104 protein-coding genes, 1 tRNA gene, 1 pseudogene and 1 riboswitch (1 of these 107 cut by a window edge) are annotated in these 112018 nt (G+C 69.4%); of the genes and pseudogenes, 49 read left to right on the top strand and 57 right to left on the bottom strand.

The window, feature by feature from the left end; translation table 11 throughout:
* Window positions 1-833: the 3' portion of a LysR family transcriptional regulator gene (locus tag BLQ49_RS20590; protein WP_091719116.1), read on the top strand. Its footprint begins 88 nt before the window's first position; only the last 833 of its 921 coding nucleotides appear in the window; its start codon lies beyond the left edge, outside the window; it ends in the stop codon at window positions 831-833.
* Between the two features lie 214 nt (window positions 834-1047).
* Here the strand turns inward: BLQ49_RS20590 and BLQ49_RS20585 are convergent, their stop codons facing one another.
* Window positions 1048-2436 (bottom strand): aminotransferase, encoded by a 1389-nt coding sequence (locus BLQ49_RS20585; protein ID WP_091719310.1) that lies wholly within the window; start codon window positions 2434-2436, stop codon window positions 1048-1050.
* 121 nt (window positions 2437-2557) lie between these two features.
* Between BLQ49_RS20585 and BLQ49_RS20580 the strand changes: the two genes are divergently transcribed.
* The gene (locus tag BLQ49_RS20580) at window positions 2558-3091 is read left to right on the top strand and encodes a hypothetical protein (RefSeq protein ID WP_091719114.1); all 534 of its coding nucleotides are present in this window, start codon (window positions 2558-2560) and stop codon (window positions 3089-3091) included.
* Window positions 3092-3105: 14 nt separating this feature from the next.
* Here BLQ49_RS20580 and BLQ49_RS20575 read toward each other — a convergent pair whose 3' ends face one another.
* The gene (locus BLQ49_RS20575; RefSeq protein ID WP_091719112.1) at window positions 3106-3366 is read right to left on the bottom strand and encodes a DUF6894 family protein; all 261 of its coding nucleotides are present in this window, start codon (window positions 3364-3366) and stop codon (window positions 3106-3108) included.
* 227 nt (window positions 3367-3593) lie between these two features.
* Between BLQ49_RS20575 and BLQ49_RS20570 the strand changes: the two genes are divergently transcribed.
* Window positions 3594-4085 (top strand): glutathione peroxidase, encoded by a 492-nt coding sequence (locus BLQ49_RS20570; RefSeq protein ID WP_091719110.1) that lies wholly within the window; start codon window positions 3594-3596, stop codon window positions 4083-4085.
* Window positions 4086-4104: 19 nt separating this feature from the next.
* On the opposite strand, the gene BLQ49_RS20565 is transcribed toward BLQ49_RS20570, so the two are convergent.
* The 8 genes from BLQ49_RS20565 to BLQ49_RS29805 form a co-directional block, all read right to left on the bottom strand.
* Window positions 4105-4416, bottom strand: a complete 312-nt coding sequence (locus BLQ49_RS20565; RefSeq protein ID WP_091719107.1) for a hypothetical protein — start codon at window positions 4414-4416, stop codon at window positions 4105-4107.
* A 126-nt stretch (window positions 4417-4542) separates the two neighbouring features.
* Entirely contained in the window at window positions 4543-5334 is a 792-nt protein-coding gene (locus tag BLQ49_RS20560) for an ATP12 family chaperone protein (RefSeq protein ID WP_091719105.1), read from the bottom strand.
* Window positions 5335-5380: 46 nt separating this feature from the next.
* Entirely contained in the window at window positions 5381-6043 is a 663-nt protein-coding gene (locus BLQ49_RS20555) for an HAD-IA family hydrolase (protein WP_091719103.1), read from the bottom strand.
* Window positions 6044-6086: 43 nt separating this feature from the next.
* Entirely contained in the window at window positions 6087-6491 is a 405-nt protein-coding gene (locus BLQ49_RS20550) for a hypothetical protein (RefSeq protein ID WP_091719101.1), read from the bottom strand.
* 140 nt (window positions 6492-6631) lie between these two features.
* A complete protein-coding gene (locus tag BLQ49_RS20545) occupies window positions 6632-7996 on the bottom strand; it encodes an RluA family pseudouridine synthase (RefSeq protein ID WP_091719308.1) in 1365 nt (454 codons plus the stop codon).
* 217 nt (window positions 7997-8213) lie between these two features.
* Window positions 8214-8588 (bottom strand): HigA family addiction module antitoxin, encoded by a 375-nt coding sequence (locus BLQ49_RS20540; protein ID WP_091719099.1) that lies wholly within the window; start codon window positions 8586-8588, stop codon window positions 8214-8216.
* Window positions 8589-9153: 565 nt separating this feature from the next.
* Window positions 9154-9516 (bottom strand): HigA family addiction module antitoxin, encoded by a 363-nt coding sequence (locus tag BLQ49_RS20535; RefSeq protein ID WP_091719097.1) that lies wholly within the window; start codon window positions 9514-9516, stop codon window positions 9154-9156.
* A 580-nt stretch (window positions 9517-10096) separates the two neighbouring features.
* Window positions 10097-10293: riboswitch (cobalamin riboswitch) on the top strand.
* Window positions 10288-10434, bottom strand: coding sequence for a hypothetical protein (locus tag BLQ49_RS29805; RefSeq protein WP_167627750.1), 147 nt, complete (start codon window positions 10432-10434; stop codon window positions 10288-10290). (Overlaps the previous riboswitch by 6 nt.)
* Window positions 10435-10566: 132 nt before the next feature.
* On the opposite strand from BLQ49_RS29805, the gene BLQ49_RS20530 reads away from it, so the two are divergent.
* Together BLQ49_RS20530 and BLQ49_RS20525 are read left to right on the top strand one after the other, a co-directional pair.
* On the top strand, window positions 10567-12753 hold the full coding sequence (locus tag BLQ49_RS20530) for a TonB-dependent receptor (RefSeq protein WP_091719304.1): 2187 nt from the start codon (window positions 10567-10569) through the stop codon (window positions 12751-12753).
* A complete protein-coding gene (locus BLQ49_RS20525) occupies window positions 12750-14198 on the top strand; it encodes a peptidase (protein ID WP_091719306.1) in 1449 nt (482 codons plus the stop codon). The genes BLQ49_RS20530 and BLQ49_RS20525 overlap by 4 nt, the downstream gene beginning before the upstream one ends.
* Before the next feature lie 115 nt (window positions 14199-14313).
* Here the strand turns inward: BLQ49_RS20525 and BLQ49_RS20520 are convergent, their stop codons facing one another.
* From BLQ49_RS20520 to BLQ49_RS20505, 4 genes are all read right to left on the bottom strand, one after another.
* Window positions 14314-14823: a bleomycin resistance protein gene (locus BLQ49_RS20520; RefSeq protein ID WP_091719095.1), complete on the bottom strand. Its 510-nt coding sequence runs from the start codon at window positions 14821-14823 to the stop codon at window positions 14314-14316.
* Between the two features lie 454 nt (window positions 14824-15277).
* A complete protein-coding gene (locus tag BLQ49_RS20515) occupies window positions 15278-15919 on the bottom strand; it encodes a MarR family winged helix-turn-helix transcriptional regulator (RefSeq protein ID WP_091719302.1) in 642 nt (213 codons plus the stop codon).
* Window positions 15920-16001: 82 nt separating this feature from the next.
* A complete protein-coding gene (locus tag BLQ49_RS20510) occupies window positions 16002-16391 on the bottom strand; it encodes a response regulator (protein ID WP_091719300.1) in 390 nt (129 codons plus the stop codon).
* Window positions 16392-16522: 131 nt separating this feature from the next.
* Window positions 16523-17788, bottom strand: a complete 1266-nt coding sequence (locus BLQ49_RS20505; protein WP_091719093.1) for an adenosylmethionine--8-amino-7-oxononanoate transaminase — start codon at window positions 17786-17788, stop codon at window positions 16523-16525.
* Window positions 17789-17877: 89 nt separating this feature from the next.
* Between BLQ49_RS20505 and BLQ49_RS20500 the strand changes: the two genes are divergently transcribed.
* The 3 genes from BLQ49_RS20500 (at window position 17878) to BLQ49_RS20490 (ending at window position 20486) form a co-directional block, all read left to right on the top strand.
* Complete coding sequence (locus BLQ49_RS20500) at window positions 17878-18996, top strand: aminotransferase class I/II-fold pyridoxal phosphate-dependent enzyme (RefSeq protein ID WP_091719091.1); 1119 nt, start codon at window positions 17878-17880, stop codon at window positions 18994-18996.
* 120 nt (window positions 18997-19116) lie between these two features.
* Complete coding sequence (locus tag BLQ49_RS20495) at window positions 19117-19626, top strand: OsmC family protein (protein WP_091719089.1); 510 nt, start codon at window positions 19117-19119, stop codon at window positions 19624-19626.
* Window positions 19627-19640: 14 nt separating this feature from the next.
* Window positions 19641-20486 (top strand): class I SAM-dependent methyltransferase, encoded by an 846-nt coding sequence (locus BLQ49_RS20490; RefSeq protein WP_091719088.1) that lies wholly within the window; start codon window positions 19641-19643, stop codon window positions 20484-20486.
* 196 nt (window positions 20487-20682) lie between these two features.
* Here the strand turns inward: BLQ49_RS20490 and BLQ49_RS20485 are convergent, their stop codons facing one another.
* Window positions 20683-22281 (bottom strand): gamma-glutamyltransferase family protein, encoded by a 1599-nt coding sequence (locus tag BLQ49_RS20485; protein WP_091719086.1) that lies wholly within the window; start codon window positions 22279-22281, stop codon window positions 20683-20685.
* A 144-nt stretch (window positions 22282-22425) separates the two neighbouring features.
* Here BLQ49_RS20485 and BLQ49_RS20480 point away from each other — a divergent pair, with 144 nt between their 5' ends.
* Window positions 22426-23961 carry a cation:proton antiporter gene (locus BLQ49_RS20480; RefSeq protein ID WP_091719084.1) on the top strand — a complete coding sequence of 512 codons (1536 nt, stop codon included), beginning with the start codon at window positions 22426-22428 and terminating at the stop codon, window positions 23959-23961.
* 10 nt (window positions 23962-23971) lie between these two features.
* Here BLQ49_RS20480 and gshB read toward each other — a convergent pair whose 3' ends face one another.
* Both gshB and BLQ49_RS20470 read right to left on the bottom strand, forming a co-directional pair.
* Window positions 23972-24928 (bottom strand): glutathione synthase, encoded by a 957-nt coding sequence (gene gshB / locus BLQ49_RS20475; RefSeq protein WP_091719082.1) that lies wholly within the window; start codon window positions 24926-24928, stop codon window positions 23972-23974.
* 46 nt (window positions 24929-24974) lie between these two features.
* A complete protein-coding gene (locus BLQ49_RS20470) occupies window positions 24975-25262 on the bottom strand; it encodes a hypothetical protein (protein ID WP_091719080.1) in 288 nt (95 codons plus the stop codon).
* A gap of 442 nt (window positions 25263-25704) precedes the next feature.
* Here BLQ49_RS20470 and BLQ49_RS20465 point away from each other — a divergent pair, with 442 nt between their 5' ends.
* Window positions 25705-25911, top strand: a complete 207-nt coding sequence (locus BLQ49_RS20465; protein WP_091719078.1) for a hypothetical protein — start codon at window positions 25705-25707, stop codon at window positions 25909-25911.
* 14 nt (window positions 25912-25925) lie between these two features.
* The gene (locus tag BLQ49_RS20460; RefSeq protein WP_091719076.1) at window positions 25926-26732 is read left to right on the top strand and encodes a hypothetical protein; all 807 of its coding nucleotides are present in this window, start codon (window positions 25926-25928) and stop codon (window positions 26730-26732) included.
* A 155-nt stretch (window positions 26733-26887) separates the two neighbouring features.
* Here the strand turns inward: BLQ49_RS20460 and BLQ49_RS20455 are convergent, their stop codons facing one another.
* From BLQ49_RS20455 to BLQ49_RS20435, 5 genes are all read right to left on the bottom strand, one after another.
* Window positions 26888-28057: an SDR family oxidoreductase gene (locus tag BLQ49_RS20455; protein ID WP_091719074.1), complete on the bottom strand. Its 1170-nt coding sequence runs from the start codon at window positions 28055-28057 to the stop codon at window positions 26888-26890.
* Between the two features lie 170 nt (window positions 28058-28227).
* Complete coding sequence (locus BLQ49_RS20450; protein ID WP_143012290.1) at window positions 28228-29091, bottom strand: MipA/OmpV family protein; 864 nt, start codon at window positions 29089-29091, stop codon at window positions 28228-28230.
* Window positions 29092-29395: 304 nt separating this feature from the next.
* The gene (locus tag BLQ49_RS20445) at window positions 29396-30025 is read right to left on the bottom strand and encodes a DUF1254 domain-containing protein (protein WP_091719070.1); all 630 of its coding nucleotides are present in this window, start codon (window positions 30023-30025) and stop codon (window positions 29396-29398) included.
* A complete protein-coding gene (locus BLQ49_RS20440; protein ID WP_244507699.1) occupies window positions 30013-30696 on the bottom strand; it encodes a DUF1214 domain-containing protein in 684 nt (227 codons plus the stop codon). The genes BLQ49_RS20445 and BLQ49_RS20440 overlap by 13 nt, the downstream gene beginning before the upstream one ends.
* A gap of 4 nt (window positions 30697-30700) precedes the next feature.
* Window positions 30701-32998: a transglycosylase domain-containing protein gene (locus tag BLQ49_RS20435; protein ID WP_091719067.1), complete on the bottom strand. Its 2298-nt coding sequence runs from the start codon at window positions 32996-32998 to the stop codon at window positions 30701-30703.
* A gap of 277 nt (window positions 32999-33275) precedes the next feature.
* Here BLQ49_RS20435 and BLQ49_RS20430 point away from each other — a divergent pair, with 277 nt between their 5' ends.
* Entirely contained in the window at window positions 33276-33767 is a 492-nt protein-coding gene (locus BLQ49_RS20430) for a YcgN family cysteine cluster protein (RefSeq protein ID WP_091719065.1), read from the top strand.
* Window positions 33768-33931: 164 nt separating this feature from the next.
* Here BLQ49_RS20430 and BLQ49_RS20425 read toward each other — a convergent pair whose 3' ends face one another.
* The 6 genes from BLQ49_RS20425 to BLQ49_RS20400 form a co-directional block, all read right to left on the bottom strand.
* Entirely contained in the window at window positions 33932-34630 is a 699-nt protein-coding gene (locus BLQ49_RS20425) for an NrsF family protein (RefSeq protein WP_091719063.1), read from the bottom strand.
* Window positions 34630-35187 (bottom strand): RNA polymerase sigma factor, encoded by a 558-nt coding sequence (locus tag BLQ49_RS20420; protein WP_091719296.1) that lies wholly within the window; start codon window positions 35185-35187, stop codon window positions 34630-34632. The genes BLQ49_RS20425 and BLQ49_RS20420 overlap by 1 nt, the downstream gene beginning before the upstream one ends.
* Window positions 35188-35297: 110 nt before the next feature.
* Window positions 35298-36011 carry a DUF1223 domain-containing protein gene (locus BLQ49_RS20415; protein ID WP_091719059.1) on the bottom strand — a complete coding sequence of 238 codons (714 nt, stop codon included), beginning with the start codon at window positions 36009-36011 and terminating at the stop codon, window positions 35298-35300.
* Window positions 36012-36079: 68 nt separating this feature from the next.
* Window positions 36080-36874, bottom strand: a complete 795-nt coding sequence (locus BLQ49_RS20410) for a creatininase family protein (RefSeq protein ID WP_091719057.1) — start codon at window positions 36872-36874, stop codon at window positions 36080-36082.
* Between the two features lie 161 nt (window positions 36875-37035).
* Window positions 37036-37569: a protein phosphatase CheZ gene (locus BLQ49_RS20405; RefSeq protein ID WP_091719294.1), complete on the bottom strand. Its 534-nt coding sequence runs from the start codon at window positions 37567-37569 to the stop codon at window positions 37036-37038.
* 111 nt (window positions 37570-37680) lie between these two features.
* Window positions 37681-38064, bottom strand: a complete 384-nt coding sequence (locus BLQ49_RS20400; RefSeq protein WP_091719055.1) for a response regulator — start codon at window positions 38062-38064, stop codon at window positions 37681-37683.
* Between the two features lie 296 nt (window positions 38065-38360).
* Here BLQ49_RS20400 and BLQ49_RS20395 point away from each other — a divergent pair, with 296 nt between their 5' ends.
* Both BLQ49_RS20395 and BLQ49_RS20390 read left to right on the top strand, forming a co-directional pair.
* Window positions 38361-39347 (top strand): bifunctional riboflavin kinase/FAD synthetase, encoded by a 987-nt coding sequence (locus BLQ49_RS20395; RefSeq protein ID WP_091719053.1) that lies wholly within the window; start codon window positions 38361-38363, stop codon window positions 39345-39347.
* Window positions 39348-39411: 64 nt separating this feature from the next.
* Window positions 39412-39630: a DUF2093 domain-containing protein gene (locus BLQ49_RS20390; protein ID WP_091719051.1), complete on the top strand. Its 219-nt coding sequence runs from the start codon at window positions 39412-39414 to the stop codon at window positions 39628-39630.
* Between the two features lie 3 nt (window positions 39631-39633).
* Here BLQ49_RS20390 and lpxK read toward each other — a convergent pair whose 3' ends face one another.
* From lpxK to BLQ49_RS20375, 3 genes are read right to left on the bottom strand one after another with little or no spacing between them, the layout of a single operon-like run.
* Window positions 39634-40617 (bottom strand): tetraacyldisaccharide 4'-kinase, encoded by a 984-nt coding sequence (gene lpxK, locus BLQ49_RS20385; protein ID WP_091719049.1) that lies wholly within the window; start codon window positions 40615-40617, stop codon window positions 39634-39636.
* Window positions 40617-41948, bottom strand: coding sequence for a 3-deoxy-D-manno-octulosonic acid transferase (locus tag BLQ49_RS20380; protein ID WP_167627749.1), 1332 nt, complete (start codon window positions 41946-41948; stop codon window positions 40617-40619). The genes lpxK and BLQ49_RS20380 overlap by 1 nt, the downstream gene beginning before the upstream one ends.
* Window positions 41945-42730, bottom strand: coding sequence for a lysophospholipid acyltransferase family protein (locus BLQ49_RS20375; protein ID WP_091719045.1), 786 nt, complete (start codon window positions 42728-42730; stop codon window positions 41945-41947). Before BLQ49_RS20375 ends, BLQ49_RS20380 begins: the two co-directional genes overlap by 4 nt.
* 293 nt (window positions 42731-43023) lie before the next feature.
* Between BLQ49_RS20375 and BLQ49_RS20370 the strand changes: the two are divergent.
* Together BLQ49_RS20370 and BLQ49_RS20365 are read left to right on the top strand one after the other, a co-directional pair.
* Window positions 43024-43515: pseudogene (locus BLQ49_RS20370) on the top strand (VIT1/CCC1 transporter family protein); the annotation flags it as partial.
* A gap of 90 nt (window positions 43516-43605) precedes the next feature.
* A complete protein-coding gene (locus BLQ49_RS20365) occupies window positions 43606-44514 on the top strand; it encodes a metallophosphoesterase family protein (protein WP_091719041.1) in 909 nt (302 codons plus the stop codon).
* A 65-nt stretch (window positions 44515-44579) separates the two neighbouring features.
* On the opposite strand, the gene BLQ49_RS29800 is transcribed toward BLQ49_RS20365, so the two are convergent.
* A complete protein-coding gene (locus BLQ49_RS29800) occupies window positions 44580-44735 on the bottom strand; it encodes a hypothetical protein (RefSeq protein ID WP_167627748.1) in 156 nt (51 codons plus the stop codon).
* A 309-nt stretch (window positions 44736-45044) separates the two neighbouring features.
* Here BLQ49_RS29800 and BLQ49_RS20360 point away from each other — a divergent pair, with 309 nt between their 5' ends.
* Window positions 45045-46439, top strand: a complete 1395-nt coding sequence (locus BLQ49_RS20360; RefSeq protein WP_091719040.1) for an amidase family protein — start codon at window positions 45045-45047, stop codon at window positions 46437-46439.
* 21 nt (window positions 46440-46460) lie between these two features.
* Here BLQ49_RS20360 and BLQ49_RS20355 read toward each other — a convergent pair whose 3' ends face one another.
* Genes BLQ49_RS20355 through BLQ49_RS20340 form a run of 4 tightly spaced genes read right to left on the bottom strand, consistent with a single transcriptional unit; the run spans window position 46461 to window position 53206 of the window.
* Entirely contained in the window at window positions 46461-47603 is a 1143-nt protein-coding gene (locus BLQ49_RS20355) for a M20/M25/M40 family metallo-hydrolase (protein WP_091719038.1), read from the bottom strand.
* Window positions 47600-49072: a M81 family metallopeptidase gene (locus tag BLQ49_RS20350; RefSeq protein ID WP_091719036.1), complete on the bottom strand. Its 1473-nt coding sequence runs from the start codon at window positions 49070-49072 to the stop codon at window positions 47600-47602. The genes BLQ49_RS20355 and BLQ49_RS20350 overlap by 4 nt, the downstream gene beginning before the upstream one ends.
* 31 nt (window positions 49073-49103) lie before the next feature.
* Window positions 49104-51665 carry a penicillin acylase family protein gene (locus BLQ49_RS20345; RefSeq protein ID WP_091719034.1) on the bottom strand — a complete coding sequence of 854 codons (2562 nt, stop codon included), beginning with the start codon at window positions 51663-51665 and terminating at the stop codon, window positions 49104-49106.
* Window positions 51662-53206 carry an acetolactate synthase large subunit gene (locus tag BLQ49_RS20340; RefSeq protein ID WP_091719292.1) on the bottom strand — a complete coding sequence of 515 codons (1545 nt, stop codon included), beginning with the start codon at window positions 53204-53206 and terminating at the stop codon, window positions 51662-51664. The genes BLQ49_RS20345 and BLQ49_RS20340 overlap by 4 nt, the downstream gene beginning before the upstream one ends.
* A 212-nt stretch (window positions 53207-53418) precedes the next feature.
* Here BLQ49_RS20340 and BLQ49_RS20335 point away from each other — a divergent pair, with 212 nt between their 5' ends.
* Together BLQ49_RS20335 and BLQ49_RS20330 are read left to right on the top strand one after the other, a co-directional pair.
* Window positions 53419-55032 (top strand): ABC transporter substrate-binding protein, encoded by a 1614-nt coding sequence (locus BLQ49_RS20335; protein ID WP_244507698.1) that lies wholly within the window; start codon window positions 53419-53421, stop codon window positions 55030-55032.
* Between the two features lie 4 nt (window positions 55033-55036).
* Entirely contained in the window at window positions 55037-56428 is a 1392-nt protein-coding gene (locus BLQ49_RS20330) for an amidase (RefSeq protein ID WP_091719030.1), read from the top strand.
* 21 nt (window positions 56429-56449) lie between these two features.
* Here BLQ49_RS20330 and BLQ49_RS20325 read toward each other — a convergent pair whose 3' ends face one another.
* A complete protein-coding gene (locus BLQ49_RS20325) occupies window positions 56450-56728 on the bottom strand; it encodes a hypothetical protein (RefSeq protein WP_091719028.1) in 279 nt (92 codons plus the stop codon).
* A 272-nt stretch (window positions 56729-57000) separates the two neighbouring features.
* Window positions 57001-57705, bottom strand: coding sequence for a sigma-70 family RNA polymerase sigma factor (locus tag BLQ49_RS20320; RefSeq protein WP_091719025.1), 705 nt, complete (start codon window positions 57703-57705; stop codon window positions 57001-57003).
* A 215-nt stretch (window positions 57706-57920) separates the two neighbouring features.
* Between BLQ49_RS20320 and nthA the strand changes: the two genes are divergently transcribed.
* From nthA to BLQ49_RS20305, 3 genes are read left to right on the top strand one after another with little or no spacing between them, the layout of a single operon-like run.
* Window positions 57921-58568: a nitrile hydratase subunit alpha gene (nthA, locus tag BLQ49_RS20315; RefSeq protein ID WP_091719023.1), complete on the top strand. Its 648-nt coding sequence runs from the start codon at window positions 57921-57923 to the stop codon at window positions 58566-58568.
* Complete coding sequence (gene nthB, locus BLQ49_RS20310) at window positions 58565-59224, top strand: nitrile hydratase subunit beta (RefSeq protein WP_091719021.1); 660 nt, start codon at window positions 58565-58567, stop codon at window positions 59222-59224. Before nthA ends, nthB begins: the two co-directional genes overlap by 4 nt.
* Window positions 59221-59544, top strand: coding sequence for a nitrile hydratase accessory protein (locus BLQ49_RS20305; protein ID WP_091719019.1), 324 nt, complete (start codon window positions 59221-59223; stop codon window positions 59542-59544). Before nthB ends, BLQ49_RS20305 begins: the two co-directional genes overlap by 4 nt.
* Here BLQ49_RS20305 and BLQ49_RS20300 read toward each other — a convergent pair.
* On the bottom strand, window positions 59532-60407 hold the full coding sequence (locus BLQ49_RS20300; protein ID WP_091719017.1) for an MBL fold metallo-hydrolase: 876 nt from the start codon (window positions 60405-60407) through the stop codon (window positions 59532-59534). The two genes, BLQ49_RS20305 and BLQ49_RS20300, sit on opposite strands and share 13 nt — an antisense overlap.
* A gap of 200 nt (window positions 60408-60607) precedes the next feature.
* Window positions 60608-61618, bottom strand: a complete 1011-nt coding sequence (locus BLQ49_RS20295; RefSeq protein ID WP_091719015.1) for an SDR family oxidoreductase — start codon at window positions 61616-61618, stop codon at window positions 60608-60610.
* A 259-nt stretch (window positions 61619-61877) separates the two neighbouring features.
* Here BLQ49_RS20295 and BLQ49_RS20290 point away from each other — a divergent pair, with 259 nt between their 5' ends.
* The 4 genes from BLQ49_RS20290 to BLQ49_RS20270 all read left to right on the top strand — a co-directional run bounded on the left by BLQ49_RS20290 (window position 61878) and on the right by BLQ49_RS20270 (window position 69420).
* On the top strand, window positions 61878-62057 hold the full coding sequence (locus BLQ49_RS20290; protein ID WP_244507697.1) for a hypothetical protein: 180 nt from the start codon (window positions 61878-61880) through the stop codon (window positions 62055-62057).
* 153 nt (window positions 62058-62210) lie between these two features.
* The gene (locus tag BLQ49_RS20285) at window positions 62211-65624 is read left to right on the top strand and encodes an acyl-[ACP]--phospholipid O-acyltransferase (RefSeq protein WP_091719012.1); all 3414 of its coding nucleotides are present in this window, start codon (window positions 62211-62213) and stop codon (window positions 65622-65624) included.
* Window positions 65625-66102: 478 nt separating this feature from the next.
* Window positions 66103-68238, top strand: a complete 2136-nt coding sequence (pbpC, locus tag BLQ49_RS20275) for a penicillin-binding protein 1C (RefSeq protein WP_091719008.1) — start codon at window positions 66103-66105, stop codon at window positions 68236-68238.
* Window positions 68239-68379: 141 nt separating this feature from the next.
* On the top strand, window positions 68380-69420 hold the full coding sequence (locus BLQ49_RS20270; RefSeq protein ID WP_091719006.1) for a cytochrome-c peroxidase: 1041 nt from the start codon (window positions 68380-68382) through the stop codon (window positions 69418-69420).
* An 18-nt stretch (window positions 69421-69438) separates the two neighbouring features.
* On the opposite strand, the gene BLQ49_RS20265 is transcribed toward BLQ49_RS20270, so the two are convergent.
* Window positions 69439-69882, bottom strand: a complete 444-nt coding sequence (locus BLQ49_RS20265) for a hypothetical protein (protein ID WP_091719004.1) — start codon at window positions 69880-69882, stop codon at window positions 69439-69441.
* Complete coding sequence (locus BLQ49_RS20260) at window positions 69879-70712, bottom strand: nucleotide-binding protein (protein ID WP_091719002.1); 834 nt, start codon at window positions 70710-70712, stop codon at window positions 69879-69881. Before BLQ49_RS20260 ends, BLQ49_RS20265 begins: the two co-directional genes overlap by 4 nt.
* Window positions 70713-71681: 969 nt before the next feature.
* On the opposite strand from BLQ49_RS20260, the gene BLQ49_RS20255 reads away from it, so the two are divergent.
* On the top strand, window positions 71682-72734 hold the full coding sequence (locus BLQ49_RS20255; RefSeq protein ID WP_208859087.1) for a hypothetical protein: 1053 nt from the start codon (window positions 71682-71684) through the stop codon (window positions 72732-72734).
* 16 nt (window positions 72735-72750) lie between these two features.
* Here BLQ49_RS20255 and BLQ49_RS20250 read toward each other — a convergent pair whose 3' ends face one another.
* Complete coding sequence (locus tag BLQ49_RS20250; RefSeq protein WP_091718996.1) at window positions 72751-73455, bottom strand: MarC family protein; 705 nt, start codon at window positions 73453-73455, stop codon at window positions 72751-72753.
* A gap of 89 nt (window positions 73456-73544) precedes the next feature.
* Complete coding sequence (locus BLQ49_RS20245; RefSeq protein ID WP_091718994.1) at window positions 73545-74279, bottom strand: class I SAM-dependent methyltransferase; 735 nt, start codon at window positions 74277-74279, stop codon at window positions 73545-73547.
* Between the two features lie 138 nt (window positions 74280-74417).
* On the opposite strand from BLQ49_RS20245, the gene gloB reads away from it, so the two are divergent.
* The 9 genes from gloB (at window position 74418) to lpdA (ending at window position 86621) form a co-directional block, all read left to right on the top strand.
* Window positions 74418-75188: a hydroxyacylglutathione hydrolase gene (gloB, locus tag BLQ49_RS20240; protein WP_091718992.1), complete on the top strand. Its 771-nt coding sequence runs from the start codon at window positions 74418-74420 to the stop codon at window positions 75186-75188.
* 291 nt (window positions 75189-75479) lie between these two features.
* Window positions 75480-76115 carry a TetR family transcriptional regulator gene (locus BLQ49_RS20235; protein WP_425284020.1) on the top strand — a complete coding sequence of 212 codons (636 nt, stop codon included), beginning with the start codon at window positions 75480-75482 and terminating at the stop codon, window positions 76113-76115.
* Window positions 76116-76562: 447 nt separating this feature from the next.
* Window positions 76563-77525: a malate dehydrogenase gene (gene mdh / locus BLQ49_RS20230; RefSeq protein ID WP_091718987.1), complete on the top strand. Its 963-nt coding sequence runs from the start codon at window positions 76563-76565 to the stop codon at window positions 77523-77525.
* Between the two features lie 113 nt (window positions 77526-77638).
* Entirely contained in the window at window positions 77639-78835 is a 1197-nt protein-coding gene (gene sucC, locus BLQ49_RS20225; RefSeq protein WP_091718985.1) for an ADP-forming succinate--CoA ligase subunit beta, read from the top strand.
* A 2-nt stretch (window positions 78836-78837) separates the two neighbouring features.
* The gene (sucD, locus tag BLQ49_RS20220) at window positions 78838-79722 is read left to right on the top strand and encodes a succinate--CoA ligase subunit alpha (protein WP_091718983.1); all 885 of its coding nucleotides are present in this window, start codon (window positions 78838-78840) and stop codon (window positions 79720-79722) included.
* A 272-nt stretch (window positions 79723-79994) separates the two neighbouring features.
* Window positions 79995-82985: a 2-oxoglutarate dehydrogenase E1 component gene (locus tag BLQ49_RS20215; protein WP_091718981.1), complete on the top strand. Its 2991-nt coding sequence runs from the start codon at window positions 79995-79997 to the stop codon at window positions 82983-82985.
* Between the two features lie 94 nt (window positions 82986-83079).
* Window positions 83080-84393 carry a 2-oxoglutarate dehydrogenase complex dihydrolipoyllysine-residue succinyltransferase gene (gene odhB / locus BLQ49_RS20210; protein WP_091718980.1) on the top strand — a complete coding sequence of 438 codons (1314 nt, stop codon included), beginning with the start codon at window positions 83080-83082 and terminating at the stop codon, window positions 84391-84393.
* 7 nt (window positions 84394-84400) lie between these two features.
* Window positions 84401-85156, top strand: a complete 756-nt coding sequence (locus BLQ49_RS20205; RefSeq protein ID WP_091718978.1) for an SDR family oxidoreductase — start codon at window positions 84401-84403, stop codon at window positions 85154-85156.
* A 61-nt stretch (window positions 85157-85217) separates the two neighbouring features.
* On the top strand, window positions 85218-86621 hold the full coding sequence (lpdA, locus tag BLQ49_RS20200) for a dihydrolipoyl dehydrogenase (RefSeq protein WP_091718976.1): 1404 nt from the start codon (window positions 85218-85220) through the stop codon (window positions 86619-86621).
* A gap of 137 nt (window positions 86622-86758) precedes the next feature.
* Here the strand turns inward: lpdA and BLQ49_RS20195 are convergent, their stop codons facing one another.
* Together BLQ49_RS20195 and BLQ49_RS20190 are read right to left on the bottom strand one after the other, a co-directional pair.
* Window positions 86759-87508, bottom strand: coding sequence for a response regulator (locus tag BLQ49_RS20195; protein WP_244507696.1), 750 nt, complete (start codon window positions 87506-87508; stop codon window positions 86759-86761).
* 262 nt (window positions 87509-87770) lie between these two features.
* Complete coding sequence (locus BLQ49_RS20190) at window positions 87771-88739, bottom strand: tyrosine recombinase XerC (protein WP_091718972.1); 969 nt, start codon at window positions 88737-88739, stop codon at window positions 87771-87773.
* Between the two features lie 105 nt (window positions 88740-88844).
* Between BLQ49_RS20190 and BLQ49_RS20185 the strand changes: the two genes are divergently transcribed.
* Entirely contained in the window at window positions 88845-89162 is a 318-nt protein-coding gene (locus tag BLQ49_RS20185; RefSeq protein WP_091718971.1) for a YnfA family protein, read from the top strand.
* A gap of 10 nt (window positions 89163-89172) precedes the next feature.
* Here the strand turns inward: BLQ49_RS20185 and BLQ49_RS20180 are convergent, their stop codons facing one another.
* Window positions 89173-89745, bottom strand: a complete 573-nt coding sequence (locus BLQ49_RS20180) for a peroxidase-related enzyme (RefSeq protein ID WP_091719290.1) — start codon at window positions 89743-89745, stop codon at window positions 89173-89175.
* An 89-nt stretch (window positions 89746-89834) separates the two neighbouring features.
* On the opposite strand from BLQ49_RS20180, the gene ruvC reads away from it, so the two are divergent.
* Window positions 89835-90458: a crossover junction endodeoxyribonuclease RuvC gene (ruvC, locus tag BLQ49_RS20175; RefSeq protein ID WP_091718969.1), complete on the top strand. Its 624-nt coding sequence runs from the start codon at window positions 89835-89837 to the stop codon at window positions 90456-90458.
* Between the two features lie 17 nt (window positions 90459-90475).
* On the opposite strand, the gene BLQ49_RS20170 is transcribed toward ruvC, so the two are convergent.
* Window positions 90476-90559, bottom strand: a tRNA-Tyr gene (locus BLQ49_RS20170).
* A 320-nt stretch (window positions 90560-90879) separates the two neighbouring features.
* Here BLQ49_RS20170 and rpsO point away from each other — a divergent pair.
* The 3 genes from rpsO (at window position 90880) to BLQ49_RS20155 (ending at window position 93967) form a co-directional block, all read left to right on the top strand.
* Window positions 90880-91149, top strand: a complete 270-nt coding sequence (rpsO, locus tag BLQ49_RS20165) for a 30S ribosomal protein S15 (RefSeq protein WP_091718967.1) — start codon at window positions 90880-90882, stop codon at window positions 91147-91149.
* A 208-nt stretch (window positions 91150-91357) separates the two neighbouring features.
* On the top strand, window positions 91358-93577 hold the full coding sequence (pnp, locus tag BLQ49_RS20160; protein ID WP_091718965.1) for a polyribonucleotide nucleotidyltransferase: 2220 nt from the start codon (window positions 91358-91360) through the stop codon (window positions 93575-93577).
* Window positions 93578-93745: 168 nt separating this feature from the next.
* The gene (locus BLQ49_RS20155) at window positions 93746-93967 is read left to right on the top strand and encodes a YgaP-like transmembrane domain (protein WP_091718962.1); all 222 of its coding nucleotides are present in this window, start codon (window positions 93746-93748) and stop codon (window positions 93965-93967) included.
* An 82-nt stretch (window positions 93968-94049) separates the two neighbouring features.
* On the opposite strand, the gene BLQ49_RS20150 is transcribed toward BLQ49_RS20155, so the two are convergent.
* Window positions 94050-94313 (bottom strand): GlsB/YeaQ/YmgE family stress response membrane protein, encoded by a 264-nt coding sequence (locus BLQ49_RS20150; protein WP_091718960.1) that lies wholly within the window; start codon window positions 94311-94313, stop codon window positions 94050-94052.
* Between the two features lie 182 nt (window positions 94314-94495).
* Here BLQ49_RS20150 and BLQ49_RS20145 point away from each other — a divergent pair, with 182 nt between their 5' ends.
* Together BLQ49_RS20145 and BLQ49_RS20140 are read left to right on the top strand one after the other, a co-directional pair.
* The gene (locus BLQ49_RS20145; protein WP_091718958.1) at window positions 94496-94852 is read left to right on the top strand and encodes a RidA family protein; all 357 of its coding nucleotides are present in this window, start codon (window positions 94496-94498) and stop codon (window positions 94850-94852) included.
* Window positions 94849-95967 carry a polyamine ABC transporter substrate-binding protein gene (locus BLQ49_RS20140; RefSeq protein WP_425284019.1) on the top strand — a complete coding sequence of 373 codons (1119 nt, stop codon included), beginning with the start codon at window positions 94849-94851 and terminating at the stop codon, window positions 95965-95967. The genes BLQ49_RS20145 and BLQ49_RS20140 overlap by 4 nt, the downstream gene beginning before the upstream one ends.
* 36 nt (window positions 95968-96003) lie before the next feature.
* Here BLQ49_RS20140 and BLQ49_RS20135 read toward each other — a convergent pair whose 3' ends face one another.
* The 4 genes from BLQ49_RS20135 to BLQ49_RS20125 form a co-directional block, all read right to left on the bottom strand.
* Window positions 96004-96414, bottom strand: a complete 411-nt coding sequence (locus tag BLQ49_RS20135) for a DUF3597 domain-containing protein (protein ID WP_091718956.1) — start codon at window positions 96412-96414, stop codon at window positions 96004-96006.
* A gap of 123 nt (window positions 96415-96537) precedes the next feature.
* Window positions 96538-96663, bottom strand: a complete 126-nt coding sequence (locus tag BLQ49_RS30655) for a hypothetical protein (RefSeq protein WP_280140993.1) — start codon at window positions 96661-96663, stop codon at window positions 96538-96540.
* A gap of 374 nt (window positions 96664-97037) precedes the next feature.
* Window positions 97038-97361, bottom strand: coding sequence for a hypothetical protein (locus tag BLQ49_RS20130; protein ID WP_091718953.1), 324 nt, complete (start codon window positions 97359-97361; stop codon window positions 97038-97040).
* Between the two features lie 27 nt (window positions 97362-97388).
* Window positions 97389-99254: a DEAD/DEAH box helicase gene (locus BLQ49_RS20125; RefSeq protein WP_244507695.1), complete on the bottom strand. Its 1866-nt coding sequence runs from the start codon at window positions 99252-99254 to the stop codon at window positions 97389-97391.
* Between the two features lie 191 nt (window positions 99255-99445).
* On the opposite strand from BLQ49_RS20125, the gene BLQ49_RS20120 reads away from it, so the two are divergent.
* The 3 genes from BLQ49_RS20120 (at window position 99446) to BLQ49_RS20110 (ending at window position 103613) form a co-directional block, all read left to right on the top strand.
* Window positions 99446-101446 carry a hypothetical protein gene (locus BLQ49_RS20120; RefSeq protein ID WP_091718949.1) on the top strand — a complete coding sequence of 667 codons (2001 nt, stop codon included), beginning with the start codon at window positions 99446-99448 and terminating at the stop codon, window positions 101444-101446.
* Window positions 101439-102086, top strand: coding sequence for a hypothetical protein (locus tag BLQ49_RS20115; protein WP_091718947.1), 648 nt, complete (start codon window positions 101439-101441; stop codon window positions 102084-102086). The genes BLQ49_RS20120 and BLQ49_RS20115 overlap by 8 nt, the downstream gene beginning before the upstream one ends.
* Window positions 102087-102218: 132 nt before the next feature.
* A complete protein-coding gene (locus tag BLQ49_RS20110; RefSeq protein ID WP_091719286.1) occupies window positions 102219-103613 on the top strand; it encodes an amino acid permease in 1395 nt (464 codons plus the stop codon).
* Window positions 103614-103622: 9 nt separating this feature from the next.
* Here the strand turns inward: BLQ49_RS20110 and BLQ49_RS20105 are convergent, their stop codons facing one another.
* From BLQ49_RS20105 to BLQ49_RS20090, 4 genes are all read right to left on the bottom strand, one after another.
* Window positions 103623-104033, bottom strand: coding sequence for a flagellar basal body rod protein FlgC (locus BLQ49_RS20105; protein ID WP_091718945.1), 411 nt, complete (start codon window positions 104031-104033; stop codon window positions 103623-103625).
* Window positions 104034-104426: 393 nt separating this feature from the next.
* Window positions 104427-105305, bottom strand: a complete 879-nt coding sequence (locus BLQ49_RS20100; protein ID WP_091718942.1) for a formyltransferase family protein — start codon at window positions 105303-105305, stop codon at window positions 104427-104429.
* Window positions 105305-106072: an SDR family NAD(P)-dependent oxidoreductase gene (locus BLQ49_RS20095; protein WP_091718941.1), complete on the bottom strand. Its 768-nt coding sequence runs from the start codon at window positions 106070-106072 to the stop codon at window positions 105305-105307. Before BLQ49_RS20095 ends, BLQ49_RS20100 begins: the two co-directional genes overlap by 1 nt.
* 106 nt (window positions 106073-106178) lie before the next feature.
* A complete protein-coding gene (locus BLQ49_RS20090) occupies window positions 106179-107486 on the bottom strand; it encodes a capsule biosynthesis protein (RefSeq protein WP_091718939.1) in 1308 nt (435 codons plus the stop codon).
* 333 nt (window positions 107487-107819) lie between these two features.
* Between BLQ49_RS20090 and BLQ49_RS20085 the strand changes: the two genes are divergently transcribed.
* The 3 genes from BLQ49_RS20085 to BLQ49_RS20075 form a co-directional block, all read left to right on the top strand.
* Window positions 107820-109316, top strand: coding sequence for a capsular polysaccharide export protein, LipB/KpsS family (locus BLQ49_RS20085; RefSeq protein WP_091718937.1), 1497 nt, complete (start codon window positions 107820-107822; stop codon window positions 109314-109316).
* Between the two features lie 295 nt (window positions 109317-109611).
* The gene (locus BLQ49_RS20080) at window positions 109612-111102 is read left to right on the top strand and encodes an LTA synthase family protein (RefSeq protein ID WP_091718935.1); all 1491 of its coding nucleotides are present in this window, start codon (window positions 109612-109614) and stop codon (window positions 111100-111102) included.
* A gap of 194 nt (window positions 111103-111296) precedes the next feature.
* A partial coding sequence (locus BLQ49_RS20075) for a polysaccharide biosynthesis/export family protein (protein ID WP_143012289.1) occupies window positions 111297-112018 on the top strand: 722 nt, incomplete at its 3' end.

Raw genomic sequence — 112018 nt, 5'->3', positions numbered from 1 at the left:
TGCAATCGGTGAGCCGCGCGCTCTCGGGGCTGGAGGGCGACCTCGGGGTCGAACTGGTCCGCCGCACCACGCGTCGCCTGCAGCCGACCGCGGCGGGCCTCGCCTTCCAGGCCCGCATCAAGGCGGCGCTGACCGACATTGAGCATGCCTGCACGGAGATCGGCCGCGACAGTGCGCGCGTCGCCGGCACGTTGCGGGTCGGCGCACCCGGGCTGTTCGCCCCCCGGTACGTCGTCCCAGCCTGTGTCGCGTTCCTCGAACTGTATCCAGGCCTTGAGATCGAGCTGGTCCTCTCGGATGCGCTGGCCAATCTCGTCGACGACCGGCTCGATGTCGCGATCCGGATCGGCGACCCCGGTCCGCCCCAGCTCAAGATCCGCCCCCTCGCGCAACTGCGCCGGGTGATGTTCGCCGCGCCCGACTATCTCGCGCGCCGTGGCGTGCCGCAGCGGCCGGAGGACCTCGCCGTGCACGTTTGCGTCGTCCGCACCTTCGGACCCGAAGGCGATTCGTGGCCGGTCGTGATCGATGGCCGTCCCGCGCACGTCCCTGTGCGCGGGACCCTCCGCTGCAACGACGCCACCGCGGCCAATGCGGCCGTCGCAGCCGGCGCCGGCCTCGGCCTCGCACCGCTCTGGCAGATCCAGGGGGATCTTGATCGCGGCCGCCTGACGATCGTCCTGGCTGAGTTCGAGCCCCCGCCGATCCTGGTTCAGGCCGTGTGGCTCGGGGCAGCCGGGACACCGCCACGGACGCGCCTGTTCGTGGAGGCGCTGGCGCGCCATCTGGCCTCGGAGGGTTTGCGGACCAGCCGTTCCAGCGGGTTAAGCTGAGCGCGCAGTTCGGAAGCGGCGTCCGGACCCGTGACGCGCGCCCTCTCCCGAGCGCATGCAGCGTCAGCGGAATGCGACCCGGGAGCCAGCACTCGAAGCGCGGCGCCAGCGGCACCAGTTGATCTGGATGGGCGCTTCGCGACGCTTCGTGCTAGTTCCCGGATGACCTTTCACTTCGTTCCAGACGTCCGGGAAAGGCCGGTGCGGGACCGGTTTACCCCGGCATCGCCTCCAGCCCCTCGGCGCGGATCCAGTCGCGGGTCCGGTCGAGCGCCCGGCCGAGCCGGTCGAACAGGGCGTCGATCTCGTCCGGTGTGATGATCAGCGGCGGGCAGACGGCAACGCGGTCGCCGGCCAGCGCCCGCACGATCAGCCCCTCGCCCTGCGCGAAGGCGACGCAGCGGGCCGCAACTCCCTTCTTCGGGTCGTATTGCCGCTTGCTCGCCTTGTCGGCGACGATCTCCAACCCGCCGATCAGCCCGATGCCGTTGGCCTCGCCCACGATGGCGTGCCCGGTGAGTGCCGACAGGCGGCGCTGGAAGTGCGGCGCCTTCTCGGCGGCGCCCTCGATGATCCGGTCGCGCCGGTAGATCTCGATCGCCTTCAGCGCCACCGCGGCGGCCACCGGATGGCCGGAATAGGTGGTGCCGTGGCCGAAGGTGCCGAGCTTCTCGCTCTGGCTGATCATGGCCTGATAGAGCGGCTCGTCGATGCTGACACCGCCGAGCGGCATGTAGGCGGAGGTGAGCGCCTTGGCGAAGGAGATCGAGTCCGGCCGGACACCCAACGCCTCGCTGCCGAACCACGTGCCGCACCGGCCGAAGCCGCAGATCACCTCGTCCGCGATCAGCCGGACATCGTACTTCGCCAGCACGGCCTGGATCGCGGCAAAATAGCCCTGGGGCGGCACGATCGCCCCGCCCGCGCCCATCACCGGCTCGGCGATGAAGGCCGCCACCGTCTCGGGCCCCTCGCGCAGGATGGTCTCCTCAAGCTCGGACGCGAGCCGCGCCGAATAGGCCTCCTCGCTCTCGCCTGCTTCGGCGCCCCTGTAATGGTGGGCGGCCGAGACGTGCAGGAAGCCCGGCAGCGGCAGGTCCCAATCGGCGTGGTTGGCCGTCAGCCCGGTCATCGAGGCACTCGCCACCGTGACCCCGTGATAGCCCTTCTGCCGGGCGATGATCTTTTTCTTGTTCGGCCGACCGAGCGCGTTGTTGTAGTACCACGTCAGCTTGACCTGCGTGTCGTTGGCCTCCGACCCGGACGACGTGAAGAAGATCTTCGAGGTCGGGACCGGCATCAGCTCCTTGAGCGTCTCGGCGAGCTCGATCCCCGGATCGTGGCTGCGGCCCGAGAACAGGTGGGTGAACGGCAGGCGTGCCATCTGTGCCTGCGCCGCCTCGACGAGCTCGGCGTTGGAGTAGCCGAGCGCCGTGCACCACAGGCCCGACATGCCCTCGATATAGGCGCGCCCCTCCGTGTCGTAGACATGGACCCCCTGGCCGCGCTCGAGGACCAGCGGGCCCGTCTGTCGGTGCGTCGACAGGTTGGTGTAGGGGTGGAGCAGGGTTTCGACGTCGCGGGTCGCGAGATTCGAGAGCATCGGCTGCAAGGTCCTCATGCCGAGGGGATCCGCCACACTACCGACCCGATGCACCGGCAGGTAGCCCGGCGGACCCGCCTCCGGCCGTTGTCGGATGCATGCCGGACGCGCTGTATACCCGATGCTCAGCCCCGAAGCCTTCGTCGCCCAACCAGCCCCCGGCCGCGCCTGCGGCGCCTGCACGCTCTGCTGCAAGGTCTATGACGTCCCGGCGGTCGAGAGCGTGGCGGGCCAGTGGTGCCGCCACACGCGGGCCGGGCAGGGCTGCGCCATCCACGCCACCCGCCCAGACCATTGCCGCGCCTTCCACTGCCTCTGGATGACGGAGAGCTGGCTCGGGCCGGAATGGAAGCCCGATCGCGCCAAGATGGTGATCGCCCTGGATCCGCTCACCCGCAACATGAACGTGCAGGTCGATCCCGGGCAGGCGAATGCATGGCGGCGGGAACCCTATTACGGACAGCTCAAGCGCTGGGCCGTCGCGTCGGTGCCGCTGCATCGGCACGTGCTGGTCCATGTGAACAAGACCACCACCGTCGTCCTTCCGGACCGCGATGTCAGCCTGGGAATCGTCTCGGCCGAGGAGCGCATCGTTTCGCGGGAGCGGATGACGCCACAGGGGCCGAGCTTCGACGTGGAGAAGGTCCCGGCCTGAGCGGGCAGCCGCGCTCAGCGTTCCGCGCCGGCGGCCCTGCGCATTACGGGTGATTCGACCACCAGAAACGTCATCTGGAACAGGATGAGGTTCGTATCGTCGGTGACCTCGATCCACCAATCCTCGCCCAGGACGATCCGATGCGCGTCATGCTTCAAGATGTCCCCGGCGATCCGGATGGCTTCGAGTCGGGCGGCCTGTGGGTCAGGCAACTCGGTTCCTTCCGAGTCCAGCGCGGAGCAGCCGTCATGGACGTGGAAGTAGAAGCGCGGCATCGACGTACCCTGATCACGTTCAGGCAGGGGCTACGGATGACCCTCGCTCGCAGCCGTGCCGAGCCCTATCGCTGCAATTGACGAGGCTATACATAAAAACCGATACGGCGAATATAATCCAAATTAGCATCTTAGGTTATCAAGTCGTCTTTGCACTGGTCCCGCCGAGCCGAGCGAGCCGAGCGACGCATCTTGCGGACCAGATCGGTTTGTCCGACTGATCCCGTATGACTACGGCTCACGATTTCAGCGTCACCGCCGCCGACGGCACGCCCTATCCCCTCGCGCAGCATCGCGGCCAAGTGCTTCTGATCGTCAACACGGCCTCGCGCTGCGGCTTCACACCACAATACGACGGCCTCGAAGCCCTCTGGCGAACGTATCGCGACGCGGGCCTGACGATCCTGGGCTTTCCCTGCAACCAGTTCGGCGCCCAGGAGCCCGGCGACGCCGCCGAGATCGCGCGGTTCTGCAGCCTGAACCACGCTGTGAGCTTCCCGGTGCTCGCCAAGGTCGCTGTGAATGGGCCTAACGCCGAGCCACTCTACGCTTACCTCACCCGCGCCAAGCCCGGTCTGTTCGGGACACGGGCGGTGAAGTGGAACTTCACGAAGTTCCTGGTAGGCCGTGATGGCCGTGTCATCGCCCGCTACGCCCCCGCGACCAAGCCGGCCGATCTGGAAAGCGACCTGAAGACAGCGCTCTCCGCGACGGCGTGAATCGGGCCTGGAGGGGCCTTCAGGCTTCCCGTACAGTCACGGCCGCGTGTTGGCGCGCCTTCGTGGATTCATACGCCCGCAGCAAGGTCCGCAGGGACGGGACCGGGCGAGGGCGAACCGCGTCGCGCAGGATCCCGGCCAGAAAGCGGACTTCCGCAATCTTCCGCAAGGTCACGGCGGGGGCTCCCGCGGCCAGGGCCCGGTCTTCGAGACTCACGAGATCGTCGAAGACCGCGTAGCGCGCCTGTCGCCCGCCGCAGAACTGTATACGCGCGGTGAGCGCGGCCCTCTCCTCCTCAAAATTGCTTTGGACGAGCTCGGCGGCGCGCATAGTCGATTCGCACACAACAGAACCGGACCCTAGATCAGTCCCGATGCGGAGTCAGCCGGCGGCACCGTGGACGCGCCGCAAGTTTCTGAATGTTGCGCGCCTGCATCTCTTGCGAGCGCGCCCGGTTCAGCGGCGCGCCTCCACGAACGCGGCTGCGGCCTCGAACTCGGTGCGACGAGCTTCGAGACGGGCCTCTGCCTCGGCATCCCGGCCCCAGACCTGTGCCTGATAGGTCTCATCGACATGGGCCGCGGCCCAGGCCTCAGCTGGGGTGAGCCGTCCCTCCAGCACCGCCAGGGCGATCAGCAACGAGCCGCTGAGGGTCGTCAGCGTGTGCAGGCCGGCCAAGCGGAACGGGTCGGTGACCCGGGACACCGCATCGGACAGCGCCCGCACGGTATCGGACGGCTGCATCACGTGCATCACGCCCTCGCTGAGAATCAGTCGAACGCCCAAGCTCTCCCGCGCCCAGTCGAGGATCGGGTCCCAGGCCGCGGCCTGCGCGGCGACCAGCCTCTCCGGATCTCCGGCCCGGTAGGCGACGAGATCGGTGCCGGCATAGGCGCACAGGTCGGAGGCCACGGCGTCCAGCCGGGGGGCGACGCCGTCGATCGCCGTGTTGGCGAGCCGGGTGAGGGGCATCCTGGCGGGATCGATCTGCGTCTCCTGGGCCGCCCACTCGGCCGCAACCGACTCGGCCAGGGCCCGGGTCGGCAGGCGCAGCGGGTTGCGGGCGGGGGTGTTGGCCGCACGGCCGTCGAGCATCAGGCGGAACCCGTCCGGATCCTCCGAGAAGCCGGCCTCCTTGTAGAACCGCCGGGGCAGGGCGGGCTTGGCGTGGCCGCGGGCGGCCCGCACCGGATCGGGCTTGGCGTCGTCGCCCGGCTGGCCGAGCCAATCTGTCGTCTCATCGCTCATGAAGGCGAGATAGGCGTTCCGGGGCGCGCACGCGAGCCTCGCGGCCTCAGAGCGGCATCGCGGCGTCGAACAAGCGGGCTTCCAGGGCACCGGCGCTCGGCACCACGGTCGCGGCGCCCGCCCCGTAGAGCGCGTCGGGCGGGTGGTAACCCCAGGCGACCCCAACAGCTTCGGCGCCGGCCGCGACTCCCATGGCGATATCGAAGGTGGTGTCGCCGACCATCACGGTCGCCTCGGGGGGGCAGCCAGCCTCGCTCATGGCCTGCTGGAGCATGGTCGGATCAGGCTTCGACGGTGCGTCGTCGGCGCTCTGCGTGGTGACGAACCAATCCCCCCAACCGTGATGCGCGACCAGCCGGTCGACGCCGCGCCGGGACTTGCCGGTGGCCAGACCGATCAAGACATCGTCACGGGCATGCAGCCGGGCCAGGAGGTCGGCCATGCCGGGGAAGAGCGGCTCCTCGTAGGCGGGATCGAGCCGCAGCCGGTTGTAGGCGAGCTTGTAACTTTCCGAGAGCTCGGCGATCGGCCCGTCATCGCCGACGAGGCGGCGGAACGCCTGCGGCAGGGAAAGGCCCACCACCGACAGAGCCTCCCGTCGCCCAGGGGCGGGCAGGCCGTTCTCCGCGAAGGCGAGTCCCTGCGCCGCCACGATCAGATGCTGGCTGTCGACGAGCGTGCCGTCGACATCGAAGACGACGAGCCTCATCGCGAATTTCGGAGCCGGGACCGCGGACGCGCGCGGGACCACATCACGGCTTCCGGCCGGGCTGCGCCGGCTGTCCGGCGGCCTGCCCCGTCGATGGAGCCGCCGGTTGTCCCGTCGATGGCCCCGCGGATTGCCCCGTTTGGCCGCGGGTCCGCTCGTAACCGAGTCGGCAGCGGATCAGGAACCGCCGGCGCTTGCCGCCGCGCAGCCCGCGCTGATGCGAGGCCCGGTTGCAGGCCGCATAGGAGCGGCGGCGGCGCTCGATACGGGCGCTGACGCCCTGTCGCGGTCCGGCCTCGCCGGCGGTCGCCGCCGGATGCGACGCCGACGCCTCGACCGGTTGCCCGTGTGCCGGAACCGCCGGCCTGGACGCCTCGCCTGGGGCGGCATGCGCGATCGGCCCGGCAAGGCACAGGGCGGCGAGGCAGGCCAGCATCGCGAGCTTCATGCGTCAGGGTCTCGAAAAGCCGGAGAACAGCGCCGCGTGAATCCGCGGCGCGGGGCAGCATATGAGGCGGCGCCCGCGGTTGCCAAGACAGGGGGCCGGAAGACCTTCGGATCGTGATCCGCGACGGGCCGTGGCTCGGCTCAAGCCTCCGGCGCCTCGACGATCGGGTCGTAGCGGGTGGCGTCGAAGCCGAGCAGGTTCCAGCTCTGGGCCATGTGGGGCGGAAGCGGCGCGCTCACGTCAACGGGCTTGCCGGTGCGCGGGTGCGGGATCACGATCCGCCGGGCGAGCAGGTGAAGCCGGTTCTGGATGCCGCCCGGCAGCTCCCAGTTCTCCACCGAAAAGTATTTCGGGTCGCCGACGATCGGGTGGCCGATATGGGCCGCGTGGGCGCGCAGCTGGTGCGTGCGGCCGGTCACCGGCTTGAACGACAGCCAGGACAGCTTCTGCGCCGCCTGATCGACCATCGCGTAGTATGTGAGGGCGTGGCTCGCCCCCTCGTCGCCGTGCTTGGCGACCCGCATCCGCGCGTCGGCGTCGGTCGGCTCCTCCTTGGCGAGGTAGGTCGAGACCCGCCCCTGGCGCACCCGCGGTACGCCGGCGGTAAGCGCCCAATAGATCTTTCGCGCAGCCCGGGACCGGAAGCTCTTGGCTAGCGTCGCGGCGGCGAGCCGGGTCTTGGCGATGATCAGGCAGCCGGCCGTATCCTTGTCGAGCCGGTGGACGAGGCGGGGTTTCTGGCCGTCCGGGCCGGTCAAGGCGGCGAGCAAGCCATCGACGTGCCGAACCGTCCCGGAGCCGCCCTGGACCGCGAGGCCGAAGGGCTTGTTGAGGATCATCATGTCGGCATCCTCGTAAAGGATCAGCGACCGGATGAAGGTGGCGTCGTCCTGCTCGCGGGCGGGGTTGCGCGGGCGCTCGGAGGGCTGATCGAGGCGCAGCGGCGGCACCCGCACGCTCATGCCGGGTTCCAGGCGGTCATTGGGCTTGGCGCGCTTGCCATCGACCCGCAATTCGCCCTTGCGGACGATGCTCTGCACCCGGGTGAAGGGCAGGAGCGGGAACCGGGCGGTGAGGAACCGGTCGATGCGCATGCCGGCCTCGTCCGGCTCCACCGTCAGGGTCTGGACCCCGGAGGCGAGCGTCGCGGAGGCGGCGGCGCGCTGCTCGCGCCGGGTCGGGCCGGGGGCGGGAACCTCGGGCCGCTTCGCGGGTGGACGCGGCCCCGGCGCCCCCCCTGGTATCGGCCGACGCGGCAGCGTGCCCTCGGCCGCGGGGCGGGATTTCGGCCGGACCGGAGCCGCGGCGGTCTCCTGCCCCCCCCAGGGATCGCGCGTTCCGGCGTCGTCGCCGCGGTTTCGGGCAGCGCGCTCGGCGGCATCGCGGGCGCTGGTCCGCGGGCCGGTGCGGGCGCGGCCCTCAGCCTTCGCCGTCCCGAAATTTGCCTTGCCGAAGGAGGGCCGGCGCCCCTTCGGGCCGTCACGTGGTGGTTGTCGCGTCGTCATGATTCCGCCAGAGCCCATGCCCGCTTCGGACGAGACGTCCGGGCGCATCGGCCGCAGCGTCGCGAAGTGTCCGTGCCGATGGGAGGGCTGGCTCTAGCATCGCCTGGGCGCAGCGGCAAAGTCGTGGGGCCAGCGCGCCTCCCTCGGCGACCCGGTCGCTCGTCAGTGCGCGGAAGCCCAGCACGTCTTCCGCGCGCTGATTATCGGAAGGGCCGCGTCATCCGAATGCATGTCCGCGCCGCATGATCCTCTGTGGCACGGCGCCCGGATCGTTCGGTTTGGACGCAACCCGCGCGAGCTTTGCTTTGACGACGAGTTCACTCCAAACATCCCGATAGCGCTTGCGCGCTTCGGCAATATCGAAGTGCGTCTGCATCTCCATCAAGGTCTCCATCTCCACACCGAACACCGCCTCGATCCGCAGCGCCAGTTCCGGCGTGAGACCGGTCTTTCCGTTGAGGAATTCGAACAGGGCCTGACGCGGGACATCGAGTAGGCTGGCCGCGTCCATGACGGTGAGATCACGCGCCTCAATGATATTGCGCCGAACATATCCGCCCGGATGGCCTGGATTCGCCAGTCTGTAGACCATGACGACATTGCCTCCTTTATCGAAGGCCCGATCGTACGCCCCTGGCTCCCATCGGTAACCAGCATCTGGAACCGGCTGTCCGACGTGCCGCGTGACGACATCGGGCCTGCGTTTAAGACGCGAGGGGAATGGATAGGTTCCGGTAGGCCGACCTGTCGGCCGAAGAGACGTCGGAGCCATAAAGACATTGCATCAGAGCGCACAGACACGCCGCCGAAAATTTCAACTATCGCCTATACGAACAATGCTTGAGAAATATTCTTTCCGAACCTGGATTAGCAGCGCCGCCGATTTCCGAAACTTTCCAACACACCGACACCAGGTCGCGTCGCGCGAGGCGGCATCAGGGCGGCGATCGGCGAGCCGGGTCGACCCGCTGCCGGCCCACGGTCACAGGCGGAACATCGCATCTGAGGCGAGGTCGAATCCCCGGAACGGCGGATGCAGCCTCACGCGCTTGACGGGTCCCACCGCGTGCGCCGGTGATGGCCACCGAAAAGATGTATCGGAGCCGTACCAGACCGCGAAGCGATCAGGTACGGTTCTCGCCGTCGTTTTGTCAGGCTCAGGCTGCCGAGCGGCGGACGCCGGCAGGGCGTACAGTGCCGGTCGCCTTGCTGGCTTGGCGTTCGTTCTTCGCAACCAACTGCATCTGTGCCATCCGATCCCGATGCCGCAGGATTGCGAGATCGTAGCGCGTCTGCATATCCATCAGCGCTTCCGCGTTGAATCCGAAGGCCTTCTCGATGTGGAACGCCATATCGACGGTGAGGCTGGCCCGCTCGTTCAGGAATTCGGAGAAGCCCTGACGGGTCACCCCGAGCAAGGCAGCAGCGCCCATAATCGTCAGATTACGCGGCTCAAGGATCTTGCGACGGACGAAGCCGCCGGGATGGAATGGCTTTGCAAGAGTGTAACCAGCGCTCACCGTAATCTCCTCATCATTCAGCTACTGACGTTCAAGTTCACATCGCTACTCGCTTCACCAGTCCCAGATATATCAGCGAGGATTTCATTCGGCCTCAGTTTCCGTGCAGTCGGATATGGCACGATCGTCGTTCATCTCAATCGATGTCCGGCGCTGTATGGATCATCGCATGGAATTTTCGTCTCATCGATGCCCAGACCGCCATAACTAAGCACTAAAAGCTAAAGGTTTCAATTAAATATTTTTTCTTAGTCTGCGAGATCTGCAAGGTCAGATCTAAAATCAGACTATCACCTCCACGAACACTGTGAGGGAGGTCGATTAACAAACAGGCGTGCCGTCGTCAATCGATTTAAACAAAAGATCCGCGATCTTTAGCCTGCTAATCTTTCGGCTTTCCATAGATAGACTGATCATTTCAGTGAGAATCTTCAGCGCGCGCACGCGATTTGTAGCGCTATCGACGCATCTCGAAGACAGGATAAGCGTCGCATATTCGCCGTATCCGCCGATCTCTCCAGAACGCGGCACGGGCGGCGCAACCGAGATATCCACAGCCTTGACGAGGCTGAGGGCATCAACGAAGCTAGGCGACGACGGTTCCCCTCGGGGATCAAAAGGGAACGCGGTGCGGGACTGTTCCCGGAGCCGCGGCTGCCCCCGCAACTGTGAGCGGCGAGTCCTTCACCACCATGTCACTGGGTAGCAATACCCGGGAAGACGGTGCGAGGGCGGCGACCCGCGAGCCAGGAGACCTGCCGTCGGCCGTGGTCACACGCGAAACGCGTCGGGCGGGGTGTCCTGACGGGTGTCGAATCGTCCGCGCACCTGTGCGGTCGGAACGGCCTCGTTCGCGGTGACGTGCCACAGCAAGCGCGCCCGCGACACCTGCCCGATGTCCGTCCTACCCTCAGCCATGCCGTCCGTATCCCGCCCCGGCTACGACCTGGACGGTGCCGAACGTCGCGAATGGCCGAACAATTGTAATGTTATTACAATGCCAATAGGATGGATCGGTCGGCCCGCGCCGCGCACGAATCGGCGTCCCCCATGCTTCGCTTCTCATTCCGTTCCGGCTCACGTCGTCCGCTCACCTCTCCGTGCGGCGTGCTCCTTGCGCTCTTTGCCTGTCCGGCAAGCGCACAAGAGGTCGTCACCCTGGACCAGCTCTCCGTCGAAGGTGAGGGGGGTGATTCGAGCCGCGCCGTCCCGAACAGCCTGAACCTGCGCACGCCCGACCGGACCGCGAGCCGTCTGGGTCTTACGCCGCTGCAGACCCCGGCAAGTCTCGACATCGTGTCGGGCGAGACCGCGCGGCTGCGCGGCCAGGATACGATCGCGGAAGCCGTGACACAGGACGCGACCGGCATCACCACCATCGCGGCGCCGGGCAACGGCAACGGCGCGTTCACGTCCCGGGGCTTCGCCGGCCCGAACTCGGTCCAGCAGCTCTACGACGGCACGCGCTTCTACGTCGGTGCCAACACCGTGACCTTCCCGTTCGATGCCTGGAACGTCGAGCGGATCGAGGTACTGCGGGGGCCGTCCTCCGTACTCTACGGCGATGGCGCCATCGGCGGTGTCATCAACGTCGTGCCGAAAAAGCCGGTCTTCGTGCCGATCAACGCCGCCCGCGCCGTGGTGGGCACGGACGGCGTCGCGCGCCTTGCCGTCGATTCGGGCGGCGTGCTCGGTCAGGCGGAGTTCGGAAACACCTTCGCGTATCGCCTCAACGTCAGCGGCAACCGCGCTGACGGCTGGATCCGCCCGGAGGGCGAATTCCGCAACCTCGCGGTCTCGGCCGCCCTGCTGTTCCAGCCGAGTGCTGACCTCGCCTTCACCCTGAGCCACGATCTCGGGTACCAGGAGCCCGCGCGCTACTGGGGTACACCGCTGGTCGAGGGGCGGATCCCGGACCTGATCCGGTTCGCCAACTACAACGTCCGCGACGCGAAGATTACCTGGGCCGACAACTGGACCCAGTTCAAGGCGGAGTGGTCGCCTTCGGCCGACATCACGATCCGCAACACCGCCTACCGGCTGACCACCCGCCGACATTGGGAAGATGTGGAGCAGTACGCGTTCAACAGGGCCACCGGCCTGGTCGATCGCTCGGACTACCTGGAAATCTACCACAGCCAGGAGCAGGTCGGGAACCGCTTCGACGCCGCGCTCAAGGGCGACCTGTTCGGTGTCCGCCATGAATTCCTGGCCGGGTTCGATGTGAACCACATCGATTTCCGGCACACCAACAACTTCAATTTCGAAACATCCGACAGCGTGCCGCTGGTCGGCAGCGATCTGGGCCTGTTCCCGCAGGATGGTCGCGCCACGCCCGCCTACGCGACCCAGACGAACCAAGCCTCGGTTTTCGCTGAGGACAGGGTGGTCCTCACCGACCAGCTCTCCTTCCTCACCGGCGTGCGCCTCGACGTGCCGACGCTCCACCGCGAGGATCTGCGCACGGGTGATCAGTTCGCCCGCACCTACACGGCGCTCGGCTACCGGTTCGGGCTCGTCTACAACCCGACGCCGGACAGCGCACTCTACGCTCAGTACAGCTTCGCCACCGATCCGGTGAACAGCCTGATCACGCTGTCGCAGTCGCTGGCAAGCTTCAAGCTCGCCACCGGAGATCAGGTCGAGATCGGCGCCAAGGGCCTCGCTTTCGGGGGCGCCCTGGAATGGACGATTGCCGGCTACCGAATCGTCAAGGACAATTTGATCTCGACGGTGCCGGGCCAGCCGACGCTCAACACGCAGGTGGGGAGCCAGTCCTCGCAGGGGTTCGAGCTGGCGCTCGGCTGGCGCTTCGCCCCGGACTGGCGGCTGGATGGCAACCTCGCGCTCCTGCACGCGCAATACGACCGGTTCGATCAGAGCGTGGGTGACGCCACCGTCTCGTATGCGGGCAACCAGCCGATCGACGTGCCCGAGCGTGTGGCCAATCTCTGGTTGACCTGGGACGTCTCCCGCCACTGGACGGCACGGGTGGGACTCCAGAATGTCGGGCAGGTCTACAGCGACTTCGGCAATACGGCCCGCCGGCCGGCCTACAACCTCGTCAACCTTGTGCTCGATCATCAGGTCACAGCGGAGTCGCGCCTGTCGCTGCGGGTCTACAATCTGTTCGACAAGGTCTACGCGATCTCGGGCAACGCCGTGGCCGGGGTCGGTACCAACTGGCTGCTCGGTCGGCCGCGCTCGGTCGAGGTCGCCTATACGGTGACGTGGTGAAGGGGCGACTCGGGAAGGCAGGGAGGCGCTGGCTTCTCCTGTTCCACCGGTGGGTCGGGATCGCCGCGGGGCCGTTCTTTGCCCTGTGGATCGGCTCTGGGCTGGTGATGCTCTACGTGCCGTTTCCGATCCTCACCGGGGCCGAGCGTCTGGAGCGGCTCGCGCCGATCGCCTGGGATCAGGTTGCAGTCGCGCCGGATGCCGCGCTGGCGGCCGGCGGCGTCGACGTGCCGGTTGCCTTCGGGCTGGAGATGCGGGGGGAGGAGCCGGTGTATCGGATCACCCGCCGCGACGGGACCTGGGCGACGATCTCGGCCCGGTCGGGCCGCGAGCTCGGCCCGGCCACATCCGCGGAGGCGTTGCGGGTTGCGGGCGCGGGTTTTCCGGAGGCGCGCGTCGAGCTGGTCTGGCGCGACCAATGGACTGTCACGGCCCGCTACGACCCGCTCCGGCCCTTCCTGAAGGTCGCGCTCGGCGATACCGCGGGGACCGAACTCTACGTGTCGGCGATAACCGGCGCGGTTGTCCTCGACACGAGCCGCGTCGAGCGGGGCTGGAACTGGGTGGGCTCAGTGGCGCACTGGATCTATCTCACGCCGCTGCGGGCCCAGGCCGAGATGTGGCGGACGATCCTGCTGTGGCTGTCGGGCTTGGCTTCCCTCGGTGCTTTGAGCGGCCTCGCGATCGGGATCTGGCGCCTGCGCGTCCGGCGGCCCTACGCGCGGGGCGCGGTGACACCCTACCGCGGCCTCGCGCGCTGGCATCACCTATGCGGCCTCGCGGGCGGCATCGGGCTCGGCGCCTTCATTGTCAGCGGCTGGATCTCCATGAACCCGAACCGCTGGTTCACCTCCCTCCGCCCGCCCGCGGACCTGCATATGGCCTATGCCGGAACCCCGCCGGCCCTCGGGTTCGACGCACGACACCTGGGCGATTTCGCAACACCGGACACCCGCGCCCTGCGCTTCGTCGCCATCGGCGGACGCTGGTGGGTCGTCGCGGAGGCGCCGGACGGCCCGCGTACAATCGGGGCGGACGGCGCGACCGCCCTCGATGCCGGCACGATCGCGGTCGCGGCCATGCAGGGCTTTCCGGGCGCACCCCTGCGGGCCGCCCGGCAGCTCTCCGCCTACGACGCCTATTGGTATCCCCACGGAACCGACCCGCGTCCACTTCCGGTGCTGCGGCTGCGCTTCGGCGATGCGGCTTCAACGTGGCTGCACATCGATCCCCGGGACGGGACCATCCTTCAGCGCCTGGACCGCTCCGGCCGGATCAACCGCTGGCTGTTCGACGCCCCGCACCGCCTCGACCTTCCGGGGCTCACCAGCAACCGCGCCCGGCACGACGCGGCCCAGTGGGTGCTGAACCTGCTGGCAGCAGGGATTGCCCTGACCGGGATCGTATCCGGTTGGCGGCGGTTGCGCCGGGCGCTGGCCGCCTGAGGACGGGTCCGCGCGTTTCGTCAGGCGCTGGGTCCCGCACCGCGGCCGGATTCTGACTACAGCCGCCGCCCGGATTGCCGTCGGTGCGTCCCGAACGGGGTCAGAAGTCAGGTGATCACAGCGATCGGCTTGGAGCGTCGTGCGGGCGATACTCTGGCGGCCTCACGCCGAGGTTTTCGGCAAGGCGTACGAGATACCCATCAGGATCCTGAACAAGGAACTCCCGCTGGCCGCCCTCCACCGGACCCGTTCGATACCAAGCCTCTCTCGGCGCCTCAAACAGTGGCCATTGCACGGCAGCGAGCGCGGCCAAAATCGGATCCAGCCGATCGACCATGATCTGAAAGTTTATCCCCCGTCCGTAGGGACGCTCCAGAGCGCCGGTCGCCCAGCGACCGTTGCGTTCGCACAGCATCATGTGAGCGCCGCCCCGCGTGAGATAGGCGAAGCGTGCGGCTGGTCGATCGTAGGCTATCTTGAAGCCGAGCAGGTCGCACCAGAACCGCAAGCTCTCATCAAGGTCGCTGACATCCAGTTCCGGCGTCAAAGCCGAGAAGCCACCTTCCGGAGGGGCGCCGGAGCCGGGCGAGCGGGCGCGTTCGACGGGGTCGGCAAGCGTGTGCATGACGCCGATAGGGTCATTGTCCCGAGGAGGCAGTCAAGGTCGGAATCGGATCGTCACCGCGAGGAGGCGTCGCCCGCTCCGATACGTTGGCCGCCAGGAAGCGAACCGACAGAAACTAACCCTCCTCAGACATCCCCGAATCTTGTCTGACGACGTCATCGCAAGCCGATGTCGCAGGAATAACCGCCGGTTCTACGGCGAGACCCTGCGACGCCCGAGGACCCTCAGCGGAGGAAGCGTTGGCCTGCCCAACGGGCCACGGCACGGGACCGGTAAGCTTTCCGTGGCCGTTGAACCCGCCCGCCCTGAAGTGCGGGAGCGAGGCGACGGTCTCGACGGACACTTTCAAAACGCTCTGGCCCCCCTCAGCCCCCCAAGTGCCGTCGAGGCGGTCATCTTTGGAGGAAGGAGCAGAAGGGATCGCCGTTCGACGGAGAGCGCCGACGGCCCACCGTCAGCTCGGCAGCACCTCGGCCTCGTCGATCTCGGCCTCAGCCTCGATCTCGGCATCAACATCGACATCAATAGATTGGCCCGAGGCGCCGGCCGCCTCGGCGAGACCGCGGGCGGCCTTGCGCAGGAGCTTGCGGAGACGGCGGCGGTCGGTCTTGTCGAGATGGTCGAGCAGCTCGGCCTCGACTTCCTCCTGGATCCGCTCGATAGCCTCGGCCTTCGCCAACCCCGCCGGGGTGAGCTGGACCCGGACCACACGGCCGTCGCCCGATTCGGCCCGACGCTCGACGATGCCGAGGGCCGCCAACCGGGTCACGGTCTTGGACGCCGTGGGCGGCCGTACCCGGAGCAGGGCGGCGAGATCGCCCATCGTCATCGTCCCGGCGCTGGCCAGGGCCTGGACCACCTGCTCCTGCCCGGCGAACAGGCCGAGCTTGGCCAGCCGGTCGCCGGTGCGGGCACGATGCAGGCGCGCCGCCTGCACGAGCGCCCAGCCGACGCTTCGGACGCCGGGCGGCCGTAACTTCTTGGACGTCAGCTCCAGCGCTGACGCCGCACCATCCTCACGTTCACGTTTCTGCTTGTCGCCCACCGGAGCGCCCGCGTTTGTGCCGGCGGCCGCCGGAAGATCCAGGGTCTGCACCATCCATCTCCGTCACCGGCCGCCCAGGACCCTGTGGCGCCGGCCAATGACGCTGAGATGACGGGTTCGGGCCGACGGCCACTCAGCAGTGCATCAGGCGTTGCAAACGATCGAGAATATCCGCGCCCGTGCAGGGCCGCGCGATGAAGTCGGCATGCGCGGGCATGCGAGCTGGGTCGGGTGCCGCCCGACCGGACACGATCAGGATCGGCAGGTTCGGCCGCGCCTCCGCGACCGAGCTGGCGAGGTCGAACCCGTCCGTCTTGCCCGAGAGCTGGACGTCCGTCACGAGCCCGCAGATGTCCGGCCGCGCCTGAAGTATGCTGAGCGCCCGCTCGGCGGAGGCGCATTGGACGGTGTCGTAACCGCCTTCCTCAAGCACGTCGCCGAGGTCCATGATCGTCAGCGCCTCGTCCTCGACAAGGAGGATTACCGGCCGATTGCCACCCGAACCCGTCTGCTCACCCGCCACTGTGCACTCCCTCCGGCAACGTACGGCTGCGAGGGCCGCCGCACGCGTCATCAGCCTGAGGTCCAACGGCAGAAACGGTTCCGGGTTGCAGCTTGACGCCGCTGGCGCTGACAGGTGGCGGGCACCTGTGCTCAAGCCGTCACGGCTGCCTGCTCGGCCACCGCCCTGGTAACCGCCGCGATCAAGCGATCGAGATCCGCCGCCCCGATGGTCAGCGCGGGCGTCAGATAGACGATGTCGCCAAACGGCCGCACCCAGACCCCCCGGTCGAGGAGCCGCGCCTTGAGGGCGGCGAGGTCGGGGGCCTTGGCGAACTGCACCGCTCCGATCGCACCGAGGATCCGGACATCCGCAACACCGGGCACGCGCCGCAGGTCCTCGAGCCCGTCCGCGAGCCGCACCTCGATGGCGTGGGCCTGAGCGAGGCGCGGCTCGGTCTCGAACAGATCGAGGCTGGCATTGGCCGCCGCGCAGGCCAGGGGATTGGCCATGAAGGTCGGGCCGTGCATCAGCGCGGCCGCCGGATCGTCGGACCAGAAGGCCTCGAACACCTCCGTGCGGGCGATGGTGGCGGCGAGCGCCATCGTGCCGCCGGTCAGCGCCTTCGAGAGGCACAGGATGTCGGGCACGATCCCGGCCTGCGTGCAGGCGAACAAAGTGCCGGTGCGCCCGAAGCCGGTGAAGATCTCGTCGGCGATCAACGGCAGGCCGTGTCGGCGGGCGAGGTTCGCGACGGTCGCCAGCACCTCCGGCGGGTGCATCCGCATGCCGCCCGCCCCCTGGACCAGGGGCTCGATGATCACGGCCGCCAGGGTCTCGCGGTGGGCCGCGAGCGTGGCGTCGAGCGCCTCGGTCTCGGCGGCCGTCCGCGGCAAATCACAAAAAACCTGCGTGGGCAGGTAGGCGCCGAAGCGGCGGTGCATGCCCTCCTCGGGGTCACAGACCGACATCGCCCCCATCGTGTCACCGTGGTAGCCGCCGCGGAAGGCCAGCACCTTCGTCCGGCCGCTCACCCCACGGTTGAGCCACATCTGCGCGGCCATCTTCAGCGCAACCTCAACGGCGACGGAGCCCGAATCGCTCAGGAACACGTGGTCGAGATCGCCCGGCAGCAGCGCGGCGAGCCGGGCTGCCAGCCGCTCGGCCGGCTGGTGGGTGAGGCCGCCGAACATCACGTGAGGCATCCGCGCCAATTGGTCGGCCACGGCGGCGGCGATATGGGGATGGTTGTAGCCGTGGACAGCGGTCCACCAGGACGCGATGCCGTCCACGAGCTCGCGTCCGTCGGCGAGGATGATCCGGCTGCCCTGGGTCGCCACCGCCTCCAGGGGCGGAGCGGCACCGCGCATCTGTGTGTAGGGGCGCCAGAGATGCGTGCGGGACACGTCGTGAGACATGTGCCCGGCATGCTGAGGCTCGTGCACCGGGTCAAGGCCGCGGGCGTCCAACTTGACACCCGGCCCACCCGCGGCCTCATCCCCACCGGATGGACAGTCTCGACGCCTTCGCCCGCACGAAACTCGACGCCCTGGAAGTCGGCAGCCTGCGCCGTCGCCTCGTGCCGACCGAGCGGGGGACCGGCGCGGCGGCGTCTCGGCGGGGCCGGGCGCTGGTCTCGTTCTCCTGCAACGACTATCTCGGCCTGTCGCACCACCCGCGTGTGATCGCGGCCGCGCAGGCAGCGGCGGCGGCCTACGGCGCGGGGGCGGGCGGGTCCCGGCTCGTTACCGGCGACCATCCGTATCTCGGCGCGCTGGAGGAGCGGCTCGCGCGTCACAAGGGCGCCGAGGCGGCCCTCGTCTTCGGCAGCGGTTATCTCGCCAATCTCGGGATCACCCCGGCGCTGGCGGGCCGCGATGACCTGATCGTGCTGGACGAACTCTCCCATGCCTGCATGTGGGCCGGGGCGCGGTTATCCGGGGCGCAGGTGCTGACGTTCCGCCACAACGATCCCACCGACCTCGCGGCGATCCTGGCAGCCCATCGCGGCCGTCGCGGCCAGGCCCTGGTGCTGACCGAACGGGTCTTCAGCATGGACGGGGACCGGGCGCCGCTGGCCGACATTTTGGGCGTGGCGCAGGACCACGATGCCTGGACGCTGGTGGACGACGCCCACGGGATCGGCGTCGTCGAGGATGGGCCGCGGGCGCCCCTGGAGATGGGCACCCTGTCGAAGGCGCTCGGCTCCTACGGCGGCTATCTCTGCGCCTCGCGGCCGGTGATCGACCTGATGGTGAGCCGCGCCCGCAGCTTCGTCTACACGACCGGCCTGCCGCCGGCCTCGGCCGCCGCCGCGCTGGAGGCCCTAGCGATCCTGGAGGAAGAGCCGGAGCGGCGCGCCCGGCCCCTTGATCTCGCCCGGCGCTTCACCGCCCGCCTCGGCCTGCCAGAGGCCGAGAGCGCCGTGGTGCCGGTGCTGATCGGCGAGGCGCAGCGGGCGCTCGACATCTCGGCGGCCTTGGAGGCGCAGGGCTACCTCGTGGTGGCGATCCGCCCGCCCACCGTACCACCCGGGACCGCCCGGCTGCGCGTCGCCTTCTCGGCGGCCCACGACGCCGTGCAGGTCGACGGCCTCGCCGAGGCTCTGGCGGCAATGATCGGCTGAATCCGCGCGCTTTCCGTCGACCGCGCCGGCCCCTATACCGCTGATCCAGCGCGTTTCGCGCAGCCAAAACCCGATCCGGCGCACCCGAGATCGGGACGGGATCATCGAGAGGACGACGCCATGGACGCCACCGCGCTGCGAGCCCTCCAGGCTCCGATTAAGGACACGTATCGCGCGAACCCGGACGCGGCGGTCATCACCCTCAAGGCCAGGGGGACCCTCGACGATACGAAGATTGCCTGCAAGGTCGAGACCGGCCGGGCAATCGCGGAAGCCGGCCTTCATCCGGCAACCGGCGGCTCGGGGATGGAACTGTGCTCGGGCGACATGCTGCTGGAGGCTCTGGTCGCCTGCGCGGGTGTGACGCTGAAGGCTGTGGCGACCGCGCTCGAGATCCCGCTGCGCTCCGGCACGATCAGCGCCGAGGGCGATCTCGACTTTCGCGGCACGCTCGGCGTCGACAAGGAGGCGCCGGTCGGATTTCGCAACATCCGCCTGTTCTTCCAGCTCGATACGGATGCGTCGGAGGAGAAGCTGGCGCAGCTCCTGAAGCTCACCGAGCGCTATTGCGTGGTGTTCCAGACGCTCAATCACAAGCCCGAGCTGTCCGTGGCAGCCACCACGGCTTGAGGGAAGGTTCGCCCATGGCCAGCGGCATCACCCAGGCCGAGTACTGGAACGGCGAGGTCGGCACCCGCTGGGCTCGCAACCAGGCGGTACTCGACGCGCTGTTCGCGCCGCTGACCGAGGCCCTGTTCGAGCGCGCGGAGCTGAAGCCCGGCGCCGCGGTACTCGATATCGGCTGCGGCTCGGGCGCGACGACTCTTGAGGCCGCCCGCCGGATCGGAGTCGCCGGCCGCGTCACGGGGGCGGACATCTCGGCGCCGCTCCTCGCTGCCGCCCGGACCCGCGTCGGCGGCGCGGCCCCGGTCACCTTCGTCGAGGCCGACGTGGAGCAGGCGGATCTCGGCCGTTTCAATGCGGCCCTCTCCCGCTTCGGCGTGATGTTCTTCCCGGATTCGCCCCGCGCCTTCGCCAACATCCGCCGGATGCTGCGGCCGGGCGGACAATTGACCTTCCTGTGCTGGCGCACACTTCCCGAGAACCTGTGGGTGCAGGTGCCGCGCGAGGCCGTGATGCCGCTCCTGCCGGAGGTGCCACCGCCGCCGGCACCCGATACGCCGGGGCCGTTCCGCTTCGCGGATGCGGACGCACTCGGGGCTTTGCTGAAGAACGCCGGGTTCGGGACCGTCTCCTGCGCGGCGCTTGACCGGGACGTCGTCCTCGGTCGGGGTGAGACCGACGCCGAAGCCGCCGCGGCGGCAGCCCATGTGGCGCTGAACCTCGGCCCCACCGCGCACCTCGTCCGCGAGGCCGAGCCCGACCTTCGCGCGCGGGCCGAGGCGGCGGTGACGCAGGCCCTGCGCGGGCATGCGGCGGCGGGGGTCGTTCGCCTGCGCGCGGCGTGCTGGCTCGTTCAGGCCGGGTGAAGGGCGGCGTCCGGTTCCGTTGCAAGCCGCTTCGCGGCCATTCGTATGCTGGGTCCGGGACGCATTCCGCTGGCGCTGCGAGCGCCCGGGAGAAGGTTGCGTTTTACCTTGAACCGCCCCTTTTCCGGACTGGTGGAGCGAAGCGGAACCGGATCCGGCAGCCAGCACAGGACTCGCTGCGAAGCGGCCCCTTTCATTAAAGCCCCATTGCACCCCCATCCGAGCGCGGATCGTGCGTGGCCTCGATCCGCCCGTTGCGGGGATGGCGCACCAGCATCCCGGCATGGCCCAGCGAGTCGATATAGGGGCCGCCGAGTTCCTCGAGCTCATGGCCAAGGCGGCCCAAAGCCGCGATGCAGGCCGGATCGAACCGGTCCTCCACCTTCACGCTGAGCGAGGGCGCCCCCCAGGTCCGCCCGTAGAGGAGGCGCGGGGCATCGACGGCGTCGGCGACCGACATCCCGTAATCGGCGTAGCGGGTGAAGATCTGGGCCTGGAATTGCGGCTGCCCGTCGCCGCCCATGCTGCCGTAGCTCATCACCCGGCCGTCGTCGAAGCAGGCGAGTGCCGGGATCAGGGTGTGGAACGGGCGCCGGCCGGGCTCCAGCGGGTTCACGGCCTTCGGGTCGAGGGAGAACGACATCCCCCGGTTCTGCCAGCAGATGCCGGTGGACGGCAGAACCGTGCCGGATCCGTATTCCCAATAAACCGACTGGATGTAGGAGACCGCAAGCCCGTCCCCGTCGATGGCCCCCATCCAGACCGTGTCGCCGTGGCCTGGATCGGGCAGGGGCACCTGCGCGGCGCGGCGCATGTCCACCTGCGCGGCCTCCCGGGCGAGGCGCTCGGGCGTCAGGAAGGCGGCGGGGTCATGCCGCAGGTGGTTGAAATCCGTCACCACCCGGTCGCGGATCGCGAAGGCCCGTTTCGTCGCCTCGATCAGCCCATGGTAATGGTCGGTGGTCTCGGCTTCGGCGACGTTCAGCCGGTCGAAGATCCCCAAAATCAGCAGCGCTGCGAGCCCCTGGGTCGGCGGCGGGAAGTTGTAGAGCGTCGCGTCGCGCCGGCGGATCGACAGGGGCACCCGCTCGGCCGCCGCGTAGGCCTCGAGATCCGCCCGGGTCACCGGCGCGCCGAGGCGTTCCAGATCGGCGGCGATCTCACGACCGATATCGCCGCGGTAGAAATCCCCCAGGCCCGCATGGGCGAGCTGCTCCAGCGTGGCGGCCAGTTGCGGCAGGGTGCGCATCGCCCCGGCCGGATAGGGCTTGCCCTCCTTGAGGAACGTCCTGGAGAAATTCGGGGCGTCGTGAAGGGTATCGAGTTCCTGGGGCACGTAGCGCGCCTCCGAGGGAGAGACCGGCACGCCCTCCCGGGCCTGCTTGATGGCATCCGCCAGCAGCGTCTCCAGGGGCAGGCGGCCGCCCAGCGCACGCGCCAGCTCCAGGGCGAGGCGCCAGCCGCCGACCGCTCCAGCCACGGTGACCATCGCGTCGGGGCCACGCGCGGGGATCGCGTCGAACTCCTTCTCGCGGTAGCGCTGGATCGTGGCGAGGCGCCCGGCCGGGCCACAGGCCTCGATGCCGCGCACCCGCCCGCCGCGCTCGCGCACGAGCCAGAAGCCGTCGCCGCCGATGCCGTTCATATGCGGGTAGACCACCGCGATGGAGGCGGCCATCGCCACCATAGCCTCGATGGCGTTGCCGCCTTGGGCCAGCACGGTCTGGCCGGCCTGCGCAGCCAGATGATGGGGTGCGGCGACGGCGGCAGCGGTGAAGACGGGCGTCTCGGGCATCGCGGGTCCTGTCTTGGTCCAACCGAAGGGTTAGGCGAGCGCGCGCCGCCTGCAAAGTCCGCGGGGGCCTGGACCTCACGACAGAACAGCTTTGCGGACGGGTCGCATCCGGAACGGTCGCCGCATGCCGGCTCTTTCACAGGCATGGTGATCTTCGAGTGGGTTGTGGGCGTGCTGTTCGGCGCCGTCCTGTTGGCAGGGCTGGCGCGTCGCCTCGGAGCCCCATACCCGGCCTTCCTCGCACTGGGGGGCATTGGCCTCGCCTTCGTGCCCGGCGTGCCGAACCTGCGGCTCGATCCCGAACTCGCCCTCGCGCTGTTCCTGGCCCCCGTCCTGCTCGATGCCGGCTTCGACGCCTCGGTGCGGGACATGAAGGTGAACTGGCGCCCGATCCTCGGTCTCGCGGTCGGCGCGGTCGTGGTGACGACGCTTGCGGTGGCCATCGTGGCGCGCCTGATCGTTCCCGACCTGCCGTTCTCCGCCTGCATCGTCCTCGGCGCGGTGGTGGCGCCCCCCGACGCGGTGGCGGCTTTGGCGGTGCTCAAGCATGCCCCGATGCCCCACAGGCTCGCCACGATCCTGCGCGGCGAGAGTCTGCTCAACGACGCCGCCTCGCTTCTGATCTACCGGCTCGCGGTTGCCGCCGCGATGGCAGGAAGCTTCCACCCGATCGAAGTGGCGCCGGCCTTCTTGCTCGGCGTCGTCGCGAGTCTCCTGGTCGGCCCCAGCCTCGGCCTGATTTTCGTGGCCCTGACCCGGCGCGTCACCGATCCGGCGAGCGCGATCGTGATGCAGTTCGTGGTCGCGTTCGGGATCTGGCTGGCGGCGGAGCGGCTGGAATTGTCAGGCGTCCTGACGATCGTGACCTTCGCGGTCACCGTCGCCCGCCGGGCGCCGGGGATCACGGCACCGCGCGCCCGGGTGATTTCCTACGCGGTCTGGGACACGGCGGTGTTCGTGCTCAACGTCCTGGCGTTCGTGCTGATCGGCATCCAGATCGGGCCGATCCAGGAGCGGCTGTCCGGCGCAGATGCGTGGCAGGCCTTGATCCTTGCCGCCGCAACCTTCGCGACCGTCGTGGTGACCCGGCTCGCCTGGGTTATGCCGACCACCGGCCTGCGCGGTTTCGGCCTCCGGCAGGCGGGGGCTCAAGCCAGGCTGGGCCCAGGGCTGGCGCTCTCCTGGGCGGGGATGCGCGGCATCGTGACGGTGGCGGCCGCCCTGGCGCTCCCGGCCGATTTCCCGCGCCGGGATCTTGTGGTGGTCGCCGCCTTCGTCACCGTGCTGGGAACCCTCATCGTGCAGGGCCTGACCCTACGCCCGCTGCTGGCGCACCTGAAGCTGGAGGACGACGATCCTGTGGGACGCGAAACCGGGCGTGCCCGGGCGGCGGCCTACAAGGCGGCCCTCGATTCGCTCGCCGAGGCCGAGGACGAACCGGCCACCGATGCCCTGCGGGCCGAGTTCCGCGCGGCGCTCGCGGAGGCTGAGGAGCACGAGGAGGGCCGGGCCCCGGAGAGCCTGCCGGCCGATGCAGCCCGGCGCCGGGCCATCGAGGCGGCCCGCGATGCGGTCCTGACCTTGCGCCACCGCGGCCGGATCGGCGACGACGCCTATTACCTGTTGGAGGAGGAGTTCGATTGGGCCGAACTCAGCGCCACGCCGAAGGCGGACACCTGAGGGGGCTCGATCACACGCCCTTGCGCGCGGCGATCCTTGCCTCGATCGCGTCCCAGACGGCGACCGAGAGGTCGGGGCCGCCGAGCCGCTGGATCGCCCGGATGCCGGTGGGAGAGGTGACGTTGATCTCGGTCAGGTGGTCATCGATCACGTCGATCCCCACCAGGATCAGCCCCCGACGCGCCAGCTCCGGCCCGATCGTGGCGCAAATCGCGCGCTCGCGCTCGGTCAGCTCGGAGGCCGAGGCTGCGCCCCCCCGGACCATGTTGGAGCGAATGTCGTTGGCCGCCGGCACGCGATTCACCGCGCCCATCGCAACGCCGTCCACCAGGATGATCCGCTTATCCCCTTCGGTCACCCGGTCGAGGTAGCGCTGGATCACCCAGGCCTCGCGAAAGGTGGTCGCGAACAGGTCGAACATCGAACCGAAATTCGGATCCTTCTCGGTCACCTTGAAGACCGCCGCGCCCCCGTGCCCGTGCAGCGGCTTCATCGCCACCGTGCCATGCTCCCGCCGGAATGCCTCGATCTCCGCCTTGTCGCGGCTGATCAGGGTCGGCGGCATCAGCTCGGGGAAATCCAGGACGAACAGCTTCTCCGGGGCGTTGCGCACCTCAAAGGGGTCGTTCACCACGAGCGTCTCCGGGTGGATCCGCTCCAGCATGTGGGTGGCCGTGATGTAGGCCATGTCGAAGGGCGGATCCTGGCGCATCAGCACCACGTCGGCCTCGGCGAGGTCGATCCGCTCCGGCGGCGCCAGGGTGAAATGCGCACCCTCGACATCCTGGACGGTCAGCCCCTCGACCCGGGCGCTCACCCGCCGTCCCTGCATCGAGAGCCGGTCCGGGGTATAGTACAGAAGGGAATGCCCCCGCCGCTGGGCCTCCAGCAGCAGGGCGAAGGTGGTGTCCCCCGCGATCCGAATATTCTGGATCGGGTCCATCTGGACGGCGACCGTCAAGCCCATCCGAAACGCCCTTCGTCCGTGGCGCGCAGCATGGCCGGATGTCCGCTCAATCGTCGGACATCGACTTGGTGCCCGTGCGCTTGTCGTAATCGCCGATGGCGGCGCGGCACTCGGACGACAGGCGCTTGCGGTTGCGCGTCATGCACTTCTCCGCGTCCGGGCTGTTCGGGTCGACGCCGGCGCAGAGGCGGAAATAGTCATTGGCACAGCCGAGCTGCAGGCCCTGGTCCTCGCGCTGGGCGTAGGCAGGGCCGGCGGCAAGCACGAGCAGCGCCAGCGCAGACAGCCCGCAGCGGCGGACGGCGCGCAGGGATCGTTCCGGAACCAGTCGCATTCAGCGGTGTCCTCAAATCTCGTTCGGGCGAAGAACCGATACCGCGGTCCCCCCTCCACCCGGATCCGGCATATCGGTCGCGCCGGGCGGTAGGCAAGCTCCCGAGGTTCACCCGGGTTCCGCGCGGGTACTTCCCGGCTTCGCTTCGTCTGAGTGTGGCCGCCGGGCCGCAGGGCCGGGCATCCGCGGGCCGGCGCATCTCCGCAAAAGAAATGGCCCCACCCGGAATTGGGTAGGGCCTGAAGTCGAAGGGAGGAAACGCCCGCCATGGGCGAACGAAAGCCTGCAATTCGCGCGCCAACCTATTTAAGGGCCTCGATATCGGGTCTCCGGCCGGAAAGAGTCCGTTAACCACCCCGTGATGCATTGCCGTCGTAGCCCTTGCCGACGCCCCCGAAGGGCCCGGGCCGGACGCTCGGACCGCCGACAGGAGCCGGAGACCATGACGCCTTTCAAGACGCAGGAGACCGCCGACCGCCCGCGCAGCCGAACCGGTGCGATAGGCGCATCCGCCGAAGCCGCGCACGCCATCGTGATTCCCTTCCCCGGACCCGAGACGCGCCGGGCGCAGCGGATCCCGCGCTCAGGGGAGCCCCGCGGCGAGATTTTGCTGTTCCTCGGCGTGCGCTACGAGCGCCTCGCGTCCTGATCGGCATCCGGGGGATGTCCGCCCATCGGCGCGTCGCTTTCGCGGGAACTCGCCTCGTGCCTGTCTGCGCGGCACTGGCGCTGCTGGCCGCCTGCACGCAGAGCGGCGATTTCGGCCGGCCGCGGACGAGCGTCTGGAATGGCCTGATCGACACCACCGGCAGCTTCAGCACCCATGATCGCGGGCGGCTCCTGCTCGACACGGGACTGACGGACGACGAGCAGGCCCTGCGCGACCGTGCATGGCGGTTCGTGCAGCCCGCGAGCAGCTACACGGCCTTCCAAGACGTGCTGCTCGGCCTGGCCAGTGCCCACACGATGCCGCCGACGTGGCGCTTCGACGAAATCGGTGCCTATTACGACGCCCTGACCGGCGAGCCATCGCGCTCGCCGGTGTCCCGCTACCGGCAGCTCGGCGACGACGCCACGGCGGATGCCCGGCTGATCCCGCTCTTCACGGCACTCGCCGCCCGGGTGATCGATGCGGACGCCGCGCGCCTGCGCAGCCTGCCCTTCGCCAAGACCCTCGACGCCGCCGACGTGCGGGACGCCGCCCAGCGCGTCGCCGAGAACCGCTGCCTGATCGCCTGGGTGCGGGTCGAGGCCGGCCAGCGGCTCGCCCGGTACCGGTTTGCCCTGGAACACCTGTTCGCCGCGGCACCGGCACAGGAGTCGGTCTCGGCCGAGCGGGCGCTGATGATGCTGGCGGCCCGGCGCAACCTGCTCGACCCGCTTCTGCCCGCAGATGCGGCCGCTCGATGCGGGCTGGAGGCCGCGCCGCTGCCGGTCGCCCAGGCTGGGCCGCGCGTGGTCAAGGACTGAGCCGAGGCGGCGAGGCGCGGTTACCGCGGCCGACAGTATCCGCCTCGATGGCCCCGGAGCCGTGCCCGATCGCGTCGCAATCGCGCCCGGCTCCAAGGCTTATGTTTCGGCACGCCCTCGGGCGGCGAACCGGTGTCCGGTTCGGCAGGGGCGATTTACGCGAACGCTGCCAGCGGCATATCGGTGGGCAGAGCAGGGCAGGGCGGTATCGACGCGAACATCTCGATATCGTCGGCGAACTGCTCCGTGATCGCGCCCGAATTCGCGAGGCACACCGGCAGGTAGGACGCGAGGGACGACGCCCGGTCGAACCCCTCCGCCAGCAGGCGGTCGTTGGCGAAGGTCAGATCGAGGGCACAGAACGCATAGTAGGCGCGGGTGGCGCGCAGCATCGCCCGCATCGACGCGTCACCGAGCCCGAACACCTCCGTGAAGCGCTTGCGCAGTGCGGAGCGGTCTCGATCGAGATCGAACCGCTGGAACGCCCGCACGCCGTCGCTCGGGGCGGCCTTCTCGAAGGCCGCGATCACGTCGGCCCAACGGGTGCGACCGGCCGTACCGGATGAGAGGTGGTAGAGGTCGTGCTTGAGATCCGGCTTCTTCAGCAGGCCGATGAGCGTCTCGGCCACCCAGTCGGCCGGCACGATATCGACGCAGCTCTCCGGATCGCAGGGCAACATGCGCAGGGCATCGGCGGCCCGGAGCACCCAGAGAATGCTCGAACTCGGCGCGGCCCCGAGCGTCGAATGGCCGACGACGATCGAAGGCCGGGCGATGACGATCGGCAGATCCGGAAATAGCGCGGCGAGCGAGGTCTCCGTGGCGGCCTTGGACTCCGTATAGCCGACGATATGCTCGGCATCGGCAGCCGGATAGGCGGTCTCCTCCACGAGGCTCGGCGCCGCGGCCCCGCAGATCATGGCGGTGCCGACATGCAGAAAACGCTGCAAGCCCGCCATGGCCTGGGCCCGGCGCGCGAGCGCCAGGGTCCCGTCGTGGTTGGTCCGGAATACCCGCTCGCCGCCCCACCACGACGTGTCGGCGGCGAGGTGGAGAACATGGGTGCACGCGTCGAGCCGCGGATCCATGTCGAGGTCGGCGCGGGTGAAGTCACCGGGCACGATCTCGATCTTGCGCACCAGGCGTTGAGCCGTGAACGGATCCGTGAAGCGTGCGAGGCGCGCCGCGACGCGCTGGCGTCCCTGTTCTACGCTCGTGCAGCGAACGAGGCAGACCCAGGTCACGTCCTCGTCGCGTCCGAGCGCTTGATGCAGCACGGCGCCGCCGATCAGCCCAGTCGCGCCTGTCAAAAGAATGCGTTGCACGGTACTCTCCGCTCGTACGCGGAGCAGTAAGCAGAAAAATTCTGGAAATAATCCGGCCATGCCGGACAGATGCGCAGAAGGTTTGCCCGTGTGCTTAACCGGCCACAGTATTCACGATGTCGTGATCTCTGTCGTCCATGACAGAAATGTTATTTTGACTGCCCCTTGGCTCAGGGGCTCAAACGAAATGAATAGATGGCACCAGCTGCAACCGTGAGTTGGTTCGACGTCCCAATGCGTCGGGTGATCGGACTGTCCGATGCAGATGCCATCAATCGATCATAGCGGACATAACTGAGAAGCTGCCACGCTTCGGTCAAATCGTAACTGACGGCTGCTGTCACCCCGCCCGAGCGCGGTCCGGCGGCGGCGCGGTAGGGGCTCAGGATCGGGTTCACCAGCGTCGTCGCAACCGGTACGTCGAAATCGAGCCGCATCGCCGCTTCATCACCGAGGACGAAACGCGGCCCGGCGCTGAGCGTGAAGCGGCCGAAGCGGCCCACGAGGTCGGCGCCGAGCTTGGCGATGAGCCCATCATGAGCACGGACGCCCTGTGTGACCTCGGCCCGCAGCCTCAGCGTATCGGCGATCGGCCAGATCTCACCGAACAGGCCGAGGCCCACCGTCACGGGCAAGCGGGGCAGACCGGCCAGGCGGCGGTCGTCGTTGACGTGACGGCCTTCACGGACATCCAAGACGGCGCCCGCCTGCGCACGCCCCTGCCCGATGAGCGTCGCATCCAGTGCATCATCGGGCGACCACCACTCGCGCGGCTCGTCGGCCTTGCGGAATGAGAGGTAGGGCAATCCCCAGAGGCCCGTCTCTCTGCCGCCCTGGAAGCGGGGGCCAGCGCCCACGAAACCGCCGGCTGAAACGATCGTGTTCGGATCGAACAGGGCGCTGAGATCTTCGCCCCTGGAAGGCTGAGGCACGACAATCATAAGTAGCACAAAGAGAAGACTGATCCTGATACTGCACGGATCAGGCAGCTGATGCCTCGCCCTTTCGCCGAAGTGCCGCACCTTCAGGATCACCAACAGACTCCGCCGCCGGATCGGCTACGCCAACTGGCTCTACCACGACTCCGTGAACGGCATGTCGGTGGCCGGCCCTGCTCCGGTGACTTTTGCGTGCGTGCAAACGGAATCGTGATGACTGGGAGGCAGGTCCTCCACAACCTCAAGGCAGAGCACCGATAGTGATTTCGCCACGCGGGCTACGCATCCTCGACCGGATGCGAGCGTGAAGGTCTGCGTCCGCGTGGCGTTTGAACGCCCTGAGACGATCGCAGCGGGACCAAATCAGCGGGTGAAGCTTCAGAGTTCCCGCCTTGGTCCGCTACCGCCCGCCCCCCTTGCCTGCCGCATCCTTGCCGGTCGGCGCATCATCCGTTGCCGAATCGGTGGTGCAGGAGACGGCCTGGATCGCCGCATTGGCGGCGGGGCGCTGGCTCGGAAGGCCGGCGATCACCCGCACCACCACGAAGCCGCGCGTGTCGGGCGCCACGATGCGCACGTCACGGCTCGGGTCGTTCTCGTCGTCGTCCGCCAGAGCCTCGTCGTACTGGGCGCGGGTGAGGATGACGAGGTCGAGCGCACCGCGTACCGCCGCCTGGTCGGTCACCGCGTAGAAGGCGCCGCGCCGGGCATGGGCGGCGAGCGACAGGGACAGCGCGCCGGTCCGGGCCGAGACGCGCATCGGCCCATCGGCTAGATCGTAGGCGCAGACGCCGACCGCTACGGCGGGGTCCGGGATCGGCAGCCACGCCTCGGGCGGGGAGGGGTCGTCGCCCGTCGCCACCGTGTAGATCGGCTGCGGGTGGTCCAGGCTCTCACTGGTCCGGGCGCGCGAGACGGCATCCTTCTCCGACAGGATCGGGATCGCCAGCACCGCCGCGATGTGGACGATCCCGGCCAGCACGAGGCCGATCAGCGTGGCGTAGACGAAGCGCAGGCTCACGATGCGCATCCCAGGCGGGTGATGGCCGGCACCGAGGTCCGGTCGAGGGAGCCGACGCTGGCGGCTGCCGGCGTATCGTAGAGGCGCAGCGCAAGCCGCACCGGGCCACTCGCCCGGGGGCTCGGGAGCCAGTTGCCGGGCTGGACATCGGGTGCGAGCAGGATTGCGAACCGCCCGTCGGTCGAGCGCAGCACCTCCGTGGAGGTAAAGCCCTCACGTAGGATCGCACGGCCGGGCTCCCGGGGGCCGCGGCCGGCCACCGTGATGGTCCAGGCCCGGGCAGGCGGCGTGCCCCCGCCGATCCGGTAGGTGCAGGTGGCGTCGAGCGCTTGGCCGGAATCGTCCGCCGAGGCCGTCAGCAGCAGGCCCTCGCCCACCGCGAGAGGGATCTCGCCCCGGCGGGCGTTGACCGCGCGGGTATAGGGATCGGCATTCGCGGCGCTCGCCCGGGGCCAAGCCGTCCAGGCGCCGATCTGCACGCCGCCGAAGGGATAGCCGCCGCGCGTCGCCCAATCAGCGCTGGCGAGGCCGAGGGCGCCCCCGAGCGCCAGGGCGTAGACGGCAAGCCCGGCGATCGAACTCTTGCGCCACAGGTGCCGCACGAGCCGGAATACGCTTCGGCGGGGGGCCTTCTCGGAGGCGCCGGCGTAGCCGCCGGGCGCTGGAATCGCGTCCCTCATGCGCTCACCGGACCTCGACGAAGCCGCCGGGGGCGCGTTCGCCTTCGGCCATCGCCCGCGCCCGTTCGAGGGGGCTGGCCGCGGCGCGGTCGTCGGGTTTGCGGGTGCCCTTCTGCGCGTCGCCCGCGCCGGTCTTCGTCGCCGGCTCGGCGGACGGCACGCGCTCGACCGTGCGGAACAGGCCGTTCAATCCGCTGATCACCTCGAAGGAGCGGCGCGAGAGCTTGCCGTAGGCGCTGGCATTGGGGTCGATCGGGGCGGTCGGTCCGCCGGAGGCCTGCTGCTGGGCGGCGCGGGGGCTCTCCTTCAGGCCCGGCAGGGGCTTGATCTCGATGCCCTGATGGGCCGGCTCCATCACGTCGTGCCAAGTCTGGGCCGGGAGCGAGCCGCCGGTCAGCTTGTTGGTCGAGGTGTGGTCGTCGTTTCCGAACCAGACCGCACCCACGTAATTGCCCGTGTAGCCGACGAACCACGCGTCCCGGTAAGCGTTCGTGGTGCCGGACTTGCCGGCGACCTTCACGCCCTCGAGCTGTGCCCGCTTGCCGGTGCCCTCCTCGACCACCTTGTTCAGCATGAAGTTCATGTCGGCCACGACCTGAGGCGACAGAACCCGCTCGGGCGCCTCGTCGGCGTGGCGGTAGATCACCTCGCCGGAGGAGTTCTTCACCTCCATGGCGGCGTAGGGCTTGGCGCGGAAGCCGCCGTTGGCGAACACCGCGTAGCCCGCCGCCTGGTCGATCACCGTGACCTCGTCCGAGCCGATCGGCATCGAGACCGTGTCGATCAAGTTCGAGGTGATGCCCATCTTGTGGGCGAGTTCGATGATCTTGGCGCGGCCGGCCTTGGCGGCCTTCGCCTCGTGAGTGATGCCCATGCCCTTGCCCAGCGCGATCGAGATCTTGATCGGGATCGTGTTGATCGACTTCGCCACGGCGAGCCACATCGGCACCCGGCCGGCATAGGAGCGACCGTAATTCTGCGGGCACCAGTTGCCGATGCAGACCGGGCTGTCGACGACCGTCGTGTCGGGCTTGAACAGACCTGAATTGAGGGCCGCCGAGTAGACGTAGGGCTTGAACGAGGAGCCGGGCTGACGCAGCGCGTCGGTGGCGCGGTTGAACTGGCTCTCGCCGTAATCGGCGCCGCCCACCATGGCACGCAGGGCGCCGTCCGGGTCGAGGATCACCATGGCGGCCTCGTCGACATCCATGGCGTCGCCGGACTTGCGCAGGATGTCGGCCACCACCTCGTCGGCTCGTTTCTGGATGGCGAGGTCGAGGGGCGTCTTCACGGTCAGCACGCGGTCGTTGCGCAGCTTGCCCGCGTCGGCCATGGCCTTGATCTCGCCGAAGGCCCAGTCGAGGTAGTAGTCGGCGGTGATGTCGCGGGTGCGGGTCACCGGCGTCGCCGGGTTGCGGAGCGCCGTCTGGATCTGGCCCTCGGTGACGAAGCCTGCCTCCACCATGTTGTGCAGCACGTCCGCCGCCCGGGCGCGGGCCGCCGGCAGATTGACGTGGGGGGCGTACTTGGTCGGCGCCTTGAACAGGCCCGCCAGCATGGCGGCCTCGGCGAGGCTGATGTCCTTGAGCGGCTTACCGAAATAGTAATCCGCCGCCGCCACGGCGCCGAAAGTGCCGCCGCCCATATAGGCCCGGTCGAGGTAGAGCTTCAGGATTTCGTTCTTGGTCAGGTGGCTCTCCAGCCAGAGCGCGAGGAAAGCCTCGTTGATCTTGCGCTCCAGGGACCGCTCGTTGGTGAGGAAGAGGTTCTTGGCGAGCTGCTGGGTGATGGACGAGCCGCCCTGCGTGCCGTTGCCGCCCTTGGAGTTGTTGACCAGCGCGCGGAGCGTTCCGATCGGATCGATGCCCCAGTGCTCGTAGAAGCGCCGGTCCTCGGTTGAGACCAACGCCTTGATCATGATGTCGGGAAACTCGTCGAGCTTGAGCGAGTCGTCGTGCTTGATCCCGCGGCGACCGACCTCGGTGCCGTAGCGGTCGAGGAAGGTGACCGCGAGATCCTGCTGCTTCAGCCAGTTCTCGCTGGTGAGCTGGAAGGCGGGCTGCGCGAAGGCCAGCATCAGCACGGCGCCGCCGGTGCCGATGGTGACACCCTCGCTGGTTAGATCGAGGAGGACACGCTTCCAGCCGCGCACGGCGAAGCGGCCCATGACGCGCCGAAAGCGCTCGTAGGCCTCGCCGGTCGAGCGGCCACTGTCGTACAGGCCGGCGTTGACCCAAGCGTCGAAGGCGAGGGCGGCCCGTTCCAGGCGGACCTTGATCTCGGTGAGCGTCGGCAGGCGCACGATGTCGAACCCGGCTTGTCGAGCGCCTCTGCGGCGGGGCGTGGAGCGTCCGCACCGCAGGCACGGGCGCTGCGGCCGAGCCACCGCACGGCATCCGCCTCCATAGCAGGATCCGGAACCGCGGGCGAGGCTCTGCGCAGTCTCGCGAATCGCCGCGGACGAGCTTGGGCGTAACGCGCTTCGCCGCGATCCGGTCGCAGGCTCGCGGTTGCGGCGACGCTTGCTCCACAGGCTCGGCTCGGGCAGAGAGACGCCCTTCCAACCGAGAGACCTCACGATGCCCAAGCCCGAGGCGGTGCGCCGCGGGGCGGCCGAGCCGTTCTGGCGCACCAAGACGCTCGAAGCCATGACCCCCGCCGAGTGGGAGAGCCTGTGCGACGGCTGCGGCCGATGCTGCCTCCTGAAGCTCGAGGACGAGGATACCGGCGAGGTCCACCACACCGATATCGGCTGCACGCTGCTCGACGGCCTCACCTGCCGGTGCCGCGACTACGCCCGCCGCCAGAAGCGGGTGCCCGATTGCGTCCGGCTGACGCCCGAGGCGGTGCGGACGATCGGCTGGCTACCGCAAACCTGCGCCTACCGCCTCGTCCGCGACGGCGAGCCACTCTATCCCTGGCATCCCCTGGTCTCGGGCCGGGCCGCCAGCGTCCACGAGGCTGGCATCTCGGTGCGCGGCCGTCTCGCCGGCAACGAGGAGGAGTTCTCGGAAGAGGAGTATCCGGACCGGATCGTGGACTGGCCGGCGCTCGATCCGCAGGCCGGCTGACGACGGCGCGATAAGTCCTGGTTTCGAAAGGGCGAGCCCTTTCGCGGGTCCAGGGCAGAGCCCTGGTGCCGGACTTCGTCCGGTGTCGGGCTTCGCCCGATCTCAGGGCTCTGCCCTGAGAATCCGCCAAAGGGCTGTGCCCTCTGAAAACCCGGAGTCCCGGGTCAGGCAGGCTCCGAGCCGCTGCGCTCGGCACGCGAGGACGGGGCGAGCAGCCGTCCCCCGGCCAGACCGTTCACCGCAATGACGATCGCGACCGCCGCCGCGTGCATCAGGAGATCCGTCGCGGTGGCGTCGTGCGGGTGGACCGGCACCAGCAAAGCCGCCGCCGCCGCCGACACCGCGAGGCCACCGAGCGCTGCCGTGAGGTTCGGTCGCAGCGGGCAGGCCCGGCGCAGCATCACGACGATCAGTGCCGACAGCGGCACGGAAACGCAGATCAGGAAGCTGAAGCAGCCCGTCACCGTATGGACGCCCGGGATGTCGGTTCCGGGGGCGATCCAGTCGCGCAGGCATCCCAGCCCGCTGGCACCGATCCAGAGGGCGAGGGGCGGCAGCGGCAGCAGCGCCCACCGGCCCGAGCGGCCCGGCACGCTCGTGGCGAAGGCGGCATAGGCCGCGGTGATGGCCGTGAGCACGGCGCCGATCGCCGCCAGGGCAAGGTCCGGCACATGCATGCGCAGCATGAAGCCCGCCATCCCGGCCTCCGCCACCAGGAGCAGCCCGGCCAACAGCGCCGCGCCGAGCCACAGGGCCGCGCGGATCCCCGGTGCCGGAAGCGGTCGGACCGGCTCCAGCCCGCCGGCGAGCGCCTCGACGAGCCGATCATGACGGGTGGCTTCGCAGCCGGCACGCTCGGCCATCACTCCGCCTCCCGCGTCAGGCTGGCCCGGAGCGTCTTCAGCGCCCGGTGCAGATTGACCTTGAGCGCCCCCTTGCTGCGGCCGGTGACCGCCGCCGCCTCGTCGAGGGACAGTTCACGCAGGCCGAGCTGCTCCACCGCCTGCCGCTGACCTTCGGGCAAGGAGGCGACCGCGCGGGCGAGGGAGGCGGCCCGGTCCCGCGCCTCCAGGCCCTGGCCGGGTGCCGGGCCGGGATCGATCTCGGCCTCATAGGCGAGGGGGTCGCTGACCTCCCGGGGGCGCCGGCCCGCCCGGCGCAGCCGATCGATCGCCCGCCGCTGGGTGATGGCCCGCAGCCAGGGCATGAACGGCCGGGCGGGATCGTAGCTCGCCCGGGCCCGGTGGACGGTCATCAACGTGTCCTGCACGACGTCGTCCACCGCCTCGCCGCGCACGCCCTGTGCCCGGGCGATCGCCGAAACCACGGGGAGGCAAGCCTTCAGCAGCGCCCGATAGGCGGCCGCGTCACCGCGTTGCGCGGACGCCATCAGACCTGCGAGTTCTTCTTCGAGCGCCATCCGGGCTCCGCCGCCGTTCCGCCCCCCGGCTCGCGCCGCATCTTGCCCGGCCTCAGAGCCGAGCGCCAGCGACCAGCCGCAGGCGGCAAGCCCGAGCGGTCCGGCGAGGATCATCGCAGCGCCTCCCGCCGCGCCCCATCCGGATCGAGACGGGCTGCGCCGAGGATGCGCCCGTCCGCCGCCTGGAGCAGGACGGCCGCCGTATCCCCCTTCGGACGCGCCGCCGCGAAGGTCGCTGCGCCCCCCGACCAGCGGCCGAGGTCATGGATCGCGCGGACGACATTGGCCTGTTCGAGGGTGCGCCCGGCATTCTCGCCGCGCAGCACCTGAGTCGTATGGCTCGGATCGAACCCGACCAGCAGGACCTGCGCGGCACCGCCCCCGGGGCCGACACGCGTGATGAGCCGGTCGCCCTCGCGAATCAGCACCACCGGGATACCGGGTCCGGCCGCCCGGGCATGCGCGATCGCGGCGCGCAACGCCACCTCGTCGGATCCGACGAGGCCGACCGTCCCGTCGATCACGGCCTGCGGCGTGTAGGAGGGACCGCCGAGGCGGGCCGCGTAGGCATCCTGCCGCGCGGTCGCTTCCGTCAGGGCGTAGGGGTCGCGCCAGTTCAGGTGGTTCCAGTAGGTGACGTGGAACGCGAGCGGAAGAACATCGCCACCCTCGTGGGCGAGCCGCCCGATCAACGCCTCCGCGGGCGGGCAGGAAGAGCAGCTCTGCGAGGTGAACAGCTCAACGACGACGGGCCGTTCCGCGGCCGCAGCCGGGTGAAGCGTCGCGCAGAACAGGGCGAGGGCGATCGAAACGACAGGGCGCATGGGCAGAATTCCTGCGCGCCGGCGGATCGATCCGGCGCACCGGGGTTTTCGCCCTGTGTCGGCGCCGGTTACACCGGGGCAGCGCCGTCGAGTTCGAAAACATCCACGTCGCGCAGCAGCGCCACGAAGGCCTGTGCCCCGTGCGCCAGGGCCGCGCGCCCGGCTTCGGCGGTGCCGAGTCGCGCGTCGCCCATGGCCCCGGAAGGGTGGAGGTCGCCGGCCTTCCAGGCGAAGGCGGCGGGGCGGCCGGCGCGCAGGTGGGTGAATTCCCGAACCATCGCCAACGACCGCGGCGGGAAATCGGCGATCCGGTCGGTCCGCACGAGGTCCGGCCGCAGGGCCAGCATCAGAGCGGTCTCGATGCCGCCGGCATGAATGCCGTAGGCGATCTCGTCGGCCGGGAACAAGCCCTCCGGGTAACCGAACCGGGCCCAGGCGGTGGTCACAGCCACCATGCCGTATCGGGCGCGCAGCTCGGCCGCCACGAGGTCGATGAGCGCGCTGTTACCGCCGTGGCTCGTGACGAGCACGATCTTGCGGCAGCCCGCCCGGTGGAGGGCGCCGCCGATCCCGGTCCAGGCGGCAAGCGCCGTCCCTGTCTCCAGCGAGAGCGTGCCCGGGAAGGCATCGTGCTCGTCGGATTTGCCGATCGCCTGCACGGGCAGGATCAGCACATCGAGATCCGCCGAGACGCGCTCGCGTACGGCGGTGAGGTAGCCCTCGGCGATGATCGTGTCGGTGGCGAGCGGCAGATGCGGGCCATGCTGCTCGACCGCAGCCACAGGCAATATCGCGATGGCGCGCCGCATGTCGCGGCGCCGCAATTCGTCGGTGGTGAAGTCGGACCAGAGCCGCGCCGCCATGCTTGCCTGCCCCTTCCCCGGCCGCCGGGCGGCGACGGGTCACCGGCACGCTCTAGCGTATCGGTCCGAGAACCAGAACCGGATCGCGGCTCCAGATCCTCGGATTCGTGTTAACCCCATCCGGAAGCCGGCTTTCGCACGATGGCCTGACCGGCACCGCCTCAGCCGAAGAGGGCGTCGATGTCGTCCTGGGACGGTACGGCCGCGTCGGCTTGGGGGCCATTGAGCAACAGATCCTCGGCCCGGGCGCGGCGGGCACGCTCGGTCGGGTCGATGGAGGCTGTGTCCCGCGCCTTCACGGCGCCCACGAAACGAGCCAGCCGCTGCTCGAACAGCCGCAGCGACTCAACCACCTTGGCGATTCGCTGCCCGGTGATGTCCTGGAACGCACAGGCCTCGAAGATCGTGTTGATGCGCTCCTCGACGGCCTCGCGGTAACCCGGACCGTCGGGCAGGCCGAGCATCGCCTCGGCCGCCTCCATGATCGTGTTGGTGGCACCCGCGGTCGCCGCCACGACGCTGCCGAGCTCCTCATGCGCCATGGGGATCCGGTCGCGACTCATCTCGTTCGCGCGAAGCGCACCGATCTCCTCGCGAAGGTGAGCGATGTAATCGGCGATCTCGCTCAACTCGGCGATGACGGCCTGCGGTTCACGAAACCGCATTTCGGCCGACCGCGCAGCAGCTAACGACATGCTGTTCTCCTGAGATCGGTTGCCGTCCCGGCCGGCGACGCCGCGTTCCGGAGTCGTCCGGCGCGCCAGCGAGTCGGCCGGACTGCGCGATGAGCGTGCCATCTGAACCGATCAGCTGCCGCAGACCGCCTCGATCTTGGACTTCAGCGTCGCGGCGTTGAACGGCTTGACGATATAGTTGTTCACGCCGGCCTTCTTGGCGGCGATGACGTTCTCGGTTTTCGACTCGGCCGTCACCATGATGAACGGCGTCGTGCGAAGATTTTCATCGGCGCGCACGTGCCGGAGCAGCTCATACCCGGTCATCGGCTCCATATTCCAATCGGAGATCACCAGGCCGTACTTGCGATCCTTCAGGCGGGCCAGTGCTTCGGTGCCATCAGAAGCGTCATCGACCTCCTCGAAGCCAAGCTGCTTCAGAAGATTACGGATAATGCGAACCATCGTCTGATAATCGTCAACAACGAGGATCGGCATGCTCAAGTCGAGAGCCATCGAACCACTACTCCGTATTGCCCGGCGGGAAGCCGCGGCGGCTCCCGGAAAGATTAACGCTTCGCTAAGGCTGCAAACTAGCTGCGACGCTCGACATTTTAAATAGGGCTTGCGCATTGCGAAGCCGTTAATCGGCGACGCCCGTGCAAGAGTTGCCGCGGTGTTGCCCGGCGGCACGCCTCCCTTCGCTTGACCCCCCGGGCGCCTTTCGGCAGGGTCCGGGCGCGTCGGGCCCCGCGTGGGCATGGCATCTGATCCCGTCCGGCGACCCCACCCGAGCATCCGACCTCCAAACGATGGCCTCAGGCGACGATACGGCGGCGCGGTCCTTCACTATCTGCGGCCCCGACGCGCCGGTTCCACCGGCCCTGACCGGGGCCGTCGCGGCGATCGGCAATTTCGACGGCGTCCATCTCGGCCACCGCGTCCTCGTGGAGAGCGTGCGGGCGGCGGCGCGCGCGGGCGGGCGGGCCGCCGCGATCCTGACCTTCGAACCGCATCCGCGCGCGTATTTCACCCCCGAGGCGCCGATGTTCCGGCTCACCAGCCTCGCTGCCAAGGAGATCGTGTTCGCGCGTCTCGGGCTCGACGGGGTGATCGTGCGCCGCTTCGACGGCGGGCTGGCCGCCACGGGCGCACGCGCCTTCGTGTTCGACTTCCTGAAGGCTTCGCTCGGCCTCTCCGGCGTGGTGGTCGGCCACGATTTTCATTTCGGCCGTGGCCGCGAGGGCACACCCGCCGTTCTGGCCGAGCTGTGCCGGGAGGCGGGGTTGAGCTGCCGCATCGTGGCGCCGGTCGCCCTCGGCGACGAGGCCGAACCGGTCTCGTCGAGCGCGATCCGCGCCGCGCTCGCCGCCGGCGACGTCGCCCGGGCCAACGCGCTGCTCGGCTATCGCTGGTTCGTGCTCGGCCCCGTCTGCCACGGCGACAAGCGTGGCCGACAACTCGGCTTCCCCACCGCCAATATGAGGGTGCCCGATTGCGGCCTCGCGCACGGCATCTACGCGGTGCGGGTGCGCCTGGCATCCAGCACGTTTTACGACGGCGTCGCCAGCTACGGTCGCCGCCCGACCTTCGACGACGGCGCACCGCTCCTGGAGACTTATCTGTTCGACTTCTCGGGTGATCTCTACGGACAGGAGATCGCCGTCGAGTTCGTGGGCTACATCCGGGGCGAGGAGCGGTTCGCGAGTGCCGACGCCCTGGTCGCCCGCATGCACATCGACGCCGATGCGGCGCGGTCCATGTTGGGGCGCGATGAAACCCGGTCGATGCTGGCCTGAGTCTCAGGGGGGATCGCCGGAGCGGCTGATCGTGTAGAAGGGCGGCATCGAGCAGGAGGCGGACGTGCTGGGTCGTTACGAGCGCGCGAATAACGGTGAGGCGGTGGTCGAGTACGGCGACGGCACCATGCGGGTGGTCAAGCCCGGCAGCTTCGTGCGCTGCGCGGTGACCGGCGAGCCGATCCAGCTCGACGCGTTGCGCTACTGGAGCGCGCTGCGCCAGGAAGCCTATTCCTCCCCCGAGGCGATCCTCAAGCGGCTGAAGGATACTGGCCGGCCCTGATCGTCACGGAGCGGCGCCGAGGACGCTTTGCAGCTGGCGCCGCAGGGTCTCTGGGTCTTCCCAGACAAGACGGACGCGCAGCACGCCGATCCGGGCCGCGATGTGCGGAGGCAGGCGCACTGCGTCCTTCTCGGTGGTGACGAGCTCAGCCCCGAGCCGCCGCGCTGCCGCGGCCAGAGCCGCAAGGTCCCCGTCCCGGTAGGGATGATGATCCGGGAAGACGCGCCGCCCGACGATCTCGGCCCCCGCCTCAGCCAGCGTCGTGAAGAATTTTTCGGGACGCCCGATCCCCGCGAAGGCGAGGCAGCGACGGCCGGCGAAATCGTCCGAGTGTCGAATTAGACGCGCCCGGTAGACCGGCAGGGTCCGGTCGTCGGCCGCCGCGGCGATGCGGTCGCCCGGCCTACCGTCGCCGATCACGATCACGCCGCCGACATGGGGCCATTGCCGGGCGAGGGGGGCGCGCAACGGCCCCGCCGGGAAGGGCAGGCCGTTGCCGAGGCCCACGCCCCCGTCGATCACGGCGAGGCTGAGAGCCTTGGTGAGCGACGGGTTCTGAAGCCCGTCATCCATCACGATGGCGTCGGCACCGAGCGACCGGCACAGGGCGGCCCCTGCCGGGCGATGGCGTGCCACGATCGTCGGCGCCTGTCGGGCGAGGAGCAGCGGCTCGTCGCCGACCTCCGCGGCGGTGTGCCGGACGGGATCGACGTGCACCGGGCCGGCATTGCGCCCCCCATAGCCGCGGGACAGGAAGGCGGGGGTCCGGCCAAGCTCGGCGAGCAGCGCCGCGACCGCGAGCGCCGCGGGCGTCTTGCCGGCGCCGCCGAGGGTGAAGTTGCCCAGGCACAGGACCGGACAGCCCGCCCGCTCACCCGCTCGATCCATGCGCCGGGCGACCAGCGCTCCGTAGGTCGCCCCGGCCGGCGCGAGGACGCGCGCCAGCGGGTGATCCGGTCCCGCGGTCCAGAAGCGCGGTGGCCGCATCAGGCCCGCGCGAGCGGGCGGACACGGCCGCCCCGATCGAGGCGCTGCAGCTTCATCTGCGCGACGAAGGGATCGAGGACCGCGAGGGTGCGCGACACCGCCCCCTCGAACGGGCGCAGGGCGCTCTGCCCGGCACGCGCCATGGCGGCGAGCCGCGCCCGATCGCCGAGGAGGTCGCCGGCGACCGATGCCAGCTCGACGCCGTCCTGCACGGGTACGGCCCCCCCCGCGCGGTCGAGGGCCTGATAAATGGTACCGAAATTCTCCGTGTGCGGGCCGTGCAGCACCGCCGTATCGAGGCGCACCGGCTCGATCGGGTTCTGACCACCCCGCGGGACCAGGGAGCCGCCGAGGAAGCCCAGGGGCGCGAGGCGGTAGAACAGGCCGAGTTCGCCGATCGTGTCGGCGACGTAGACCTCCACGGAGGGGTGGGGCCGCCCGCCGGTCGAGCGCCGGGCGCTGCGCAGGCCGAGGGCGGCCGCACACTCGACGACTTCCGCGCCCCGGGCCGGGTGCCGCGGGGCGATGAGGGTCAGGAGCTGCGGGAACCGCTCCCGCAGCAGCGCGTGCGCGTAGGCGATGATCGATTCCTCGCCCGGGTGGGTGCTGGCCGCAATCCAGATCGGCCGCCCGGCGATCATGTCGCCCAGATAGGCGAGCTGCTGCGGATCGGCCGGCGGGACCGGCGCATCGAATTTCAGGTTCCCGGCGATGCTGACCCGCGGCGCGCCGAGCTTGGCGAAGCGCTCGCCGTCGTCCTGCGTCTGGCTGAGGCAGATGGCGATGCGCGACAGCAGCGCCTTGGCGGTGCGCGGGCAGCGCTCCCAGCCGCGGAACGAGCGCGCCGACATGCGGCCGTTGACCAGGATCAGCGGGATCTCGCGCTCGTCGAGCGCCAGGATCATGTTGGGCCAGATCTCGGATTCGGCGACGACTGCCAGGTTGGGCTGCCAATGATCGAGGAAGCGCGCCATCCAGCGCGGTGCGTCGAGGGGCATGTATTGATGGACGGCGCCGGCCGGCAGGCGGGCGCCGATCAGGTCGGCGGCCGCGCGGGTGCCCGTGGTCACCAGCACCGAGAAGCCGCGGGCGATCATCCCCTCCACGAGGCCGATCAGCGACAGCGCCTCGCCGACGCTGGCGCCGTGCATCCAGGCCAGCGGGCCGACCGGGCGGGCCCGGCCCGGCAGGCCGCGCCGCTCGGGCAGCCGCAGCGGATCCTCCTTGCCGCGCTGCGCCCGCCACGCCAGGAGCCCGGACAAGGCCGGCTCGCCGATCCGCAGGCCGGCCCGGTAGGCCTGCAGCGGCAGGGTCACGGAGGGGCGCCTCACGCGGCGTCCCCCACCGGCGCGGCGGCATCGACGGGCGACGCCTCGCGGTAGAGCGCCGCCCGGTCGGCGCGCCCGACCAGGGCGTAGGCGCGGGCATGAACCCGGTTCATCTCGGCCTCGACGAAGCGCCGGAGCGTCTCGAACGCCTCGCCCGCACTGTCGCGCGGCACGTAGATCGGATCGCCCAGCACGATCGCGCCGCGTCCGAAGGGCAACCCGAGGCAGGCGCGGTCCCAGGACTTGAAGCGCAGGTGCCGGCTGGTCACGACGGCCGCCGGGACGATGGGCCGGCCGGACAGGCGCGCCAGGGTGAGGATGCCGGCATCGCACCGGCGCGAGACTTTTGGCACGTCCGCGCTGAAGGCCACGGACTCGCCGTCCTTCAAAGCCCGCAGCATGGCCCTCAGCCCCTCGGCCCCGCCCTTGGCGCGGACGTCCGTCGCCCGGCTGCGGCCACGAGCGCCGGAGGCCCGGATCACCCGCACGCCGAGCCGCTCCAGCGCGATGGTGTTGATGTTGCCATCGACGTTCCGCGAGATGATCGTGGCGACTTTGTCCTCCGGGCGGCGCAGCAGCGGCATCATGATGTGCTGCCCATGCCACATGCCGACGATGAGCGGCGTGTGCGCATCGATCCACGCGTCGGCCCGCCCGGGCGGCGCGCTGCCGGCATAGATGGCGAACCGGTTGGTGCGCCGCACCAGCCGCAGATAGGCCGCGGCGACGCGACCGAGCCCGCGCTGCACGGCGGGCCGACGAAGAATGCGTTTGCCGAGGCTCATGTCACGCCTGGAATGGCCGGATCACCACCGCCCGACCGGTTCCGGATCGAAGTCGATCGCTCATGATCTAGCTCCCGCGCATGAGACGAAACAATCGGCCAGGACCACAACCTGTGCGATCAGCGCCCCGAAGCCGCGCGCCCAAGATGCCGCGGATGCTCTCGGCGCGCGGCGAAAACACGGCGAGGCATCTTGTTTAGATCTATTCCAGACTATAGATTGGAATCGGTCTAGAAAGGAAACCCATCATGGCAGCCGTCCTTGAGAGCGCCGCCGGCCTGGCGCACGAAGCCCGTCGCGCCTTCGTCCTGCGCTACGTGCAGCCTGGGCTGGCTGGCCTGATCGACGGCTCGGTCTCGACTCTGGCGCCGATCTTCGCGGCCGCCTTCGCCACGGGTCACAATGGTGCGACCTTCCTGGTCGGGCTGGCGGCCTCGGTGGGGGCGGGGATCAGCATGGGGTTCACCGAGGCCCTGTCGGATGACGGCAGCATCACCGGCCGTGGCGACCCGTGGATCCGCGGTCTCGTCTGCGGTTTGATGACAACGCTGGGCGGCCTCGGCCACACGTTGCCCTACGCAATCCCCGATACACTGCCGGCGGGCTGGCCGAATCCCTTCATCCTCGCCACGAGCCTCGCCGTGCTGGTGGTGGTGGTTGAACTCGTGGCGATTGCGGCGATCCGCACGCGCTACATGGCGACGCCGTTCCCGCGCGCAGCCATGCAGGTCATGCTCGGCGGTGCGCTGGTGCTCGCCGTGGGGATGCTCATCGGCAGCGCATGAGGCGGAAGCGCTTGACGGCTGCGCCCATGCCCGCGATGGCGGAGCCGTTCCCAGGCCGCTCCCTGGCCGTTAAGTGCGTGACTCCCGGCGTTGACCTTCCGCCTCGCCCATCTCAGCGACCCGCATGTCGGCCCCCTGGGCCGGGTGCGTCTGCATCAGCTTATCGGCAAGCGGGCCACCGGCTATGCCAATTGGCGGCGCGGCCGGTCGCGCAGTCACGACATGACAGTGCTCGAGCGCCTCGTGGCCGACCTGAAGGCTCAGGGGGCCGGACACATCGCTTGCACGGGCGACCTGTGCAACATCGGCCTGCCGAGCGAATGGGCGACGGCGCGCACCTTCCTGGAAGCTCTGGGCCCGTCCGATGCGGTGAGCTTCGTGCCGGGCAACCACGACGCGTATGTCCGCGGCTCCCTGGAGGGACTGCTCGACGCCTGCGGTGCCTATACGGGCGATGATTCGGGATCATCGGGCCGTTTCCCCTATCTCAGGCGGCGCGGGCCGCTGGCCCTGGTCGGCCTGTCCAGCGCAATCCCGACCAAGCCCTTCGTGGCCACGGGACGCCTCGGCGCGCCGCAGCTCGCCGCGGCCGAAGCCTTGTTGCGGGCGCTGGCCACGGAGCCGGGCCGGCCGTTCCGTGTCGTGATGATCCATCACCCGCCACAGCCGGGGGGGGCCGCGCCGGGGCGCGAATTGAAGGACGCGGCGGCGTTCACGGCGATGATCGGCCGCGCAGGCGCGGACCTGATCCTTCACGGCCACAATCACGTAACCAGCTCCGCCCGCATCCCGGGGCCGGATGGACGCACAGTCCCGGTTGTCGGCGTCCCCTCGGCCTCAGCCCGAGCGGATGGGCATGGGGCGATCGCGTCGCGCCGGGCCTCCTATATTCTCTACGAGATCACCCGGGACGGGCACGGCTACGCGATCGGTGCCCGGCGGCGGGGCCTCAGCGCCGAGGGCGCGATGTGCGATCTCGGCGCCATCGACTTGGCCTGACCGGTTGCACCCGATTCGAACGACCGGCGCGATCGATCGCGCCGGCCTGCTGTTCCACAGCCCGATCAGGCGGCGGCCACGCCTCTGCTCTGCTGCTGGGTCAGGCTCGCCTCGTAGCGCTCGGCTTGCAGCCGGGTCAGGCCGCAAATCACTGCGCGTGCTCCGCGATAGACGGTGTACGTGCCGTCGTGCGTCGGCTTGACGCGAATCACCTCTGCCATGGGTCTCTGCCTTTGTTGGAGGTTACTGGCCTTGGACTGAGGAGATCATCCCTCCCTGATGGATGGGCCGGTTGAACGCGCGAACGGACGGCAGGTTATCTATCGGTCTGATCGTGACAAGGGCCGGATACGAACGAATGCTTAAGTATTTCCGCTGCGCTGCGGCAAACCCTTGTCCAGCCTGGCAATCCGCCGCTGCGCAAAAAAGCGCCTCGTGGCGTGTATTTTGAATAAGCTGACGGCACCCCGTCCGCCGGCCCGAATCGCACGGCGCGCCCAGCCCGGCCGGGTGTTCAAAGAGGATCCCCCATGCAGCTCTGGCGTCTGACGGCGACCGACCTCGCAGGCTTGATTCGATCCGGCCAGGTCTCGGCCCGGGAGGCCGCGCAGGCGGCCCTCGACCGGCTCGACAGCGTCAACGGTCGCATCAACGCCGTGGTCGAGCATCGCCCGGAGGACGTGCTGGCGCAGGCCGACACGGTCGATGCCGCTCGCACCCGTGGCGAATCGCCGGGGCCGCTCGCCGGCGTGCCGGTCACCGTGAAGGTGAATGTCGATCAGCGCGGCTTCGCGACGACGAACGGTCTGCGGCTCCAGCGCGACCTCGTCGCCCAGGACGACAACCCGGTGGTGGCCAATCTGCGCCAGGCCGGCGCAGTTCTGCTCGGGCGGACGAATACGCCCGCCTTCTCCCTGCGCTGGTTCACCACCAACCAGCTCCATGGCGACACCAAGAACCCGCGCGATCCGGCGCTGACGCCGGGCGGCTCCTCGGGCGGGGCCGGCGCCGCGGTGGCGGCCGGGATCGGGGCGATCGCCCACGGCACCGATATCGCCGGCTCGGTGCGCTATCCGGCCTATGCCTGCGGCGTGCACGGCCTGCGCCCGAGCCTCGGCCGTATCCCGGCCTGGAACGCGTCCTCACCCGAGCGCGGGATCGGGCCGCAGCTGATGGCGGTGTCGGGGCCGCTCGCCCGCAGCATCGCGGATCTGCGCATCGGGCTGGAAGTCATGGCGGCCCCCGATCCGCGCGACCCCTGGTGGGTGCCTGCGCCGCTCGTGGGTCCGGAGGTCCCGCGCCGGGTCGCCCTGTGCGTGCGACCGGGGGGCCTTGCCGTTGTGCCGGAGGTGGAGGCCGTTCTGCGGGACTCGGCCCGCCGGCTGTCGGAGGCCGGCTGGACGGTGACGGAGATCGCCGACACGCCTCCGATCCGGGAGGCGAGCGAGCTACAGCTCCAGCTCTGGCTGGGCGACGGCTACGCGGCTGCCCGTGATGCGGCCGAGCGCGAGGGCGACCCGGCGGCGATCGGGCTTCTGGAGAGTTTCCGGGGGCGGGCCGAGGCGATGGCACCGGACGCGATCGCCCGGGCGCTGACGCGTCGCGCCACGCTCGCCCGGGAATGGTCGCTGTTCCTGACCGAGTACCCCGTGCTGCTTGTTCCGGTCTCGGCCGAGCTGCCCTTCCCGGACGGGCTCGACCGCACCGGGGATTCCGGCATCGCCCGGGCCTTCGAGGCAAACCTGCTCCAGGTCGGGCTGGCGCCGCTCGGCGTTCCGGCGCTCACGGTGACGACCGGACTGATCGGGCGCACGCCCGTGGGCGTGCAGCTCGTCGCCGCGCGCTACCGCGAGGATCTCTGCCTCACCGCAGGGGCGGCGATCGAGGCAGGTGGGGTTCCGGAGATGCCGGTCGATCCAGCCTGAGGCGAGGCCGGGCGGCGGGCATCAGGCCCGCTCGCCCGAGCCCAGATCCGCCAGGAGCGCCGCGAACAACTGCGCCCGCGCAGGCAGCGACGCGATCAGTACGTGCTCGTCCAGCGTATGGTAGCCCTGGCCGAGGGGCCCGAGCCCGTCCAGCGTCGGAATGCCATTGGCACCCGTGAAATTGCCGTCGGATCCACCGCCGGCGCTGCGCTGGGGCAGGGGGCGGCCGAGCGCCTCGGACAGGGCGCGGGCCCGCTCATAGAGGGCGAGGCAGCCCGTATCGGGTTCCCAGACTGGCCGGGTCACCCCACGGCTCACGGTGAAGCGGACACCGTCCTCATCCCCCGATAGGGCCAACATCCGTTCGACGCCACGGTCGAGGTCGGCCTGGCGCTTGGCCATGCTCAGCGCCTGACCGCGACAGACCGTCGGGACGCAGTTTACCCACTGCCCGCCCGAGACGATGCCGGTGGAGAAGGTGCAGTCGGCATCCGACAGGGCGTCGATCGCGAGGATCTTGCGCGCCATGGCGCGGATCGCCGACCGCCCCTCGTGGGGCGAGGATCCGGCATGACTCGGACGCCCCTGCGCCTCCAGGTCAAACCGTGCGATGGCGTAGCGGCCGGTGACCACGCCGTTCTCCGGCTGGCCGGGCTCCGGCACCAGCACGTAGGCGTGGCGGGCGGCCTCGGCCTCGATCAGGTCGCGGGTCGAGGGGCTGCCCACCTCCTCGTCGCCCGTGAACAGCACGGTGATCGGTAGCGGCGTCTCGATCCCGGCCGCCGCGAGCGCCCGGATCGCCGCCAGCGCGATCACGTTGCCGCCCTTCATGTCGAGGATGCCGGGCCCGTAGGCGCGCTCGCCCTCGATCCGCCAGGGCAGGGCACCGAGCGTGCCCACCGGGTGGACGGTGTCGAGATGGCCGAGGATCAGGATCCCCGGCTCGTCCCGCCGCGGATGCGCGAAGCGCGCACGCACGCAATCGCTGAGGCCCATCCGCCCGGGGATGGTCTCGACCCGCGCCCCCAGGAGGACGAGGTCCCGGGCGGCCACCCCCATCATCCGGTTGACCGCGGCCGCGTCATAGGTCGGGCTCTCGCATTCGACCCAGGGGCGCAGCGTCGCGAGGATCTCGCCCGCGTCGAGGTGAAGGTCCGGGATCATCGGGCGGCTTCCTCGGCGAAAGGATCGGCGACTCGCGGCCAGTAGGCGCCCGAGCGCTTCGTGTAGGGGATGGCGCCGTAATCCGGCGGGACCGCGCCGGGCGCGGCCACGTAGCGGACCTCGCTCGCGATGGGCGCGAAGGCGGCGTAGAAGTGCTGCATCGACTTCACAACGACGATCCGCTTGTCGTCGAGGGAGAGCCCGAGCCCCGTGAAAGCGTCGGGCGCGAAGGCCTGCTGGCGCTTGTGGGTTAGCACCACGTGGATCCCGTCGGCCTCCACCCAGGCGGCGGGGCCGAGCTGCGCCCGGCCGCCGCTCAGCCCCGTCTGGCTGTGGTCCTCCGAGAGGCCGCGCACGGTAACGCGCAGATCGACGGGATCGCCCGAGGTCACACCGCATTTGCCGCCGATCCGGAGCGTGAAGCGCGCCCCGAGTCCCGCCTCGTGGCAGATCCCGACCGCGCCGGGGTCCCAGATCAGGCCGAGGGCGACGTCCTTGATACCGCGCTCGGCGAGGCGTGCCAGGACCGCGGTGTTGTCCGAGGGCGCACCCGCGCCGGCATTGTCGGCGAAGTCGGCGAGCACCATCGGGCGCGGGTCGTCGGAGGCCAAAGCCGCATCGATGGCGGCATCGATCGTGTCGCAGTGGCTGGCCGCCGCCTCCCGCATCGCCCAAACCGCGCCGGCTAGGTCGTCGGCGAGCGCCTGCGCCTTGCCGGCATCGCCATCGGCGACGACGAGCATCTTGGCACCGACATCGGCCACGTCGCCCCAGGGGAAGCCGTGCCCGAAGGAGACCGACAGGATGCCGTCCTTCCCCTCCAGCGACTCCATCCGGCGCACGAAGCCCGCGACGGGCTCACGGCTGGTGCGCCACATGTTGACGATCCGGCAATTGGCATAGGCCATCACCGGCCGGATCTCCTTCGCGACCGTCCGCGTCACCAGCGGATAGAGGTCTCGGGCACGGTCGACGATGTCGGTGTGCGGGTATTCCTTGTAGATCACGATGACGTCGGCGCTCTGCCGCATCGTCTCGGTGAGGTGGCAGTGCAGGTCGAGTTCGACGCCGATCACCGCGTCCGGCCCCACGAGCGCGCGGACGCGCTCCAGGGTGTCGCCCTCGCAATCGTCAGTGCCCTCGGCCACCATGGCGCCGTGCATGAACAGCAGCACCGCATCGACCGGCAGGGCGGCCTTCAGATCTTCTAAAAGGGTATCGCGCAACTCCTCGTAGACGGCCCGCAGGGTGATCCCGCCGGGCTGGGCGAAGGTCGAGAGGCTCTCGACCACATCGTGGCCGTCGGCCTCGGCCAGCTCGCGCCACGCCTTGAGGCCGATATTGCTGAGGCTCGGCGGGTTCCGCGTGCCGTCCCGGCGGGCATAGTCGGCGTGGAAGGCCGCCCGGCCCGTGGGCAGCGGTGCGAAGGTGTTGGTCTCGGTGGCGAGGCCGGCGATGAAGATCTTCAAGGTGCTGTCCCACTCCGTCCCGGCCGCCCGGTCAGGCGGGGCTCAAGGTGATGATCGTCTCGGTGGCGGCGTCCACGGCCTCGCGGCCGTAGAGCATCGGCACATGGTCCTGGCGGCCCCAGATCGGGGCCAGGTCGGCGTAGTGCGGGCTGCCCGGGTTCCCGGACTGGCCCGGCACGTTGATGAAGACCGATCGGTCCCAGTCCCCCACGTCCACGATCATGCGGAACGAGGCGCCGTGGGTGAGCCGGAACGTGTCGGTCCGGTACTCCGCGTGCATGACTGATGCCGCGGACCCGCCAACCGGCAGCGGGCCGACATCCCAGGCTCGATCGGGTCGCAGGTCTGTAAGGGGATGGGCGAACAGGGCGTGGTGCAGGCGGCCCCAGGACCAGCCTTCGGGGGATTCATGGTCGCCGAGCCGCGGGGCTCTCTCCTCCCCCTTGTGGGGAGGAGCCGGAGGTGGGGGTGGTGCCGGATCGAGCGGTGCGGTGCCGTCTACACCACCCCCACTCCTGGCCCCTCCCCGCAACGGGGAGGGAAAAAGCGCTTCTGCAGCAGGGCGTTGCTGCTCAACGGAGGCCGTTACATCCGGCACGAGCCGTCCCATTGGGTCCGCTCCCATCCGCTCCAGACAATCCCGGAACGCGGCGCCGAGCGCGTCCACCAGAAGCGCGTTGCGCGTCGCTGAGTCGAGACCGGCCTCAAGCCGTTCGATCAGGCTCTGCGTATCGCCGGGCGGCAGGAGGCGGCGGGTAGCGGCGTCGGGCACGAGCGCCTTGAGCAGGGCCGGCCGCAGGTGGTGGACCCAGAACACCTCGATGAGGGTGGCCGCCGCGGAATCCGGGGCCAGCGTCCCGTCGAACGATGCCATCAGGGCCTGGGCCGAGGCGAGATCGGGATCCGACGCGGCCGGCATGGCCCGGACCAGTTCGGTCAGCCGCAGGGCGGGCTCTGAAAACGCGTCACCCTGGAGCGCCCGCGAGTCGTCCAGGCTGTGCCGGGTCTGGCCGCCAAGAACCGCACGGATGCGCCGGACGCGCCAGGGCTCGGCCCACTCGAACCCGACCTTCCGAGACTCGGCCGGGAAATCCGGCGGCAGGTTCATCTCGTTGGCGGTGGCGAGCCAGCCCACCTCCGGATCGAGGCTGCGGGGCAGGGAACCGGGATCGTGGAACCCCGCCCAGTCGTAGCGGCCGTCGCCCGGCACCGGCAGCAGCCCGTCATGGGCCGGCCGCACCGGCGCCTTGCCGGCCATGAACCACGCAATCCGCCCCGTGGCGTCGGCGTAGAGCTGGTTCACGGAGGGCGCCGACCAGTGGCGCAGGGCCTCGCCGAAGGCCTCCGGGGTGGTGGCGTCGAGATAGGCGAGGCTGCCAAGATAGGCGGCAGCACCCGGCTCGGACCAGACGGTGCGCAGTGCGAAGGCGCGACCAGCAACTTCGCGGATCACCGGCCCGTGCCGGGTGAAGCCGAGCACCACGGTCTCGTCCGCCCCGCCGCGCACCGGGATCTTTTCTACGACGCGCTCGATCGGCTCCCAGCCTTCGCCATACCGATAACGGTCGGAATTGGCCGGGTCGGTCTCACACACAAAAAGGTCCTCCTGATCCATCGGCGCGATGGTCAGGCTGAAGGCGGCGTGGCCGTTATGACCGATCGAGATGCCGGGCAGCGCCGGCTCGCCGGCCCCGATCACGTCGAGGCCCGGCGCGGTGAGATGGACGGCGTAGCGGAGCGACGGCTGCAGGTAGACCCGGTGCGGGTCGCTCGCCAGGATCGGGCGGCCAGTGTCGGTGCGCGATGGGCCCACCACCCAGTTGTTCGAGCCCTCCGCCGGTTCCTTCGGCGCGGCGCGAGCCCTCCGCGTGACGGCCCCATGCGCATCGACCTTGCTCCAGGCCCAGGCCGCGTCGCGGGTTGCCGCAAGGCGCTCGGGCGGGAACCCGACCGTCGCGGTGGCCAACCGAAAAGCGTCGAGGAGATCGTCCGGCCAGTCGGCGGCGTCGAGCCCGTCCGGGACAACTGGCTCGTGCGGCGGGCTGATCCGCTTGCGCAGGTCGTCCGCGGTGAGCCCGGCCTCGCGGGACTCGGCGCGGGCCAGCACCCGGGCGCGGGCGACCTCGGAGAGGACGTTGCGCACGAGCCCATGGCTGCGGATGCGCACCACGTCGTCAGGCTGCCAGCGGGCCGGGCGCGTATCGGTGAGGGCGAATTCCGGCGGTCGCAGCTCGGGCCGCGCCTCGGTGAGCGCCACGTAGGCGTTGAGCCCGTCCACGAAGGCCGTGACGATGGCCTGCGTGTCCTGCGGCCCATAGGCGGCCCATTCGGCCGCCAAGTCGCCGCGATAGAGGAACAGCCGGGCGGCGCGATCCTGGGCGAGGTAGCCGGGCCCGAAATCCGCCGCCAGCAGGCCGAGGCCACGCTTGCGCCAGAGGTCGAGCTGCCAGAGCCGGTCCCGCGCCGCGTTGAAGCCCTGGGCCCGAAAGGCGTCGAGCGTCGAGCCGGCGCGGATATGCGCCAGCCCCCAGCGGTCGACCCGGATCTCGGCGGGTCCCTCGAGTCCGGGGAGGGCGTACGTGGCCCCGCTCACAGGGCGACTTCGATGAGATGCGGACCCTTGTTGGCGAGCGCGTGCTGGAACGCCTCGATGAACTCCGCGAGGGTCTCGACCCGCCGGCCCTCCACGCCAAATCCCCTGGCAAGGCTCACCCAATCGACCGCTGGATCGTCGAGGCTCAGCATGCCGAGCGCCTTGGGACCGGGATTGTGGGCGCCGACATTGGTCAGCTCCGCCCGCAGGATCGCGTAGGAGCGGTTCGACCAGACCAGCGTCACCACGTCGAGGCGCTCGCGGGCCTGAGTCCAGAGCGCCTGCACGGTGTAGAGCCCGCTGCCGTCGGCCTGGAGGTTGATGACCTTGCGATCGGGGCAGGCCACGGCCGCGCCGGTCGCCATCGGAATGCCGAGGCCAATGGAGCCGCCGCTGAGCTGGAGCCACGTGTGAGGCGCGGCGTCCCGGGTCAGCGCAAAGAAGTTGCGGCCGGTGGTGATCGACTCGTCGCAGATCACCGCGCCTTCCGGGATCAGGGCGCCCAACACCTGCCCGATCGTGTCCTGATCGAGGGGGCCAGAGGTCGGGAGCGTCGGCCGCGGCGCGGTGGCGATCGGCTCGGCGCGCGGGGCGCCGACGGCCTCGGCCAGCCGCTCCAGGGCGTCGATCTGATCCTCCTCGGGGGTGGCCAGCGTGATGGTGGATGAGCCCTCGGGGGCGAGCAGGCTCGGCTTGCCGGGATAGGCGAAGAACCCCACCGGCGGGGTCGCGCCGATCAGGATGATGTGGCGGAAATCCTTCAAGGCCGCGATACCCTGGTCGATCGGGTAGGGCAGGCGCTCGATCGGCACGGTGCCGGCGCCGCGGTCGATCCGGGCATTCGACGTCATCGCCATCAGCTGCGCGCCGGTCTTGCGGGCGATCCGGTCGGCGATGACCCGGCCTTCGTTCCGCACCGCCCGGTCGCCGAGGTGCAGGAGCACCTTCTCGCCGCTCTGCAGGGCCTTCACCGCCGCCGCGATCGCATCGTCGCCGGCCTTCGCGCGTTCGGGGATCGCCGGCACCGGCGCCGGCCCTGTGCCGGGATCCCAGGCGGTGTTGGCGGGCAGGATCAGGGTCGCGACCTGACCGGGCGCGGTGCGGGCGGCCGCGATCGCGGCGGCGCCGTCCGGGCCGATCTCGTCCGCGCTCATCCCAGTGCGCACCCAGGACGACATCGGCCGGGCCAGCCCCTCAATATCGGAGGTCAGCGGCGCGTTGTATTCCCGGTGATAGGTCGCGTGCTCGCCGACGATGTTGACGACCGGGGTGCGCGCCTTCTTGGCGTTGTGCAGGTTGGCCAGCCCGTTCGCGAGGCCCGGGCCCAGGTGGAGCAGGGTCGAGGCCGGCTTGTCGGCCATGCGGGCGTAGCCGTCCGCCGCGCCGGTCGCTCCGCCCTCGAACAGGAACAGCACGCAGCGCATGCCCTCGACCCGGTCCAGGGCGGCCACGAAATGCATCTCGGAGGTGCCGGGATTGGTGAAGCAGACCTCCACACCACCCTCCACGAGGGTTCGGACCAGGCTCTCGGCCCCGTTCATGGCGTCCGGCATCCCATCGCTCACGGGTGTCTCCCCTCTCACTGGCGGCCTCGGCGGCACCATGGATTCTGTATTATCGTGACGCCGCCGCGGCCGAGCGCAAGGGGCGGCCGGTGACATTGTCCCTTCGCCGGATGCGGGCATGATGGCCCCGTCTGGCGCGGGACTTGCCGGGGGCGAGCCGCACCTTCCACGCGTGGGATCCGATGAAAATGCGCCGCCTGATTGCTGCCGCCCTGGCTGGCTCCGTTGCCTTGACCGGACCCGTCGTCCTGGCGGGGCCTGCCAGCGCCGAGAGCGTGCTGCGCATCGCCATGACGGCCTCCGACATCCCCACCACGACGGGGATGCCCAATAACGGCTTCGAGGGGATGCGCTTCCTCGGTTACCCGATCTTCGAGGGGCTGGTGCAGTGGGATCTGAAGAGCACCACCAAGCTCGCCGGCGTCATTCCCGCGCTCGCCGAGCGCTGGGAGCAGGATCCGAACGACAAGACGGTCTGGACCTTCCACCTGCGCCAGGGCGTCAAGTTCCATGACGGCACCCCGTTCAACGCCGACGCGGTGATCTGGAACCTCGACCGCTACTTCAAGAACGACAGTTCGCAATTCGAGCCGCAGGGCGCCGGCATCTCCCGGGCCCGGGCGCCGCTGGTCGGCAGCTACAAGAAGATCGATGACGCGACGGTCCAGATCACCACCACGCAGGTGGCGTCGTACTTCCCCTACATGGTGGTCTACCTGCTGTTCACCTCGCCGGCCTCCTTCGAGAAGGCGGGGCACGACTGGAACAAGGTCGCCACGCTGCCGGCGGCCGGGACCGGGCCGTTCAAGATCACCCGCGTCGCCCCGCGGGAGGCGGTCGATCTCGCCAAGTTCGAGGGCTACTGGGACCCGAACCGGATGGCCAAGGTCGACAAGGTCCGGCTGCTGCCGATCCCGGAGGCCAATGCCCGGGTGGCGGCGCTCCGGTCCGGCCAGGTCGACTGGATCGAGGTGCCTGCCCCCGACGCGATCCCATCCCTGAAGCAGGCGGGCTTCACCATCACCACGGGCTCATACCCGCATGTCTGGCCATACATCTACAACATGGGCGCGAAGGACAGCCCGCTGAAGGATGTCCGCGTCCGGCAGGCGCTGAACTACTGCGTCGACCGCGCCGGCATCGTGGAGTTGCTGAACGGCACGGCCGAGCCGGCCTCCGGCTGGCTCAACGACAAGGACCCGAATTTCGGGTCCCCGAAGAACCGCTACACGTTCGACGCCGCCAAGGGGAAGGCGCTGCTGGCCGAGGCAGGCTTCACCGACGCCAAGCCGTTGAAGCTCAAGGTGATGATCTCTTCTTCCGGCTCGGGCCAGATGCTGCCGATGCCGATGAACGAATACCTGCAGGAGAACCTGAAGCAGGCTTGCAACGTTGATCTGAGCTTCAACGTGGTCGAGTGGCAGGTGCTGCTCAATTCGAGCCGCGCACTGCCGGATGCGCAGAGCCTGCAGGGCTCAATGGCGCTGAACGTCTCCTCGCCCTCCTCGGACGCCGCCGTGATGGCGCGCTACTTCGGAAGCGACCGCTTCCCGCCGGCCGGCTTCAACTTCCCCAACTGGAAGGACGACCCGTTCGACGCCGCCCTCAAGGCGCTCGCCGAGACCACCGACGCCAAGGTTGTCGACGCGCAGACCACGATCGCCCACGAGCGCCTCGTGGACAATCCGCCGTGGCTGTTCGTCGTCCACGACCTGAACCCGCGCGGGATGTCGAAGAAGATCCATGGCTTCGTCTCGCCGCAATCCTGGTTCGTCGACCTCACCCTCGTCAGCGTGCAGTAATCCGATGTCCGATATCGATCCCGTTCACGCCTCCGCGGCCGAACTCGCCCGGGCGATCCGCGCGCGGAGCCTCTCGCCGGTCGATGCGGTCGACGCGCTGCTCGGGCGCATCACGCAGCTGGAGCCGAAGCTTCAGGCCTTCACGGAGGTGTTCTCCGCCGATGCGCGCCTCGCTGCCGAAGGGGCGGATAGGGCGATCCGGTCGGGCCACGCTGTCGGTCCGCTCCACGGCGTGCCGGTGGTGCTCAAGGACCTGATCGATCTGGAGGGCCGGATCACCATGGGCGGCTCGGCCGCCCACCGCACGAGGCGGGCCGAGCGGACCGCGACCGTCGCCCGGCGCCTGATCGCGCAGGGCATGATCGTGCTGGGCAAGACCCATACGGTGGAGTTCGCTTATGGCGGCTGGGGCACCAACCAGCATCTCGGCACACCCTGGAACCCCTGGGATGCGGAGGTTCCGCGCACCCCCGGTGGGTCCAGCAGCGGCACCGGCGTCGCCGTGGCGGCCCGGATGGCGCCCTGGGGGATCGGCACCGATACCGGCGGCTCCGTGCGGCTGCCATCCTCCTTCTGCGGGCTGACGGGGCTCAAGGTGACGGTCGGGCGCGTCTCGACCTGGGGAATCGTGCCGCTCTCGACGACGCTCGATTCGCCAGGCCCGCTCGCCCGCACGGTGGAGGACGCGGCGCTCCTCTACGAGGCGATCTCCGGCCCCGATCCGCTGGACCCGACCACCCGCGGTATCCAGCCGGACTCGCCCTGGCCCACGCTCGACCGCGGGGTGCGCGGCCTGCGCCTCGGCCGCATGCCGGCCATCGAGCGGGAGGGCGTCGCCCCCGACATGCTGGCGGCCTACGACGACGCCCTCGAACGCCTCGCCGGGTTGGGGGCTGAGATCGTGGACGTGGCCCTGCCGTTCCGGTTCAGCGACTGCGTGGCGATGAGCGCGATCACCAACGCCGAAGCCTATTTCTTCAACGGGACGCTGGCCGAGGACCCCTCCGCACAGCTCGGCGACGCCGTGCGGGCGCGGATCCTGGCCGGCGCCAAAGTCTCAGCCCAGGATTATCTCGGCACGCTCCATCGTCGCGCTGCGATGAAGCAGGCCTATGCCGAGGCGACGGCGGGAATCGACGCCCTGCTCACGCCGACGACGGAATCCGCCGCCGTGCCGCTGGCCGCGGTCGACGAGGCGCATCTGCCCTCGCGCTTCACGCGGTTCGGCAACCTGCTCGATCTCTGCGCCCTGGCGCTGCCGAACGGCTTCACCGCCGACGGGCTTCCGCTCTCGCTCCAGATCGTCTGCCGCGGCTACGACGAGGCGACGGCGCTCCGCATCGGGCAGGCCTACCAGCAGGCCACCGACTGGCACCTGCGCCGGCCGGCCCTGTGAGGCGCGCAGCCAAACTGCGCATCACCGATTGAACAAGCCCCAGACCGACGCGAGGCACCACCAGGTGAGGCGAACACTATTGATGACATAGTCCACGCGAAAATAGATCTTCACGAAGGCCGCATAAGCAGCCACATAGAGGAATCCGATCACGCTGGCTGTGGCGTCCGAGAGGATTCCGATCCACCATACTCCCGCCACGCTGGCGAGGCCGAAGAGGCATAAGCCCAAGGCGAGAAGGGCAGGGTGCGCCGCGCACCATTGGGCGACGGGTTGGTTGTTCCGCGATGACCCGTCCATGCCCACATCCGAATCGATGATCGGATCCGATCATACTGGACGACGACTGTCCGTCATCTCAGTGGCGGACTTTATCGTGAATGTCCGTGCGGGGCGGCACTCACGATGGTCACGCAGACGGGTGGGATGCTGACGCTGGCGACAGGGCGCCCCCCCTATCCCGGGAGGGTTTCCGGATCGACCTGTATCCGTTGGAGAACAGGATCGAAGATTGGGCCCGAGCGGCCCCACATCTCTCCCTCTCCCGCGGAAAGCGGGCGACGTGGATCTTCCTAGGCCGCTGGGGCCTGTCCTGCCACGACCACGCCGAGGGTGCCGAGCAGCGACGACCGGGCCCGGCTGACCCGGCTCTTCACGGTGCCGACCTGGCAGCCGAGCTTGCTCGCCGCCTCCTCGTAGGTGTGGCCCTCTGCGCCGACGAGCAGCAGTGCCTGACGCTGTGCCGCCGGCAGACCTTCGAGACGCGCACACACGACCTTGAGAGTGCTAGCGTCTTCCTGGTCGGCAAGGCTGGTCAACTGGCCCGCATGGGTACCGTCGACATCCTCGACTTCCCGTCGGGTCTTGCGCAACTCGGAGTAAAACTGGTTCCGCAAGATCGTGAACAGCCACGCGGTGAAGTTAGTGCCGGGGCGGAACCGTTCCTGGTTGGCCCAAGCCTTGACGAAGGTCTCTTGGACCAGATCGTCGGCCCGGCTGACGTCCCCGGCCAGGGACAGGGCGAAGGTGCGGAGCGCCGGCAGCGCCTTGATGATGTCACCCCGGAAGTCGAAGGCCACCTTCTGGCCGCAGGCGGTGACGGCGGCCTCGAACCGCGCAACCAGATCCTGGAGCTGCGCCGGCAAAGGCTCCTGCTCAACGAGCGTGAAATAGTCCCGGATCGGCAGGGCGAGGTGCTGGCCGATGGCCGTGGCGTAGCCGCCGGCATCCCGGTCGCTCCCATCCTCCCCCACCGGCTTCGCAACGTCTTCGTTCATGAACCCACCTGACCCTGGGGCTTTGGTATACTGGAACCTCTCTAACCTCCGTACAGCCCGGAATATGAACCGATGCCAAACGCTCCCGATTGTATTGGGCAGTATGGGCAACCCATCCGTAACAACCGAGATCCGTAGCTCCGCGCTGCGATGGGGCGAGCGCTCTAGCGGCGACGCGCTCAACCGGGCAGACTGTGTCGGGTGAGGAGAGCGGGATGAGCGACCACCACGCGGATCATGATCACGCGCATCACGGCAGCGAACTCTCGCCCATTGAGGCGCGGGTGCGGGCGCTCGAATCCTTGCTCACCGAGAAGGGCTATGTCGACCCGGCGTCCCTCGATGCCTTGGTGGAGCTCTACGAGACCAAGGTCGGCCCGCATGCGGGCGCCCGGGTGGTGGCCCGTGCCTGGCTCGATCCCGCATTCCGGGCCCGGCTCCTCGCCGACGCGACACCGGCCATCGCCGAGCTCGACATCGGCGGGCGGGGCGGCGAACACATGGTGGTCGTCGAGAACACGCCCGAGACCCACAACCTCGTCGTCTGCACCCTCTGCTCCTGCTATCCCTGGCCTGTGCTCGGCCTGCCGCCGGTCTGGTACAAGGCGCCGCCTTACCGGGCCCGGGCGGTGATCGACCCACGCGGCGTGCTGGCCGAATTCGGGGTGACGCTTCCGGAGACCACCGGCATCACGGTCTGGGATTCGACCGCCGAGACCCGCTACATGGTGCTGCCGATGCGGCCTGCGGGCACCGAGGGCTTCTCCGAAGAGGCTCTGGCCGCCCTCGTCACGCGCGATTCTATGATCGGCACCGGGCTGCCCAAGGCGCTCCCGGTCGAACCCGTGGAGATGCCGGTATGAACGGCGCTCAGGATCTCGGTGGCGCGCACGGCTTCGGGCCGGTCGTGCCGGAGCCCGACGAGCCGGTGTTCCACGCAGACTGGGAGCGGCGCGTCTTCGCGATGGCGCTTGCCATGGGCTACACCGGCGCCTGGAATCTCGACGGCAGCCGCGCCGCCCGTGAATCGCTGCCGCCGGCCGAATATCTCGCGTCGAGCTACTACGAAATCTGGCTCAAGGCTCTGGAGAAGCAGGTCGCCGCCACGGGGCTGGCGACGCCTGCGGAGATGGAATCCGGCCGGGCCGCGGAGCCGGCCAAGCCCGTGGTGCGAACCCTGGCGCGCGACGGCCTGGAGGACCGCTTCCGGGCCGGCTTCCCCAGCAGCCGGGCGACCGACGCCCCCGCCCGCTTCGCGCTCGGCGACACGGTCGTGGCCCGCAACATCCACCCGACCACCCACACGCGGCTGCCGCGCTACGTCCGCGGCAAGCGCGGACGGATCGTGCGGATCGACGGGGCGTTCGTCTTTCCCGACACCAACGCCTATCAGGCCGGCGAGAACCCGGTCTGGCTCTACACGGTCGCGTTCACCGCACAGGAGCTGTGGGGCGAGAGCGGCGATCCCGGCGGCACCGTCACGGTGGCGGCCTTCGAACCCTATCTGGAACCCGCGTGACCGCGCCGTCGCCGAGCCCGTTCGCAGCGCCTTGGGAGGCCCAGGTCTTCGCCATGGTGGTGAGCCTGCGCGAGGCCGGATTGTTCACGTGGTCGGAATGGGCAGAGCGCCTCGGCCAGGGGATCCGCCCCAAGGACGCCCCCGAGCGCGCCGCCGATTACGGCGCGTGGCTGACGACGCTCGAGGGGATCCTGGCCGAGCGCGGCGTGGCGTGGCCTGAGAGCGTCGCAGCACGCACGGAAGCGTTCCAGCGCGCCGCCGAGGCGACGCCGCACGGCGAGCCGATCCGCCTGGAGAACGACCCGCTCTACCGGCCCTGAGCGTGCAGGCTCTCAAGCGGCACCGGAGCGGCGTGCGACCGTCCGCTCAACAGCTGATCGAGGAGCGCCAGCACCTCCGGCCGGCCGCAATTGGCCGCCGGCTCGAACGGCGTCCAAGTCTGCACGAAATCGAGGCGCTCGAACACGTCGCGGTAGCGCCGCAGCTCGCTCGGGGTGAGCGGCACGCCGCGCACGAACGCCTTATGGGCCGAGATCGTGGTGGCGCGGCGGAAATCCGCCGGATCGAGCTCGAACTTCAGCGCGTCGCCGCAGAAGCAGATTTTTCGCGCACGATCGTACAGGATCGCGTGGCCGTCGAAATGGCCCGCGGTGCGGTGCAGCTCCAGTCCCGGCAGCGGCTCCAGGAAATCGTCGTAGGGCCAGCTCACCTGCAGCGCCGCGCTCCACGTGAAGTCGGCGGCGGGCAGGCAGAGCTCCGGGTCGAATCGGTCCTGAAGCTGCGTCAGCGCGCCGTAGGAATGGGGGTGCGAGGCTGAGAGCACCGCCATGCCGCCGAGCCGCGCGATCTGGTCGAGGGCGGCCTCGCTGAAGACCGGGCAGGCCTCGAACCCCATATTCCCGTGCTCGGTCTGGATCAGGTAGCCGGACGGGCCGATGCCCGAGACCGGCTCGTTCCAGAACCGCCAGACGCCCGACTCCAGCTCCTGCCAGTGGCACGGGAAGGCGTCCTGCGCCTCCCGGGCCGTGCGGAAGCGCCAGCCGTCCTGCGGCACGACGTGGCGGGCGTCGAGGCACATCGGACAGGCGGCTGGCGTCTCGAAATGGCGCTGCCAGAACCCGCAATTGTCACAGGTATAGGCGGGCAGCTTCAGGGCGCCCGCGAAGGGCAGATAGCCGGGCATTCTTCGGACGTTCCTCGGGGCGGGGCGTGAAAGACGGTCCCGTTTGAAAGGGCTCTTTCCATCATCGTGAGCGGAGCGAGCCAGAGCAGCGCGACCTTGGTCAACGTGGCGCGCCTGGATTGCTTCGCTCCGCTCGCAAAGACGGGGGCAAACTTATCAACCGGAACGGGTGTAGCAGGCGATACGCGCGGGCGCAGCCATCACGTCCGGTCCGGCAGCCGGCGCGCCGAGCGGGCCGCGTTGACGGTGCCGGCGAGGCCGATCAGCGCCAGCCCGGCGAGGCCGCCGACCACGAGATCGCGGGTGCGGCTCGTGACGAACTCAGCCCGGCTCGCCTTGGTCCGCCCGGAGAACCGGCCATCGATCCCGACCGGACCTGGCACAGGTTCGAACAGGTTCCCCTTCATCTCAGGGATGGTCTCGTCCGAGAGCTGGGCCGGCCACATGGAGGCAGCCTTGCGGTCGGCGAGCGCGGGAGCCAGGGCCTGCGCGGCCGCCATCATCATCGACGAGCGCCCGACCCAGACCTCCCGGCGCGGGTGCTCGACAGCGTACGCAATCGCCTCGGCGCAGAGCCGCGGGTCGAAGACCGGATCCGGTGCGTATTGCCGGTGCCCAGTCCGGTTGCGGGCCCAGTTGAACTGCGGCGTGTTCACGGCCGGCAGGTAGATGACGCTGAGGCTGACATTCACCCGGTCGTGGAGCAACTCGCAGCGCAGAGCGTCGGTGAAGCCCGAGACCGCGAACTTGGCCGCGCAATACGGTGCCTGCAACGGCGCGGCCCGGACCGCGAGGCCGGACGAGACCTGGATGATCGCGCCCCGGTTGCGCCGCTTCATGAAGCGCAGGGCAGCAAGCGTGCCGTAGACCTGGCTGAGATAGGTGGTCTCGGTCACCCGCCGATACTCGTCCGGGGTGATCTGGTCGGCCGGGTTCACCACGGTCGACATGGCGTTGTTCACCCAGGCGCGGATCGGTCCGAGTTCCCGCTCCACGCGCTCGGCGGCGGCGTCGACGGCCTTTGAATCGGCGACGTCGGCGCTGATCGCCAGCACCGGCTGGCCGTAGGCCGCCAGCGCCCGTTCAACCGAGGAGAGGCGGTTCTGCTCGCGCGCGATCACCGCCACCGACCAGCCCCGTTCGGCCAGCGCGTGCGCCGTCGCCAGCCCGATGCCGGCCGTACCCCCGGTCACGACCGCAACCCGCGCCATATCCACCTCACTGCCGCTTCAAATTCGAACGGCAACCCGGTTGGGAGCAGTCGGTTGCGCCGCGGCATCGGGCCGGAACGTCACGGGGGGTCTCGATTCCGCGTTCCGCGGCGCAACAACCGCGTCCCGCCGCTGTTAACCGGCTGTGTTGCGTCATGCCGAACCATCGAGGGTCGAAGTCATGCGCTCCGGACGACACATCTCCCTTCCGATTGATCCCTGGCCGCAAGCCTCGCTCGCGGAGCGGACGGCGGTCGGAATGGTGCTGACCTTCCTGCTGCTCCTGCCAGTCTGCGCAGTGGGCGCCGCGCTGTTCGCGATCTCGGTGATCGCGACGTACATCGCGTGGTCCTATGAATTCGGTGCCTCCCTGCGCGGATTGATTGTCCGGCACGCCAGGATCTTGGGGCGTCACGGCCGGGTGGTCCGGAAGGTCTGAACGCCGATGTCAGGGGTATCTCACCCCGCCGCGCAACGGTGCGGGTCCACACGGCGAGGGTTCCCCGTGGCCGTAATCGCTGTGCGTTGTCCGCACGCCGATTTGACCTGACCGTATCGGGTAGGCCAGTCAGGTTCGGAACGAGAGATCGCCATGTTCCGTACCCTGATGACTGCGCGGCGCTTCGCGCCGCTGTTCTGGTGCCAATTCTTCTCGGCGTTCAACGACAATTTCCTGAAGAACGCGCTCGCCTTCCTGATCCTGTTCGGGATCGGCGGTGAGGCTGACGCCCATGCTGGCGTCCTGGTGACGCTGGCGAGCGCCGTGTTCATCGGGCCGTTCTTCATCCTGTCCGGGCTCGGCGGCCAATGGGCCGACCGCTACGACAAAGCTCTGATGGCGCGGCGACTTAAGTTCGCCGAGATCTTCGCGGCCGGCACCGCGGTGCTGGGCTTCCTGCTCCATTCGGTGCCGGTGCTGTTCGTGGCGCTGGGCCTGTTCGGGACGATCGCGGCCCTGTTCGGCCCGATCAAGTACGGCATCCTGCCGGACCACCTGCGCCGCGAGGAACTGCCCGCCGGCAATGCGCTCGTCGAGGCCGCGACCTTCCTGGCGATCCTGCTCGGCACCATCGCGGCCGGGGCGGCCTCGGCAATGGGCGGGTCGGGCGTCTTGTTCGGCGCTTTGGTGATGGGCTTCGCCGTCCTGTGCTGGCTCTCGGCCCGGATGATCCCAGCGACCGGGGAGGGGGCTCCGGACCTGCGGGTCGATCCGAACGTCGCGCGCTCCACTGCCTCCCTTCTGCGCGACCTCTGGGCCGACACGCGCCTGTGGCGCGGCTCGCTGATCGTGAGCTGGTTCTGGCTGGTCGGCGTGGTGGTGCTTTCGCTCCTGCCGGTGCTGGTGCGCGGCGCCTTCAATGGCACCGAGACCGTGATCACGCTGCTGCTCGCGCTATTTTCCATCGGTATCGCGGTGGGCTCGGGACTCGCATCCTGGCTGGCGAGCGGCCGGATCGTGCTCCTACCGACGCCGGTCGGCGCCGTGCTGATGGGCCTGTTCGGCCTCGACCTCGCCTGGACCGTCGGCCACCTGCCGGCCCCCCCGACGGAGGCGATCGGCCCCTTCGATGTCCTGGCGACCGGCCATGGCCTGCGCACCGCCATCGACTTCCTGGGCCTCGCGATGTCCGGCGGGCTCTACATCGTCCCGTCCTTCGCGGCCGTGCAGGCCTGGGCCGAGAAGGCGATGCGGGCGCGGATCATCGGCGCGGTCAACGTCATGACGGCGGCCTTCATGGTGGCCGGGACCCTGGCGCTCGCCGCGCTCCAGGGAGCGGGCCTCTCGATCGCAAGCCTGCTCGCCGTCGTCGCGGTGCTGAACCTGATCGTCGGCGCGATCGTGTTCGCGACCCTGCCGACCAGCCCGTTCCGCGACGCCCTGTCGATCCTGTTCCGGGCCTTCTACCGCCTGGAGGTGCGCGGCTTCGACAACCTCGCGGCGGCCGGGCCGAACGCCATCGTGGCGCTCAACCACGTCTCGTTCCTCGATGCGCCGCTCGCCCTGTCGCTCCTCGATCAGGAGCCGGTCTTCGCCGTCGACAGCGGGATCGCGCAGCGCTGGTGGGTACGGCCGTTCCTGCGCGTCACCAAGGCGATGCCGCTCGACCCGACGCGCCCGCTGGCGACGCGCACCCTGATCAACGCCGTGAAGGGCGGCGAGACCCTGATCATCTTCCCCGAGGGCCGGCTCACCGTCACCGGCAGCCTGATGAAGGTCTATGACGGCGCCGGGCTGATCGCCGACAAGTCCGGCGCGATGGTGGTGCCCGTGAAGATCGACGGGCTGGAGCGCACGATCTTCTCGCGCCTGTCGCGCCGGCAGGTCAGCCGCACTTGGTGGCCGAAGGTGATCGTGACGGTGATGCCGCCGGTGCGGCTGACCGTCGATCCCGCCCTCAGGGGCAAGGCGCGGCGGCAGGCGGCCGGCGCCGCCCTCTACGGGATCATGTCGGACCTCGTGTTCCGCACCGCCGATATCGACCGCGGTCTGATGGCGGCCTTGATCGAGGCGGGCGACCTCCACGGCTGGCGTCGCAACGCCCTGGAGGATCCGGTCGGCGGTCGGCTGACCTACGGCCGGCTCGTGATGGGCGCCAACATCCTGGGCCGCAAGCTCATGCCGCTGGCGCCTTTGGGCGGCCGGATCGGTGTGATGCTGCCGAACGCCAACGGCGCCGCGGTGACGCTGTTCGCGCTCGCCTCCGCGGGCCGGGTGCCGGCGATGATCAACTTTTCCGCCGGAGCGGCCAACGTCCTGTCGGCCTGCCGGGCGGCGGAGGTGAGTAAGATCCTGACCTCGCGGGCCTTCATCGAGAAGGGGCGGCTCGGACCGCTGATCGAGGCGATCCGTGGCTCGGTCGAGCTGATCTATCTGGAGGACGTGCGGGCCGGCATCACGACCGGGGACAAGATCCGTGGCTTCCTTGCGCCCCGCCGTCCGCTCGTGGCGCGCCGCGGCGAGGATCCGGGGGCGGTGCTGTTCACATCGGGCAGCGAGGGTACGCCGAAGGGCGTCGTGCTGGCCAATCGCTGCATGCTCGCCAACGTGGCCCAAGTGGCAGCCCGGATTGATTTCGGGCCGATGGACAAGGTGTTCAACGTCCTGCCGGTGTTCCACGCCTTCGGCCTCACGGCCGGGCTGGTCCTGCCCCTGGTCTCGGGGGTGCCGGTCTATCTCTACCCGTCGCCGCTTCACTACCGGATCGTGCCGGAGCTGATCTACGGCTCGAACAGCACCGTGCTGTTCGGCACCGACACGTTCCTGACGGGCTATGCCCGGTCGGCCCATTCCTACGACCTGCGCTCGCTGCGCTACGTCGTGGCCGGCGCCGAAGCCGTGAAGGAGACCACCCGGAAGACTTGGGCGGAAAAGTTCGGCCTGCGCATCCTGGAGGGCTACGGCGTCACCGAGTGCGGGCCGGTGGTGGCGCTCAACACGCCGATGTTCAACCGATTCGGCACGGTCGGGCGGATCCTGCCGGGCATCGAGACGCGGCTGGAGCCGGTGCCGGGCATCGACGACGGCGGGCGCCTCTCCGTGAAGGGACCCAACATCATGCTGGGCTACCTGCGCGCCGAGAAGCCGGGCGTGCTGGAACCGCCGCCCGGGGGCTGGCACGACACCGGCGACATCGTGGCGATCGACGCGATGGGCTTCGTCACGATCAAGGGCCGGGCCAAGCGATTCGCCAAGATCGCAGGCGAGATGGTCTCGCTCGCCGGCATCGAGGCGCTGGCCGCCGAACTCTGGCCCGACCGCCTGAGCGCGGTCGCGGCGGTGCCGGATGCGCGCAAGGGCGAGCGCCTGATCCTGTTCACGCAGGCGAAGGACGCGACGCGCTCCGCCTACCAGAGCTTCGCGAAGGACCGCGGCGCCTCCGACGTCGCGATTCCCGCGGAAGTCGTAGTCCTCGAGGCAATCCCGATGCTCGGCACCGGCAAGATCGACCAGGTGGCCGTCACCAAGCTGGCACTTGACAGAGCGAAGGAATCCGCCGCCGCCTGACGGCTTTCCGGCCCCGACACGGCATCGGCCCCATTGCCGATGGCGCATCACCCAAACGGGGGATGCAACAACTCCTGGTATCAATTCGTATCACGAATGCAGTCCTGATTCGATCCACCACACGATCGGGTCCTGGGGCTGAATGTCGTCATCGCGGATCGCATCTGGAGGGGCAGATCATGTCGAAGGACAGGCAAATTCCGGCTTGGCTGGCCCGGCGGGCCTACTTCAAGAGGATCGGGCGCTGGACGAGGTCCGGTAAGGCCGGCACGGCTGCGCCGGTGACGACGGAAGCGACGCAGCCGGCCTCCAACGTCGTGCCGTTCCCGATCCGGGTGGATCGTTCGGACAGACCCGCTTTCGCCGATCGGCGCAGCATCGGGAGGGCGTAGGCCGCAGCGGCTTTGGGGCGGGACTTGTCCGGCGTGCCGGAAGGGGGAATCCTGTGCCTGTGGCGGGTCCCGACCCCGGAGGATATGTGCCGCAGGTCAGGCCCGATTCCCATCGAACAGCGCGCCGGACCCGGCGCCCCGCTCCTCGGCTCGGCCGCGCGGCAGCGGGCTCTGCTCTGGGAACGCTGATCGTCGGCATCGGTGCGGTCTGGCTCTACGTCGCGTCTCTGCCGCCCCTGGAGCTCGCGGGGGCGTCGGCGCGCTCGGTGGTCGTGCTCGACCGATCCGGGACGCTGCTGCGCCCCTTCGCGACCGCGGATGGGCGCTGGCGCTTGCCGATCACCCAGGATGCGGTCGATCCGCGCTTCCAGGCGATGCTGCTCGCCTACGAGGACCGCCGCTTCGCCAACCACCCTGGCATCGACCCGGCCGCGCTGCTGCGCGCCGCAGGGCAATGGCTGGTGCGGGGGCGCATCATCTCGGGCGGGTCGACCCTGTCGATGCAGGTGGCCCGCCTGATCGAGCCGCGACGTGAACGCTCCCTCGATGCCAAGCTCCGGCAGATGGTGCGCGCCGTGGCGCTCGAGCGAACGCTCGGCAAGACCGGGATGCTCGATCTTTACCTCGCGCTCGCCCCCTATGGCGGCCCGCTCGAAGGCGTGCGGGCGGCGAGCTTGGCGTATTTCGGGCGCGAGCCCGCCCGATTGACAGCGGCGCAGGCCGCGCTCCTCGTGGCCCTGCCGCAATCGCCGGAGGCCCGCCGGCCGGACCGGTTCCCGGACCGCGCCCGCGCCGCCCGCGATCGTGTGCTCGACATCGCCCGCGCCCGGGGCGTCCTCACGGCCGCCGAGGCGGAGGCCGCCAAGGCGGAGCCCGTACCGACCGGACGCAAGCCCTTCCCGATGCTGGCGGCCCACGCCGCCGAGGAGGCGGTGGCGGCGGACCCGGCCGCGCCCGTGATCCGCCTCGCCATCGACGCGCGCCTGCAGGAGCGGCTGGAGGCGCTTGCGGCGGAGCGTGCCGCCGCGGCCGGCCCGGACCTCTCGGCTGCGATCCTCGTCCTCGACAATCGGGACGGGCGCGTCCTCGCCCAGGTGGGCAGCGCCGGCTACCTCGATCCGACCCGGCGCGGCGCCATCGACATGACCCTGGCGGTCCGCTCCCCCGGCTCCGCGCTCAAACCGTTCGTCTACGCCATGGCGTTCGAGGACGGGCTGGCACATCCCGAAACGCTGGTGGAGGATCGGCCCACGCGCTTCTCGGCGAGCTACGCACCGGAGAATTTCGACCTCACCTTCCAGGGCACGGTCACGGCCCGGCGGGCCCTGCAGCTGTCGCTCAACGTCCCCGCGGTCGAACTGATGGAGGCGGTCGGCCCGGCCCGGTTCATCGCGCGGCTGCGGGCGGCCGGCGCCGGGATCCAGCTGCCACGGGAGGCCGCACCCGGCCTGCCGGTGGCGCTGGGCGGCCTCGGGATCACGCTCACGGATCTCGCCCGCCTCTATGCCGGGCTCGCCCGCGGCGGAACGTTGCCCGAGCTTCAGCGCCGGGCCGAGGCGACGGCGACCGGACCCGGGCACCAGATCACCGGGCCGGTCGCGGCCTGGTACATCGCCGACATCCTGCGGGGGACCCCGCCGCCGGAGAACGCCCTCCCGAACCGGATCGCCTACAAGACGGGGACGTCCTACGGCTACCGCGACGCCTGGGCGGCCGGCTTTGATCGTCGCTGGACCGTGGTGGTCTGGGCCGGGCGGCCGGATGGGGCTGCCGTTCCGGGCCTCGTCGGCCGGATCGTCGCGGCCCCGATCCTGTTCGATGCCTTCGCGCGCCTTGGCACCGAGCCCGAGCCCGTCCCCCGTCCCGCGGGCGTCCTCGCGCCCGGGGCCGGCGGCCTGCCGCCGCCGCTCCGCCGCCTCGGCCGGGAGGCCGCCGACCCGCGAGGGCCGACTCTGCGGATCGCCTATCCGCCGGACGGGGCGCGGATCGACCTCGGCCTGGCGACGGCCGGAGGGGACGGCGCGCGGGAAGCCGGTATCCCTGGGCTCGCCCTCAAGGCGCAGGGCGGTGTGCCGCCGCTGACATGGCTGGTCGACGGACAACCTATCTCACAGACCCTGCGACACCGCACCGAATGGTTTCCGGGCGGCGTCGGCTTCGCGCGCATCTCAGTCCTTGATTCAACGGGCGCGAGTGACAGCGTTGCTGTCCGGCTGGAATAGCCTGACATTTTCCAACGTCCCCGGGAAGCTTGGCCGTACTCCCGCTTTGAATGCAATACCACTTCACGACGCCAGGATATTCATGAGGAGATTCACCCGTCATCAACGAATATGGGTTAGTTACGCCATGTGAGGTTGGTGATGGCGTGGAAGGTCGGCGCCGCGGTCGCGGCGATTCTCGGGTTCGTCGGCGTCGGAGTCGGGGGCGACGGCTCCGACCCGCGCCGTGCGGGCTGGCGCGACAGCTATCGCCCGCCGGCCGAAATTCCGTTTCCAGCCGCGAACACGTACTCGGCCGCCAAGGCTGAACTCGGTCGTCGCCTGTTCTTCGATCCGATCCTGTCGGGCGACCGCACCCGCGCCTGCGCGACCTGCCATATCCCCGATCTCGCCTGGGCTGACGGGCGCGCCCGCGCGGCGACACGCCAGCAGGGCGACATGGACCTGCGCACGCCGACGGTCATCAACGTCGCGTGGCAGGATGGGCCGCTCGGCTGGGACGGCAAGTTTCCCACCCTGGAATCAGTCTCGGCGATGCCGATCACGGCGCCGGGCAACATGAATCTGCCGATGGCCGAGGCGCTCGCGCGGCTCTCCGCCGATCCGGAATACGTGGCGGCCTTCGCGAGCGCTTACGCGGATCCGGCCATTACCCGCGAAAGGTTGGAGGCGGCCCTCGCCACCTTCGAGCGCCTGATCGTGGCTGAGCCGGCCCCCTTCGACCGGTGGATCGCCGGCCAGGAGGACGCGATCGGCGATTCGGCCAAGCGCGGGTTCGACCTGTTCAACGGCCGTGCGGGTTGCGCCGGCTGCCATTCCGGTTGGTCATTCACCGACAACTCGTTCCACGATATCGGGGTCGCCTCGGGATCCGATATCGGGCGGGGACGCTTCAAGCCGACCTCGGTCGCGCTGCAATATGCGTTCAAGACACCGACCCTGCGGGAGGTCGGTCAGCACGGCCCCTACATGCATGACGGGTCGGTGCCGAACCTCGAAGCGGTCATCAATCTCTACGATCGCGGCGGGATCGATCGCCCGAGCCGCTCCCGGTTGATCAAGCCGCTCCATCTCACCGCGACGGAGCGGGCCGATCTCCTGGCCTTCCTGGCAACGCTGTCCGCGCACGCGGACCGCGACGTCGTGACCGCGTCCTTCGCAACGCGACCGCCAGCGCCCTGACACCCCGGGGCCGAGGGTTCAGCGACCGATCTCGGCCCCGCGCGGACCGCGCCCCGCATTCCGCTGCTCGCAGGCTTCGAGCGCGGCGGCGAGGCGCGCCTCGTTGGCGGCGGCACCGTAGGAGAGGTTGACCACCGTGCCGAGGGTCCAGGCGCCGCCGAGGACGCTGAGGGCCACCACACCGAGCAGCCCATAGGTCATCAGCCTGTTGCGGCGCAGATCCTTCGTGAAGGTCTGGATCAGGTCGCGGTTGTCTTCAGCGAGCGTGTTCCGCGCGGCCACCAACTCGTTGTACATGTTGGTGATCGCGTTGGTGGACATGTACACCAGGAGTAGGTGGACGACGAAGTCGTCGTCCGTCGTGGTGTTCAGGGCGGCCGCGATCCGCACCGCGAGCTGACGCTCCCAGGGCTGAAGATCGCGGCCGTGGACCGACCGGTAGAACCGCTCGAGGTTGGTCACGGCCGGAGCGCATCCCGCCAGGCCGTGTGGAAGGCGCGCCGCAGGCGGCGGCCTTCGACGCGCAGGCGCATCGGCGCCGTATTCGCGAGGGTCTGCCAGGTCATGTGCTGCACGCGCAGGGCCTCGATCAGGCGCTCGCCGATCTTCTCGATCTCGATCACGCGGAAGTTCGGCTGCTTGCGCAGGGCTTTCACGAGGTCGGACGATTCGAGGTAGTCGAAGTTGGTCGCCTGGGCGGTGTTCTTCGCCAGGATCGCCCGGTCGCACTCGATCAGCATCGGCTTGAGTTCGCGCAGGACATCGAGGGCCGTCGGATCGACGGCGCCGGCCGCGACCACGACGGCGAGCCGGATGTTCGATTCCCGGCAGCTCTCGATGATGATCTCGGCGCAGCGGCGGGTCGTCTCGGTGTCGCCGGCCGGGAAATCGACCACCACGAAGCGCTCGGCGGCCTCGATCACGTGCTCGATCATGTCCTGGCACAGGGTCGGATCGACGCGGCCGGTGCTGTCCTCCGCGCGCAGGCGCTGGCGGAAGCACGTGATGCCGGTCCGGCGCGGCACGAAATTGTCGCTGCCGGGGTTGGTCTCCTGCATCAGGGCCGTGTGGAAGTGCCGGTTGGCCGGGTCGGTATCGATCGCCAGGACGGGTCCGACCTCGGCGCAGAGATCAGCCACCTGGAGCGCGATGGTGGTCTTGCCGACGCCGCCCTTGCCGCCGAGACAGAGCACGAGGACTTTCGCCGCCGAGCCCAGGAGGTCACGCTGGATCCCCTGGATCTCGTCCGGGCTGTACCAGGCGGTGACCTTGGTTTGCGTCTCGTCGCTCATGAACACTCTCCTTGATGATGGGCAGGGTGGTCTCCGGCGCCGCGACGCTGGGGTCCTGCCGGGATGTCAGGATTGATACGATCCGCCCGAGATCGGGGCTGGGATGCGGGACGCCGTCACGGGCTCGATCCGGTCATGCCGAATTCCCCGGCCCGTCCGGGCAGCCGTCGTCCGGCTTCGGTGATTCGCCCGGCGGCCCGGAAACGAAGCGCCCAGCTTCCGCGCGCCGTGAACCGGGAAGCGCATCCCCTGCGGATCGACAGGTATGTCGGGTTTCGGAATGGCGTCCCTCCCCACTGCAAGCATCCCGTCACGCCACCGCTGACCCAGCCGGAACACCCTTCAGGCACGTCCACCCGGATCCAGCTCTGCCAGGACTCGATGCAAGATCGCGCAAGATATGAAGCTCGGCCTTCCGGCTCACCCAGGCAATTTCCCGCTACAGCCTAAACATTAACGAATCAATCTCAGCGACCTACGCCCAGATATGCGGTATTCGCTTTCATAAAAATCTAACTTTGCTTAGCAATATTAAAGTAATATTGTTATACGCCAGACGCAATTCAGTACCTTACTCCAATGAAGTTCGATCAATACTAAATCAATGACCTATGACGTTCGCCGATGCCGTAACATCCTCGCTCAAATCTGGAGAGGAGAAATCATCCCGCGCCTGGTTCCATCGGAAATCCGGGATCTTAGAGCATCGAAAAGCGCTTTACCGAGTACCGCTTCACGGCGCGCGCGGGAGGACTGTCGCCAGGCCCCGAAATTGTACAACGGTGAGGCAGGCACACCCCGCCTTGTCCACGACGAGGAAGGCTAAAAGCCCGGATACGACGCTACCTGAGCGTGATCCACAGCGTTAACCTTCCACTCACATTCGTTAACAAAACATTGGCTAAAATTGCGCAGATCTATTTAAATCGATCGGTAACCACGGTGTCGTTGCGCAGCGACGAGGGCTCAATGCCATTATCCAGAAAAAAGTCGCTCTTGCTCGCCTGCGCCTTCGGCTTCTCCGGACCCTTGATCCTCGCGGGCACCGGCGCCGCGGAGGCCCACGTCAAGTGGTTCTGCGCCTACGATGTGGCCGGGCAGCCCCAGGGCCTCGAACAGGTGCTCTGCCTGAATTTTGAGTGGCTCACCGGCCTCGCGCTCCTGTGCCTCATGTTCGGATGCCTGGCCGAGGGCACGCCCCTGGGTGGCGCCTTGCTCAACGCCCTCGACCGCGTGACCACGCGAATCCGCACCGACACCGAGCTTCTGGTCCGCGCCACCCTCGGCTTCTTCCTGGTCTCCCTGTTCGACCTCGGCGGCATCATCCTGACGCCCGAGCTGAAGACCGACGTGGCCTGGATCCCGTGGTTCCAGCTCGCGTTGGCCGGCTGTCTGATCTGGCGTCGCACGATGCCGATCACGGGCCTCGGCCTCGTCTTCCTGTTCAGCTACGCGACCGCCCAGTACGGGCTGTTCCACCTCGCCGACTACCCGATCTTCCTTGGCATCGCCGTCTACCTGATCGCGAAGGGCCTCGACCTGACGCTCTTCGACATCCGGCCCCTCGACATCGTCCGCTGGGCGGCCGCAATCACGCTAATGTGGGCCTCGATCGAGAAGTGGGCCTATCCGGAATGGTCGGCGCCGCTGCTCGCCGCCAAGCCGCAGATGACGATGGGCGCGACGCCCGAGCTGTTCATGCAGGCCGCCGGCGTGATCGAGTTCACCCTCGCCTTCGCCCTGATCTGGACACCGCTCGTCCGGCGCTGCGCGGCGATCATCCTGGCGGCGATCTTCGTCTCGGCGATCTTCGAGTTCGGCAAGGTGGACGCGATCGGCCATTCCGGGATCATCGTGGTGCTGCTGGCGATCGCCGCCGACGATGTGCGGGTCCCGGTGCGGGTCCGTCAGGCGCTCCTGGCGCCGGCTTGGTACGGCGCGGCGTTGGCGACCTTCCTGGCCCTCTACTATGTGGGTCACGCCGTCCTGTTCGGCGGCCTGAACACGATGCCGGTCATCTGAGGCTTCCGCACAGCCATCATCGCGCCGCCAGCAGCGGCGCGAACACGTCTGTGAGGCCGTTGATCAGGATCTGGGTGCCGACGCACAGCAGCAGGAAGGCGAACAGGCGTCCGACCACCCGGGCCCGGGCCGGACCGATGAACGCCACCACCCGGTCTGCCGAGGCGTAGAGCAGGGCGACCGCGACGGCGACCGCGAGCGCCGCCAGGGTGACGCCGAGATAGAACCCGACGCGCTCCGCAGAAGCCTCGGGCCGGTTTGCGCCCAGGGTGATCGCCACCGCGATCGTGCCGGGCCCCGTGGTGAACGGGAGGGTCAGCGGAAAGAAGGCGATCTCGGAGAGCGCCGCGCCGACCGGCTCGGACGGGACTGCACCGCCCAGGCCGGCCGAGCCAGACGCTTCGGCCTGCTTGCGCGCCTCGCGCGCCTCCGGTCGGTTGAGCTGCGTCCAGGCCGAGGACATCACCACCAGCCCGCCGGCAATGCGCAAAGCCGCCAGGGTGACACCGAAGAAATTGAGGATCGGCGTCCCGGCCCAGAGGGCGCCCAGCATGACCAGCGCCGCGTAGACGCCGATCCGACGCGACAGCAGCACGCGCTCGGCGTGGCTGTAGGCGCTCGTGACCTGGGCGAAGATGAAGGCGCCGCCGATCGGATTGACGATCGCGCTCAGGCCCGAGAGGGCGAGCAGGAATTGCTGGATGGTGAAATCGATGCTCATGGGGACCGATCCGCGCGGACCGTTCTCCTAAGACACCCTGCGCGCGGACGGAATCCGGCTTCGGCACCTGCCCGGGCGCGGCGCCGGGATCAGCCCGGGGCGGGCGCCGGTACCAGCACGCGGGCCGGGGCGAGGCGGCGGGCCCGCCGCACCTGCTGCACCGCGACAGGCCGGTAGAGCTGCTTGGTTGCATCGACCACGTGGAGGCCCGCGAAGGGCAGGGACAGGCTGGTGCCGACCCACTCCCAGGCCGGGCCGGTGCGCAACATCAGGCGGGAGCGCACCGGCGGCATGTAGAGGGTCTCGGACCAGTTCACCGGCGAGAACAGCGTGTCGCGCATCAGGCGCCCGAGCTGCGAGCGGCTGTAGGGCTGGCCGTGGCCGAAGGGCGTCGCCTCCCGCCGCGCCCAGACGCCCCGCCGGTTCGGAACCACCAGGATCATCCGGCCGCCAGGGGTGAGGGTGCGCCATACCTCCTGAAGCAGCTCCGTGGGACTCTCGACGGCTTCGAGGGCGTGGATCAGGATAATCCGGTCCACTGCGGATTCGGGCAGCGGCATCATGGTCGGGTCGGCGAGTGCCGTGCTGGACCGACCGCTGGACGGCCAGTTCACGACACCCTGCGTGGTCGGCATGAAGGCGAGGGTGCGCTCGGCGATGCAGTGTATCGGGCCCAGATACGGCGTGGCGTACCCAATCCCCAGCACGCGCAGTCCCGCCACCGAGCCGAGATACGCGTGGAGCGTGCGGCCGACCACGCGATGCGTCGTGCGGCCCAGGGGGCTGGCGTAGAAGGCCCGCAAGCCGTTGACGTCGAGACGCATGGGAAAGCAGGATACCGAGGGCGCAACGAGTTTCGTACTCAATGGTGAGGCGGACCGCCCACGGCAAGCGTGAACGGAACCCGGCCGCCGAACCGTCTGTTCACGGCGACAGCGTTTGCGCGCCGAGGAGATCCCCCGATGGCCGCCGAGATCCGCACCTTCCTGTGCCGAAGTGATAATATCGGCGTCCTGATCCGCGATCCCGCGACCGGGGCCTGCGGGGCGATCGATGTGCCAGAGGCCGGCCCGGTCCTGCGGGCACTCGATGAGACCGGCTGGCACCTCACCGATATCCTCGTGACCCACCGGCACGCCGACCACGTCGAGGGTATCCCCGAAGTCAAGGAGGCCACCGGAGCTCAGGTCGTCGCCCCGGCCAAAGCCGGCAGTGCGGTCCCGCTCGTGGATGTCACGGTCCGGGAGGGCGACACGGTGCGCGTCGGAGACCTCGAAGCGCAGGTCTGGGAGACTCCGGGTCACTGCGCCGACCACGTGACCTACTGGTTCGCAGAGGCGGGCATTGTCTGCGCGGGCGATACGCTGTTCACCCTCGGCTGTGGCCGGGTCATGGAGAGCCCGCCCGAGACCCTCTACCGGTCGCTGCGGCGCTTCGACAGCCTGCCCGATTCGGCGCAGGTCTTCAGCGGCCACGACTACGTACTCTCCAACGCCCGCTTCGCGCTGGCAGCCGATCCCGAAAACGCGGAGCTGAAGGCCCGTCTCGCCGAGGCCGAACGGGCGAAGGCGGAGGGTCGCTTCCTCGTGCCCTCGAGCATGAAGGCGGAGCGCACGACCAATCCCTTCCTGCGCAGTGCGGTCCCTGCACTCGCCAAAGCGGTGGATATGCCACCGGGGAGCGATCCAGAAGCCGTCTTCGTCGCTCTAAGGGCGTGGAAGAACCGCTTCTGACGCAGGTGATAACGAGAAAAATTTGTTGCCTTCTCAAGGCAAACTGACACATAGGAGTCTTTAAGCGGTCTTAATCCGCTACGGTAACCGGGCTCCCGGGGGGAAGCCGTAACGTCAACGCGAAGCGCCGGGACGCTTCAGCCGGTATGATGGGGGTCTGTCTCGCCCTACCACCTGTCCACTTCCCGCCTTCCGCTTCCTTTCCTTAAGCCAGAGCCAGACGGGTGCAAGGAGGAGGCGCTCAGCGCCAAGACCAGGCTGTCTGTCGCCGACGTTACCGAAGCTGGCACGCTGCGGGAGACCGGCGATGCGTCTGGTGGATCGCGGCCCCGTGCTCCAGTGGCAGCCGATGTCCGGCTGCTCGGCATCGCCACAGAGCATCTCTCCCGGCTTGGTCCCAAGCGCGTGACGGTCGTGGCCGTCGCCGCCGAGGCGGGTATGACCCATGCCAACGTCTATCGTTACTTCCCGTCGAAGGACGCGCTCCTCGACGCAGTGGCTGGGCGGTGGCTCCGGGAGGTTGAGGCCCGGCTCGCAGGCATCGCCGACGCGCCCGATCCGGCCGACGACAAGATCGAGCGCCTGCTAACCGCCCTCGCAACCGTGCAGCGCGACGCCCTTGTCGACGAGCCGAACTTGTTCGCGGTTCATCTCGACGCCACCGTGTCGGCCCGGCCGATTGCCCGGCGGCACAGGGTACGCCTGCGCAGCCTCGTCGAGCGGGTCGTCGAGGAGGGCATCACCTCCGGCATCTTCTCGGCGCGCGACCGGGAACGGGCCATCGCTTACATTTTCGACGCGAGCTACCGCTTCACCCATCCGCTGGCGATCCAGCACGATGCCGAGGTGCCGCGCGATCTGATCGAGGCGCGGTTCGGGGCGGTCATCCACGCGATCCAAAGGGTTTTGCGCTCCGGCATCCTCTGATGCCGGCCTAAGACTGGGAAGACGCCATGAAGGCCCGGATCTCGCATCCGGGCCTTCGGCGTTTCTGGTCGCGGCATCATCATGACAGAGACACCTTGGGCATCCGCAGCGATGCCCTGGCTCGGCCCGGAGCTGGCCAGGCAGCTCGAAATGACAGCTTTGCAGATCTGTCATCCAGGCGGCGCCGTGTTTCCCAGCACGCGTGCACTGCATCTAAAACCTTCGCGGTGCTGAGATTTCTTCAGCCGTGTTCGGCGCTGTCCCGGCTATCGACACAGCGCGCAGAGGCAATGGCCGGCCCCGCATCGGGTTGAAGCGGCGGTGCTTTTCGGCCACACAGCCGCGCAGATTTTTGAGCGGCGAATCCGGTCCCGAACCCGCCCGGGTGAGGGGCACCGGCCACGCTGGAAAACCTTCGACGTCGAACGCAGCGGAGACGAATCCGACATGGCGCGCAACAAGATCGCCCTCATCGGTGCCGGCCAGATCGGCGGCACCCTGGCTCTTCTGGCCGGCCTCAAGGATCTCGGGGACGTGGTGCTGTTCGACATCGTCGACGGCGTACCGCAGGGCAAGGCGCTCGACATCGCCGAGGCCGCCCCGGTCGAGGGTTTTGACGCAACCTATGCGGGTGCGAGCGACTACAGCGCCATCAAGGGCGCCGACGTGGTGATCGTTACCGCCGGCGTGCCGCGAAAGCCCGGCATGAGCCGCGACGACCTGATCGGCATCAACCTGAAGGTCATGCAGGCGGTGGGCGAGGGCATCAAGACCTACGCGCCGGACGCCTTCGTGATCTGCATCACCAACCCGCTCGACGCGATGGTGTGGGCGCTGCAGAAGTTTTCGGGCCTGCCGACCAACAAGATCGTCGGCATGGCGGGCGTGCTCGACTCGGCCCGCTTCCGCCACTTCCTCGCGGAAGAATTCAAGGTCTCCGTCGAGGACGTCACCGCCTTCGTGCTCGGCGGCCACGGTGACGACATGGTGCCGCTGACCCGCTACTCCACGGTCGCGGGCGTGCCGCTGACCGACCTCGTCAAGCTCGGCTGGACCACCCAGGAGAAGCTCGACGCCATGGTCGACCGCACCCGCAAGGGCGGCGGCGAGATCGTCAACCTGCTCAAGACCGGCTCGGCCTTCTACGCGCCCGCGGCGTCGGCCATCGCGATGGCGGAGAGCTACCTGCGGGACAAGAAGCGGGTCCTGCCCTGCGCCGCCTACCTCGACGGCCAGTACGGCGTGAAGGGCATGTTCATCGGCGTGCCGATCGTGATCGGCGCGAACGGCGTGGAGCGCGTCCTGGAGGTAACCTTCGACGACGCCGAGAAGGCGATGTTCGACAAGTCGGTCGCCTCGGTGACGGGCCTGATTGAGGCCTGCAAGGGCGTCGACGCTTCGCTGGCGTAAGTTATAGGCGAATAGCGAGTGGGAAGTAGCGAATAGGGCGGCCTCCGACGCCCGCGCCATCAAACCTGCTCGCTACTTGCTAACCCCTATTCGCTCCTCCCTACGAGGCCCCGATGAATATCCACGAATACCAGGCCAAGGCCGTGCTGAAGGAGTTCGGCCTGCCCGTCTCCCGCGGCGTGGCGATCTTCAACCCGTCGGAGGCCGAGGCCGCCGCCAAGGAGCTCGGCGGCCCGGTCTGGGTCGTGAAGAGCCAGATTCATGCGGGCGGCCGCGGCAAGGGCACCTTCAAGGGTGCGCCTGAAGGCGCCAAGGGCGGCGTGCGCGTCACCAAGTCGATCGACGAGGTGAAGCAGTTCGCCGGGGAGATGCTCGGCCAGACCCTGGTGACGATCCAGACCGGCCCGGCCGGCAAGCAGGTCAATCGCCTCTACATCGAGGAAGGCGCCCAGATCGCGGAAGAGTTCTACCTCTCGATGCTGGTCGACCGCACCACCGGCGGCGTCGCCTTCGTGGTCTCCACCGAGGGCGGCATGGACATCGAGGCGGTCGCGCACGACACGCCCGAGAAGATCCACACGATCGCGGTCGATCCGGCCACGGGTGTCATGCCCCATCACGGCCGCGCGGTCGCCAAGGCGCTGGGCCTCACGGGCAATCAGGCCAAGGAAGCGGCTTCGCTGACGGAAAAGCTCTACGCGGCCTTCGTGTCCAAGGACATGAGCCTGCTGGAGATTAATCCGCTGGTGCTGACCGCCGACGGGCATCTCAAGTGCCTCGATGCCAAGATGGCCTTCGATTCGAACGCCCTCTACCGGCACCCCAACATCGTCGCGCTGCGCGATGAGACCGAGGAGGACGCTAAGGAGATCGAGGCGTCGAAGTACGACCTCGCCTACATCGCGCTCGATGGCACGATCGGCTGCATGGTCAACGGCGCCGGCCTCGCCATGGCGACCCTCGACATCATCAAGCTCTACGGCGAGGAGCCGGCGAACTTCCTCGATGTCGGCGGCGGCGCCTCGGAGGAGAAGGTGACGGCGGCGTTCAAGATCATCACCGCCGATCCGAACGTGAAGGGGATCCTCGTCAACATCTTCGGCGGGATCATGAAGTGCGACGTGATCGCCAACGGCGTGATCGCCGCCGTCAAGGCGGTGGGCCTGCAGGTGCCGCTGGTGGTGCGCCTCGAAGGCACCAACGTCGAGCAGGGCAAGGCCATCATCCGCAATTCCGGCCTCAACGTCATCCCGGCGGACGACCTCGACGACGCCGCCCAGAAGATCGTCGCCGCCGTGAAGGGAGCCTGATCATGTCGGTGATGATCGACGCCAACACCAAGGTCATCTGCCAGGGTTTCACCGGCAAGAACGGGACCTTCCACTCCGAGCAGGCGATTGCCTACGGCACCAAGATGGTCGGCGGCACGAGCCCCGGTAAGGGCGGCTCGACCCATCTCGGCCTGCCGGTCTTCGACACGGTGGCAGAGGCCCGCGAGGCCACGGGCGCCGAGGCCTCCGTGGTCTACGTGCCGCCGCCCGGCGCGGCAGATGCGATCTGCGAGGCGATCGCCGCCGAGGTGCCGCTGATCGTCTGCATCACGGAGGGCATCCCGGTGCTCGACATGGTGCGGGTGAAGCGGGCGCTGACGGGCTCGAAGTCGCGCCTCGTCGGGCCGAACTGCCCCGGCATCGTCACGGCGGGCGAGTCGAAGATCGGCATCATGCCGGCCAACATCTTCCGGCCGGGCTCCGTCGGCATCGTGTCCCGCTCGGGCACGCTGACCTACGAGGCGGTGTTCCAGACCTCCAATGCCGGCCTCGGCCAGACCACGGCGGTGGGCATTGGCGGCGACCCGGTGAAGGGCACCGAGTTCATCGACGTGCTGGAACTGTTCCTGGCCGACCCGAAGACCGAGTCGATCGTGATGATCGGCGAGATCGGCGGCTCGGCCGAGGAGGAGGCCGCGCAGTTCCTGAAGGACGAGGCCAAGCGCGGGCGCAAGAAGCCGATGGTCGGCTTCATCGCCGGCCGCACGGCGCCTCCGGGCCGCCGCATGGGCCATGCGGGCGCGATCATCTCGGGCGGCAAGGGCGGCGCCGAGGACAAGATCGCCGCCATGGAGGCTGCGGGCATCCGCGTGTCGCCGTCGCCGGCCCGGCTGGGCTCGACGCTCGTCGACGTGCTGAAGGGCTGAGCATCATTCCGAAGGGCGGCCTCCGGCTTTCGGACAAGAGGATGCCCATCGAAGGTTCGAGCATCGGATCGGTTCTGGTTTCCGGCCTGGTGCTCGAACACCCCGCGCGCCTGCGTTGCGGCCATCGCAGGGCCGCAACGCCCATATCGGGCGTGCAGAGACGTTTCTAGCGGGGCGGTTTACCCGCCCCGTCTCGGTTTGAGGGCGATCCGCCGCGCTGACGGAGAGCCTGTAGGGCAGGGCTCCTGCCCGCGCGACAGGATGGACGCACCATGGCACGCCAGGACGTGAACGAAGCGCTCCTCGAAACCTCGTTCCTCTACGGCGCCAATGCCGCCTACATCGAGGAATTGCAGGCGGCCTACGCCCGCAACCCCGCCTCGGTGGATCCGGAGTGGCAGGCCTTCTTCAAGGGGCTGGGCGAGGACGAGACGCTCGTCGAGAAGAACGCCGCCGGCGCCTCCTGGGAGAAGCCGAACTGGCCGGTGCCGCTGAACGGCGAGCTGGTCTCGGCGCTGGACGGCAACTGGGGTGCCCTGGAGAAGGCGGTCGGCGACCGGATCGTCGCCCGCGACGCCAAGGAGGCGAAGCCCGGCAAGCCGCAGGACACCGTCGCCGCCACCACCGGCGTCTCGGTCGAGCAGGCGGCCAAAGATTCGGTGCGGGCGATCATGCTGATCCGCTCCTACCGCATGCGCGGCCACCTGCACGCCAAGCTCGATCCGCTCGGGCTCGCCCCCCGCGGTGACCACGAGGAGCTGCATCCGCAGCATTACGGCTTCACCGAGGAATCCGATTGGGATCGCCCGATCTTCCTCGACAACGTGCTCGGACTTCAGTTCGGCACGATCCGCGAGATCGTCGACATCCTGGAGCGGACCTACTGCCAGACGCTCGGCGTCGAGTTCATGCACATCTCCGATCCGGCCGAGAAGGCGTGGATCCAGGAGCGCATCGAGGGCAAGGACAAGGAGATTTCCTTCACCCCCGAGGGCCGGCGCGCAATCCTCAACAAGCTGATCGAAGCCGAGGGCTTCGAGAAGTTCCTGGACCTCAAATACACCGGCACGAAGCGCTTCGGCCTCGACGGCGGCGAGTCGATGATCCCGGCGCTGGAGCAGATCATCAAGCGTGGCGGCGCGCTGGGCGTGCGCGAGATCGTGCTCGGCATGGCCCATCGCGGCCGGCTCAACGTGCTCACCAACGTGATGGCCAAGCCCTTCCGGGCGGTGTTCCACGAGTTCAAGGGCGGCTCGGCCTCCCCGGCCGAGGTCGAGGGCTCGGGCGACGTGAAGTACCACCTGGGCGCCTCCTCGGACCGCGCCTTCGACGGCAACAACGTCCACCTGTCGCTCACCGCCAACCCGTCGCACCTGGAGATCGTCGATCCGGTGGTGCTCGGGAAGGTCCGGGCCAAGCAGGACCAGTGGGCCAAGCCCAATATCGAGCGCCGCACGGTGCTGCCGCTGCTGATCCACGGCGACGCCGCCTTCGCGGGCCAGGGCGTGGTGGCGGAGTGCTTCGGCTTGTCGGGCCTGAAGGGCCACCGCACCGGCGGCTCGATCCACTTCATCATCAACAACCAGATCGGCTTCACCACCGATCCGCGCTTCTCGCGCTCCTCGCCGTACCCGTCCGACGTCGCCAAGATGGTCGAGGCGCCGATCTTCCACTGCAACGGCGACGATCCGGAAGCCGTCACCTTCGCCGCCAAGATCGCGGTCGAGTACCGCCAGAAGTTCGGCAAGCCGGTCGTCATCGACATGCTGTGCTACCGGCGCTTCGGCCACAACGAGGGCGACGAGCCGGCCTTCACCCAGCCGAAGATGTACCAGCGGATCCGCAAGCATCCGTCAGTGTTAGAGAATTACGGCCGCAAACTGGTCGAGAACAGCTCCGTTACCCAGGAGGCTCTGGACGCCCGCAAGGCCGAGTTCCGGCAGTTGCTCGATACCGAACTCGACGTCGCCAACAACTACAAGGCGAACAAGGCCGATTGGCTCGACGGCCGCTGGTCGGGCGTGAAGGCGGTCCACGAGGACGTGGATGATCCGCGCCGGGGCCGCACCGCCGTGCCGACCGAGACCCTGCAGGAGATCGCCCGCAAGATCACGCAGGTGCCCCCGGGCTTCCACCTGCACCGCACGATCCAGCGCTTCATGGACAACCGCGCCAAGGCGGTGGAGACCGGCGCCGGCATCGACTGGGCGACCGCCGAGGCTCTGGCCTTCGGCGCAACCCTGCTCGATGGCAACCGGGTCCGCCTCTCGGGCCAGGATGTCGAGCGCGGCACCTTCTCGCAGCGCCACGCCGTAGTGATCGACCAGGAGAACGAGCAGCGCTTCACGCCGCTCAACGCGATCCGCGAGGGGCAGGCCTCGATCGAGATCATCAACTCGATGCTCTCCGAGGAGGCGGTGCTCGGCTTCGAGTACGGCTATTCGCTGGCCGAGCCGAACGCCCTGGTGCTGTGGGAAGCGCAGTTCGGCGACTTCGCCAACGGCGCCCAGGTGGTGATCGACCAGTTCATCGCCTCCGGTGAGCGCAAGTGGCTGCGCATGTCCGGCCTCGTGCTGCTGCTGCCGCACGGCTACGAGGGGCAGGGGCCCGAGCACTCCTCCGCCCGCCTGGAGCGCTACCTCCAGGCCTGCGCCGAGGACAACATGCAGGTCGCCAACGTCACCACGCCGGCGAACTACTTCCACATCCTGCGCCGGCAGCTGAAGCGCGACTTCCGCAAGCCGCTGGTGCTGATGACGCCGAAGTCGCTGCTGCGCCACAAGCGGGCCGTGTCGAACCTCGCGGCCCTGGCGGAGGGCTCGACCTTCCACCGCGTCCTCTGGGACGACGCCGAGGAGGAGGGCGCGCAGAACAAGCTGGTGCGCGACGACAAGATCCGCCGCGTCGTGCTCTGCTCCGGCAAGGTCTATTACGACCTGCTGGAGGAGCGGGAGAAGCGCGGCCTCAACGACATCTACCTGATGCGCGTCGAGCAGCTCTACCCGTTCCCGCTCAAGGCTTTGGCCAACGAGATGGGCCGTTTCCGCAACGCCGACGTGATCTGGTGCCAGGAGGAGCCCAAGAACATGGGCGCCTGGGCCTTCGTCGAGCCCTACCTCGAATGGGTGCTCGGTCAGGCCGGCTCCGCGGTGAAGCGCGCCCGTTACGTCGGCCGCCCGGCCTCGGCCTCGACGGCCGTGGGCCAGATGTCGAAGCACCAGGCCCAGCTCCAGGCCTTCCTCAACGAGGCCCTGGCCGTCTGATTCTTTTCGAGACATGGCGGCGACCCGACCGGGCCGCCGCCGCTAAATTCCAGGCCGTCCGGCACGGCCCAACCGATCCGGAAGTGCGAGACCTATGGCTACCGACATCCTCGTCCCCACGCTCGGCGAATCCGTCAGCGAGGCCACCATCGGCCGCTGGTTCAAGAAGCCCGGCGACATCGTTGCGGCCGACGAGCCGATCGTCGAGCTCGAGACCGACAAGGTCACCCTGGAGGTCAACGCCCCGGCGGCCGGCCAGCTCGGCGAGATCCTCGTGAAGGACGGCGAGACCGTGGAGCCCGGCGCCCTCCTCGGCTCGATCGTCGAGGCCGGGGCGGGCGCTGCGCCGGCCAAGAAGGCGGCTCCGAAGGCGGCTGAGACCAAGGCCGAGAGCCGGAGCGAGGCCCCGAAGGCCGCTTCCCCCGCCAAGGCCGAGGCGCCGGCCCAGGAATCCTCCGCCGGTTACGGCAACCACGGCGCCGCCGCGGCTCCGGCGGCGCAGCAGCGCCCGGCCGGCGACAACGGCCCGGCGGTGGCCAAGCTCGCCCGCGAATCCGGTGTCGATCCGTCGGGCGTGAACGGCTCCGGCAAGGATGGCCGCGTCACCAAGGGTGACATGCTCGGCGCCATCGCCAAGGGCCCGTCGGCGGCCCCCGCCAAGGAGGCCCGCCCGACCCTGCCGCGCGCGCCCTCGGCGCCGGACGATGCGTCGCGCGAGGAGCGCGTGCGCATGACGAAGCTGCGCCAGACCATCGCGCGCCGCCTCAAGGACGCGCAGGACACGGCGGCGATGCTGACGACGTTCAACGACGTCGACATGTCGGCCGTGATGGCGATGCGCAGCCAGTACAAGGACATCTTCGAGAAGAAGCACGGCACGAAGCTCGGCTTCATGGGCTTCTTCACCAAGGCGGTGATCGGCGCCCTCAAGGACGTGCCGGCGGTCAACGCCGAGATCGACGGGCAGGACCTCGTCTACAAGAACTACTACCACATCGGCATCGCGGTCGGCACCGATAAGGGCCTCGTCGTGCCGGTGGTGCGCAACGCCGACGACCTGTCGATCGCCGGCATCGAGAAGACCATTGCGGGCTTCGGCAAGAAGGCGCGCGACGGCAAGCTCTCCATCGAGGAGATGCAGGGCGGCACCTTCACGATCACCAACGGCGGCATCTACGGCTCGCTGATGTCGACGCCGATCCTGAACGCCCCGCAATCGGGCATCCTGGGCATGCACCGCATCGAGGAGCGCCCTGTGGTCCGCGCCGGCAAGATCGAGGCGCGGCCGATGATGTACCTCGCCCTGTCGTACGATCATCGCATCGTCGACGGTAAGGAGGCCGTGACCTTCCTGGTGCGGGTCAAGGAGGCGCTGGAGGATCCGGCGCGGCTCGTGCTGGACCTCTGAGGCTGTCATGGCGGGCGCTGAGAACAGGGTCGCCATCATCACCGGCGGCAGCCGCGGCATCGGCCGCGCGGTGTCGCTGCTCCTGGCCGAGCGCGGCTACGCGGTCTGCCTGAGCTACGTGTCGGATGCCGCCGCGGCACAAGCCGTGGTTGATGCGATCACCGCCAAGGGCGGAACGGCGCTCGCCGTGAAGGGCGATGTCGGCAGCGAGGCCGACGTGATCGCCCTGTTTCAGGCCGCCGACGGGCTCGGGCGCCTCGCGGCCCTCGTCAACAATGCCGGCGTGGTCGACGTGAAGTCGGACGTCGCCGACATGAGCCTCGCCCGGCTCCAGCGGATGATGAACACCAACGTGGTCGGCAGCTTCCTCTGCGCCCGCGAGGCGGTGCGGCGGATGTCCACCAAGCGCGGCGGGGCCGGGGGCGCGATCGTCAACCTGTCCTCGGTGGCGGCGCGCCTCGGCGGCCCCGGCCAGTTCGTGGATTATGCCGCCTCAAAGGGCGCCATCGATTCCATGACCATCGGCCTCGCCCGCGAAGTCGCAGGGGAAGGGATCCGCGTCAACGCGGTGGCGCCCGGCATCATCGCCACCGATATCCACGCCAGCGGCGGCGAACCGGACCGGGTCGAGCGCCTGGGCCCCGGCGTCCCGATGGGCCGGGCCGGCACCGCCGAGGAGGTCGCCGCACCGATCGTGTGGCTGCTCTCGGACGAGGCCTCCTACACCACGGGCGCCATCCTCGACATCGGCGGCGGCCGCTGATCCCGACCTGACTTTCCCTGCCCGTCCCACACGCGGCACGACTGACCGGAAGCGAACCTGCATGTCCTACGATCTCGTCGTCATCGGCACCGGCCCCGGCGGCTATGTCTGCGCGATCCGCGCGGCGCAGCTCGGCCTGCGCACCGCCGTGGTCGAGAAGCGCGCCACCCATGGCGGCACCTGCCTCAATGTCGGCTGCATCCCATCGAAGGCGCTGCTCCACGCCTCCGAGGCCTTCGAGGAGGCCAACAAGCACTTCGCCGATCTCGGCATCGATGTCGGCACGCCGAAGCTCGACCTGAAGAAGATGATGAGCTTCAAGGCCGAGGGGGTCGCCGGCAACACCAAGGGCGTCGAGTTCCTGCTCAAGAAGAACAAGGTCGACACCTTCCACGGCACCGGCCGGATCGCCGGCGCGGGCCGCGTCGAGGTCATCGCCGAGGATGGCGGCAACCAGATGCTGGAGACCAAGAGCATCGTCATCGCCACCGGCTCGGACGTGGCGCGGCTGCCGGGCGTGACCATCGACGAGAAGGTCGTGGTCTCCTCCACCGGCGCCCTCGAACTCGACCGGGTGCCGAAGAAGCTCCTCGTCATCGGCGCCGGGGTGATCGGGCTGGAGCTGGGCTCCGTCTGGCGCCGGCTCGGCTCCGAGGTGACGGTGGTCGAGTATCTCGACCGGGTGCTGCCCGGCATGGACGGCGAGGTCGGCAAGCAGTTCCAGCGGATCCTGACCAAGCAGGGTATCGCCTTCAAGCTGTCCACCAAGGTGACGGGCGTCGAGGTCGGCAAGAAGGGCGGCGCCAGCGTCACCGTCGAGCCGGCCGCGGGCGGCGAGGCGGAGACGCTCCAGGCCGACGTGGTGCTCGTCTGCATCGGCCGGACCCCCTACACCGAGGGCCTAGGCCTCGACACGGTCGGCGTCCAGCGGGACGACAAGGGCCGGATCCAGACCGATTCCCACTACGCCACCAACGTCACCGGCATCTACGCCATCGGCGACGTGATCGCCGGCCCGATGCTCGCTCACAAGGCGGAGGACGAGGGCGTCGCGGTGGCCGAGATGCTGGCCGGCCAGTCCGGCCACGTGAATTACGGCGTGATCCCGAACGTGGTCTACACCTTCCCGGAGGTCGCCTCGGTGGGCAAGACCGAGGAGGAGCTGACCAAGGACGGCATCGCCTACAACGCCGGCAAATTCCCGTTCACGGCGAATGGCCGCGCCAAGGCGAACGGCACCACGGACGGGTTCGTGAAGGTGCTGGCCGATGCCCAGACCGACCGGGTGCTCGGCGTCCACATCGTCGGGGCGGATGCCGGCAACCTGATCGCCGAGGTCGCGGTGGCGATGGAGTTCGGCGCCTCGTCCGAGGACATCGCCCGCACCTGCCACGCACACCCGACGCTGACCGAGGCCGTGAAGGAAGCCGCGCTCGCGGTGAACAAGCGCGCCATCCACGTCTAAGAAGCGGGTTTCGGAAGGGTTTCGCCCTTTGGCGGGTTCTCAGGGCAGAGCCCTCAGACGATCACCAGGGCTCTGCCCTGGACCCGCGAAAGGGCTCGCCCTTTCGAAACCATGACTCGGTCCATTCTTGCGCAGGATCAGGCGATCTTGCGCCGCGCGTTCGGCAGGTCCGCAATCCGCAGCAGCGCGCTCGGCGCGGGCGGAGCGGTGAGGGCGTTCAGGAGATACGGCCGGCGCAGGCCCAGCGCGTTGTGCAGGGCGAGGTCGATATCGCGGGCGTAGAACGGCATCCGCAGCACCGCGTCGACGCCGAAATAGCGGCCCGCCTGGGCGACCGGTTCCAGATCGGCAGTCGTCAGGAGGGTGATCCGGGTGGCCAGCCCCAGGGGCTGGATCTGGCAGGCGAGTTCGAGCCCATCGATGCCGGCGAGCTTCACGTCGATGAACGCGAAATCGTAGGCTGCGTGCTTCAGCTGCTTGAGGGCGTGGCGGCCGTCATCGGTCTCGTCGAGCTCGATCGTGAAGCCGCTCCGCGCCACGACGCGGCTGATGGCCGCCCGTCCGGCCGGGGACGAGCAGGCAAGGAGTGCGCGGGTCGGGGCCCGGCGGCGGGCGTCGGCGTGGAGCAGTTGCTCGATATGGCTCGGGTCCAGGGGCGTCTTCAGCACCTCGTAGGCGCCGAGGCTCGTGGCGATCTCCTGCCAGTGCGCCAGCACCCTGTGGGCGACCAGGACGAGGCACGGCGGTTCCGCGCTCGCCCGCCGGGCCACCGCGACCGCCTCGGGTCCGCTCAGATCTTCCAGTTGGAGACCGACGAAGGCCAGGGTGGGGCGGTGCCGGAGCAGGATGTCGCATAGGGCCTGTCCGGAGGTCGCATGATCGATCACGGCCGCAGGGTCGAAGCGCCGGACGACTTCAGAAAGCTCCGCGCGGCGGCCAGCGTCGCAATCCGCGATTACGACCCGAGCGGGTGTCCTCGCCCCATCAAGCTCCATGACGCCCGTCCAAACCGACCCGTTCTGTACCGGTCAGAGTGGCGGCAGATCGTGACAAAGCCCTTAAAGAAAATAATTATTCGCCCGGTTCAGCAGATGTGCTTGTCTTTTCGGCAATGGAATCCCACCATATTTGCACGCGAAGCGTTCTAAATTAGCGTCCGGCGCGAGGATGTGCGGCTGCGTAGGCGCTCATCAGCCGGGCGGCGTCGACCTGGGTGTAGAGCTGCGTGGTCGAGAGCGAGGCGTGGCCGAGGAGTTCCTGGATCGCGCGCAGCTCCCCCTGCCGGGCGAGGAGATGGGTGGCGAAGGAGTGCCGCAGAGCGTGCGGCGTGGCGCTGTCCGGCAGGCCGAGGGCGCCCCGGGCGCGGGCGACCGCATACTGGATGATCCGCGGCGACAGCGGACCACCGCGGGCGCCGACGAAGAGCGGCCCTTCCGGCGGCAGCGGCAGTGGACAGGCGGTAAGGTAATCGGCGATCGCCTGCGCCACCACGGGTAGGATCGGCACCATGCGCTCCTTGCCGCCCTTGCCCAACACGGTGACTTGGTCGACTCCGGGAAGAGGCGCGTCCCGGCGCGTCAGGCCCAGAGCCTCCGAAATGCGCAGGCCCGCCCCATAGAGGAGCGCCAGTACGGCGGCATCCCGGGCGAGCACCCAGGGCTCGCGCTCCTCGCCGGCGCGGACATCTGTTCCGGTGAGCGCCACCGCGGCGGCGACCGGCAGGGGGCGCGGCAGGCGCCGCGGCACCTTGGGTGAGCGGACGCCGCCGAGCGCCGAGACCGTGCCGTAGCCCTCGCGTTCGAGGAAGCGCGCGAAGGACCGGAGGCCCGCCAGCATGCGCATCAGCGAGCGTCCGGAAACTTCGTCCGCCCGGCGTGCTGCCATGAACGCGCGGATGTCGCGCACCGTCAGGGCGACCAGCATGGGTATCGTCGGCGTACCTCGCCGCCCGGCAAGGTGGTGGAGGAACTGGCGCAGGTCGCGCCCATAGGCCTCGACGGTATTGGGCGACATCCGCCGCTCGCGCGTCAGCCCGTCGATCCAGGCGAGGACGACAGTACGCAGACGCGCATCGCCAGGGAACAGCAGGAGATCTTCGGTGGTTGCGTGCGCGCTCATGCGATCAATCGACCGGATCACCCTTGCCGCCGGCTTAACGCGCCGTTGTCCGAGCCCGGCATCCGAACGCTCGCCACGCATACGACCCTGTGCCAGACTTCCGCTATGACGCTCCTCGCCTATGCCGGCGCCGCCCTGGCGGAAATCGCCGGATGTTTCGCGTTCTGGGCCTGGCTCCGGCTCGGCCGATCCGCCTGGTGGACGCTGCCCGGTCTGGCATCGCTCGCGACCTTCGCCGCACTCCTGACCCTGGTGGACAATCCGGCAGCCGGGCGAGCCTTCGCCGCCTATGGCGGGGTCTACGTCGCCGGGTCCGTTCTGTGGCTGTGGCTGGCGGAGAGCCAGCGGCCGGACCGGTGGGACCTCGCGGGCAGCGCGATCTGCTTAGCCGGGACGGCGGTCATCCTGCTCGGCCGCCGTTGATGCGCCGCGCTCAGCGGCCGAGCGCGTAGAATTCGTCGTTGGGGCGCAGATCCGAGACGCTGGCGAGCCGATTCGACAGGGCGAAGAGCGCGGTGATTGCTGCGATGTCCCAGATATCGTCCGGGCTGAACCCATGCCCTGCCAGCGCGGCGTGATCCTCCGCCCCGACGGCCTGGGAGCGGGTCGCCACCTTGACCGCGAAATCCAGCATGGCGCGCTGGCGCGGGGTGATGTCGGCCTTGGCATGATTGACCGCGATCTGGTCGGCGATGCGGGGATCCTTGGCGCGCACCCGCAGGATCGCCCCATGGGCGACGACGCAGTAGAGGCAGTCGTTCGCCGCGCTGGTGGCCACCACGATCATCTCGCGCTCGGCCTTGGTCAGACCGCCGGGCCGGTCCATGAGCGCGTCGTGATAGGCCATGAAGGCGCGGAACTCCTCCGGGCGGTGAGCCAGCGCCAGGAAGATGTTGGGCACGAAGCCCGCCTTCTCCTGCACGGCGGCGATACGGGCCCGCAGGTCCTCCGGCAGGGCGGCGAGGTCCGGCACCGGGAAGCGGCTGATCGGGGTCTGCACGCTCATCATCGTCCTCCGGGGTCCGTGCCTTGGTGAAACCAGGCGTTCACGATACGTACGGCAGCCTCGGGCCGTTCGTCGAGCTGTGGAGCATCATGACCAGCCCCGTCCGCATCCTCGGGATCGATCCCGGCCTCCGTCGCACCGGCTGGGGCCTGATCACCGCACAGGGCACCAAGCTCACCTACGGCGCCTGCGGAATCGTCACTTCGGACGGCGATCTGCCCCTGGCCCTGCGGCTGCGCGAGCTGTTCGAGGGAATCGGGCGCGTCGTTGAGAACCAGCAGCCCGACGAGGTCGCGGTGGAAGAAACCTTCGTCAACAAGGACGCGCAGGCGACGCTGAAGCTGGGTCACGCCCGCGCCATGGCGTTGGTGGTGCCGGCGCTCGCCGGGCTGCCGGTGTTCGAATACGCCGCCAACCTGATTAAGAAGACCGTGGCGGGCTCCGGCCACGCCGAGAAGGTTCAGATCCAGGCGATGGTGCGCTTCCTGCTGCCGAAGGCCGAGTTCCGCGTGGCCGACGCCGCCGACGCGCTCGCGATCGCCATCACCCACGCCAGCCACCGGGATTCGCACGCGCTGCGCAAGGCGCACCTGCCGGCGGGCAAGCGCCGCATTCTCACGGGCCAGGCGGCCGCGGGGCAGGGGCTCGAAGGGAAGGGCTTTTCCGCCGCCGCCGCCGCGCGCATCGAGGCCGCGCTGGCGAAACAAGGCTGACAGGATCGGGAAGGACTTGGTGGGGGAAGTAGGACTCGAACCTACGAAGCTTACGCAGCGGATTTACAGTCCGCCCCCTTTGCCGCTCGGGACATTCCCCCAAGGCGGGTGTTTCGCCCGCGGCGCCCTTATGGTGAGGGGTGGGCCGGGTGTCAACGCTCGTGTTGCCCGAACCTGCGCCGATGCGTGGATCGTCCTGCCTCGGAGGCGCGGCCGTCCGCCGGCCGCTTCGTCGCAGGGCTGGCATAACCGGCGGTTTCGTGTATGGATCGCGCGGCCTCGACCTGGGTTTCCGGGCGGGGCTTGAGCCGCTTGGCGCTGTGACCGTGCTGGACGACATCCCGGCACCGGCCGAACGCCGAGCCTGCGCGCGCCCGATACGGGGCGCCGCATCCGATCAGCACAACCCGAAAGGCATGCGATGTCGATCACGGCAGAGCGCAAGACCGCGCTCATCAAGGAACACCGCAAGGACGCCAAGGACACCGGCTCCCCCGAGGTCCAGGTGGCGATCCTGACCGAGCGGATCTCCAACCTCACCGGCCACTTCAAGACCCACGCCAAGGACAACCATTCCCGGCGCGGCCTGCTGAAGATGGTCTCGCAGCGCCGCTCGCTGCTCGACTACGTCAAGCGCAAGGACGAGGCCCGCTACCGCGCCCTCATCGAGCGTCTCGGCATCCGCCGCTAAGGCGACTATCGCGCGGTTCCGGGCCCGGCCCGGGGCCGCGTTTCACCATCGCGGGCTGCCGGAATGGGTCCGGCCTCCCCACAAGCGGGCCGCTTCGAGGTGCCGGCATCGGGGCAGGATCGCGAGACACTTCCACCCGGAGTGTCTCGCCGTCTTGCCCCCGGCGGCACCGGGCCGACGCCCGCCGCAGGCAAGGAAGAGATTGAGAATGTTCGACGTTCAACGCGAAGAGCTGATGTGGGGCGACCGCAAGCTCGTCCTCGAGACCGGCAAGGTCGCCCGTCAGGCCGACGGCGCCGTGGTCGCTACCTACGGTGAGACCTCGGTGCTCGCCACCGTGGTCGCCACGAAGGAGCCGAAGCCCGGCATCGACTTCATGCCGCTCACCGTGAACTACCAGGAGCGGGCCTACGCGGCCGGCCGCATCCCGGGCGGTTATTTCAAGCGCGAGGGCCGGCCCTCCGAGAAGGAGACCCTGGTCTCCCGCCTGATCGACCGCCCGATCCGCCCGCTCTTCGTCGAGGGCTGGCGCAACGACACGCAGGTCGTCGTCACCGTCCTGACCCACGACCTTGAGAACGATCCCGATATCGTCGCGATGGTCGCGGCCTCCGCGGCCCTGACCCTCTCGGGCGTGCCGTTCATGGGTCCGATCGGCAGCGCCCGCGTCGGCTACATTAACGGCGGCTACCGGCTGAACCCGCTGGTCACCGAAACCAAGGAAGAATCCAGCCTCGACCTCGTCGTTGCCGGCACGCAGGACGCGGTGCTGATGGTCGAGTCGGAGGCCAAGGAGCTGTCCGAGGACGTGATGCTCGGCGCCGTGATGTTCGGCCACAAGCATTTCCAGCCGGTGATCGAGGCGATCATCCGCCTCGCCGAGAAGGCCGCCAAGGAGCCGCGCAACTTCCAGGCGCCCGAGAACGGTGAGGTCGAGAAGGCCGTGCTGGAGGTCTGCGAGACCGAACTGCGCGCCGCCTACACCAAGACCGTCAAGCAGGAGCGCTACGCCGCCGTCGACGCCGTGAAGGCGAAGGTGATGGCCGCCCTCTGCCCCGAGGGCGCCGAGAAGTACCCGGCCGAGAAGGTCAAGGCCGCCTTCAAGGAGGCGCAATCGAAGGTCGTGCGCTGGAACGTGCTCGACACCGGCTCCCGCATCGACGGCCGCGACCTGAAGACGGTCCGCCCGATCGTATCCGAGGTCGGCGTCCTGCCGCGTGCCCACGGCTCGTCGCTGTTCACCCGCGGCGAGACCCAGGCCCTCGTGGTCGCTACCCTCGGCACCGGCGAGGACGAGCAGTTCATCGACTCGCTCGACGGCACCTACAAGGAGCGCTTCCTGCTCCACTACAACTTCCCTCCCTATAGCGTCGGCGAGACCGGCCGGATGGGCTCCCCGGGCCGTCGCGAGATCGGCCACGGCAAGCTGGCGTGGCGGGCGATCCGCCCGGTCCTGCCGCCGGCCCACGAGTTCCCCTATACGATCCGCGTCGTGTCGGAGATCACCGAGTCCAACGGCTCGTCCTCGATGGCCTCGGTCTGCGGCGGCTCTCTGTCGCTGATGGATGCCGGCGTGCCCCTGCGTCGTCCGGTGGCCGGTATCGCCATGGGCCTCATCCTCGAGGGTGAGCGCTTCGCGGTCCTGTCCGACATCCTGGGCGACGAGGATCACCTCGGCGACATGGACTTCAAGGTGGCCGGCACGGACGAGGGCGTGACCTCGCTCCAGATGGACATCAAGATCGCCGGCATCACCGAGGAGATCATGCGGGTCGCCCTCGACCAGGCCAAGGACGGGCGCGCCCACATCCTCGCCGAGATGGCCAAGGCCCTGACCGCCGCCCGTCCGGAGCTCGGCGAGTACGCGCCGCGCATCGAGACGATGCAGATCCCGACCGACAAGATCCGCGACGTGATCGGCACGGGCGGCAAGGTGATCCGCGAGATCGTCGAGAAGACCGGCGCCAAGATCAACATCGAGGACACGGGCGTCGTGAAGATCGCCTCGGCCGACGGCAAGGCGATCAAGGCGGCCTACAACTGGATCCGCTCGATCGTGGCGGAGCCGGAGGTCGGCGTGATCTACGATGGCACGATCGTGAAGTGCATGGAGTTCGGCGCCTTCGTGAACTTCTTCGGCGCCAAGGACGGCCTCGTCCACATCTCGGAACTCGCCGCGAACCGCGTCGCCAAGGTGACGGACGTCGTCAAGGAAGGCGACAAGGTCAAGGTGAAGTTCCTCGGTCAGGACGACCGCGGCAAGATCCGTCTGTCCATGAAGGTGGTCGATCAGGAGACCGGCGAGGACATCACCGAGAAGGTGAAGGCCCAGCGCGACGCCGACCGGGCCGAGCGCGGCGACGAGCCGCGTGAGCCCCGCGAGGGTGGCCGCCACCGCGGCGAGCGCCGCCGCGAGGCGGGCGAGTAAGGCTGAGAAGGCGCGCCGACTCCGGTCGGTGCGAAACATCCAAGACAGGCGCGGTCCTTCGGGGCCGCGCCTTTTTCATGTCGGCATGGGAGGCCGTTCCAGCCCTTCAGCTGGGAACGGGGCGCCGGATGCCGCGTTCCCCGGCCACTTCCCAACCGGAGACCACGCATGGCCAACGACATGATGCACGACATCTTCAGCGGACAGCAGAACCTGTCCACCACGGAGCGGGCCGTCTCGGTGGCGCTGGGCCTCGGCATCGCGGCGGCAGCGGCGCAGCCCCGGCCCAACAAGCTCCTGAGCCTGCTGGCCCTCGTCGTCGGCGTCGGCCTGGCCGTGCGCGGCGCCACGGGCCACTGCGCCGTGAAGGCCGCCTCCGAGCACCTCTGAGCCTGCAGGCCGAGGGGCCCGCAAAACAAAAGGGGCGCCCCCCGGGGGGCGCCCCTCGTCATTTCCGGATGTGCCGGAGGGATCAGTAAGTCGTGGTGCGGCGGCTCGCGATCAGGCCGTAGATGAACAGCACCACCACGGCGCCCACGATGGCGCCGATGAAGCCTGCGCCCTGGTTCGGTCCGTACCAGCCGATGGCCTGGCCCAGGAAGGTCGCCACGAAGGCGCCGACGATGCCGAGAATCGTTGTCAGGATGAAGCCGGCCGGCTCGTTCGGGCCTGGCATGATGAACTTGGCGATGACGCCGGCGAGGAACCCGATGATAATGGTCCAGAGGATACCCATGACACACCCCAGTGCTTGTTTGTCGATGCCGGCAGAACGCTTTGGGACCCGCGACGGTTGCTCGCACCCTGCACCGCGATGACGATTTTCCTCAGGTTCCCGCGACGCGCGGACGCGCCGGCCTTTACGGCGGACCCGCTGCGGCGGCAGATACGCCCGTTCTTGAGGGTGTGGAGACCAGTATGGACATTCAGCGGATCGAGCCGGGCAAGCGCATGGCGCAGGCCGTCACCTTCGGCGACATGGTCTACCTCGCCGGGCAGGTCGCGTCCGACACGGTCGGGACCGGGGTGACGATCCAAACCCAGCAGATCCTGTCCGAGATCGACCGGCTGCTGGCTGCGGCGGGCAGCGACAAGGAGCGCATCCTCTCGGCCACCGTCTATCTCGCCGACATCGCGACCTTCGCGGAGATGAACGCGGCCTGGGATGCCTGGGTCTCTTCGGAGAACCCACCGGCCCGCGCCACCGTCGAAGCCAAGCTCGCCGCGCCCGAATACCTCGTCGAGATCGTGGTCGTGGCCGCGAGGAGCCGGTGAAGAGCCCCCGCCGCTCCGTCCTGGCGGTTGCCCTCGCGGGTGGGCTCCTGGCAGCCCTCTCCCTGGCGCGGTCGGCGCCGGCCGCGGAGGAGCGGGTCCTCAACATCTACAACTGGTCGGACTATATCGACCCGCAGGTGCTCGAAGCCTTCACCCGCGAGACCGGCATCAAGGTCGTCTACGACACCTATGACAACAACGAGATCCTGGAGACCAAGCTGCTCGCCGGCCGTTCGGGCTACGACCTCGTCGTACCCTCCGGGCCCTACCTGCAGCGGCTGATCCGGGCCGGCGCCTTCCTGCCGCTCGACAAGTCCAAGCTGAAGAACCTCGGCAATCTCTGGCCGGAGGTCACGAACCGGCTCGCCGCCTACGATCCCGGCAACACCTACGCCATCGACTACATGTGGGGCACCACCGGGATCGGCTACAACGTCGCCGCATTGCGCGAGCGCCTCGGTGCCAACACCGCGGTGAATTCCTGGAGCCTCGTCCTCAATCCCGCCTCGGCCAACAAGTTGAAGGAATGCGGGATCATGATGCTCGACAGTCCCGAGGATCTGATTCCCAGCATGCTCCCGGCCTTCGGCGCCAAAGCCGATTCAAAACGCTGGGACGACATCACCCTGGTGACCGACGCCCTCTACAAGGTGCGCGGCTCCGTGCGGAAGTTTCATTCCTCGGAGTACATCCAGGCCCTCGCCAACGGCGATATCTGCGTGGCGGTCGGCTATTCGGGCGACGTGATGCAGGCCAAACGCCGGGCCGAGGAGGCCAAGAACGGGATCGACATCGCTTACGTGGTGCCGAAGGAAGGCGCGCTGATGTGGTTCGACACCTTCGCGATCCCGAAGGATGCGGCCCACCCCGCCGAGGCGCTGGCCTTCATCGACTACATGATGCGTCCCGAGGTGGCGGCGGCCAACACCGATTTCGTCTCGTACGCCAGCGGCAATCTCGCGGCCAAGAAGTTCGTGAAGCCCGAAATTCTGAACAATCCCGGCATTTACCCGGACGAGGCGACAATGCAGCGCCTCTCCACCAATACCGCCTGGGACGATCGCACGCAGCGCTTCGTCACCCGGCTCTGGACCCGCGTCCGGACCGGGCGCTGAGTTGGGAGCCGGCGCGCCGGCTCCCCGCTCTGCGTCCTAGTGCTTCAGATCATCCGGAACCTTGCCGCCGTTCTCGGCGAGCTTCTGCATCACCTGCTTGTGCAGCCAGATATTCATCGTGGCCGAATCGTCCTTGTCGCCGGTGTAGTGCAACTCGTCGGCGAGCTGCTTGCGCGAGGCGAGGCCGGAATCGAGGCCGAGCAGCTTCATCAGGTCCACGATCGAGTGGCGCCAGTCGAGCTTCTGCGGGGTCTTTTCGGCGAGGCTGGTCAGCACCGCCTCGACATCCACGGGCTCGCCGCCGGTGGATCCAGAGGTGGAGGGTGCTGACGGGGTGCTCGAACTGGCCGGGCCGCCCGAACCCGCCGTCGGTGACGGCGCGGCATCCGCGGTCCCGCCGCCGAACGGGTGGAGGATCTTGCCGACGATGCTGCCGAGGAGGCTCATAAGTCCGCTCCGATGATACGGCCTGGCCTGACGTGCCGGGCGGGCGTTTAACGGGCGGTTCCAGCTCGGCGTTCCGACACGACCCGACAGCTCGGCACCGACTCGGCCACCGCCACGCGGATCCTAACCGTGGGCGCGATGGAGCGCGACGCCGAGTAGGCTCAGGCCGAGCACGAGGCACACCCCGCTCCAGCGCTCCAGCGCCGCGTTGCGGGCAGGATCCTCAAGGGAAATGCGTGCGAGGGTCACGCTGCCAATCAAACACATCAAGCTCATCACGATGGCCAGCTTTCTCCCCTGAATCCAAACACCATGCGCTCCGGTATAATCAGTTTTCGCACTTATGCGAGCCAGAGAACAGCGTAGTCAATTTAGGTTAAGACAATTGCCGGAGGCAGGCTACGGGAACGTTCTCTGGGCTTCAAGCCGATAATCTGAAGTTGCAGCTATCACGCGGCTGCAACCGTGAAATTTTTGTCATTCGCGGGGCCGATTTGACGATCGCACGAAATAACATGTCGTCGGTTCGATAGACGTTTCAGCGTCCGTCATTGATGGTCGAGCGGATGGGTGCCGCCAGGAACGACAGCAGACCGGATTTCGATCCCTCACAAAACTGGGATTTAGAGCCGATCGAGGAGCGCCGAGACGATCGTGGCGTACTCGGCGCCGACGGTTCCACGCGGCTCCTCGCGGCCGGCGCGCCCGTACCAGTAGCGCGCATTGCCCGAATCGCCCTCGATACGGTGGAGATGGGCGTGGACCCAAGCCGCTGCGCAGCCGGGCGCGTCCTGCACGAGGCCGTGCGCTTGCGCCCAGCCGGTCGAATTGGGTCCGGAGGGATCCCTCGCGAGCCACCAGAGGGCCGCCAGCGGTGCCGGCCAAGCCGCCGGGGGCGCAGCCTCGCTCAGGGCCGCCGTGAAGGCCGCGGGCAGGGTTTCGGGCATGGTGCTCTCCTGGCGCCCCGCGACAGCTCAGCGGCCGGCGGCGCGCTCCGTCGGCCAACGGCCCCGACGCTGGCGGGCGGACCACGCGTAGCGGGCATCGCCGTCGAGGCAGTCGAGATGGTCCGACAGGCGGTTGCGTTCAAGCCAGCCGAGCGCCGCCTCCAGCTCGGGCAGGGTCATGGTCGCGCGGCCCTTGCCGAGCACGCGCTTCAGCACGGCGTTGTAGCGATGCGCGAGGTTGCCGCCCCGGGGCACCCGGAGGGACGCCTCGTCCTCCACGGCCTGGGCCGCCACCCCGGCGGCAAGCCTCTGTCTCAGGGTCCGCTCGGTGACGGATGGCGGCTCAGGCGGCGGCGCCACGGGAGACGGCTCGGCGAGGCGCGGGCGCAGCAGGGCGTAACGGAGCCCGATCGCATTGCTCTCCAGGGGCGTGATCCCGGCGGGCTCGTCGTCCCGCCACCGGGTCCGCTCGGGCACGACGGCGCTCGCCGGCCGCTCCCGCCGCGGCCGCACGCTGCTGCCCTGCTCGGTCTCGAGTTCCTGGCGGAATCGGGCGAAGAGCGGGTCGTCGGGGTGGAAGACCAGCGCCTGCTGTCCGTCATAGGGCCCCGCATGCGGATCGACCCGGGTGGCCCGGGCGAGCATCTGCTCCAGCCAGGGCCGCGAGCGGATATGGGTGAGCGCCGCCACCACCGCGACCTCGGGGGCGTCGAGCCCCTCGTAGGCCATCGCCACCGTCACGAGCACCGCCGGCTCCGGGGTCAGGCGGAACGCGGCGAGCGCCGCATGGGCATCCCCCTGGCCGGAGGTGGCAAGGCGGACGTCGCGCGCGCCCTGATCCGCGGGCATCCAGCTCCGTAGGGTTTCGAGATAGGCGCGCGCGCTCGACTGATCCGGCGCCACCACGAGGAGCTTGCCGAGCCCGCGCGCGGTCTCGCCGGGGGGAAGGCAACGCTCGGCGCGGCGCCGGGCGCGCAGGCGTTTCGTGGCGAAAAACGCCTCGCTCAGGAGATCGCGGGCGAAGCCGGTGCGCAGGGCCGTGAACAGAGCCGGGCGGGTGGTGACCCGCACCGATCCGGCCCCCAGCCGGTGCGGCCCGACCCGGGGGCTGTCCCCCGCGATCCGGCCGCCCTCCAGCCAGCTCGCCTCGCCGTCGATGGCCCCGAAGGTGACCGGCAGCACCGCCCGCTCGGCGAGCGCCTGTGCCCGGGAATAGCCGATCACCGCAAGCCCCGGGGCGTCGAGATCGAGTTCGGGCCCGCGCCCCGGTGCGGCCGGGCGGTAGGGCAGCCCGAGGATGCGCCGCCCGTCGGCCCGTTCCAGCGTCCCGGATAGATAGAGGCGGAACGTGGACGCCTCCATCACGGGCAGCATCGCCCGAGACCACGCCCCGGCCTCCGCATCCTCGGTGGAGGCCTCGTCCGCTCCCGGCCGTGCGGGAGCCGGGAGGTGATGAACCTCGTCGATCACCAGGAGGGTGCGGTGCGCCCGTGCCTCGGCCAGATGGAGGGCAGGGGCGGCGGCGATGGCCTGATAGGTGGTGATGTAGCCGGACAATCCCCGGGCGGGATCGCGCTCGTTGTCGGCCGCACGCACGCTGAGCGTATGCCCGAAGGCCGCCCGCCAGAGCGGATCGGCAAAGGCCTCCTCGGCCTGGAGGCGCAGCGAATCCCGGGGCACCACCCAGACCACGCGCTCGACCAGACCTGCGGCAATCAGCCGGTGCGCGGCGATCACCGGCAGCAGCGACTTGCCGCCGCCCGGCGTCACCGCCGCCAGGATGTCCTGGATATGCGCCGCCTCCCCGGCCGCAACGGCCGCGACCAGGGCCATCAGCGTGCGCTGGTGCGACCGCAGGGACGGGGCGGGACGGGTCAATGGCCGGCGACGCAAGGTGACATCCGCGCAAAGTGGCCGATCCGGATTCCTTTGGGAATCCCTCGGGTCGCGGAACGTTCGCGTTTTCTTCCGGGGCACGGCAGCGGTCCTTGGTCCGGGATCCTGCATGGAAGCGGCATGCCCCGACCAGGGAACGGTTAACCCTCCCGTGATAGCCGGTACCGCGCACGAAACGCGGCCCGGCGATGAACGGCACCCTCTCGGATGCGTGCGGTGTCCTGATCGCGACGCTGCTCGCCGTTCCCCTCGTCCTCCTGCCGGGCTACGCGCTGGGCGCGATCACCGGCGTGCTCGGCTTCCGCGCACTGCCGGCCGGACGCCGCGCCCTGGGCGCGGCGCTCCTCGGGATCGCGCTCCTGCCCGCCCTCGACGCCCTTCTGATCCAGGCGGCCGGCCTTCCGGCCGCGGCCCTGGCGAACGTTGTGCTCGGGCTGGCCGCCCTCCGCCCGACGATCCGCGACCTGCCCCGCCCGGTCGACTGGCCAGCCGTGGCGCTGGCGGCGCTCTGGCTCGCGATCGTGACCTACGCGCTGATCGATATCGACACCGGCGCAGCCCTTCATCAGCCGCTCACAGTCATCGATCTCGTCAAGCACGGGGCTCTGACCCGCGCGATCGTTGCGCACGGCCTGCCGCCCGTGGACCCGTTTTTCGCCCGGCCGGAGCGGGCCGGATACTATTATTACTTCTATACGCTCACCGCCCTCGTGGACTGGACCGGGGGCCGGCTCGTCGACGGGCGGACCGCCTTCGCGGGCCTCGCCTTCTGGACCGGGATCGCGCTCCTCGGCCTGCTGGACCGGCTGCTGGCGGCCACCGGCCTCGTGCGGGAGGTCCCGACCCGTCTGCTCCGCCGCACGGTGCTCGTGCTCCTGCCAGCCGGCGGGTTGGATATCCTGCTGGTCCTCTTGTACCGGGCCACGTCGGGATTCTGGCTTCCCATCCCGGAGTGGCTGAACGAGCAGCACATCAACTGGGCGGCCTCCCTGGTCTGGGTGCCCCATCACGTCGCCGCCGCGCTGGCGGGCTGGCTCGGCCTGCTGGTGCTCGCCGAGCTTGCCGACCGGAACCGGCCGGGCCGGCGTGCGGAGGCGGCCGGCATCCTCACGGCGGGGACGGCCTTCGCGGCCTGCGCCGGGCTCTCGGTCTGGGTCTGCCTGGGCACGGCCGCGGGGGCCGGCCTCTGGCTCGCCCTTCTCGGGTTCGAGCGACGCTGGCGCGCCGCGGCCCGGCTCGGCGCGGCCGGGATCGTCAGCCTCGTCCTAGCCGCGCCCTACCTGCTCAGCGTCGTGGCGAACCGGTCCGACACCGGCAGCTCGATCCGGTTCGCGATTCGGCGCTTCGGCCCCCTGGAACGGCTCTTCGACGAGCCGACGCTCGGCCTGCTCGAGTTCGTGCTGCTGCCGGTGAACTACTACGTCTCGCTCGGCGTCTTCGCGGGTGGCGCACTCCTGTTCTGGCGGATCGTCCCGCGCCGGGAGGCCCATGCCCGGGAGGCCGGGCGGCTGCTGACGATCTGCGCGGCGGTCAGCCTGTTGCTCGGCGGGTTCGTGAGCTCGGCGATCCTCAACAACGATCTCGGCAGCCGCGTGGTCCTGCTCGCGCAGATCGCGACATTCGTCTGGACCGCCGTGGCCCTGACCCGGACGGCCGCCGGGACACGGCTCAGGTTCGCGGGATCGCTGGGGGTGCTGCTGATCCTGGGCTACGCGACGACGCTCTACGGCTTCGCCGGGCTGCGTGCCTATCCCGCCAGCCACCATCCGAAATTCGCCTTCTTCAACGGCCGCCCGGAGATCGACCGCGCGCTGCGGGCAGCCTATGGCTGGGCCGGCACGAACCTGCCCCGGGATCTCGTCCTGCAAGGCGCGCCGAGCGCGCCGCGGGTGTTCGATTTCGGCCTCTATGGAGAGCAGCCGGTGGCCGTGGCCGACCACGAGGCCCGCCTGTTCGGTGCGCCGCCGGAGGCGGTGGCGGCGCGACTCGCCGCGGTCGCGCCGATCTTCGACGCGAACCTGACCGGCGCGGAGGTCCACCGCCGGGCTGCCGAGGCCGGGATTGGCGCCCTGGTGGTCACCGCGGCGGACGCTCCCTGGGGCGAACCCGGGTCCTGGGTCTGGCGCACGCGGCCGGCCTATGCGGATACGCTCGTCCGGATCCTGCGCGTCGAGGACCTCGATGAGTGATGTTCACCGCCGCGCCGGGCAAGCCCTGCGCTGGATCGGCGCCCAGGCGCTGCTGCATGCGGGGGCCCTCGCCCTCGGCTTCGGCGCCTTCGTGCTGCTGTTCCAGACGAATCTCTGGTCGGGCGTGGCGATCCTGTTCTACCGCGGACTGCTCCTGCTGGTCGTGGCCTTCCTGTTCACGCTGGCGGCGACGGCGGCTCTGGCCGGCCTCGGCCGCCCCTGGGGCCTGCGCCGCCGCGACGCCCTCGGCGCCTGCGTGCTGTCGCTGTCCCTGAACCTGAGCGGCTTCGTGATCCTGCCCGTCACGGTCGACCGCTCGGTCAGCGTGTTCCTGCTCGGGCAGATGGCGGCGCATCCCGAGGAGCCCTATACCGCCGAGCGGGCTCGGACGGTGTTCGAGACGGTCTATCTCGGCGCGTTTCACCAGATGGAGCGCCGCTTGGCCGAGCAGACTGTCTCGGGCAACGTGACCCCCACCGCGGATGGCTACGTCATCACCCCGCAGGGCCGCGCCTTCATCCGCTTCGCCGGCGGGGTCGCCCGGATCTTCCGGACCGATACACGGCTGATCGAGGCCGCGCCGCCGATCGCGGCGAATACCGCTCGGGGCTTGAGCCTGCGGCGGGAGCCATCCGAATAGCGAAGTCGGCCGACCGCGGGCAATCCATCCGCCATTCGAGGCGCCAGCGCCCGGGCCGGACTCGCGGCGCGCGTCTTGCCCTGCCATGACAGCCGGGACGATCACCCGGGACGACCAGCCGGGAGGGGCATGATGGCGGAACCGGCAGTGACCACGGGTGCCGGCACGGCGTCCGGGCCGGACCGCGCGCTGGCGCGGAGCCTGACCGCGCCGGGCCTCATCGCCATCGGGCTCGGCGCCACGATCGGCGCGGGCATCTTCGTGCTCACCGGGACGGTGGCGGCGCAGTATGCCGGGCCCGCGCTCAGCCTGTCCTTCGTGATCGGCGGGATCGCCTGCGGCCTCGTCGGCCTGTGCTACGCCGAGCTGGCGGCCATGATCCCGGAGGCGGGCTCCACCTACACCTACACCCGCGAGAGCCTCGGCCGGTTTCCCGCCTGGATCATCGGCTGGGATCTCGTACTGGAATTCGCCGTCGCGGCCGCCACGGTGGCGGTGGGATGGTCGGGCTACGCGCAGTCGCTCGCGGCGGATTACGGTCTGCGGCTCCCGGCGGCCCTGGCGGGGGCGCCGGGCGATGGCGGTCTCGTCAACCTGCCGGCCGTCGGCATCGTCCTGCTGCTGACCGCGCTGCTGACGCGCGCGACCCGGGAGGCCTCCCTGGTGAACGGGCTGCTGGTCGCCTGCAAGATCGCGATCATCCTGGCCTTCCTGGGCGTCGGCGCCGCGTACCTTCGGCCGGAGCTCTGGCATCCCTTCGTGCCGGACAATGCCGGCGCCTTCGGCGCCTTCGGCTGGAGCGGCGTGTTCCGCGGCGCCGCGGTGGTGTTCTTCGCCTTCGTGGGATTCGAGACGGTGGCCACCGCCGCGGGCGAGTGCCGGGCCCCCCAGCGCGACGCACCGGTAGGACTGATAGGCTCGCTCCTCATCACCACGGTGCTGTACGTGGCCATGGCGGCCGTGCTCACCGGCCTTGTGCCTTATCGCGACCTCGACGTCGCCGACCCGGTGGCCAAGGCGGTCGACACGATCGGGCTCTCGGCCTTCGCCACAGTGATCAAGATCGGCGCCCTGATCGGTTTGACCACATCGGCGCTCACCGCCCTCTACGGGCAGGGCCGGATCTTCTTCGCCATGGCCCGGGACAGGCTTCTCCCGGAAGTCTTCTGCCGGGTCCATCCGGTGACGCGGGCGCCCGCGGCCAGCCAGACGGTGATCGGCCTGTTCACCGCCGCGGTGGCGGGGCTCGTGCCGATCGACATCCTGGGTGAGATCGTCAGCATCGGCACCCTCCTGGCGTTCAGCCTCGTCTGCGCCACGGTACTGATCCTGCGCCGGACCGAGCCGCATCGGCCGCGCCCCTTCCGGGTCCCGGCGGCGCCGCTCACGGCCGGTCTCGGCATCCTGTCCTGCCTGGTGCTGATGGCCTCGCTGCCGGCCGAGACCTGGATCCGCCTGGCGGTCTGGCTCGCGATCGGGCTCGCCGTCTACGCCGGCTATGGAAGGCGCCAGACCGCCGTCCTCTGACGGCCCGGATCAACTGAGGAGGTCGAGCGTCGCCCGGCTGAGCCTGTCGAGGATGCCGGAGGCGCTAAGATTGGCCTCGTAGTTCCGGACGACGGTCTGCAGGTCGGCCGTCTCGGTCGCGGCCTTGACGTTCGGCAGCTGGACGTAGCCCCGGTTATCGGCGGCGGCATTCGAAGGGTCGTATCGGCTGCGGAACGCGCCGGTATCGCGCACGACGCGCCCCACAGGATCGCGCGGGCTGTCGGCGACGACGGGGGCGAACACCGCGATCTTGCGCGTGTAGGGCGCTCCGCCGGGCGTGCTCGCGGCCGAGTCGGCGTTGGCGAGATTTTCCGAGATGGTTCGGATCCGGCCGCTCTGGACCTGCCGCCCCGCGGCCAGGACGTCGGACGCCGCGTGGAGGGCGCTGGTATCCGGCATGGGCTGGGCCTCGTCGGCGGGGAGGGGGCGATCCTCCCCGCGGCAGGCTTAACGGGCGGTTAAAGGCGCGTCCGAGGCACGCTCGGCCCCCGTTCACATCGGCGCCTCGATCACCGGGTCGATCGGCCTGACGAAGATACGGAAACCCATCGGGCAGTCTTCGAACGCAACCTTGGCCCGGAACCTGACTGCGACATCGTGCAGCGCATGCACGGGGATCGCATGCACACCAAGATGCCAAACGCGGCACACGATACCGAAACAAGAGACGGTACGATTGGCACGTCCTACAGATATAAGACGATCGAACCCCGTGCGCGACAGCATCCCTGAACTAAAAAATGGCGAATATACTATTGGTGTCTTGAAATTACGCCTCGCCGTCAGGCACCATCAAGTCCGAAGCGGCGCGTCCCGCACCCGCCCGGAGAGGCTCAGCGCCTCCCGGAGATCCCGCCCGTCGGTGAGCCGCAGGCCGCGGTGGCGCAGGGCGGCCAGCATCGCCCGATTCGGGAAAGGACAATACGGGAGAACCTCGACGGTCCGACCCTCCGGCAGGGCGCCGGTGCGGGCGATCTCGTCGATCAGCCGGTCGAGCATCCCGCGCCCCTGGGCGTGCAGCGCCACGGCGGCCCGGGTGGCGGTCGTGTCAGGGGGCAGCGGCACCGTCTCCTGGGCGAGGATCGCCCCGGCATCGATCGCGGCGGCGAGCCGGTGCAGGGTCATGCCGAAGCTGCCCGGCCCCTCGGCCAGGGCATGGATCGTGGGCACCGGGCCGCGATGGCGCGGCAGGAGGCCGGGATGGCCGTTGATGCCGCCGAGCCGCGCCAGCGCGATCGTATCCGGCTTCAGGATCTGATCGAAATGGTAGGTGAGGATCAGGTCGGGTGCTGCCTCCCGCAGCGTCCGTGCGACCTCGGGGCCGTTGACGTCGTCAACCGTCAGGGCCGGGATACCGAGGCGGCGGCACAGGGTCTTGAGCGGCGTGGCCTCCGGCGCGTCGCTGCTGCCGGCCGCCGCCTGCGTGAGCGGCGCCAGCGGGCGCAGCAGGTCCGGCAGCCCGAAATTGACCGCCAGATACGGCAGGATGCCCGGGCCCGAACGCACGAGGTGGCGCCGGATCTGCCCGGTCAGGCCTCCGCTCGACGGGCGCTCGGCGTTGGACAGGCCGACAAAGGCGATGTCGGCCCGGTAATCGGAGACGAGCCGACGCACCACTCGGGCGTTCGGCAGGGCCTCCAAGACGAACAGCGCGATCCGGGGCCTTGCCATCAGCGCCGCTTCCGCCTCTGGAACCGGAAGGCGTAGAGGCCGGCCTTGCGGACGCTCTCGGGCAGGAGCAGCACCGTGCGGGCCAGCACCGTGAGGATCCACGGGAAGGCGATCACGTCACGGTTGGCCGCGATACCCTTGGCGATGCGCACGGCGGCTTCCTCGGCGCTGATCTCCAGGGGCCGCCAGCCCTTCAGCTCGCCGCCCATCGGGGTCTTCACGTAGCCGGGCGTGACCACGTTGACCTTCACGCCCCTTGGCCCGACCTTCTGGCGCAGGGCGAGGCCGTGGGCGACGAGCGCGGCCTTCGCGCCGCTGTAGGCGGGCGCATCCTGCAGGGGTGCGTAGGCCGCCAGGGACGACAGCAGGACGATCTGGCCGTGTCCCCGCTGCAGCATCAGCGTCAGAGTGGGCAGCACGACGTTGAGCGAGCCGGTGTAGTTGATGTCCGCCGTCTCGAAGGCCACGTCCTCGGCCTCGACCTGTCCCTCTTGGTTACCGCCGTTCACCGCCGCGTTGGCGATGACGAGGTCGAGGGGCGCCTCGGCGTCCGACCGGTGCACCAGCGCCATCGTGGCGGCCCGGTCGCGGGTGTCGAGCCGCGCGACCGTGACGGCGGCGCCTTTGGCCCGGCAATCATGGGCCACCCTCTCGAGGCGCTCGGCGTTGCGGCCGACGAGGATGAGGCTCACGCCGGTCTGCGCGTAGTGGCGCGCCAGTGCAGCGCCGATGCCGCTCGACGCGCCGGTGATCAGAATGCGAGGCATGGGGCGGGTTACGCCGCCGGGCGTGGAAAGATCAAGGGCCGGCGGGACTCACCCTCCCGGAAAGCCGTGACAGGAGCCACCTAGCCTTGCCGGCCCGGACGCGCCCTCAGTAGACCGGCGCCAACTCGCCGTTCCGCTCGGCCGCCTCGCGGATCGCCCGCGCCGCCGCCAACATCGAATCGGGAAGCGCGGACTCCATGCGCGGCACGGAGCCGGCCACGGCCCGGTCGATCGCCTCCTTGGAGAAGAAGCCGCCATTGACCTGGGTCCGGTGAAGCACGACCCGGCGGAAATCGGCCATCAGGCCCATATCGGGCGGCGTCGGGTTCTTCCAGAAGCCGTCGAGGTCGCCCTGATGGGTCAGACCGGCCATGTTGTAGATCGCGGTGCCGACCGCATGGGTGGGGCAACCCATTTCCAGCGACAGCATCCCCACCGTCGAATTCACGATCACCACGCCACGGGCGCCCTTGATCAGGGCCGGAAGATCGCCGCCATCGATGAAGTCGAGCCGGTCGCTGACGCCGTGGCGCCGGGCCGAGGCGCGAGCGAACTTGCGCCAGTTGATCAGGCCGCTGTCCAGCGGGTGCAGCTTCACGAGCAGCCGGGTCGGCGCCGCGGACGCATCCGCGAAGGATTTGATCACCCGGTCCATGAAGCCTTCGACGCCGAGGAACGGCGAGTGGACCCGGATCTGGTAGTCGCTGTCGAGTTGGAGCGGCAGCAGGAAGTAGTCGCAGCCGACCGCGCGGTAGATCTCGTCGCAGCGCGCCGCCTCCCGACGGGTATGGGCACGCCGGGTGAATTTCTTGATCCAGCCCGCATACTCGGCCGCGATATGCGTCGGCCGATGGCTGCGGAAATGCGGATAGAGGTAGGGGAACAGCACGTTGGCGAGATTGTAGCCGACGTCCCAGACGCTCCGGCGAGCCATATCACCCGTGGAGGGCATCGCCCGGCCGGGCTGCGGCAGGCGGCGCGCCAGGGCCCGGACCTCATCGGCCGTGCGGGGCAGGGACGAGAAGCCGTTCACGCCGCCGAGCTCGCAGGTGATCCAGTTGGGGCGGATATAGCCCTCCTCGAACACGTGGACCCGAAGGCCGCGGGACTCCGCGATCATCCGCGCCGCCTTATGGAACGGCCGGCAATCGCCGAACAGCACGATGTCGGTCACCGCCTCGCGGTCGAGATAGGCCTCGAGGTAGACGCCCCAGGCCTCGCGCCGGCCGCGGTAATTGTCTGCGGCACCGTTCCAGAACAGCCAGTCGCCGGGGCAAAGATTGATGCGCCGGACGTTGTGGCCCCGGGCGCGCAACGCCTTGCCGAGATCCGAGAAGAACGGCGTCGCGATTCCCTGCAGGAACAGGAAGGTCGCAGGGCGGTCGCGGAGGGCGTCGAGGGCGGTCTGTTGCATTCCGCGGCGCTTCTATCCTTGACCCTGTGGCCGGCCGAACGGGACCGGCAAGAGACCTTGAGGTGGCACGACGCCTGGCGGCCCCGCAATCCGACGCCATGAATGGCGCGGCTTTTCCGCGCCCGCGTGGCCCGTCTGCAACGGTCGCGCTTCTGCGGCTCCGACTCGGATTGAGCGGGCAATCACGGCGACGGTATGTCCAAATCCCTGCACGCGTGTGGCGCTCGCGCAGAACCGTTGAGGTTGTCCCCGACATCCCACATGTCCCAACCCCGGGAAAATGCGCTACAGGCAGGCATAGCCCTTCGATCGCCGGAGTTGGACGTCCAGCCCATGCCCGTTGAACCGCCCCCGTCGCTCTACGCGACCGGTCGGACGATCCACCGCCTCCAGGCGGAGATCGAGGCCGCGACGGGCCTCGTTTTCGCCGGGTTCAGTCCCAGCGCGGCCGGTGCAGTCTGGGGGGCGGGGAGCCCGGCCGGCCGGGTGCTGGCGCTTGCCGGCCGCCGCCGCCTCGTGATCGCGCCCGGCCCGCTCCTGAGTCCCTACGATGATCCCCGGCGCGGATTCGCATCCCTTCGCATCAGCCTGGACGACGCGCCGCTCGGCGGGGAGGGCGGCATCCACTACCTCGACCCCTGGACCCGGGCACCGATCGACCGCGCGGCCTGCGCCGAGCGGGTGGCGTGGCTCGCGGCACGCTTCGCCGAGAACGACCGGCGCGTGGTCTATGTCGGGATGTCCCGCTGGAAGCGCCCCGCCCTCGACGTGCTTGGGGCGGGACCCGCCGGCCGGCCGATCCACACCATGACCACCGAGGCCGCGGTCGCCGCCGGGCGGCGCCACGGCGGCCGCCTGCTGGCCTGGGCGACCCGGGCACCGGGCCAGCTCGAAGCGGCCTGCGCGGAGGCGGGCCTGCCGCTCGCCCGGGTGGAAGACGGCTTCCTGCGCTCGGTCGGCCTCGGCGCGAGCCTCCAGCCCGGCGCCTCGATCGTGGTGGACGATCTCGGCATCTACTACGACCCACGCCGGGAGAGCCGCCTGCAGCGCCTGCTGGCGGAATCGGACTTCACTCCGGACCTCCTTGCCCGGGCGAAGCGCCTGCGGCAGGACGTCGTGGCGCGCCGGCTCAGCAAGTATAATGTCGGGCTCGACGCGGCCGCCCTCGACTGGCCCGCGGGCCGGAAGGTCGTGCTGGTGCCCGGCCAGGTGGAGGACGACGCCTCGGTGCGGCACGGCTCTCCGCTGGTCCGCTCGAACCGGGCGCTGCTGGAGGCGGCGCGGCGGCGCAACCCGGACGCGTTCCTGCTCTACAAGCCGCATCCCGACGTGGAGGCGGGCTTCCGTCCCGGCATCATCCCGGAGGCGGAGGCGCTGACGCTCGCCGACCGGATCGTCGCCGGCATCAGCATCGTCGACCTCCTCGACCGGGTGCATCACGTCGAGACCATGACGTCGCTCGCCGGGTTCGAGGCGCTGATCCGCGGCCTCACCGTGGCGACCCATGGCCGGCCGTTCTACGCGGGCTGGGGCCTGTCGGAGGATCTGGCGCCCGGGGCCGACCGTGGGCGCAGGCTCACCCTCGACGAGTTGGTGGCCGGCGCGATGATCCTCTATCCGCGCTATCTCGACCCCGTGGCGATGAAGCCGTGCAGCCCGGAGCAACTCCTCGACCGCCTGAGCGCGGCCCGGGAAGCGGCGCCGCGTAGCGCGCTCTCCATCGGCAAGGCCGCGCACCTGATGATGCGGGCCCGCTACGGGCTCCTCAACCCGATTGTTCGGGCCCTGCGCAGCCGGCGGGGCGTCGGCCGGGAGGCCGGGCCGCGCTGAGCGAATCCGCAAAAGGGGCTGCCGGTTCTGCGCCAAAAACCGGCGCGCCACTTGAGACTCTCAGCGGAGGAAGCGCTGGCATGCCGCCGCGAGTCTGCTTAGGACGTGACATGCCTGCGACATCAAAGCGATAGCACGGGCTGCTAATCCCTTCGGTCAGCAGCCCGTCCCGGGCCATCCCCGATCCCACGGGATTAGGTACGGCCCGCAACACCTTGATCCCGCGTGCTTTCTCCCGCCGGACACGACTGCGTCTCGGCCGTGAGGAGTCCGCCCCACGTCGAGTGCCCGAGTCTTGACGACGTTCCTCATCGCCACCGGCCTCGCGCTCGCGCTCTGCCTCGCCCTGGAGGTGTTCGCCGGCGATTCGATCGGACCGGCGAGCCTCGCCCCGCGTGATCTCGCCCTGCGGCTCCTGGGCTACCTGCTGATCCTGCTGTTCTGGTTCGCGTTCTCCTGGCGCCCGTGGCTCGCCGGGCTGACCTGCCTGATCTCGGTCGCAGCCCTCATCTTCGTCAGCCGGGCCAAGCGCTCGGTGATCGGCGAGCCGCTCCTGTTCAGCGATTTTGCCCTGCTGCCGCAGGTGCCGCGCCACCCGCAGCTCTACTACATCCCGCCCCTGTGGGATCCGCGGATCAGCGTCCCCGTCCTCGCCACTCTCGCCGCGACCGTGCTCTGGTACCGGACCGAGCCGAGCGTGCTGCCGGCCGCGACCCTGCCTTGGATCCTGGCGCTCGTCGGCCTGCCGCTGCTGCTCGGCCTCTTGGCCTGGGCCGCACCGCGTCCGCCGCTGGGCCGGCTGATCGCCCGCTGGTTCCCGCGCCCCGATCTCGAAGCCGACGTGGCCCGGGTCGGCCTGCCGGCAAGCCTCCTGGGCTACACCGCCCGGGCCTTCGCGGGGAGCGAGCCCATGCCCGCGCCGCCCGCTCTGCCCGCCGGTCAGGGGGACGACGTGGTGGTGGTGATCCAGCTCGAATCGTTCATCGATCCCGAGCGCCTCGGTGGACCGTCCCTGCCGGCGATGGAACTGTTTCGCAGGCAGGCCGTCCAGTACGGGCGCCTCCAGGTCCCGGCGCACGGCGCCTACACGATGCGCAGCGAGCACGCCGTGCTGACCGGCCAGCCCTCCGAAGCCCTCGGCTTCGGCCGGTACGATCCCTACACCGCCCGCGGCGGCGATGAGCCCACTAGCCTCGCCCGGCTGGCCCGGAGCCGCGGCTACGACACCCTGTTCCTGCACCCGTTCCATCGGGATTTCTTCCGCCGCGCCCAGGTCATGGAGGCGTTCGGCTTCACCGACCTCGTGATGGGGGAGGCTTTCGCAGACGCCGAGCGGGTTGGCCCCTATGTCGGGGACGTGGCGCTCGGCGAGCGCCTCCTCGCGGAGGTCCGCAACCGGCGCACGCCGCTGTTCCTGTTCTGCGTCACCATGGAGAACCATGGTCCGTGGAAGCCCGGCCGGCTTCCCGGCCTCGACGATCCGCAGGCGCAGTACATGCACCACGTGGCCCATACCGGGCAGATGGTCGAGGCGGTCGTGGCCGGGCTAGACCGGATGGCCAGGGAGCGGGGCCAGACCATGACGCTCTGCGTGTTCGGAGACCACGCCCCCTCGCTACCCGCCTGCACGCCAGGCTTCGGCGGCCGCACGACCGAGTATGCCCTGTTCCGCTTCGGCGGCCCGGCCGCGGCCCCGCGCCGGCGCGACATCCCGGCCCACGCTCTGGGGCGGGACCTGCGCGGTACCATCGCCGGCCGACCTGCGGACATCCCCGCCGGGCCATGATAAGGCCAAGCTTGTCGAGGAGTCGCGCGGCGGCGCCACGCTGGCGTCTTATTACCGACGCATAAAAACAGCCGCCCGCGACGCGGCTGCCAGCCCCAGACGGCTGTTAAAGCGATCGCAGCGTTTGGCGGTCTAATTGGATGTCCCGGTCCGGGCCAGCGATGGCGCGGAGCCGGCTGGAGAACTCTCTAGTGATGCTGCGTAAGACGGCGCGCACCGCCCTAATGGCCGCCCTGGCGGCCGGGTCTGTCGGCGGCTGCACGTACCTGCCTGCGGCGGGGCCGACGGCGAGCGCGATCCAGGCGGGCTCGGAGGTGGCCACCGCGGATGGCGGCCTGCTGGCGCGCTACGAGATCATCGACGTCACCCCCGCGGTCATCGAGGCCCTGCGCGGCCGCCCGCTCGACAGCCTGCTCGCCTCCTTCGGCGATCACCGCCCCTCGGCCGAGCCGGTCATCGGCATCGGCGACATGGTCTCGGTCTCGATCTGGGAAGCCGGGTCCGGCGGCCTGTTCTCCGGGCCGCTCGTCGCCGACCGCTTCTCGGCCGGATCCAAGTCCGCCCTCATCCCCGAGCAGCCGGTCGGGCGCGACGGCGCCATCTCGGTGCCCTATGCCGGCCGCATCAAGGTCGCCGGACGCCGGCCCCAGGACGTCCAGGCGCTGATCGAGAACGAACTCGCCGGCAAAGCCATCCAGCCGCAGGTGCTGGTCTCGGTCACCCGCCCGATCAGCCAGGCGGTGACCGTCACCGGCGAGGGTGCGGCCGGCGCCCGGCTGCCGCTCTCGGGCCACGGCGACCGCATCCTCGACGTCATCGCGGCCGCCGGCGGCAACCGCTCGCCGGTCTCGGAGACCTTCGTGCGGCTCTCGCGCGGGCCGGTGACCGCCACCGTGCCGCTGACCACGGTGGTGTC

The sequence above is a fragment of the Methylobacterium phyllostachyos genome (genome assembly GCF_900103445.1).
GTDB lineage: Bacteria > Pseudomonadota > Alphaproteobacteria > Rhizobiales > Beijerinckiaceae > Methylobacterium > Methylobacterium phyllostachyos.
The sequence above is the reverse complement of the archived record's forward strand: the minus strand, read 5'-3'. Positions and strand labels throughout refer to the sequence as shown.

What these genes read in the sequence shown, in the direction of transcription:
- BLQ49_RS20420 (WP_091719296.1), bottom strand. Translation starts at nt 35,187, where the DNA reads ATGGCGCTCGAAGAAGAACTCGCAGGTCTGATGGCGTCCGCGCAACGC.
- BLQ49_RS20555 (WP_091719103.1), bottom strand. Translation starts at nt 6,043, where the DNA reads ATGAGGCTCGTCGTCTTCGATGTCGACGGCACGCTCGTCGACAGCCAG.
- BLQ49_RS20325 (WP_091719028.1), bottom strand. Translation starts at nt 56,728, where the DNA reads ATGGACGGGTCATCGCGGAACAACCAACCCGTCGCCCAATGGTGCGCG.
- BLQ49_RS20135 (WP_091718956.1), bottom strand. Translation starts at nt 96,414, where the DNA reads ATGAGCCTCCTCGGCAGCATCGTCGGCAAGATCCTCCACCCGTTCGGC.
- BLQ49_RS20180 (WP_091719290.1), bottom strand. Translation starts at nt 89,745, where the DNA reads ATGAGCGTGCAGACCCCGATCAGCCGCTTCCCGGTGCCGGACCTCGCC.
- BLQ49_RS20150 (WP_091718960.1), bottom strand. Translation starts at nt 94,313, where the DNA reads ATGGGTATCCTCTGGACCATTATCATCGGGTTCCTCGCCGGCGTCATC.
- BLQ49_RS20505 (WP_091719093.1), bottom strand. Translation starts at nt 17,788, where the DNA reads ATGTCTCACGACGTGTCCCGCACGCATCTCTGGCGCCCCTACACACAG.
- ruvC (WP_091718969.1), top strand. Translation starts at nt 89,835, where the DNA reads ATGACCAGCCCCGTCCGCATCCTCGGGATCGATCCCGGCCTCCGTCGC.
- BLQ49_RS20570 (WP_091719110.1), top strand. Translation starts at nt 3,594, where the DNA reads ATGACTACGGCTCACGATTTCAGCGTCACCGCCGCCGACGGCACGCCC.
- BLQ49_RS20375 (WP_091719045.1), bottom strand. Translation starts at nt 42,730, where the DNA reads ATGAGCCTCGGCAAACGCATTCTTCGTCGGCCCGCCGTGCAGCGCGGG.
- BLQ49_RS20530 (WP_091719304.1), top strand. Translation starts at nt 10,567, where the DNA reads ATGCTTCGCTTCTCATTCCGTTCCGGCTCACGTCGTCCGCTCACCTCT.
- BLQ49_RS20260 (WP_091719002.1), bottom strand. Translation starts at nt 70,712, where the DNA reads ATGAGCGACGAGACGCAAACCAAGGTCACCGCCTGGTACAGCCCGGAC.
- BLQ49_RS20415 (WP_091719059.1), bottom strand. Translation starts at nt 36,011, where the DNA reads ATGCGCCCTGTCGTTTCGATCGCCCTCGCCCTGTTCTGCGCGACGCTT.
- lpxK (WP_091719049.1), bottom strand. Translation starts at nt 40,617, where the DNA reads ATGCGGCCACCGCGCTTCTGGACCGCGGGACCGGATCACCCGCTGGCG.
- BLQ49_RS20490 (WP_091719088.1), top strand. Translation starts at nt 19,641, where the DNA reads ATGGCCAGCGGCATCACCCAGGCCGAGTACTGGAACGGCGAGGTCGGC.
- BLQ49_RS20410 (WP_091719057.1), bottom strand. Translation starts at nt 36,874, where the DNA reads ATGGCGGCGCGGCTCTGGTCCGACTTCACCACCGACGAATTGCGGCGC.
- lpdA (WP_091718976.1), top strand. Translation starts at nt 85,218, where the DNA reads ATGTCCTACGATCTCGTCGTCATCGGCACCGGCCCCGGCGGCTATGTC.
- BLQ49_RS20480 (WP_091719084.1), top strand. Translation starts at nt 22,426, where the DNA reads ATGGTGATCTTCGAGTGGGTTGTGGGCGTGCTGTTCGGCGCCGTCCTG.
- BLQ49_RS20190 (WP_091718972.1), bottom strand. Translation starts at nt 88,739, where the DNA reads ATGAGCGCGCACGCAACCACCGAAGATCTCCTGCTGTTCCCTGGCGAT.
- BLQ49_RS20500 (WP_091719091.1), top strand. Translation starts at nt 17,878, where the DNA reads ATGGACAGTCTCGACGCCTTCGCCCGCACGAAACTCGACGCCCTGGAA.
- BLQ49_RS20085 (WP_091718937.1), top strand. Translation starts at nt 107,820, where the DNA reads ATGCCCGTTGAACCGCCCCCGTCGCTCTACGCGACCGGTCGGACGATC.
- BLQ49_RS20215 (WP_091718981.1), top strand. Translation starts at nt 79,995, where the DNA reads ATGGCACGCCAGGACGTGAACGAAGCGCTCCTCGAAACCTCGTTCCTC.
- BLQ49_RS20100 (WP_091718942.1), bottom strand. Translation starts at nt 105,305, where the DNA reads ATGGCAAGGCCCCGGATCGCGCTGTTCGTCTTGGAGGCCCTGCCGAAC.
- BLQ49_RS20460 (WP_091719076.1), top strand. Translation starts at nt 25,926, where the DNA reads ATGTCCGCCCATCGGCGCGTCGCTTTCGCGGGAACTCGCCTCGTGCCT.
- BLQ49_RS20285 (WP_091719012.1), top strand. Translation starts at nt 62,211, where the DNA reads ATGTTCCGTACCCTGATGACTGCGCGGCGCTTCGCGCCGCTGTTCTGG.
- BLQ49_RS20445 (WP_091719070.1), bottom strand. Translation starts at nt 30,025, where the DNA reads ATGCGCATCGTGAGCCTGCGCTTCGTCTACGCCACGCTGATCGGCCTC.
- BLQ49_RS20580 (WP_091719114.1), top strand. Translation starts at nt 2,558, where the DNA reads ATGCTCAGCCCCGAAGCCTTCGTCGCCCAACCAGCCCCCGGCCGCGCC.
- BLQ49_RS20290 (WP_244507697.1), top strand. Translation starts at nt 61,878, where the DNA reads ATGGTGCTGACCTTCCTGCTGCTCCTGCCAGTCTGCGCAGTGGGCGCC.
- BLQ49_RS20405 (WP_091719294.1), bottom strand. Translation starts at nt 37,569, where the DNA reads ATGTCGTTAGCTGCTGCGCGGTCGGCCGAAATGCGGTTTCGTGAACCG.
- BLQ49_RS20105 (WP_091718945.1), bottom strand. Translation starts at nt 104,033, where the DNA reads ATGCCGGATACCAGCGCCCTCCACGCGGCGTCCGACGTCCTGGCCGCG.
- BLQ49_RS20250 (WP_091718996.1), bottom strand. Translation starts at nt 73,455, where the DNA reads ATGAGCATCGATTTCACCATCCAGCAATTCCTGCTCGCCCTCTCGGGC.
- BLQ49_RS20330 (WP_091719030.1), top strand. Translation starts at nt 55,037, where the DNA reads ATGTCCGATATCGATCCCGTTCACGCCTCCGCGGCCGAACTCGCCCGG.
- BLQ49_RS20300 (WP_091719017.1), bottom strand. Translation starts at nt 60,407, where the DNA reads ATGCCCGGCTATCTGCCCTTCGCGGGCGCCCTGAAGCTGCCCGCCTAT.
- BLQ49_RS20355 (WP_091719038.1), bottom strand. Translation starts at nt 47,603, where the DNA reads ATGATCCCGGACCTTCACCTCGACGCGGGCGAGATCCTCGCGACGCTG.
- BLQ49_RS20340 (WP_091719292.1), bottom strand. Translation starts at nt 53,206, where the DNA reads ATGAACGGGGCCGAGAGCCTGGTCCGAACCCTCGTGGAGGGTGGTGTG.
- mdh (WP_091718987.1), top strand. Translation starts at nt 76,563, where the DNA reads ATGGCGCGCAACAAGATCGCCCTCATCGGTGCCGGCCAGATCGGCGGC.
- BLQ49_RS20295 (WP_091719015.1), bottom strand. Translation starts at nt 61,618, where the DNA reads ATGGCGCGGGTTGCGGTCGTGACCGGGGGTACGGCCGGCATCGGGCTG.
- BLQ49_RS20520 (WP_091719095.1), bottom strand. Translation starts at nt 14,823, where the DNA reads ATGCACACGCTTGCCGACCCCGTCGAACGCGCCCGCTCGCCCGGCTCC.
- BLQ49_RS20145 (WP_091718958.1), top strand. Translation starts at nt 94,496, where the DNA reads ATGGACATTCAGCGGATCGAGCCGGGCAAGCGCATGGCGCAGGCCGTC.
- BLQ49_RS20130 (WP_091718953.1), bottom strand. Translation starts at nt 97,361, where the DNA reads ATGCCCGAAACCCTGCCCGCGGCCTTCACGGCGGCCCTGAGCGAGGCT.
- BLQ49_RS20440 (WP_244507699.1), bottom strand. Translation starts at nt 30,696, where the DNA reads ATGAGGGACGCGATTCCAGCGCCCGGCGGCTACGCCGGCGCCTCCGAG.
- BLQ49_RS29800 (WP_167627748.1), bottom strand. Translation starts at nt 44,735, where the DNA reads ATGGCAGAGGTGATTCGCGTCAAGCCGACGCACGACGGCACGTACACC.
- gshB (WP_091719082.1), bottom strand. Translation starts at nt 24,928, where the DNA reads ATGGGCTTGACGGTCGCCGTCCAGATGGACCCGATCCAGAATATTCGG.
- sucC (WP_091718985.1), top strand. Translation starts at nt 77,639, where the DNA reads ATGAATATCCACGAATACCAGGCCAAGGCCGTGCTGAAGGAGTTCGGC.
- BLQ49_RS20095 (WP_091718941.1), bottom strand. Translation starts at nt 106,072, where the DNA reads ATGCCTCGCATTCTGATCACCGGCGCGTCGAGCGGCATCGGCGCTGCA.
- BLQ49_RS20495 (WP_091719089.1), top strand. Translation starts at nt 19,117, where the DNA reads ATGGACGCCACCGCGCTGCGAGCCCTCCAGGCTCCGATTAAGGACACG.
- BLQ49_RS20585 (WP_091719310.1), bottom strand. Translation starts at nt 2,436, where the DNA reads ATGCTCTCGAATCTCGCGACCCGCGACGTCGAAACCCTGCTCCACCCC.
- BLQ49_RS20185 (WP_091718971.1), top strand. Translation starts at nt 88,845, where the DNA reads ATGACGCTCCTCGCCTATGCCGGCGCCGCCCTGGCGGAAATCGCCGGA.
- odhB (WP_091718980.1), top strand. Translation starts at nt 83,080, where the DNA reads ATGGCTACCGACATCCTCGTCCCCACGCTCGGCGAATCCGTCAGCGAG.
- BLQ49_RS20110 (WP_091719286.1), top strand. Translation starts at nt 102,219, where the DNA reads ATGGCGGAACCGGCAGTGACCACGGGTGCCGGCACGGCGTCCGGGCCG.
- BLQ49_RS20360 (WP_091719040.1), top strand. Translation starts at nt 45,045, where the DNA reads ATGCAGCTCTGGCGTCTGACGGCGACCGACCTCGCAGGCTTGATTCGA.
- BLQ49_RS20545 (WP_091719308.1), bottom strand. Translation starts at nt 7,996, where the DNA reads ATGACGACGCGACAACCACCACGTGACGGCCCGAAGGGGCGCCGGCCC.
- BLQ49_RS20090 (WP_091718939.1), bottom strand. Translation starts at nt 107,486, where the DNA reads ATGCAACAGACCGCCCTCGACGCCCTCCGCGACCGCCCTGCGACCTTC.
- BLQ49_RS20470 (WP_091719080.1), bottom strand. Translation starts at nt 25,262, where the DNA reads ATGCGACTGGTTCCGGAACGATCCCTGCGCGCCGTCCGCCGCTGCGGG.
- BLQ49_RS20465 (WP_091719078.1), top strand. Translation starts at nt 25,705, where the DNA reads ATGACGCCTTTCAAGACGCAGGAGACCGCCGACCGCCCGCGCAGCCGA.
- BLQ49_RS20320 (WP_091719025.1), bottom strand. Translation starts at nt 57,705, where the DNA reads ATGAACGAAGACGTTGCGAAGCCGGTGGGGGAGGATGGGAGCGACCGG.
- BLQ49_RS20120 (WP_091718949.1), top strand. Translation starts at nt 99,446, where the DNA reads ATGAACGGCACCCTCTCGGATGCGTGCGGTGTCCTGATCGCGACGCTG.
- BLQ49_RS20155 (WP_091718962.1), top strand. Translation starts at nt 93,746, where the DNA reads ATGGCCAACGACATGATGCACGACATCTTCAGCGGACAGCAGAACCTG.
- nthA (WP_091719023.1), top strand. Translation starts at nt 57,921, where the DNA reads ATGAGCGACCACCACGCGGATCATGATCACGCGCATCACGGCAGCGAA.
- BLQ49_RS20540 (WP_091719099.1), bottom strand. Translation starts at nt 8,588, where the DNA reads ATGGTCTACAGACTGGCGAATCCAGGCCATCCGGGCGGATATGTTCGG.
- rpsO (WP_091718967.1), top strand. Translation starts at nt 90,880, where the DNA reads ATGTCGATCACGGCAGAGCGCAAGACCGCGCTCATCAAGGAACACCGC.
- BLQ49_RS20575 (WP_091719112.1), bottom strand. Translation starts at nt 3,366, where the DNA reads ATGCCGCGCTTCTACTTCCACGTCCATGACGGCTGCTCCGCGCTGGAC.
- BLQ49_RS20270 (WP_091719006.1), top strand. Translation starts at nt 68,380, where the DNA reads ATGGCGTGGAAGGTCGGCGCCGCGGTCGCGGCGATTCTCGGGTTCGTC.
- BLQ49_RS20400 (WP_091719055.1), bottom strand. Translation starts at nt 38,064, where the DNA reads ATGGCTCTCGACTTGAGCATGCCGATCCTCGTTGTTGACGATTATCAG.
- BLQ49_RS20485 (WP_091719086.1), bottom strand. Translation starts at nt 22,281, where the DNA reads ATGCCCGAGACGCCCGTCTTCACCGCTGCCGCCGTCGCCGCACCCCAT.
- BLQ49_RS20430 (WP_091719065.1), top strand. Translation starts at nt 33,276, where the DNA reads ATGCCCAAGCCCGAGGCGGTGCGCCGCGGGGCGGCCGAGCCGTTCTGG.
- nthB (WP_091719021.1), top strand. Translation starts at nt 58,565, where the DNA reads ATGAACGGCGCTCAGGATCTCGGTGGCGCGCACGGCTTCGGGCCGGTC.
- BLQ49_RS20425 (WP_091719063.1), bottom strand. Translation starts at nt 34,630, where the DNA reads ATGGCCGAGCGTGCCGGCTGCGAAGCCACCCGTCATGATCGGCTCGTC.
- BLQ49_RS20560 (WP_091719105.1), bottom strand. Translation starts at nt 5,334, where the DNA reads ATGAGCGATGAGACGACAGATTGGCTCGGCCAGCCGGGCGACGACGCC.
- BLQ49_RS20550 (WP_091719101.1), bottom strand. Translation starts at nt 6,491, where the DNA reads ATGAAGCTCGCGATGCTGGCCTGCCTCGCCGCCCTGTGCCTTGCCGGG.
- BLQ49_RS20395 (WP_091719053.1), top strand. Translation starts at nt 38,361, where the DNA reads ATGGCCTCAGGCGACGATACGGCGGCGCGGTCCTTCACTATCTGCGGC.
- BLQ49_RS20565 (WP_091719107.1), bottom strand. Translation starts at nt 4,416, where the DNA reads ATGCGCGCCGCCGAGCTCGTCCAAAGCAATTTTGAGGAGGAGAGGGCC.
- pnp (WP_091718965.1), top strand. Translation starts at nt 91,358, where the DNA reads ATGTTCGACGTTCAACGCGAAGAGCTGATGTGGGGCGACCGCAAGCTC.
- gloB (WP_091718992.1), top strand. Translation starts at nt 74,418, where the DNA reads ATGGCCGCCGAGATCCGCACCTTCCTGTGCCGAAGTGATAATATCGGC.
- BLQ49_RS20205 (WP_091718978.1), top strand. Translation starts at nt 84,401, where the DNA reads ATGGCGGGCGCTGAGAACAGGGTCGCCATCATCACCGGCGGCAGCCGC.
- BLQ49_RS20255 (WP_208859087.1), top strand. Translation starts at nt 71,682, where the DNA reads ATGCCATTATCCAGAAAAAAGTCGCTCTTGCTCGCCTGCGCCTTCGGC.
- BLQ49_RS20335 (WP_244507698.1), top strand. Translation starts at nt 53,419, where the DNA reads ATGCGCCGCCTGATTGCTGCCGCCCTGGCTGGCTCCGTTGCCTTGACC.
- sucD (WP_091718983.1), top strand. Translation starts at nt 78,838, where the DNA reads ATGTCGGTGATGATCGACGCCAACACCAAGGTCATCTGCCAGGGTTTC.
- BLQ49_RS29805 (WP_167627750.1), bottom strand. Translation starts at nt 10,434, where the DNA reads ATGGCTGAGGGTAGGACGGACATCGGGCAGGTGTCGCGGGCGCGCTTG.
- BLQ49_RS20115 (WP_091718947.1), top strand. Translation starts at nt 101,439, where the DNA reads ATGAGTGATGTTCACCGCCGCGCCGGGCAAGCCCTGCGCTGGATCGGC.
- BLQ49_RS20245 (WP_091718994.1), bottom strand. Translation starts at nt 74,279, where the DNA reads ATGCGTCTCGACGTCAACGGCTTGCGGGCCTTCTACGCCAGCCCCCTG.